Annotated in this window: 100 protein-coding genes and 1 pseudogene (2 of these 101 cut by a window edge); 64 read left to right on the top strand and 37 right to left on the bottom strand. The window is 64.1% G+C overall.

All coding sequences use genetic code 11. The features are described from left to right. Positions 1-1,222, bottom strand: partial view of a bifunctional protein-serine/threonine kinase/phosphatase gene (locus ABIB80_RS14500; RefSeq protein WP_354127755.1) — the 5' portion only. It extends 515 nt beyond the left edge of the window; only the first 1,222 of its 1,737 coding nucleotides appear in the window; its start codon is at positions 1,220-1,222; its stop codon lies off the left edge, out of view. Positions 1,223-1,283: 61 nt separating this feature from the next. Beyond that, positions 1,284-2,123, bottom strand: a complete 840-nt coding sequence (locus tag ABIB80_RS14495; RefSeq protein WP_007593957.1) for a formate/nitrite transporter family protein — start codon at positions 2,121-2,123, stop codon at positions 1,284-1,286. A 668-nt stretch (positions 2,124-2,791) separates the two neighbouring features. Here ABIB80_RS14495 and ABIB80_RS14490 point away from each other — a divergent pair. The 11 genes from ABIB80_RS14490 (at position 2,792) to ABIB80_RS14440 (ending at position 16,389) form a co-directional block, all read left to right on the top strand. Beyond that, positions 2,792-4,111, top strand: coding sequence for a CmpA/NrtA family ABC transporter substrate-binding protein (locus ABIB80_RS14490; RefSeq protein ID WP_354127754.1), 1,320 nt, complete (start codon positions 2,792-2,794; stop codon positions 4,109-4,111). Positions 4,112-4,171: 60 nt separating this feature from the next. Continuing rightward, positions 4,172-5,068 carry a nitrate ABC transporter permease gene (gene ntrB, locus ABIB80_RS14485; RefSeq protein ID WP_007593954.1) on the top strand — a complete coding sequence of 299 codons (897 nt, stop codon included), beginning with the start codon at positions 4,172-4,174 and terminating at the stop codon, positions 5,066-5,068. A gap of 11 nt (positions 5,069-5,079) precedes the next feature. Beyond that, positions 5,080-5,874, top strand: coding sequence for an ABC transporter ATP-binding protein (locus tag ABIB80_RS14480; RefSeq protein ID WP_007593952.1), 795 nt, complete (start codon positions 5,080-5,082; stop codon positions 5,872-5,874). A 338-nt stretch (positions 5,875-6,212) separates the two neighbouring features. Then, a complete protein-coding gene (locus tag ABIB80_RS14475; RefSeq protein WP_354127753.1) occupies positions 6,213-7,604 on the top strand; it encodes an MFS transporter in 1,392 nt (463 codons plus the stop codon). A 119-nt stretch (positions 7,605-7,723) separates the two neighbouring features. Beyond that, positions 7,724-8,152, top strand: coding sequence for a globin family protein (locus ABIB80_RS14470; protein WP_354127752.1), 429 nt, complete (start codon positions 7,724-7,726; stop codon positions 8,150-8,152). A gap of 10 nt (positions 8,153-8,162) precedes the next feature. After that, positions 8,163-9,380 (top strand): NAD(P)/FAD-dependent oxidoreductase, encoded by a 1,218-nt coding sequence (locus ABIB80_RS14465; protein ID WP_007593947.1) that lies wholly within the window; start codon positions 8,163-8,165, stop codon positions 9,378-9,380. Between the two features lie 15 nt (positions 9,381-9,395). After that, positions 9,396-12,101, top strand: coding sequence for a nitrate reductase (locus tag ABIB80_RS14460; protein WP_354127751.1), 2,706 nt, complete (start codon positions 9,396-9,398; stop codon positions 12,099-12,101). Positions 12,102-12,334: 233 nt separating this feature from the next. Further along, complete coding sequence (locus tag ABIB80_RS14455; RefSeq protein ID WP_354127790.1) at positions 12,335-13,237, top strand: SMP-30/gluconolactonase/LRE family protein; 903 nt, start codon at positions 12,335-12,337, stop codon at positions 13,235-13,237. Positions 13,238-13,282: 45 nt separating this feature from the next. Then, positions 13,283-14,122 carry an aldo/keto reductase gene (locus ABIB80_RS14450; RefSeq protein WP_354127750.1) on the top strand — a complete coding sequence of 280 codons (840 nt, stop codon included), beginning with the start codon at positions 13,283-13,285 and terminating at the stop codon, positions 14,120-14,122. Positions 14,123-14,308: 186 nt separating this feature from the next. Then, positions 14,309-15,250 (top strand): DMT family transporter, encoded by a 942-nt coding sequence (locus tag ABIB80_RS14445; RefSeq protein ID WP_354127789.1) that lies wholly within the window; start codon positions 14,309-14,311, stop codon positions 15,248-15,250. Positions 15,251-15,309: 59 nt separating this feature from the next. Beyond that, positions 15,310-16,389, top strand: a complete 1,080-nt coding sequence (locus ABIB80_RS14440) for a zinc-binding dehydrogenase (protein ID WP_007593937.1) — start codon at positions 15,310-15,312, stop codon at positions 16,387-16,389. Positions 16,390-16,393: 4 nt separating this feature from the next. Here ABIB80_RS14440 and ABIB80_RS14435 read toward each other — a convergent pair whose 3' ends face one another. Beyond that, positions 16,394-16,855, bottom strand: a complete 462-nt coding sequence (locus tag ABIB80_RS14435) for an Lrp/AsnC family transcriptional regulator (RefSeq protein ID WP_007593935.1) — start codon at positions 16,853-16,855, stop codon at positions 16,394-16,396. A 132-nt stretch (positions 16,856-16,987) separates the two neighbouring features. Here ABIB80_RS14435 and ABIB80_RS14430 point away from each other — a divergent pair, with 132 nt between their 5' ends. Next, the gene (locus ABIB80_RS14430; protein WP_354127749.1) at positions 16,988-19,351 is read left to right on the top strand and encodes a thiamine pyrophosphate-binding protein; all 2,364 of its coding nucleotides are present in this window, start codon (positions 16,988-16,990) and stop codon (positions 19,349-19,351) included. 301 nt (positions 19,352-19,652) lie between these two features. Beyond that, positions 19,653-21,083 (top strand): aldehyde dehydrogenase family protein, encoded by a 1,431-nt coding sequence (locus ABIB80_RS14425; protein WP_354127748.1) that lies wholly within the window; start codon positions 19,653-19,655, stop codon positions 21,081-21,083. A gap of 154 nt (positions 21,084-21,237) precedes the next feature. Here ABIB80_RS14425 and ABIB80_RS14420 read toward each other — a convergent pair whose 3' ends face one another. Further along, a complete protein-coding gene (locus ABIB80_RS14420; RefSeq protein WP_354127747.1) occupies positions 21,238-22,215 on the bottom strand; it encodes an SMP-30/gluconolactonase/LRE family protein in 978 nt (325 codons plus the stop codon). 89 nt (positions 22,216-22,304) lie between these two features. On the opposite strand from ABIB80_RS14420, the gene ABIB80_RS14415 reads away from it, so the two are divergent. Continuing rightward, the gene (locus ABIB80_RS14415; RefSeq protein WP_354127746.1) at positions 22,305-23,129 is read left to right on the top strand and encodes an NAD-dependent epimerase/dehydratase family protein; all 825 of its coding nucleotides are present in this window, start codon (positions 22,305-22,307) and stop codon (positions 23,127-23,129) included. Positions 23,130-23,167: 38 nt separating this feature from the next. Here ABIB80_RS14415 and ABIB80_RS14410 read toward each other — a convergent pair whose 3' ends face one another. Then, positions 23,168-24,439, bottom strand: coding sequence for an MFS transporter (locus ABIB80_RS14410; protein WP_354127745.1), 1,272 nt, complete (start codon positions 24,437-24,439; stop codon positions 23,168-23,170). A 302-nt stretch (positions 24,440-24,741) separates the two neighbouring features. Here ABIB80_RS14410 and ABIB80_RS14405 point away from each other — a divergent pair, with 302 nt between their 5' ends. Beyond that, positions 24,742-25,155, top strand: a complete 414-nt coding sequence (locus ABIB80_RS14405) for a hypothetical protein (RefSeq protein WP_354127744.1) — start codon at positions 24,742-24,744, stop codon at positions 25,153-25,155. Between the two features lie 40 nt (positions 25,156-25,195). Here the strand turns inward: ABIB80_RS14405 and ABIB80_RS14400 are convergent, their stop codons facing one another. Continuing rightward, complete coding sequence (locus ABIB80_RS14400) at positions 25,196-25,879, bottom strand: GntR family transcriptional regulator (RefSeq protein ID WP_354127743.1); 684 nt, start codon at positions 25,877-25,879, stop codon at positions 25,196-25,198. Between the two features lie 175 nt (positions 25,880-26,054). On the opposite strand from ABIB80_RS14400, the gene ABIB80_RS14395 reads away from it, so the two are divergent. The 4 genes from ABIB80_RS14395 (at position 26,055) to ABIB80_RS14380 (ending at position 30,917) form a co-directional block, all read left to right on the top strand. Next, complete coding sequence (locus ABIB80_RS14395) at positions 26,055-27,773, top strand: IlvD/Edd family dehydratase (RefSeq protein WP_354127742.1); 1,719 nt, start codon at positions 26,055-26,057, stop codon at positions 27,771-27,773. A 61-nt stretch (positions 27,774-27,834) separates the two neighbouring features. After that, complete coding sequence (locus tag ABIB80_RS14390; RefSeq protein WP_354127741.1) at positions 27,835-28,830, top strand: TRAP transporter substrate-binding protein; 996 nt, start codon at positions 27,835-27,837, stop codon at positions 28,828-28,830. A 168-nt stretch (positions 28,831-28,998) separates the two neighbouring features. After that, on the top strand, positions 28,999-29,580 hold the full coding sequence (locus ABIB80_RS14385; RefSeq protein ID WP_007593915.1) for a TRAP transporter small permease: 582 nt from the start codon (positions 28,999-29,001) through the stop codon (positions 29,578-29,580). Beyond that, positions 29,577-30,917: a TRAP transporter large permease gene (locus ABIB80_RS14380; protein ID WP_354127740.1), complete on the top strand. Its 1,341-nt coding sequence runs from the start codon at positions 29,577-29,579 to the stop codon at positions 30,915-30,917. The genes ABIB80_RS14385 and ABIB80_RS14380 overlap by 4 nt, the downstream gene beginning before the upstream one ends. On the opposite strand, the pseudogene ABIB80_RS14375 reads toward ABIB80_RS14380, so the two are convergent. After that, a pseudogene (locus ABIB80_RS14375) lies at positions 30,877-31,481 on the bottom strand (histidine phosphatase family protein). The gene ABIB80_RS14380 and the pseudogene ABIB80_RS14375 sit on opposite strands and share 41 nt — an antisense overlap. Continuing rightward, complete coding sequence (locus ABIB80_RS14370; protein WP_354127739.1) at positions 31,478-32,272, bottom strand: enoyl-CoA hydratase/isomerase family protein; 795 nt, start codon at positions 32,270-32,272, stop codon at positions 31,478-31,480. The pseudogene ABIB80_RS14375 and the gene ABIB80_RS14370 overlap by 4 nt, the downstream one beginning before the upstream one ends. 226 nt (positions 32,273-32,498) lie before the next feature. Between ABIB80_RS14370 and ABIB80_RS14365 the strand changes: the two genes are divergently transcribed. Further along, positions 32,499-33,719, top strand: coding sequence for an NAD(P)/FAD-dependent oxidoreductase (locus ABIB80_RS14365; RefSeq protein WP_354127738.1), 1,221 nt, complete (start codon positions 32,499-32,501; stop codon positions 33,717-33,719). Positions 33,720-33,769: 50 nt separating this feature from the next. On the opposite strand, the gene rbsK is transcribed toward ABIB80_RS14365, so the two are convergent. Then, on the bottom strand, positions 33,770-34,678 hold the full coding sequence (rbsK, locus tag ABIB80_RS14360) for a ribokinase (RefSeq protein ID WP_354127737.1): 909 nt from the start codon (positions 34,676-34,678) through the stop codon (positions 33,770-33,772). Between the two features lie 18 nt (positions 34,679-34,696). After that, positions 34,697-35,590 carry a sugar kinase gene (locus ABIB80_RS14355; protein ID WP_007593904.1) on the bottom strand — a complete coding sequence of 298 codons (894 nt, stop codon included), beginning with the start codon at positions 35,588-35,590 and terminating at the stop codon, positions 34,697-34,699. Between the two features lie 210 nt (positions 35,591-35,800). Between ABIB80_RS14355 and ABIB80_RS14350 the strand changes: the two genes are divergently transcribed. From ABIB80_RS14350 to ABIB80_RS14310, 9 genes are all read left to right on the top strand, one after another. Further along, complete coding sequence (locus ABIB80_RS14350) at positions 35,801-36,649, top strand: VOC family protein (protein ID WP_354127736.1); 849 nt, start codon at positions 35,801-35,803, stop codon at positions 36,647-36,649. A gap of 265 nt (positions 36,650-36,914) precedes the next feature. Further along, positions 36,915-37,574: a TetR/AcrR family transcriptional regulator gene (locus ABIB80_RS14345; RefSeq protein ID WP_007593902.1), complete on the top strand. Its 660-nt coding sequence runs from the start codon at positions 36,915-36,917 to the stop codon at positions 37,572-37,574. Between the two features lie 340 nt (positions 37,575-37,914). Continuing rightward, positions 37,915-38,724 (top strand): ABC transporter permease, encoded by an 810-nt coding sequence (locus tag ABIB80_RS14340; protein WP_007593901.1) that lies wholly within the window; start codon positions 37,915-37,917, stop codon positions 38,722-38,724. A 62-nt stretch (positions 38,725-38,786) separates the two neighbouring features. Beyond that, complete coding sequence (locus ABIB80_RS14335; RefSeq protein ID WP_354127735.1) at positions 38,787-39,779, top strand: ABC transporter substrate-binding protein; 993 nt, start codon at positions 38,787-38,789, stop codon at positions 39,777-39,779. 14 nt (positions 39,780-39,793) lie between these two features. Further along, positions 39,794-40,624: an ABC transporter ATP-binding protein gene (locus ABIB80_RS14330; RefSeq protein WP_246648965.1), complete on the top strand. Its 831-nt coding sequence runs from the start codon at positions 39,794-39,796 to the stop codon at positions 40,622-40,624. 4 nt (positions 40,625-40,628) lie between these two features. Next, complete coding sequence (locus ABIB80_RS14325) at positions 40,629-42,026, top strand: enolase-like domain-containing protein (protein ID WP_354127734.1); 1,398 nt, start codon at positions 40,629-40,631, stop codon at positions 42,024-42,026. Further along, the gene (locus tag ABIB80_RS14320) at positions 42,023-43,174 is read left to right on the top strand and encodes a Gfo/Idh/MocA family protein (RefSeq protein ID WP_354127733.1); all 1,152 of its coding nucleotides are present in this window, start codon (positions 42,023-42,025) and stop codon (positions 43,172-43,174) included. Before ABIB80_RS14325 ends, ABIB80_RS14320 begins: the two co-directional genes overlap by 4 nt. Positions 43,175-43,309: 135 nt before the next feature. Next, entirely contained in the window at positions 43,310-44,500 is a 1,191-nt protein-coding gene (locus ABIB80_RS14315) for a dihydrodipicolinate synthase family protein (RefSeq protein ID WP_354127732.1), read from the top strand. Next, positions 44,500-45,363: a sugar phosphate isomerase/epimerase family protein gene (locus ABIB80_RS14310; RefSeq protein ID WP_354127731.1), complete on the top strand. Its 864-nt coding sequence runs from the start codon at positions 44,500-44,502 to the stop codon at positions 45,361-45,363. Before ABIB80_RS14315 ends, ABIB80_RS14310 begins: the two co-directional genes overlap by 1 nt. Before the next feature lie 1,197 nt (positions 45,364-46,560). Here the strand turns inward: ABIB80_RS14310 and ABIB80_RS14305 are convergent. The 3 genes from ABIB80_RS14305 to ABIB80_RS14295 all read right to left on the bottom strand — a co-directional run bounded on the left by ABIB80_RS14305 (position 46,561) and on the right by ABIB80_RS14295 (position 51,112). Continuing rightward, the gene (locus ABIB80_RS14305; protein WP_354127730.1) at positions 46,561-48,171 is read right to left on the bottom strand and encodes a Spy/CpxP family protein refolding chaperone; all 1,611 of its coding nucleotides are present in this window, start codon (positions 48,169-48,171) and stop codon (positions 46,561-46,563) included. Between the two features lie 342 nt (positions 48,172-48,513). Further along, the gene (rocD, locus tag ABIB80_RS14300) at positions 48,514-49,728 is read right to left on the bottom strand and encodes an ornithine--oxo-acid transaminase (RefSeq protein WP_007593888.1); all 1,215 of its coding nucleotides are present in this window, start codon (positions 49,726-49,728) and stop codon (positions 48,514-48,516) included. 163 nt (positions 49,729-49,891) lie between these two features. Beyond that, positions 49,892-51,112 (bottom strand): cytochrome P450, encoded by a 1,221-nt coding sequence (locus tag ABIB80_RS14295; RefSeq protein WP_007593886.1) that lies wholly within the window; start codon positions 51,110-51,112, stop codon positions 49,892-49,894. A gap of 107 nt (positions 51,113-51,219) precedes the next feature. On the opposite strand from ABIB80_RS14295, the gene ABIB80_RS14290 reads away from it, so the two are divergent. From ABIB80_RS14290 to cnbZ, 9 genes are all read left to right on the top strand, one after another. Next, entirely contained in the window at positions 51,220-51,774 is a 555-nt protein-coding gene (locus tag ABIB80_RS14290) for a phosphonopyruvate decarboxylase (RefSeq protein WP_354127729.1), read from the top strand. Further along, entirely contained in the window at positions 51,771-52,361 is a 591-nt protein-coding gene (locus ABIB80_RS14285; protein ID WP_354127728.1) for a thiamine pyrophosphate-dependent enzyme, read from the top strand. The genes ABIB80_RS14290 and ABIB80_RS14285 overlap by 4 nt, the downstream gene beginning before the upstream one ends. A 122-nt stretch (positions 52,362-52,483) precedes the next feature. After that, complete coding sequence (locus ABIB80_RS14280) at positions 52,484-53,185, top strand: TetR/AcrR family transcriptional regulator (protein ID WP_007593882.1); 702 nt, start codon at positions 52,484-52,486, stop codon at positions 53,183-53,185. Position 53,186: 1 nt separating this feature from the next. After that, positions 53,187-54,380 carry an efflux RND transporter periplasmic adaptor subunit gene (locus tag ABIB80_RS14275; protein WP_007593881.1) on the top strand — a complete coding sequence of 398 codons (1,194 nt, stop codon included), beginning with the start codon at positions 53,187-53,189 and terminating at the stop codon, positions 54,378-54,380. 76 nt (positions 54,381-54,456) lie between these two features. Further along, positions 54,457-57,552 (top strand): MexW/MexI family multidrug efflux RND transporter permease subunit, encoded by a 3,096-nt coding sequence (locus ABIB80_RS14270; RefSeq protein WP_007593878.1) that lies wholly within the window; start codon positions 54,457-54,459, stop codon positions 57,550-57,552. A gap of 134 nt (positions 57,553-57,686) precedes the next feature. Beyond that, positions 57,687-60,284 carry an ATP-binding protein gene (locus ABIB80_RS14265; RefSeq protein ID WP_219682705.1) on the top strand — a complete coding sequence of 866 codons (2,598 nt, stop codon included), beginning with the start codon at positions 57,687-57,689 and terminating at the stop codon, positions 60,282-60,284. Continuing rightward, positions 60,281-60,670: a response regulator gene (locus tag ABIB80_RS14260; protein WP_007593876.1), complete on the top strand. Its 390-nt coding sequence runs from the start codon at positions 60,281-60,283 to the stop codon at positions 60,668-60,670. The genes ABIB80_RS14265 and ABIB80_RS14260 overlap by 4 nt, the downstream gene beginning before the upstream one ends. Further along, positions 60,667-61,917, top strand: a complete 1,251-nt coding sequence (locus ABIB80_RS14255; RefSeq protein WP_007593875.1) for an adenylate/guanylate cyclase domain-containing protein — start codon at positions 60,667-60,669, stop codon at positions 61,915-61,917. The genes ABIB80_RS14260 and ABIB80_RS14255 overlap by 4 nt, the downstream gene beginning before the upstream one ends. Before the next feature lie 9 nt (positions 61,918-61,926). Continuing rightward, complete coding sequence (gene cnbZ / locus ABIB80_RS14250; RefSeq protein WP_219682703.1) at positions 61,927-62,673, top strand: 2-amino-5-chloromuconate deaminase CnbZ; 747 nt, start codon at positions 61,927-61,929, stop codon at positions 62,671-62,673. Positions 62,674-62,891: 218 nt separating this feature from the next. Here cnbZ and ABIB80_RS14245 read toward each other — a convergent pair whose 3' ends face one another. The 12 genes from ABIB80_RS14245 to ABIB80_RS14190 all read right to left on the bottom strand — a co-directional run bounded on the left by ABIB80_RS14245 (position 62,892) and on the right by ABIB80_RS14190 (position 76,638). Next, positions 62,892-63,782 carry an ABC transporter permease gene (locus ABIB80_RS14245; protein WP_354127727.1) on the bottom strand — a complete coding sequence of 297 codons (891 nt, stop codon included), beginning with the start codon at positions 63,780-63,782 and terminating at the stop codon, positions 62,892-62,894. Positions 63,783-63,786: 4 nt separating this feature from the next. Continuing rightward, positions 63,787-64,728, bottom strand: a complete 942-nt coding sequence (locus ABIB80_RS14240) for an ABC transporter permease (RefSeq protein WP_007593862.1) — start codon at positions 64,726-64,728, stop codon at positions 63,787-63,789. A gap of 31 nt (positions 64,729-64,759) precedes the next feature. Beyond that, positions 64,760-66,283 carry an ABC transporter substrate-binding protein gene (locus ABIB80_RS14235; protein ID WP_354127726.1) on the bottom strand — a complete coding sequence of 508 codons (1,524 nt, stop codon included), beginning with the start codon at positions 66,281-66,283 and terminating at the stop codon, positions 64,760-64,762. A gap of 23 nt (positions 66,284-66,306) precedes the next feature. Further along, positions 66,307-67,407: an ABC transporter ATP-binding protein gene (locus tag ABIB80_RS14230; RefSeq protein ID WP_354127725.1), complete on the bottom strand. Its 1,101-nt coding sequence runs from the start codon at positions 67,405-67,407 to the stop codon at positions 66,307-66,309. After that, positions 67,407-68,396, bottom strand: a complete 990-nt coding sequence (locus ABIB80_RS14225; protein ID WP_354127724.1) for an ABC transporter ATP-binding protein — start codon at positions 68,394-68,396, stop codon at positions 67,407-67,409. Before ABIB80_RS14225 ends, ABIB80_RS14230 begins: the two co-directional genes overlap by 1 nt. Further along, positions 68,393-69,103, bottom strand: coding sequence for a DUF1028 domain-containing protein (locus ABIB80_RS14220; RefSeq protein ID WP_354127723.1), 711 nt, complete (start codon positions 69,101-69,103; stop codon positions 68,393-68,395). The genes ABIB80_RS14225 and ABIB80_RS14220 overlap by 4 nt, the downstream gene beginning before the upstream one ends. Before the next feature lie 9 nt (positions 69,104-69,112). Then, the gene (locus ABIB80_RS14215) at positions 69,113-70,918 is read right to left on the bottom strand and encodes a gamma-glutamyltransferase family protein (RefSeq protein WP_354127722.1); all 1,806 of its coding nucleotides are present in this window, start codon (positions 70,916-70,918) and stop codon (positions 69,113-69,115) included. An 81-nt stretch (positions 70,919-70,999) separates the two neighbouring features. Then, a complete protein-coding gene (locus ABIB80_RS14210; protein WP_354127721.1) occupies positions 71,000-71,989 on the bottom strand; it encodes an ABC transporter ATP-binding protein in 990 nt (329 codons plus the stop codon). Continuing rightward, a complete protein-coding gene (locus tag ABIB80_RS14205; RefSeq protein ID WP_219682697.1) occupies positions 71,986-72,972 on the bottom strand; it encodes an ABC transporter ATP-binding protein in 987 nt (328 codons plus the stop codon). Before ABIB80_RS14205 ends, ABIB80_RS14210 begins: the two co-directional genes overlap by 4 nt. Positions 72,973-72,985: 13 nt before the next feature. Further along, entirely contained in the window at positions 72,986-73,954 is a 969-nt protein-coding gene (locus ABIB80_RS14200; RefSeq protein ID WP_354127720.1) for an ABC transporter permease, read from the bottom strand. Further along, a complete protein-coding gene (locus ABIB80_RS14195) occupies positions 73,955-74,935 on the bottom strand; it encodes an ABC transporter permease (RefSeq protein ID WP_007593842.1) in 981 nt (326 codons plus the stop codon). 101 nt (positions 74,936-75,036) lie between these two features. Next, the gene (locus ABIB80_RS14190) at positions 75,037-76,638 is read right to left on the bottom strand and encodes an ABC transporter substrate-binding protein (protein WP_354127719.1); all 1,602 of its coding nucleotides are present in this window, start codon (positions 76,636-76,638) and stop codon (positions 75,037-75,039) included. Positions 76,639-76,942: 304 nt separating this feature from the next. On the opposite strand from ABIB80_RS14190, the gene ABIB80_RS14185 reads away from it, so the two are divergent. From ABIB80_RS14185 to ABIB80_RS14160, 6 genes are all read left to right on the top strand, one after another. Further along, entirely contained in the window at positions 76,943-77,200 is a 258-nt protein-coding gene (locus ABIB80_RS14185) for a DUF6489 family protein (RefSeq protein ID WP_007593837.1), read from the top strand. Beyond that, the gene (locus ABIB80_RS14180; protein ID WP_354127718.1) at positions 77,200-78,000 is read left to right on the top strand and encodes an esterase/lipase family protein; all 801 of its coding nucleotides are present in this window, start codon (positions 77,200-77,202) and stop codon (positions 77,998-78,000) included. Before ABIB80_RS14185 ends, ABIB80_RS14180 begins: the two co-directional genes overlap by 1 nt. 46 nt (positions 78,001-78,046) lie before the next feature. Next, positions 78,047-79,597 carry a WS/DGAT/MGAT family O-acyltransferase gene (locus tag ABIB80_RS14175; protein ID WP_007593834.1) on the top strand — a complete coding sequence of 517 codons (1,551 nt, stop codon included), beginning with the start codon at positions 78,047-78,049 and terminating at the stop codon, positions 79,595-79,597. A gap of 10 nt (positions 79,598-79,607) precedes the next feature. Continuing rightward, positions 79,608-80,603, top strand: a complete 996-nt coding sequence (locus ABIB80_RS14170) for an alpha/beta fold hydrolase (RefSeq protein ID WP_354127717.1) — start codon at positions 79,608-79,610, stop codon at positions 80,601-80,603. A 131-nt stretch (positions 80,604-80,734) separates the two neighbouring features. Then, positions 80,735-83,968, top strand: a complete 3,234-nt coding sequence (locus ABIB80_RS14165) for a bifunctional cytochrome P450/NADPH--P450 reductase (RefSeq protein ID WP_354127716.1) — start codon at positions 80,735-80,737, stop codon at positions 83,966-83,968. A gap of 129 nt (positions 83,969-84,097) precedes the next feature. Beyond that, the gene (locus ABIB80_RS14160) at positions 84,098-84,772 is read left to right on the top strand and encodes a spermidine synthase (protein WP_219682690.1); all 675 of its coding nucleotides are present in this window, start codon (positions 84,098-84,100) and stop codon (positions 84,770-84,772) included. Between the two features lie 100 nt (positions 84,773-84,872). Here the strand turns inward: ABIB80_RS14160 and ABIB80_RS14155 are convergent, their stop codons facing one another. Further along, positions 84,873-85,337 carry a nuclear transport factor 2 family protein gene (locus ABIB80_RS14155; protein WP_354127715.1) on the bottom strand — a complete coding sequence of 155 codons (465 nt, stop codon included), beginning with the start codon at positions 85,335-85,337 and terminating at the stop codon, positions 84,873-84,875. A 149-nt stretch (positions 85,338-85,486) separates the two neighbouring features. Further along, entirely contained in the window at positions 85,487-86,401 is a 915-nt protein-coding gene (locus ABIB80_RS14150; RefSeq protein ID WP_354127714.1) for an alpha/beta fold hydrolase, read from the bottom strand. Between the two features lie 169 nt (positions 86,402-86,570). Between ABIB80_RS14150 and ABIB80_RS14145 the strand changes: the two genes are divergently transcribed. The 16 genes from ABIB80_RS14145 (at position 86,571) to ABIB80_RS14070 (ending at position 100,636) form a co-directional block, all read left to right on the top strand. Next, positions 86,571-86,954, top strand: a complete 384-nt coding sequence (locus ABIB80_RS14145) for a hypothetical protein (RefSeq protein ID WP_354127713.1) — start codon at positions 86,571-86,573, stop codon at positions 86,952-86,954. After that, positions 86,951-88,033, top strand: a complete 1,083-nt coding sequence (locus ABIB80_RS14140) for a PHA/PHB synthase family protein (RefSeq protein WP_354127712.1) — start codon at positions 86,951-86,953, stop codon at positions 88,031-88,033. The genes ABIB80_RS14145 and ABIB80_RS14140 overlap by 4 nt, the downstream gene beginning before the upstream one ends. After that, positions 88,030-88,623: a GNAT family N-acetyltransferase gene (locus ABIB80_RS14135; protein WP_354127711.1), complete on the top strand. Its 594-nt coding sequence runs from the start codon at positions 88,030-88,032 to the stop codon at positions 88,621-88,623. The genes ABIB80_RS14140 and ABIB80_RS14135 overlap by 4 nt, the downstream gene beginning before the upstream one ends. A 203-nt stretch (positions 88,624-88,826) precedes the next feature. Continuing rightward, complete coding sequence (locus ABIB80_RS14130) at positions 88,827-89,282, top strand: phasin (RefSeq protein WP_007593819.1); 456 nt, start codon at positions 88,827-88,829, stop codon at positions 89,280-89,282. Between the two features lie 169 nt (positions 89,283-89,451). Next, entirely contained in the window at positions 89,452-90,738 is a 1,287-nt protein-coding gene (locus ABIB80_RS14125) for a DUF445 domain-containing protein (RefSeq protein WP_354127710.1), read from the top strand. A 200-nt stretch (positions 90,739-90,938) separates the two neighbouring features. Then, positions 90,939-91,709: an esterase/lipase family protein gene (locus ABIB80_RS14120; protein ID WP_007593815.1), complete on the top strand. Its 771-nt coding sequence runs from the start codon at positions 90,939-90,941 to the stop codon at positions 91,707-91,709. 92 nt (positions 91,710-91,801) lie between these two features. Continuing rightward, positions 91,802-92,668, top strand: coding sequence for a phenylacetic acid degradation operon negative regulatory protein PaaX (paaX, locus tag ABIB80_RS14115; protein WP_007593813.1), 867 nt, complete (start codon positions 91,802-91,804; stop codon positions 92,666-92,668). Positions 92,669-92,744: 76 nt separating this feature from the next. Beyond that, positions 92,745-93,737, top strand: coding sequence for a 1,2-phenylacetyl-CoA epoxidase subunit PaaA (paaA, locus tag ABIB80_RS14110; protein ID WP_007593811.1), 993 nt, complete (start codon positions 92,745-92,747; stop codon positions 93,735-93,737). Positions 93,738-93,747: 10 nt separating this feature from the next. Further along, positions 93,748-94,035, top strand: coding sequence for a 1,2-phenylacetyl-CoA epoxidase subunit PaaB (gene paaB / locus ABIB80_RS14105; RefSeq protein ID WP_007593808.1), 288 nt, complete (start codon positions 93,748-93,750; stop codon positions 94,033-94,035). A 130-nt stretch (positions 94,036-94,165) separates the two neighbouring features. Continuing rightward, positions 94,166-94,942, top strand: a complete 777-nt coding sequence (paaC, locus tag ABIB80_RS14100; RefSeq protein ID WP_007593806.1) for a 1,2-phenylacetyl-CoA epoxidase subunit PaaC — start codon at positions 94,166-94,168, stop codon at positions 94,940-94,942. After that, positions 94,936-95,439: a 1,2-phenylacetyl-CoA epoxidase subunit PaaD gene (gene paaD, locus ABIB80_RS14095; protein WP_219682680.1), complete on the top strand. Its 504-nt coding sequence runs from the start codon at positions 94,936-94,938 to the stop codon at positions 95,437-95,439. Before paaC ends, paaD begins: the two co-directional genes overlap by 7 nt. Positions 95,440-95,441: 2 nt before the next feature. Continuing rightward, positions 95,442-96,524, top strand: a complete 1,083-nt coding sequence (gene paaE, locus ABIB80_RS14090; protein WP_354127709.1) for a 1,2-phenylacetyl-CoA epoxidase subunit PaaE — start codon at positions 95,442-95,444, stop codon at positions 96,522-96,524. A gap of 55 nt (positions 96,525-96,579) precedes the next feature. After that, positions 96,580-97,029, top strand: a complete 450-nt coding sequence (gene paaI, locus ABIB80_RS14085) for a hydroxyphenylacetyl-CoA thioesterase PaaI (RefSeq protein ID WP_354127708.1) — start codon at positions 96,580-96,582, stop codon at positions 97,027-97,029. Positions 97,030-97,057: 28 nt separating this feature from the next. Next, on the top strand, positions 97,058-98,389 hold the full coding sequence (gene paaK / locus ABIB80_RS14080) for a phenylacetate--CoA ligase PaaK (RefSeq protein WP_007593800.1): 1,332 nt from the start codon (positions 97,058-97,060) through the stop codon (positions 98,387-98,389). A 181-nt stretch (positions 98,390-98,570) separates the two neighbouring features. Continuing rightward, positions 98,571-99,575, top strand: coding sequence for a quinone oxidoreductase family protein (locus tag ABIB80_RS14075; protein ID WP_007593798.1), 1,005 nt, complete (start codon positions 98,571-98,573; stop codon positions 99,573-99,575). A 2-nt stretch (positions 99,576-99,577) separates the two neighbouring features. Further along, complete coding sequence (locus ABIB80_RS14070; RefSeq protein WP_354127788.1) at positions 99,578-100,636, top strand: YeeE/YedE family protein; 1,059 nt, start codon at positions 99,578-99,580, stop codon at positions 100,634-100,636. Here ABIB80_RS14070 and ABIB80_RS14065 read toward each other — a convergent pair. After that, the gene (locus ABIB80_RS14065; protein ID WP_354127707.1) at positions 100,615-101,529 is read right to left on the bottom strand and encodes a DMT family transporter; all 915 of its coding nucleotides are present in this window, start codon (positions 101,527-101,529) and stop codon (positions 100,615-100,617) included. The two genes, ABIB80_RS14070 and ABIB80_RS14065, sit on opposite strands and share 22 nt — an antisense overlap. Positions 101,530-101,630: 101 nt before the next feature. On the opposite strand from ABIB80_RS14065, the gene pdxR reads away from it, so the two are divergent. Then, entirely contained in the window at positions 101,631-103,061 is a 1,431-nt protein-coding gene (gene pdxR, locus ABIB80_RS14060; RefSeq protein ID WP_354127787.1) for a MocR-like pyridoxine biosynthesis transcription factor PdxR, read from the top strand. A 10-nt stretch (positions 103,062-103,071) separates the two neighbouring features. On the opposite strand, the gene ABIB80_RS14055 is transcribed toward pdxR, so the two are convergent. The 5 genes from ABIB80_RS14055 to ABIB80_RS14035 are packed head-to-tail and all read right to left on the bottom strand — an operon-like array spanning position 103,072 to position 107,834. Further along, positions 103,072-104,295, bottom strand: a complete 1,224-nt coding sequence (locus tag ABIB80_RS14055; protein ID WP_354127706.1) for a bifunctional alpha/beta hydrolase/OsmC family protein — start codon at positions 104,293-104,295, stop codon at positions 103,072-103,074. A gap of 26 nt (positions 104,296-104,321) precedes the next feature. Continuing rightward, positions 104,322-104,984 (bottom strand): sulfite oxidase-like oxidoreductase, encoded by a 663-nt coding sequence (locus ABIB80_RS14050; RefSeq protein ID WP_219682673.1) that lies wholly within the window; start codon positions 104,982-104,984, stop codon positions 104,322-104,324. 3 nt (positions 104,985-104,987) lie between these two features. Then, complete coding sequence (locus ABIB80_RS14045) at positions 104,988-106,310, bottom strand: MFS transporter (RefSeq protein WP_007593785.1); 1,323 nt, start codon at positions 106,308-106,310, stop codon at positions 104,988-104,990. A 33-nt stretch (positions 106,311-106,343) separates the two neighbouring features. Next, complete coding sequence (locus ABIB80_RS14040; protein WP_007593782.1) at positions 106,344-107,567, bottom strand: cytochrome P450; 1,224 nt, start codon at positions 107,565-107,567, stop codon at positions 106,344-106,346. Between the two features lie 57 nt (positions 107,568-107,624). Further along, on the bottom strand, positions 107,625-107,834 hold the full coding sequence (locus ABIB80_RS14035) for a ferredoxin (RefSeq protein WP_354127705.1): 210 nt from the start codon (positions 107,832-107,834) through the stop codon (positions 107,625-107,627). Between the two features lie 135 nt (positions 107,835-107,969). On the opposite strand from ABIB80_RS14035, the gene ABIB80_RS14030 reads away from it, so the two are divergent. Further along, positions 107,970-108,617, top strand: coding sequence for a TetR/AcrR family transcriptional regulator (locus ABIB80_RS14030; protein ID WP_354127704.1), 648 nt, complete (start codon positions 107,970-107,972; stop codon positions 108,615-108,617). Here the strand turns inward: ABIB80_RS14030 and ABIB80_RS14025 are convergent. From ABIB80_RS14025 to ABIB80_RS14010, 4 genes are all read right to left on the bottom strand, one after another. Then, positions 108,614-109,264 (bottom strand): aspartate/glutamate racemase family protein, encoded by a 651-nt coding sequence (locus tag ABIB80_RS14025; protein WP_354127703.1) that lies wholly within the window; start codon positions 109,262-109,264, stop codon positions 108,614-108,616. The two genes, ABIB80_RS14030 and ABIB80_RS14025, sit on opposite strands and share 4 nt — an antisense overlap. A gap of 148 nt (positions 109,265-109,412) precedes the next feature. Next, complete coding sequence (locus tag ABIB80_RS14020) at positions 109,413-110,426, bottom strand: amino acid ABC transporter substrate-binding protein (RefSeq protein ID WP_354127702.1); 1,014 nt, start codon at positions 110,424-110,426, stop codon at positions 109,413-109,415. A 12-nt stretch (positions 110,427-110,438) separates the two neighbouring features. After that, entirely contained in the window at positions 110,439-111,788 is a 1,350-nt protein-coding gene (locus tag ABIB80_RS14015; protein ID WP_354127701.1) for an aspartate aminotransferase family protein, read from the bottom strand. 3 nt (positions 111,789-111,791) lie between these two features. Beyond that, on the bottom strand, positions 111,792-112,664 hold the full coding sequence (locus ABIB80_RS14010; protein ID WP_354127700.1) for a MurR/RpiR family transcriptional regulator: 873 nt from the start codon (positions 112,662-112,664) through the stop codon (positions 111,792-111,794). 86 nt (positions 112,665-112,750) lie between these two features. Between ABIB80_RS14010 and ABIB80_RS14005 the strand changes: the two genes are divergently transcribed. Continuing rightward, positions 112,751-113,938 carry an amino acid ABC transporter permease gene (locus ABIB80_RS14005; RefSeq protein ID WP_219682667.1) on the top strand — a complete coding sequence of 396 codons (1,188 nt, stop codon included), beginning with the start codon at positions 112,751-112,753 and terminating at the stop codon, positions 113,936-113,938. 2 nt (positions 113,939-113,940) lie between these two features. Next, positions 113,941-114,982: the 5' portion of an amino acid ABC transporter permease gene (locus ABIB80_RS14000; protein WP_354127699.1), read on the top strand. The gene runs 65 nt beyond the window's last position; the window shows 1,042 of its 1,107 coding nt (coding positions 1-1,042); the start codon lies at positions 113,941-113,943; the stop codon falls past the right edge of the window.

The following is a 114,982-nucleotide window of genomic DNA, read 5'->3' as shown; positions in this document are numbered from 1 at the left end:
TCTTGTCGATCAGGATGTTGTCGGGCCGGAGGTCCTGATGCAGCATTTCCATGCGGTGGAAGGCGCGCAGGCCCGCGGCGACCTGCTCAACCAGTCCGCGGACGGTTTCGAGATCAGGGCGTGGATTGTCCGTCATCCATTGCCGCAAGGTCTGACCTTCGACGAATTCGGTCGCGACATAGAGATAGCCACGCCGTTTCGACTGCGACAACGGCTTCAGCACATGCGGGCTGTCGATCCGGCGCGCGATCCACTCTTCCATCAGGAAGCGCTTCAGGTAGGCGGCATTGTCGCGCAGATCGATCGACGGAAGCTTCAGCGCGACCGGCTCCTCGGTCGCCGCGTCGACAGCAAGGTAAATATGGCTGCGGCTGCTGGCGTGGATTTCGCGGACGATCCTGTAGCCGTCGAAGATGGCCCGCGGCTCCGGCAGCGGAGGAAGCGGCAGCTGGGAGGTCTGGTTGAAGATGCCGGCCGGCTCGCGCTGCGGGACGGCATCGACGCGGAGGATCTGGACCGTGATGTTGTCGTCGCTGCCGCGCCGATAGGCTTCCTCGACGATCGCCTTCGCCGCTCCGTCGAGCTCGGCTGCATGCTCGCTGAGCGCGTTCGTGATGAAACGCGCGTCGACGAATTCATAGGCGCCGTCGGTCGCCAGCAGGAAGGTGTCGCCAGTCTCGATCTCGAAACTCTGGTAGTCGATTTCGAGTTGCGGATTGATGCCGAGCGCACGGCCGAGATAGGTCTGCTCCGAGGACACAATGATCCGGTGATCGTCGGTCAGCTGCTCGAGCGCCTTGCCCGCCACGCGGTAGACGCGACAGTCGCCGACGTGGAAGATGTGCGCGGTGGTCGCCTTGATGACCATGGCGCTCAGCGTGCAGACATAACCCTTGTCGCGGTCATAGGCATATTGGCTCTTGCGCGTCTGCGCGTGCAGCCAGGAATTGGTCGCATCCAGCACGCGGCGGGCGGAGGTCTTCACCGTCCAGGATTCCGACGTGCAGTAATAGTCCATCAGGAAGCTCTTGACCGCCGACTCGCTGGCGATCTGGCTCACCGTGCTGCTGGAGATGCCGTCGGCGAGGACGGCCGCAATGCCCTTCAGGCTGAGCATCGGCTCGTCCGGGACGAGGACGCCGTGAAAGTCCTGGTTGATGGGCTTGCGACCCTTGTCGGAATGCTGGCCGACCGAGATCTGAAGTCCGCGGGTCATCGTCATCACCGGCAAAGGGGAGCCTCACCCTGATCGGGCGAGGCTCTCCTGTCGAGACGTTGTTTGCTCAGGCCGCGACGCGGGGCGACGAGGCCTTGCCCGCCTGGCGCTTCGGCTGGGTCAAGACGTGCGTGGCGTAGAGGGTCATGCCGGTGAAGGCGAGGCCGCCGACGAGATTGCCGAGCACGGTCGGGATCTCGTTCCAGATCAGATAGTCCATGATCGAGAATTTCGCGTGCAGCATCAGGCCGGAGGGGAACAGGAACATGTTCACGACGGAATGCTCGAACACCATGTAGAAGAACACCAGGATCGGCATCCACATCGCGATGACCTTGCCGGGGACCGAGGTGGAGATCATGGCGCCGACGACGCCGGTCGAGACCATCCAGTTGCAGAGCATTCCGCGGATGAACAGCGTCGCCATGCCGGCCGCGCCGTGCGCGGCGTAGCCGAGCGTGCGGCCTTCGCCGATATTGCCGATCGCCGTGCCGACCTTGTCCGGATCCTGGGTGAAGCCGAAAGTCGTGACGAAGGCCATCATGAAGGCCACCGTCAGGGCGCCGGCGAAATTGCCGACGAAGACCAGGCCCCAGTTGCGCAGCACGCCGCCGAAGGTGACGCCGGGGCGCTTGTCGATCAGGGCGAGCGGGGAGAGCACAAACACACCGGTCAGGAGGTCGAAGCCCAGCAGATAGAGCATGACGAAGCCGACCGGGAACAGCAGCGCGCCGATCAGCGGCTGCCCCGTGTTCACGTTGATCGTGACGGCGAACCATGCCGCGAGCGCCAGGATAGCTCCGGCCATGTAGGCCCGGATGATGGTATCCCGGGTGGACATGAAGACTTTGGACTCGCCCGCATCCACCATCTTGGTGACGAATTCCGAAGGCGCGAGATACGACATCAATGGTTCCTTTGCTTCCTGGTGAGATCGACACACTCTGCGTGAGCGCGACTGAACATCATTGGCCGTGCGGGCTGGTTGCCGCGCGTAAGCCGGAGAGATTTGGAAGCTCTGGGAATCGCGTCACGAGGATGAAGCCGGGAGGGCCGCGAAGCAGGTGAGCTTCCGTGCTGCAGCCGCCTGAGGCTGCAGCATTGCGGTCGAGCCGCAGTCTTCGTTGACGCGAACTCAGATGCAAGTTGCGTGCCGTGCGCCTGGCCTATAAGAACCCAGCGATATCAAGAAGATACGACTTTTCCTGACCGGCTTTTGCGGGCCGAGTGGCCTGTTGCTTAAGCGGCTGCACAAGACTTGTGCGCCGCACAAATGTTGGGCAGGCCGCAAATTTCACGAGCGGGACAGGCCTGCGACAGACTAGCGCGGCCTACATAAGCTATTGATATCGATTTGTTTTCGGCTGCGTCACGCTTGGCATGAAGCTTGAATAGTTCCAAGCCGACGCCATTGAAGCCGTCCCGCGAGACTTCTCATCCGAATTGCCGACGCCACCAGACGGGGGTCTCCCCGTCGCGCGTTCGCATGCGCTGCTTCAGGCGTCGCCGGACGGACGGGCTGCTCGTGTGCACTGACGCCATCATTCTGCAACGACGCAAAGGACGATACCGCCTATGACCAAGCGCACCCGCCGGCCGTCGGACACTGGCCTTAGCCGCCGTCAATTGTTGAAGGCCGCCGGCTCGACCGCCGCACTTCTGGCCGCCGTAAAACTGAATTTCCCCGCCGGCGCCTTCGCGCAGGACGCAGGCCCCGAGGTCAAGGGCGCCAAGCTCGGCTTCATCGCGCTGAGCGATGCCGGCCCGTTGTTCGTCGCCAAGGACAAGGGCCTGTTCGCCAAATACGGCATGCCTGACACCGACGTGCAGAAGCAGGCCTCCTGGGGCACCACGCGCGACAATCTCGTGCTCGGCTCCGAAGGCAACGGCATCGACGGGGCGCATATTCTGACCCCGATGCCGTATCTGATCTCGGCCGGCAAGGTGACGCAGAACAACCAGCCAACGCCGATGTACATCCTGGCGCGGCTCAATCTCGACAGCCAGTGCATCTCCGTCGCCAGCGAATATGCCGACCTCAAGCTCGGTGTCGATGCGTCCACCTTCAAGGCGGCCCTGGAGAAGAAGAAGGCTTCCGGCAAGCCCGTGAAGGCGGCGATGACCTTCCCCGGCGGCACGCACGACCTCTGGCTCCGCTATTGGCTTGCCGCCGGCGGCATCGATCCGGACAAGGACATCGAGACCATCGTGGTGCCGCCTGCGCAGATGGTGGCCAACATGAAGGTCGGCACGATGGACTGCTTCTGCGTCGGCGAGCCCTGGAATCTGCAGCTGATCCACCAGAACATCGGCTATACCGCGATCACGACCGGCGAGCTCTGGAACAAGCACCCGGAAAAATCCTTCGGCATGCGCGCCGCCTTCGTCGATAAATACCCGAAGGCCGCGAAGGCGCTGCTGATGGCGGTGATGGAAGCGCAGCAGTGGTCCGACAAGGCCGAGAACAAGGCCGAGCTTGCTGCCATCATGGGCAAGCGGCAGTGGATGAACTGCCCTGTCGAAGACGTGCTCGACCGCACCGCCGGCAAGTTCGACTACGGCCTTCCGGGAAAGGTGGTCGAGAATTCGCCGCACATCATGAAGTATTGGCGCGACTTCGCCTCTTATCCGTTCCAGAGCCACGATCTCTGGTTCCTCACCGAGGACATTCGCTGGGGCAAATACGAGGCGAATTTCGACACCAAGGCGCTGATTGCCAAGGTCAACCGCGAAGACATGTGGCGCGAGGCGGCCAAGACGCTCGGCATCGCAAGCGCCGAGATCCCGACCTCCACCTCGCGCGGCAAGGAGACCTTCTTCGACGGCAAGGTGTTCGATCCGGAAAATCCGGCTGCCTATCTGAAGTCGCTCGCGATCAAGCGCGTCGAAGTCTGATGGAGCCAGCGGCCGCCTCCGGGCGGCCGCATCGCCTTTTGCAGCCGGAGAAATATTGCGATGAACATGCCCGCCACCAAGATCGAGGTTGAGACCGCGAAGCCCGCGAGCGCTGCCGCGCCGGTCGTCGCGATGACACCGAAGCGGCCGCCGCGTTCGGAGACTTACGCGCGGATGGCGCGGGAGACCGCCGTGCGCGTCATCCCGCCGCTGGTCGTGATCGCGCTCTTGCTTCTGGTGTGGGAGCTGGTCTGCCGCCGCGCCGGCTCGGCACTGCCGCCGCCGTCGAAGGTGTTCAAGGACACGAAGGAGCTGATCCTCGATCCGTTCTTCGATCACGGCGGCATCGATAAGGGGCTGTTCTGGCACCTCTCCGCTAGCCTCCAACGCGTCGCCTTCGGCTATTCGCTCTCGGCGATTGCCGGCATCGCGCTCGGCGTGCTGGTCGGGCAATCGGTCTGGGCGATGCGTGGGCTCGATCCGCTGTTCCAGGTCTTGCGCACGATCCCGCCGCTGGCCTGGCTGCCGCTGTCGCTCGCCGCGTTCCGCGACGGCCAGCCCTCGGCGATCTTCGTCATCTTCATCACCTCGATCTGGCCGATCATCATCAACACCGCGGTCGGCATCCGCAACATCCCGCAGGATTATCGCAACGTCGCCGCGGTGGTGCAGCTTAACCCGCTCGAATTCTTCGCCAAGATCATGATTCCGGCCGCCGCGCCCTACATCTTCACGGGGCTTCGCATCGGCATCGGTTTGTCCTGGCTCGCGATCGTCGCCGCGGAAATGCTGATCGGCGGCGTCGGCATCGGCTTCTTCATCTGGGATGCCTGGAATTCCTCACATATCAGCGAGATCATCCTGGCGCTGTTCTATGTCGGCATCATCGGCTTCGTGCTCGACCGCCTGATCGCGGGCGCCGGCAAGATTGTCACCCGCGGCACCGCGCTGAACTGAAGGGGAAGCACATGACCGCTTATCTGAAGCTCGACCACATCGACAAGATTTTTACCCGCGGCGCGGCCTCCACCGAGGTGCTGAAGGATATCAATCTCACCATCGAGAAGGGCGAATACGTCTCGATCATCGGCCATTCCGGTTGCGGCAAGTCGACCCTGCTCAACATCATCGCAGGCCTGACCAACGCCACCACCGGCGGCGTGCTGCTCGAAAACCGCGAGGTGAACTCGCCGGGGCCGGATCGCGCGGTGGTGTTCCAGAACCACAGCCTGTTGCCGTGGCTGACCGTGTACGAGAACGTCAGGCTCGGCGTCGACAAGGTCTTCGCCAAGACCAAGAAGCGCGCCGAACGCGACGCCTGGGTCATGCACAATCTCAACCTCGTGCAGATGGCCCATGCCAAGGACAAACGGCCCTCGGAAATCTCCGGCGGCATGAAGCAGCGCGTCGGCATTGCCCGCGCGCTGGCCATGGAGCCGAAAGTGTTGCTGCTCGACGAGCCTTTCGGCGCACTCGACGCACTGACCCGCGCGCATTTGCAGGATTCGGTGATGGCGCTGCATCAGAAGCTCGGCAACACAATTTTGATGATCACCCACGACGTCGACGAGGCGGTGCTGCTGTCCGACCGCATCGTCATGATGACGAACGGGCCGAGCGCGCGCATCGGCGAGGTGCTGGAGGTGCCGCTGGCGCGCCCGCGCAAGCGGCTCGAGCTCGCGACCAACACCACTTACTTGAAGTGCCGGCAGCGCGTGCTCGAATTCCTCTATGAGCGTCATCGCTTCGTCGAGGCCGCGTAAACGCGTCACCAACAGGTGCTGACGCAACGCCTAATTTTGAATCATCAAGCTCAATCCTTGTGCGCCGCACAGGGATTGAGCGAATCGCAAAATTTGCGTGCGAAATAGTCCTGCCAAAATTCGGAGCACTCCGAACAAGCTCCTGAATTTCCTGCGTTTCCGGAATGCGCGCAGTTGGCACGGAAATTGAAACACCAACCGCGACGCCAACGACGACGTCCCTCAACATCATCAATCAGCATCGTAACTCGCCACCGGGGTGAAGCCTCGGAGCGCGCCTCCGTGGCCGGAGGCTGAGCCTGCAACGACGCAGCGGTGAGCCTGGAAGGGATTTTGCAATGACGAAGAGTCCGACTGGTAATCAGACTTGGATTTCAGACTGGCGCCCCGAAGATGAGGCGTTCTGGAATGCGGGCGGCAAGACTATCGCGCGACGCAACCTGATCTGGTCGATCGTGGCCGAACATATCGGCTTCTCGGTCTGGCTGATCTGGAGCATCGTCACCACCAAACTGCCGCAGGCGGGCTTCCACTACACCACCGACCAGCTGTTCCAGCTCGTCGCTGTGCCCGGACTGATCGGCGCGTTGATGCGCTTTCCCTACACCTTCGCGGTGACGACCTTCGGCGGCCGCAACTGGACCATCTTCAGTGCGGCGATCCTGTTCATTCCGACGCTCTCGCTGGCCTATTTCGTCGGTCAGCCCGGCACGCCGTTCTGGCTGATGCTGCTGATTGCTTCGACCGCCGGTCTCGGCGGCGGCAATTTTGCCTCCAGCATGACCAACATCTCGTTCTTCTTCCCCGACCGGATGAAGGGCTGGGCGCTGGGACTGAATGCAGCCGGCGGCAATATCGGCGTCTCCAGCGTGCAGCTCCTGACCCCGATCCTGATGACGCTCGCCGTCATCAATCTGTTCCAGGCAACGCCTGTCGATGGTGTCTTTCTTCAGAATGCCGGCCTGATGTGGGTGCTGCCGATCGCGATCGCGGTCTTCGGCGCGGTGTTCTTCATGAACAACCTGACCACGGCCAAGTCGTCGATCAAGAACCAGCTCGCCGTGGTCAAACGCAAGCACACCTGGATCATGGCGTATCTCTATATCGGCACGTTCGGCTCCTTCATCGGCTACTCGGCGGCATTTCCGCTGCTGATCAAGACCCAGTTCCCGCAAGTCACGATTGCGATCGCGTTCCTGGGACCGCTGGTCGGTTCGTTGTCGCGGCCGCTCGGCGGCTGGCTTGCCGACAGGATCGGCGGCTCGGTGATCACGTTCTGGAATTTCATCGTGATGGCAGGCGCCACGATCGGCGTGCTCTATTTCGTCGGGCACAAGGATTTCATCGGCTTCCTGTCGATGTTCCTGGTCCTGTTCGTGACGACGGGAATCGGCAACGGTTCGACCTACCGCATGATCCCCTCGATCTTCCGCGAGCAGAATTTGTTCAGGGTGCGCGGCAAGGGCGATGCGGAGCGCGCGCTCGCCTTGAAGACGGCGAGCATCGAGAGCGGTGCCGCGGTCGGCTTCATCGGCGCGGTCGGCGCAGTCGGCGGCTATCTGATCCCGACCGGATTCGGCAAGTCGATCGCGCTGACCGGCGGCCCGCAGCTCGCGCTCGCGATCTATCTCGGCTTCTACGCCTCCTGTCTCGCGCTGACCTGGTGGTTCTATCTGCGTCGCAGCCCGCAAGGTGAGGGCGCCTCAAGCCTCGCCGGCGCGCGAGTTTAACACTTGGTACGAATCTCGCTTCTCCCCGTACGCGGGGAGAAGCATTGCCCGACAGTTTGACAATGAACCTGGTTCGCAATGGCGCGCACCAAGGCAAACCCAACAGGCAGGAGAACATCATGACGCCAGAACAGATCACCCTCGTCCAACAGAGCTTTGCCAAGGTCGCGCCGATTTCCGCGCAGGCCGCGGTGCTGTTCTACGATCGCCTGTTCGAGGTGGCGCCGTCCGTGCGCGCGATGTTTCCCGAGGACATGACCGAGCAGCGCAAGAAGCTGATGAGCATGCTCGCCGCCGTCGTCGGCGGTCTGTCGAACCTGGACTCGATTCTTCCCGCGGCCTCCGCGCTTGCGAAGCGTCACGTCGCCTACGGCGCCAAGGCCGAGCACTACCCGGTGGTCGGCGCGACCTTGCTGTGGACCCTGGAGAAGGGCCTCGGCGAAGCCTGGACGCCCGAACTGGCTACCGCCTGGACCGACGCCTACGGCGTATTGTCCGGCTACATGATTTCCGAGGCCTACGGCGCACAGCCGCAGGCCGCCGAATAGGAGATGCGTTGTGAGTGAACCGCTGGTCATCGTCGGTAACGGTATGGCGGCCGCGCGTCTGGTCGACGAGCTCGCCAAGACCTCGCTCGGCCGCTACGCGGTCGCCGTGATCGGCGAAGAGCCGCGGCTCGCTTACAACCGCGTTCTGCTCTCCTCCGTGCTGGCCGGCGAGACCGGCTCGCACGAGATCGAGCTCCGGCCCGCCGACTGGTGGCGCCATCGCGGCGTCACGGTGCGCTACGGCTATCGCGTCACCGAGATCGACACCGGCCGACGCGAGCTCAAGATCGAAGGCGAAGAGAGTATGGAATACTCCAAGCTCGTGCTCGCCGTCGGCTCGACGCCGCTGCGGCTCAACGTGCCCGGCGCCGACCTTTCCGGCGTGCACACCTTTCGCGACACCCGCGACGTCGATCTGCTGCTGACGCTCGCTGCCGCCAGGAAGCGCGTCGTCGTGGTCGGCGGCGGTCTGCTCGGACTCGAAGCGGCTTACGGCCTCGCCAAGGCCGGAGCGCCCGTGACGCTGCTGCACCTGATGGACCGGCTGATGGAGCGCCAGCTCGATGCCCCCGCCGCCGACCTGCTCAAGACACTGGTCGAGCGCAAGGGCATTCGCATCCTGCTCAATGCATCCACAGCCCGCATCCATGGCGAGGGTCATGTCGAAGCGGTCGAGCTTGCCGACGGCAGCCGCATCGAGGCCGATGCCGTGATCTTCGCCGCCGGCATCAGGCCCAACATTGCGCTGGCAAAGGACGCCGGCATCGCCGTCAATCGCGGCATCGTCGTCAACGATGAGATGCAGACGGCGTCACCAGATATCTACGCGCTCGGCGAATGCGCCGAGCATCGCGGCATCTGCTACGGCCTGGTCGAACCCGCCTACGAGCAGGCACGCGTGCTGGCGCGACACCTTGCCGGCCGTCCCGCGGCCTATCAGGGCAGCGTGGTCTCGACCAATCTGAAGGTGTCGGGCGTCAGCGTGTTCTCCGCCGGTGACTTCATGGGCGGGGAGGGCAGCGAGAGCCTCGTGCTGTCAGACCGCAGGCGCGGCACTTACAAGAAGCTCGTCATCGCCGCGGGCCGGCTCACCGGCGCTCTGCTGATCGGCGATACCGTCGATGCGCTCTGGTATCTCGAACTGATCCGCAATCGCGAAAAGGTGGCGGCCATCCGCGCCGACATGATATTCGGCCGCGCGCTCGCGCGTCCCTCCAAAGCGGCTTGATAGAGGCGGCTTGATATGACGGCGATCGATCCCACGCTCCGCGCCACCAAGACGACCTGTCCGTATTGCGGCGTCGGCTGCGGCGTGCTGGCGACGCCAGACGGCAAGGGCGGCGCGGCGATCGCGGGCGATCCCGATCATCCTGCCAATTTCGGCCGGCTGTGCTCCAAGGGCTCGGCGCTCGGCGAGACCGTCGGGCTCGAAAGCCGGCTGCTCTATCCGATGATCCGCTGCAAGGGCGTGCTCGAACGCGTCGCCTGGAGCGATGCGCTCGATCACGTCGCCCACCGCATGCAGCACATCGTCGCTCGCGACGGCGCCGACGCGGTCGCATTCTATCTCTCGGGCCAACTGCTGACCGAGGACTATTACGTCGCCAACAAGCTGATGAAGGGCTTTGTCGGCACGGCCAACGTCGACACCAATTCGCGGCTCTGCATGTCGTCCTCGGTCGCCGGTCACCGCCGAGCCTTCGGCGCCGACACCGTACCCGGCTGCTACGAGGATCTCGATCAGGCCGATCTTCTGGTATTCGTCGGCTCGAATGCCGCCTGGTGCCATCCCGTGCTGTTCCAGCGCATGTTGAGGAACCGGCAGGAGCGCGGCGCCCGCATGATCGTGATCGATCCGCGCCGCACCGACACCGCGACCGACGTCGATCTGTTCCTGGGTCTGAAGCCCGGCACCGACACGGCGCTGTTTTCCGGCCTGTTCGTTCACCTCGCCGACAATGGTGCGCTCGATCAGGACTACATCGCGCAAAACACGTCGGGCTTTGACGACGCTCTGGCGCGCGCCCGCAGCATTGCCGGCAGCGTCACCGCGACCGCACTGGCGACCGGCCTTTCCGAGCAGGACGTTGCGACCTTCTTCAAGATGTTCCGTGACACGCCCCGCGTCGTCACGCTGTACTCGCAAGGCGTCAACCAGTCGGCGCAGGGCACCGACAAGGTCAACGCGATCTTGAACTGCCATCTCGCAACGGGGCGCATCGGCAAGCCAGGTGCCTCGCCGTTTTCGCTCACCGGCCAGCCCAACGCGATGGGCGGCCGCGAGGTCGGCGGCCTCGCCAACCAGCTCGCCGCACACATGAACTTCACGCCGCCCGACATCGATCGCGTGCGGCGGTTCTGGAAGGCGCCGCGCATCGCCACCCATGAAGGGTTGAAGGCGGTGCAGCTGTTCGAAGCCATCAACCGCGGCGAGGTCAAGGCCCTGTGGGTGATGGGCACCAACCCCGCGGTCTCGCTGCCCGATGCCGACTTCGTGCGCGAGGCGCTGAAGAAGCTCGAGCTGTTCGTGGTCTCCGAGAACGTGCTCTCCAACGACACCGTCGAGGCCGGACCGCACGTGCTGCTGCCCGCGCTCGCCTGGGGCGAGAAGTCGGGCACCGTGACCAATTCCGAGCGCCGGATCTCGCGCCAGCGCTCGTTCCTGCCGGCGCCCGGCGAGGCGCGGCCGGACTGGTGGATCCTGAGCGAAACCGCAAAGCGCCTCGGCTTCGGCGACAGCTTTAATTACAAATCCGCAGCCGACATCTTTCGCGAGCACGCCGCGCTCTCCGCGTTCGAGAACGATGGCAGCCGCGACTTCGACATCGGCGCGCTGACCTCGCTGTCGGACGAGGCGTTTGACGCCTTGAAGCCCGTGCAGTGGCCCGCGCGCCAGGGCGAGGCGCCCGGCGAGCGCTTCTTCGCGGCGGGCGGGTTCTTCACCAATGACGGCAAGGGCCGCTTCGTCGCGCCGGAGATGCCGGCGCTGCGTGGCGAGACCGGACCGTCGCGGCCGCTGCGGCTCAACACCGGGCGCATCCGCGACCAGTGGCACACCATGACGCGCACGGGCCTCAGCCAGCGGCTCAGCGCGCATCTGCCCGAGCCGTTCGTCGAGATTCATCCCGATGACGCCAACAAATACAACATCGTCCACGACGGCTATGCCCGCATCACCACCGACTATGGCCAGTGCATTCTGAAGGCCGTCGTCAGCGACCGCCAGCAGCGCGGCACGCTGTTCGCGCCGATCCACTGGAGTGCAATGAACGCCTCGCACGGTCGGGTCGGGGCGTTGGTCGCACCGTTCACCGATCCGTTCTCGGGGCAGCCGGAGTCCAAGGCGACACCGGCCGCGATCGTGCCTTATGAATACGTCTTCCGCGGCTTTGCGTTATCGCGCAAGCAGCTGGAGCTGCCGTCGAATCTGATGTGGACCCGCGTCACTGTTGCCGGCGGCTTCGGCTATCTCTTCGCCGACAATGCCGATCTGTCGCGCTGGCCGGCCTGGCTCGAAGGCGTTGCCGGCGAGGACGTCGCCGACTATCGCGACTTCGGCGGCGGCGTTTATCGCGCAGCGTCGTTTGCGGGCGACCGCATCGAAACCTGCCTGTTCGTCGGCCCCGCGCATGACGCCGGCGACTGGGAAGTGGTGAAGAGCCTGTTCGTGGCCGACAATGTCACCGACGAGCAGCGGCGCATGCTGCTGTCTGGCAAGTCGAGCGAGGGCGCGGCTTCGACCGGCCCCGTCGTCTGCGCCTGCTTCGGCGTTGGCCGCGGCACCATCTGCGACACCATCGCCGCAGGCGCGCGCACGGCCGCCGAGATCGGCGCAAAGCTCAAGGCCGGCACCAATTGCGGCTCCTGTATCCCCGAGCTGAAGCGCCTGATCGCGACCACCGAGGTGGCACCGGCGATGCAGGCCAAGCGTGCGGGCGCGGCGGGGTAGGGGCGCTTTCTCGGTCGTCGCCGAATACTCCGCCATCATCGCCCGGCTTGACCGGGCGATCCAGTACGCCGAGACGCCGGTGATCAAGCGGAGAGGCCACGGCGTACTGGATTCCCCGCCTTCGCGGGGAATGACAGCGAGGGCGGGGCGCTATGCCTCGGCCCAATCGACGTCCCCGCGATTGTGCCCTATGGTGCCGCGCTCTCCCATCAACAACGACAAAAACAACAATGATGTACCTGGAAACGCCGCCGCGCCTGATCGAAACCAGGCTCTTTTCCGCCATGCCCGACAAATTCCGCCGCAAAGGCGAGCGGACGGATTGGGCCGATGCCAACCGGCCGGGTGTGCCGACGGACTCCTTCATCGAAGGGCCATCGTTCGACAGGGACGGCAATCTCTATATCGTCGACATTCCTTTCGGGCGGATCTTCCGCATTGCGCCTGACGGCGAGTGGTCGCTGGCGATCGAATATGAGGGCTGGCCGAACGGGCTGAAGATCGCGGCGGACGGCCGCATCCTGGTCGCCGACTACAGGCACGGCATCATGGAGTTCGACGCCAACGCGGGGCGCATGGCGCCGTTGCTGACCTCGCGCAACTCGGAATCCTTCCGCGGCTGCAACGACCTGCACCTCGCGTCCAACGGCGATATCTATTTCACCGACCAGGGTCAGACCGGCCTGCATGACCCGAGCGGCCGCGTCTATCGCCTGACGCCAGGCGGCCGGCTGGATTGCCTGATCGACACTGGAATCAGTCCGAATGGTCTGGTGCTGGATCCAACCGAGACCGTGCTGTTCGTCGCTATGACGCGCGACAACGCAGTGTGGCGGCTGCCGTTCATGAAGGACGGCAGTGTCTCGAAGGTCGGCCGCTTCTGCTCGCTGTTCGGTACCAGCGGCCCCGATGGCATGACCATGGATGCCAAGGGCCGCCTGTTCGTCGGTCACGCCTCGCTCGGCCATGTCTTCGTGTTCGCGCCCAACGGCGAATTGATCGCGCGGGTGAAGTCGTGTGCCGGGCCGAACTGCACCAATGTCGCGATTGGTGGCGCGAACAAAGATCAGCTCTACGTCACGGAGTCCGCAACCGGTAGCGTATTGGTCGCTGACATCGGCGGATTGAACTCTTGAGCTCGATGGCGGTTGCCTGAGCGAACGAGTGGTATCGGAGCAAATATGAACACGAACCCCTTCGGCAAAACCGGCGCCAGCGTCTCTGTCATCGGGCAGGGCACCTGGTATCTCGACCACGGCGATCGCAAGCGCGCGATCGCGGCGCTTCAGCGCGGGCTCGATCTCGGCATGACCCACATCGACACTGCCGAGATGTATGGCGACGCCGAGCTCGTCATTGCCGATGCGATCGCGGGGCGACGCGACGAGGTGTTCCTCGTGTCAAAGGTGCTGCCGAGCAACGCCTCGCGCCGCGGAACCATCACCGCCTGTGAGCGCTCGCTGAAGCGGCTGAAGACGGATCGGCTCGACTGCTATCTGCTGCATTGGCGCGGCTCGTATCCGCTGGAGGACACTGTGGCCGCGTTCGAGGAACTGGTGAAGGCCGGCAAGATCAAATCCTGGGGTGTCTCCAATTTCGATGCCGATGATCTCGACGAGATGCTCGACGCTGCCGGCGAAGGCCGCATCGCCTGCAATCAGGTGCTCTATCATCTGAGGGAACGCGCGATCGAGCACGCGGTGATCCCGTGGTGCGAACAGCATGGTGTCGCCGTGGTCGCCTACTCGCCGTTCGGCCACGACGATTTCCCTGCGAGCAACAGCAAGGGCGGTGTAGTGCTGGCGCGCATCGCGGAGGCGCGTCGCGCAACGCCGCGCCAGGTCGCGCTGAGCTTCCTCACCCGTGCGACTACGGTGTTCGCCATCCCGAAGGCGTCGTCCGCGGAACACGCCGGCGAAAATGCCGCGGCCGGCGATCTCGTGCTGACGAAAGACGAGATCGCGGCGCTCGATGCGGCGTTTCCGCGCGGTCCGAAGCCGCGCGGCCTGCCCATGCTGTAGTGCACAAACGCCTATTATTAATGGAGTCTTGACGCGCGCGGACGTGAGCGCATATCGGCATCCTGTTTTCGGAAGTTGTGAAAGCGGCGCAATTATCGTTTTTTACGATCATTCCCGATTCGCATCTCCTAGGTTCCAGCCGTGACCCCGCCGCCCGCCGCAGCCGCAAGGCTCGACAGTATTCCCATGCCCATGCCGGAAAAGAAGCCGCAGGCGCGCCGCGCGCCGGCGCGCGTCGATCATCCCCTCAAGGGCATCGCGCTGGTGCTGCTGTCGACGATCTTTCTCGGCTGCTCCGATGTCACCGCGAAATATTTGTCGTCGAGCCTGCCGTCGATCGAGATCACCTGGATCCGCTTCGTAACGTTCGCGCTGATGTTCACGCCGGTAATGCTGCCGGGCTCGCCGCTTCATGCCATGCGCACCGAGCGCCTCGGCCTGCAGCTGATGCGCGGCGCGGCATTGCTCGGCTCTTCGCTGTTCTTCATCACCGGCCTGAGCTTCCTGCCGATCGCGGAAGCGTCCGCGACCGGGTTCGTCTCGCCACTGTTCGTCACCGCGCTCTCGATCGTGTTCCTGAGCGAGAAGGTGGGCATGCGCCGCTGGATCGCCACCGCGATCGGCTTGACGGGCGTGATGATCATCCTGCGCCCGGGCTCCAGCGCGTTTCACGCCGCCGCGTTCTTCCCGATCGTCTCGGCGTTCTGCTGGGCTGCGGCGCTGATCCTGACGCGCATGATGAGCGGGCGCGAAGCCGTCCTCACCACCATGGCCTATTCGGCGCTGACGGGCGTTGCGATCCTCTCCCTGATGGTACCATTCGTCTGGGTCACGCCGACCTGGACCGCGATCGGGCTTGGCATCGTGATCGGCGTCGCCTCCACCGTCGGCCAGTGGATCATCGTCCTGGCCTATCGCTACGGCGATGCCTCGGTGCTGGCGCCGTTCTCCTACACTCAGTTGCTCTGGGTCAGCATTCTCGGCTTCTTCCTGTTCGGCGAAGTGCCTGATGTCTGGACCGTCACCGGTGCAGCCTTCATCGTCGCCAGCGGCCTCTACATCGCCCATCGGGAGCGCATCCGTCGCGCCCAGCTCCTGATCATGGAAGAGCGTTCCCCGAACCCCTGACGCAAGTTCACGCGTCCGCTTCGTGCTATCAATGGCTCCAACAAGCCGGGAGGAGCCGAATGCGCGCTGCGATTTTCAGGAACGGTGAGATTGTCGTCGACCGGATGGCGGAGCCAAAGCCCGGCCCCGGCCAGGTGCTGGTCAAGACGCTCGCCTGCGGCATCTGCGGCTCCGACCTGCATGCGCGCCAGCACGCCCATCGCATGGTGGAGATGGCGCGAAAGAGCGGCCGCAAGCCGATGGACCTCGCCCGCGACGTCGTGTTCGGCCATGAGTTCTGCTGCGAGATCGTCGATTTCGGCCCGGGCACTGTGCGCAAGCTCAAGCCGGGCACGCGCGTGTGCTCGCTGCCGGCCCTCGTGACGCCGCAGGGCATCGAGGGCATCGGCTATTCCAACGAAAATATTGGCGGCTATGCCGAGGCGATGCTACTGAGCGAAGCGCTGCTGCTCGAGGTACCCAACGGTCTCGCGCCGGAGCATGCCGCGCTCACCGAACCGCTCGCGGTCGGTGTTCACGCCGTCGCCAAGGCCAATATCCGAGGCGGCGAAGTGCCGCTCGTGATCGGCTGCGGCCCGGTCGGGCTCGCGGTGATTGCGGCGCTGAAGCTCAAGGGCCTGCATCCGATCGTCGCGGCCGACTATTCGCCGGCGCGGCGCGCGCTTGCGGCAAAACTCGGCGCCGATATCGTCGTGGATCCAAGGGTGTCGCAGCCCTATGCGATCTGGGCCGAGCATGCGCAAATGTCGGACGCGGAAAAGGCGGCGCGCCCGCCGTTCCAGGCGATGCTGCCCGCGCTGAAGCCCGCGATCATCTTCGAATGCGTCGGCGTGCCTGGTCTGTTGCAGCAGGTGTTCGAAGGCGCGCCGCGCGATGCCAGGATCGTCGTGGTCGGCGTCTGCATGGAGACCGACAGGAGCGAGCCCATGCTCGGCATCATGAAGGAGCTCAACGTTCAGTACGTGCTCGGCTACACGCCGGACGAATTCGCAGCTTCGCTGCGCCTGATCGCGGAAGGGAAGGTGGATGCGGCTGCGATGGTGACGGCCGAGATCGGCATCGATGGCGTCGCAAAGGCTTTCGCCGATCTCGCCAATCCTGAAGCGCACACCAAGATCATCGTGCAGCCGTGGCGATGATGCCTCACACCGGTAGCGCGATCGAATATTTCACCTGGCTGAGCGCGAAGCTCGACTCGATCGAGGCGATGCCGTCGAGCCGGGTCAGCTTGGTCTTGAGGAAGGTCTCGTAGGAGGCGAGGTCGGCTGCGACGACGCGCAAAAGATAGTCGCGGTTGCCGGTCATCAGGTAGCATTCCAGCACCTCGTCCCATTTCGAGATCGCGCGCGCGAAGCGGTTGAGGTCCTCCTCCTTCTGCCGCGCCAGCTTGATCGAGATGAAGACGCTGACATGCAGCCCCAGCGCCTTCTGGTCGACGGTCGCGATGTAGCGCGAGATGACGCCGCGTTCCTCGAGCAGTTTGACCCGGCGATGGCAGGGCGACACCGACAGCCCGACCTTATCGGCCAGCTCCTGCATGGTCAGCCGGCTGTCGTTCTGGAGGTAGCTGAGGATTTTTCGGTCGATGGCGTCGAGGGCGGGCATTGGGATGAACCTGTCGTTTTTACCGATCGATTGGTAAGATATCCCAATATGGGCTGGTACTGCGCGAAAAATTGAGAAGTTTGGCGCTTCCGGCAGGGGTATCATCGGCACCTGTTTTCCGGGAGCATTGCCATGCCCGTTGATATCGCCCGCCTCGACACATTGACCGCGCTCGCCCGCAAGGCGCTGTGGCTGTCGTCATGGACCATCCATCACGCCAACCACGTCCGCGCGAACGCGGACGGCCTCAAGGTTGGGGGACATCAAGCCTCGTCGGCCTCGCTCGCAACCATCATGTCGGCGCTGTATTTCCACGTGCTGAAGCCCGAAGATCGCGTCGCGGTGAAGCCGCATGCGAGCCCGGTGTTCCACGCCATCCAGTATCTGTTCGGCCGGCAGAGCCGCGAGAAGCTGGAGAATTTTCGTGGCTTCAAGGGCGCGCAGTCCTATCCCTCGCGCACCAAGGACGTCGACGACGTCGATTTCTCCACGGGCTCGGTCGGCCTCGGCGTCGCGCAGACGCTGTTCGCCTCGCTGGTGCAGGACTACGTCAAGGCACATGGCTGGATGAAGGATCGCCGCGAAGGGCGGATGATTGCGCTGGTCGGCGACGCCGAGATGGACGAGGGCAACATCTTCGAGGCGCTGGCGGAAGGCTGGAAGCACGGCCTGCGCAACACCTGGTGGGTGGTCGACTACAACAGGCAGTCGCTGGACGCCGTCGTCCGCGAAGGCCTCTGGGAAAAGTTCGAGACCGTATTCCGCAATTTCGGCTGGGACGTGGTGATCGTGAAATACGGCCGCCTGATGCGCGAGGCCTTTGCCGAAGCTGGCGGCGAGGCGTTGAAGCGCTGGATCGACAATTGCCCGAACGCGCTCTACGCCGCCTTGTGTTTTCAGGGCGGCGCGGCGTTCCGCAAACATCTTCACGATGAGATCGGCGATCAGGGCCCCATCACCAAACTGATCGACAAGCGCAGCGACGACGAATTGCTGGCGCTGATGTCGAACCTCGGCGGCCATGATATGGCGAGCATGCTGGATGCGTTCGAATCCATCGATCACGATCGCCCGGTCTGCTTTATCGCCTACACCATCAAGGGCGTCGGCCTGCCGTTCCAGGGCCACAAGGACAACCACGCCGGCCTGATGACAGTCGCGCAGATGGAGAAATATCGCGACAGCCAGAACATCCGGCCCGGACACGAATGGGACAGATACGAGGGTCTCGCGCAAAGTCCTGCCGAGCTCGACGCCTTCCTCGCGGGCGTGCCGTTCAACCAGGACGGCCGCCGGCTCACCGCGCCTGTGATCGAAGTGCCGTCGCAGCTCGCCTTCAAGCCGGCGCCGCAGATGTCGACCCAGCAGGGTTTTGGGCTGGTGCTGAACGAGATCGCGCGCGGCGACAGCGAGCTTGCCAGGCGCATCGTGACGACGTCGCCTGACGTTACCGTCTCGACCAATCTCGGTCCGTGGGTGAACCGGCGCGGCCTGTTTGCGCGCGGCGAGAAGGCGGACTTATTCCGCAGCGAGAAAATTCCATCCACCTTCAACTGGGACTTCTCGCCCAAGGGCCAGCATCTCGAGCTCGGCATCGCCGAGATGAACCTGTTCATCATGCTCTCGGCGCTCGGCCTCTCGCACCAGATCAACGGCGAGCGGTTGCTGCCGGTCGGCACGCTCTACGATCCCTTCATCGAGCGCGGTCTCGATGCGCTGAACTATGCATGCTACCAGGATGCCCGCTTCATGGTGGCGGCAACGCCGTCGGGCATCACGCTGGCACCCGAAGGCGGCGCGCATCAGTCGATCGCAACGCCTTTGATCGGCATGGCGCAGGACGGCCTCGCCTCGTTCGAGCCTGCCTTCGTCGACGAGCTCGCCGTGATCATGGGGTGGGGTTTCAACCACATGCAGCGCGATCCGGGCGAGGGCGGCTCGGTCTATTTGCGGCTCTCGACGCGCTCGATCGAGCAGGCGCAGCGGATCATGACGCCGGCGCTCGCGCAGGGCATCACCGACGGCGCCTATTGGCTGCGCAAGCCGGGCCCCAATGCCGAAGCCGTCATCGCCTATACCGGCGCAGTTGCGCCGGAAGCGATCGAAGCGACCGGCTTCATCGGCGAGAGCCGGCGCGACATCGGCCTGCTCGCGATCACGTCCGCAGATCGTCTGCATGCGGGGTGGACCGCCGCACGGAAATTGCGCCGGGATCGGCGCGGCGTGCAGCATCTCAGCCACATCGAAAAACTGCTCGCGCCGCTGCCGCGCGACTGCGGCATCGTGACCGTGATCGACGGACATCCGGCGGCGCTCGGCTGGCTCGGCAGCGTCCGCGGCCATCGCGTCGAGGCACTCGGCGTCGAGCAGTTCGGCCAGACCGGCACCATCGCCGACCTCTACCGCCACTACGGCATCGACGCCAACGCCATCATCGATGCGGCCGAAAGCCTCACCACCGGCGCGCCGGTGTTGCATCGGAAGATGGCTGTTTGAGTCTCCGTCGTCCTGGCCTAGTGCGCAATTGCGCACGGGGGGCCAGGACCCATACGCCGCGGCGCCTGTTGCGAGCGACAGGCGGTAGACCCTGGCGCAAACCAACTCAGCTTGGTGGTAATGGGTCTTGGCCTTCGCCAGGACGACGTGACTTGCCACCTTGCCACCCCTCCGCCATCGGCTCATATAACCTCCGTCCGCCGCAATGCTGGCCCCGCACATGGCGGGTTCAATTGCCGGCGCTTTCGTGCAAGGATGCCTGCCGAAACGCCCCCTCCAAGCCCCCAAGAAGAGGTTCACTATGGTCAATCGCATGCAGTTCTACATCGACGGCGCCTGGGTCGATCCCGCCGTCAAGAAGTCCACCGCCGTGGTCAATCCGGCGACGGAAGAGGCGATGTACGAGGTTGCGCTGGGCTCCAAGGCCGACGTTGATAAAGCCGTTGCCGCCGCCAAGCGCGCATTCGTGACGTTCTCCCAGACCAGCCGTGACGAGCGCGTCGCGCTGCTCTCGAAAGTCATCGAGATCTACAAGGGCCGCCTCAAGGAAATCGGCGCCGCCGTCTCCGACGAGATGGGCGCGCCGCTGCCGATGGCGGAGAAGCTGCAGGCCGGCGCTGGTCTCGGCCACCTCATGACCACGCTCGACGTGCTCAAGAACTATCATTTCGAGGAACCGGTCGGCACCGCCATGGTGCTGCGCGAGCCGGTCGGCGTGGTCGGCATGATCACGCCCTGGAACTGGCCGCTCAACCAGATCGCCTGCAAGGTCGCGCCCGCGCTTGCCGCCGGCTGCACCATGATCCTGAAGCCGTCGGAGTTCACCCCGACCTCGGCGCTGATCTTCGCGCAAATCCTGCATGAAGCCGGCGTGCCGAAGGGCGTATTCAATCTCGTCAACGGTCTCGGCCCCGAGGTCGGCGCCGCCATGAGCGAGCATCCCGATATCGACATGATCTCCTTCACCGGCTCGACCCGCGCCGGCATCGACGTGGCCAAGCGCGCCGCACCGACCGTGAAGCGCGTCAGCCAGGAACTCGGCGGCAAGTCGCCGAACGTCATTCTCGAAGGCGCCGACCTCACGAAGGCGGTGACCGGCGGCGTGATGCACATGTTCAACAACTCCGGCCAGTCCTGCAACGCGCCCTCGCGCATGATCGTGCCGGCCTCGAAGATGAAGGAAGTCGCCGCGATCGCGAAGGCGGTCGCCGACAAGACCAAGGCGGGCGATCCGCGCGCCGAAGGCACCACCATTGGTCCGGTGGTCAACCGCGGCCAGTGGGACAAGATCCAGGGCCTGATCAAGAAGGGCATCGATGAGGGCGCAACGCTCGTCGCCGGCGGCCCCGGCCTGCCCGAAGGCGTCAACAAGGGCTTCTATGTCCGTCCCACCATCTTTGCCGACGTCACCCCCGACATGACGATTGCGCGTGAAGAGATCTTCGGACCGGTGCTCACCATCATCGGCGCCAAGGACGAAGCCGAGGCCGTGCACATCGCCAACGACACGCCCTATGGGCTTGCCGGCTACGTCACGGGTGCTTCCGTCGAGGACGCCAAGCGCGTCGGCCGGCAGATCCGCGCCGGCAACGTCAATCTGCAGGGCGTGCCCAACGATCGCAGCGCACCGTTCGGCGGCTACAAGCAGTCCGGCAACGGCCGCGAGTGGGGCAAGTACGGCCTCGAGGACTTCCTAGAAGTGAAGGCAGTTGCGGGCTTCAACGCGGCGTAGGCTTTATCGCCTGAACCAACAAAACGCCGGAGCGGCCACCGCTCCGGCGTTTTTATTTTTTCGTAGCCCGCATGGAGCGAAGCGGAATGCGGGGACTGTCCCGGATTGCGCTTCGCTCCATCCGGGCTACGGACTCGCAACGACGGCGGCGAAACTATCCCCCGACCGCTCCTTGCGTGTTCACATACAACGCGTAGATCGACTGGCTCGCCGCCATGAACAGGCGGTTGCGCCTGACGCCGCCGAAGCAGAGGTTGGCGCAACGTTCGGGCAGTGCGATGCGGCCGATCATGACGCCGTCGGGGGCGAACACCACGACGCCGTCGAGCTCGGGATCGCCCATGCCCCAGCCGCACCAGAGATTGCCGTCGATGTCGCAGCGCATGCCGTCCGGCGTGCCCGGGCCTGCGTCGATGAAGACGCGCTTGTTCGAGATCGTGGTGCCATCCGCCGAGACGTCATAGGCGAGGATCTTGCGGTTCGGCACGCCGCGCGATTCCACCACATAAAGAATTTTCTCGTCCGGCGAGAAGCACAGCCCGTTCGGACCCAGCACGCCTTCGGCGACGATGGTCGCATTACCGGTTGTGGGATCGAGCCGGTAGACATTCGGATCAATGTCCGGCTCGGCCTTGTAGCCCTCGTAATTGCCTAGCAGGCCGAAGGTTGGATCGGTGAACCAGATCGAGCCGTCCGATTTAACAATGACATCGTTCGGTGAGTTTAACCGCTTGCCGTTGAATTGATCCATCAGCACGGTGATCTCGCCGTCATATTCGGTGCGGGTCACGCGGCGCCCACCATGCTCGCAGGTGACGAGCCGACCCTGGCGATCCCTGGTGTTGCCGTTGGCGAAATTGGAGGGCTTGCGGAACACCGAGACCGCGCCGGTCTCCTCCTCCCATTTGACGATGCGCTGGTTCGGAATGTCGCTGCACAGGAGATAGCGACCATCGCCGAACCACACCGGCCCCTCGGCCCAGCGCAAGCCGGTCGTCAGCCGCTCCACCGCCGAGAGTTTTAGCCAGTATTTTTCGAAGCGGGGATCGAGTGCCTTTATCGCCGGATCGGGATAGTAGCTCGCCGGCCGCCAGCCTGGCCGCTCCTGGGGATGGGACGATGCCTCATTCATGTCGGTTCTCTCGTTTCGTTCCCTCTGGACAATCCTGCTATCATTAGAGACATGTGACCGCAAATTGGTTGCCAAAGGCGAGGAAAGACATGCCGCGTATCTTGATGACGGGAGCTTCGGGCGGGATCGGAACGCGCCTGCGGAAACTGCTGCCGCCGATCTATCCGGACCTGCTGCTCTCTGATATCCGCCCGCCGAAGGACCTCGGCGCGAACGAGCAATTCAAGGCGGCGGATCTCTCTGACCTGGCGCAGTGCGAGGCGATCTGCGAGGGCGTCGACGGCATCATCCATTTCGGCGGCTATTCGGTCGAAGGTCCCTGGAACGACATCCTCCAGGCCAACATCATCGGCGGCTACAATCTGTTCGAGGCTGCATATCGCAAGGGCGTCAAGCGCGTGGTGTTTGCCTCCTCGAACCATGCCGTCGGATTCTATCCGCGCCACCACAAGATCGGCACCGACGTGACCCCGCGCCCCGACGGCCGCTATGGCGTCAGCAAGGTGTTCGGCGAAGCGGTCGGGGCGCTCTATGCCGACAAGCACGGCTTGAAGGTGACTTGCCTTCGCATTGGCAATTTCGGCGACGTGCCTCTGGACCTTCGCCGGATCTCGATCTGGCTGAAGCCGGAAGATCTGGTGCAGCTCTGCCAGATCGGGCTCGAGCATCCCGACATTCATTTCGAGATCTTCTACGGCGTGTCCCTGAACGAGCGCGCCTGGTGGGACAACCACCGCGCCTACGAGTTCGGCTACCGTCCGACGGGGCGCTCCGAGGACCACGTGGCACATGCGATGGCCGAGCAGGCCAAGCTGAAGCCAGATCCGGTCGGCGATCACTATCAGGGCGGCGCGTTCTGCAGCAACGAGTTCGACGGCGACACAAGTCGCATCATCGATTGGAATAAGCGGTAGGAGCGCATTCGCAAATCCAGGGCGTCGGAAACGACGCCCTAGACAACGCGTTTGCCGGCCTGGGCCGCGATGGGCCGCTGCACAAAGTACATCAGGATCAGAGAAATCACGGCCGTCGTCACGACGACGTATCCCAGCCGGTCGAAATGCCGGAGCGTACCGTCGGCGTCCTGCGCGATGAGTGCGGCGGCGAGCACGGAGCCGAGCCCGCCGGAGAGCTGCTGCAGCGACGCGCCGACCGCGCTGAAGGAGCCGCGTTGCGCCGGCTCGGGGATTGCGGAAATCAGCGCCTGCGACGGAATCATGCGGGAGAAGATGCCGACGAACATCAGGACGTTGACCAGGATCGCGACCGTCAGGCTCACCTCGCCGAGATGGGTGTAGATCAGCACCATGACGATGGACATCGCGCTGCCGAAGACGAAGGTCGGGTATTTGCCGAAGGCATCGCTCGCGCGTCCCACCAGCGGGCCGATGACAATGCTGAACAGGCCGGAGACGAGATAGATCGTCGGCAGATGCACGATGTCGATGCCGAGATTGTGCACGGTGTAGGCGCTGCCGAACGGCATCAGCATGTAGCCGCCGGTCGCCAGCAGGGTCGTCACCGAGAACGCCATCCAATAACGCGGCTGAGAGACCGTTGCGATCAGATGCCGGAACGGGTTTCGATCCTGCTTCAGCCCGAGATGGCCGTTCACCGGCTTCATCAGGAGCATCACGGCGATCATCCCGATCACCGACAGGCCGACCAGCGCGCCGAACGCGACGTGCCAGTTCCACTGGTTGGCGAGGAAAAGGCCGGCTGGGATGCCCAGCACCTGGCTTGCAGCGAAGGCGGTTTGCACGAAACCCATGACGCGGCCGCGCAATTGCAGCGTGAACAGATCGGTGACGATGGCGAGCACGACCGAGCCGATCACGCCGCCGAACAGGCCGGTCACGATCCGCCCCAGCAGCAACAGATGATAGTTGGGCGCGATCGCGCACAGCGCCGTGCCGAGGGTGAAGCCGGCGTAGAAGAACAACAGCAGCCGTTTGCGGTCGAACCGGTCGGCGAAGCCGGCCGCCAGGATGCCGGAAATTCCCGCGCTGAACGCATAGGCCGAGACCGCCACGCCGAACTGAGCGGCCGAAATATCGAGCGCCGGCATCATGATGGCGCCGAGCGGCGACATGATCATGAAATCGATGATGATCGTGAACTGGACCAGCGCCAGCAGCGCAACGAGGATCGTCTGGTAGCGCGTAAAGCCGCGGGATCGCTCCTGCGGCTCGACGATCGGCTCGGTCAGGGTTTGTTCGGTCATGGCATTTCATTCGGGAGGGAATACGGGGAAGAACGTGCGATTCGCGGCTGGACGCCGGTCCTATCTATTTCCGACGGCGCGCTATTTCGATGGGTTGACAAAAGGTTTTGATGTCCATCACGACGCGGTGGCCCCCGGTTCATTGAGGACGAGCGCATGCGGGGGCCGAGCTTTGGCTTGGCCGCCCTGCCCATTGATCCAGGTCAACCTTGCCTTCGGCATTTGGTTCTCGATCTGCGCGATCGCATTTCGGCAACCGGTGCCGCGATCACGGTTCGATTGCGGCGGCGAGAGTCAGAACAATGAAAATCAAATTGCCAGCCGTCGTACTGCTAGCGCTGATCATGTCGGCCCCGGCGCGAGCCGCGATGCTCAGCGACGCCGAGGCGACGTTTCTCGACCAGCTCGTCACCGCGTCCGCGGTGCTCGAACAACGATGCGTCGGCTACGAGGTCAATGGTGCCGGCAGTGTCCAGCTCGGCGCCCGACTTCTCGGCAGCACGGATGCCGCGATGGCGATGATCGACGCCTATGCGGCAGCCACCAAGGCCCGCGACGGCGAAAACTACGATGCCGGTAAATTCCGCATCGAGGTGTCCGACGCGGCCGCCAAAACGTTCAGGCGCATCCGAGCGCAGTTGATCAACGACCCGAAAGCGGCCTGCGCCGACTATGGTGATACCAGCGTGGAGCGCGGCCTGCTAAGACGGTACTGAACCTGCGACTTGGCTTGCCATGGCCTAACGGGCGCACGCGCTAGCGCTCGGCCTCACCCGCAATCCGCGCCAGATAATCCTTCTTGCTGAACTGCATATGATCGACGCAGAGCTGGGCCAGCGCCCAGCTGTCGCGGCCTTTCAACAGCTCGATCATCAGCTCGTGCTGGCGCCGTGATTGCGCCAGGCCGTCTCGGTCGGCGAGATTCTTGGCGCGCATCGGCAGCGTCAGGTTCATGTAGTCCTGCAGCGAGCGCACCAGATACGGATTTCCGCAGGCCGAGAACAGCGCGAGGTGGAAGGCGTCATTGGCTTCATGGATGCCGCGCAGGTCCTGCAAATCCGCTCGCGCGCAATATTGCCGCTGCAATGCGGAGAGCTCGTCGATCAGGCCTTGCTGTGCGGGCAGGGGGATCATCAGCGCCGCCTGCCGGGTCAGCATCTCCCGGACCTCGTAGATCTGCCGGACCTCTTCGGCCGAATAGAACCGCACGGTGGCGCCGACATTCTTCTCACGGCGGACGATGCCGCGGCGCTCGGCATCCACCAGCGCCTGGCGCACGAAGTGCCGCGAGGTGCCGTAAGCCGACATCAGCGCGTCCTCGGTCAGGCGCGCGCCGGGCGCGAGGCGGCCGAAGATGATGTCCTCCTCGAGCCGCGCGACGATGTCGTCCGGATCGTCGCGCCGGACCATCGTGGCATCTGCGGTGTGAGTGTCGGACATGCCCTCGGCCTCCCGGCGCTCGGCCGGTCCGTCCTGTGGAGCAGGGAAGGCTTGGATTGTCAATAATCTGGTCATCACCGGGGCGTCGACGGCCAAAATAGCAGGTTTGACGTCTGTCTTATTGACAATCAAGGGGCAGGCTGTACGACAATGACCCGGTAATGGGAGCGGTATGATGACGAGTGGGTTGCGCAAAGGGCTGACAAGCTATGGCGATGCCGGCTTCTCGCTGTTCCTGCGCAAGGCGTTCATCAAGGCCATGGGCTATTCCGACGACGCGCTGGAGCGCCCGATCGTCGGCATCACCAACACCTATAGCGACTACAATCCCTGCCACGGCAACGTCCCGCAGATCATCGAGGCCGCCAAGCGCGGCGTGATGCTGTCGGGCGCGATGCCGTTCGTTTTCCCGACCATCTCGATCGCCGAAAGCTTTGCGCATCCGACCTCGATGTATCTGCGTAATCTGATGGCGATGGATACCGAGGAGATGATCCGCGCGCAGCCGATGGATTCGGTGATCGTGATCGGCGGCTGCGACAAGACACTGCCGGCGCAGGTGATGGCCGCAATCAGCGCCGATCTGCCGACGGTGGTCATCCCGGTCGGGCCGATGGTCGTCGGCCACCATAAGGGCGAGGTGCTGGGCGCCTGCACCGATTGCCGCCGTCTCTGGGGCAAGTATCGCGCCGGCGAAATGGACGATGTCGAGATCGAGGCGGTCAACGGCCGCCTCGCACCGTCGGTCGGCACCTGCATGGTGATGGGCACGGCCTCCACCATGGCCTGCATGATCGAGGCCATGGGTCTGTCGCTGCCGATGAGCGCGACGATTCCCGCCCCGCATGCGGAGCGCTTTCGGCTCGCCGAAGCGAGCGGCAGGGTGGCCGCCGAGATGGCCAAGACCAAAGGTCCGAAGCCGAGCGAGGTGCTGAGGCCTGCATCTTTCAAGAACGCGCAGGTCGTGCTCCAGGCGATCGGCGGCTCGACCAACGGCCTGATTCATTTGACCGCGATGGCACATCGCTCGCCGCACCGGCTCGACCTCGGCGTGTTCGACCAGATCGGCCGCGAGGTGCCGGTGCTGATCGATCTCAAGCCGTCCGGCGAGCATTACATGGAGCATTTCCATCACGCCGGCGGCGTGCCGAAACTGCTGGCGCAGCTTGGTGACCTCGTCGATCTCGACGCGAAGACCATCACGGGCGAGAGCCTGCGCGATGTCGCCGCCAACGCGGAACACGTACCCGGCCAGGACGTGATCCGCGCGCGCGACAATCCGATCAAGAAGGAAGGCGGCCTCGCCGTCCTGCACGGTAACCTCGCCCCGCGCGGCGCGGTGATCAAGCAGTCAGCTGCAAGCCCAAAACTGTTGCAGCACACCGGACGTGCCGTGGTGTTCGAATCCGTCGAGGATATGACGCTGCGGGTTGACGATCCCGATCTCGACGTCACCGCCGATGATGTGCTGGTGCTGCGCAATGCCGGGCCCAAGGGCGCGCCCGGCATGCCCGAGGCGGGCTATCTGCCGATCCCGAAGAAGCTCGCGCGTGGCGGCACCAAGGACATGGTGCGCATTTCCGACGCGCGTATGAGCGGCACCGCGTTCGGCACCATCGTGCTGCACATCACGCCGGAATCCGCCGTCGGCGGGCCGCTGGCGCTGGTGAAGAACGGCGACATGATTCGGCTCGACGTCGCCAAGCGCAGCATCGAGCTGCTGGTCGATGCGGCCGAGCTGGAACGGCGCCATGCCTTATTGAAGCCGGCAGCCGCTCCCGACGAGGCGCGGCGCGGCTATGCCTGGCTGTTCAACGAGACCATCATGCAGGCCGACGAGGGCTGCGATTTCGATTTTATGCAGAGAACTGGGAAGAAGACGGATAAGGGGTGACCAACCACCCGAACGAACGCTTAGACCGCTAAAGCGGCGAGCGATAAAACAGGGGGAAACGATGATTGCACGATCCATGCTTGGGCTGGCGGCAACGGCCGCTGTTCTCTTCGTAACGAGCGCGTCGGCACAGGAGGTGAAGCATTATCGCTTCGCCTATGACCAGCCGCGCAACACCGGCTATTCGATCGCGGGCGACCTCTTTGCCGACAAGCTCAAGGAATTGAGCAAAGGCACCATGATCATCGACCAGTATCCGGGCGCGCAGCTCGGGCAGGAGCCGCAGGTGCTCCAGCTCGTGAAAGCGGGCGACGTCGAATTTGCGATCATCTCCTCGGCGAACACCGCGACGATCTCGCCGCAAGCGGGCGTGATGTCGTTGCACTTCCTCTTCCGCGACGAGAACCACGTGGTCAAGGGCCTGGCCGATCCAAAAGTGTTCGCGGCGCTCAAGACCATGATCGACGAGACCACGCAGGGTTTGCATGTGATCGCGACCGGTTCGCAGGGCGTGCGCCACATGTACTCCAAGAAGGAGATCCATAACGTCGGTGACATCAAGGGCCTGAAGATCCGGGTGCAGGCGACCGCGACCGAGGACACCATGTTCCCGGCCTACGGCGCCCAAACCGTGCATATGCCGTTCGGGAGCGTCTACACGAGCTTGCAGACCGGCGTCGTCGACGTCGCCGAGAACAGCATCAACGTCTACCTCGTTAACAAGCACTACGAGGTCGCGCCGGTCCTGAACATCACCGAGCACGAGGCCAACAACGCGCTGGTGTTCATCTCCGACAAGCTCTGGCAGAGCCTGTCGGCGGAGCAGAAGGGCTGGGTGCAGGCGGCGGGGAACGAGGTCAGCTCCAAGGAGCCGCAGAAGGCCTTCGACCTCGAACGCACCGCGGCGGAGAAGCTCAAGAAGATGGGCGTGAAGATCGTCGACAACGTCGACAAGAAGAGCTTCACGGCGGTCGCCGATCCCTATCTCGACAAGCTCGCCAAGGAGCTCGGCCCGCACGCCGAGAAGATCAAGGATTTGATCCGCTCGATCAATTGACGTGATGCCGAAAGACGGTGCGCTCCCTCTCCCGCCTGCGGGAGAGGGTAGGGGAGAGGGTGTCTCCGCGGAGAGACTCCCGATGAGGAGAGAGCCCTCACCCGGCGCTTCGCGCCGACCTCTCCCGCAAGCGGGAGAGGTTCAGAAAACCCGCAGCCGGGAGCAACAATGCCCATCGCCGAAAAACTGCTGGTGCAACGCCAACGCCACCTCAAATGGCGCGGGCTCGACTGGCTCGAACTCGCGCTGATGATCCTCTGCGGCGTGCTCTGCTTCGGCTTCTCGCTGTCGGTGACCGCCGACATCGTCACCCGCACCATCGGCCATCCCTGGCTCTGGCTCCAGGAAGTGACCTCGACATTGTTCATCTACGCCATCTTCGTCGGCACAGCGGCTGCGACGCGGCGCAACGACCACCTCTATCTCACCGCGATCTCCGAGGCGATGCACGGCACGCCGCGTCTGATCGTCGAGATCATCATCCGGATCGTGGTGCTTGGCGTCGCCTTCTGCCTGATCGTGTACGGCTATCAGAACTATCTTCGCGGCTTCGGCAGTTTTCGCCTGCCGTCGGGCACGCCGATCGCCTCGCTCTACGCGATCATTCCGCTGTCGGGCGTGCTGATCGGCCTGTTCACCATCGAGCAGCTCGTCAACGGCGTGCGCAACGGCTTTGACCACCCCGAGCCGCCCGAAGAGGATGACGGGGCGCCTGTCATCACCGACGCGCAGATGAGGGCGCAGCCGTGAGCGCACCCATCGTTCTGGCGTTGATGACGGTCTGCTTCCTGTCCTTCGGCTATCTCGGCGTGCCCGTGCCGTTCTCGCTGATGGCCGGCGTCTTCATCGGCGCGCTGCTGTCGGACGTCTCGCTCGCCGCGATCATCCAGAAGATCTTCGACGGCGTCGATTCCGAGGCGCTGCTGGCGATCCCCTTCTTCCTGCTGGTCGGCGAGCTCATGAGCTCGGCCAATGTGGTGGTCCGGATAGCCAACCTCTCGGTGTCCCTGGTGGGGCATATCAGAGGCGGCCTCTCGCAGGTCGTGGTCGTCTTCAGCATGTTCTTCTCGGAAATGTCGGGCTCGACCACCGCTGACGTCGCCGTGATGAGCCGCGCGCTGGGGGGCCCGATGAAACGCGAGGGCTATGAGCCCGCCTTCATCGCCGCGATCATCGCGTCGGCCTCGACCATCGCCGCGCTGGTGCCGCCGAGCATCACGGCCGTGGTCTATGGCGCCGTCGGCAACGTCTCGATCGCCGGCCTGTTCATGGCAGGCGTCGTGCCGGGCCTGATGATCGGCTTCGGGTTGATGATCTATTGCTATTTCTTCGGCCCGTCCGGCCTGCGCAAGCCGCGCGCGCCGCTGCGGCAGGTGGTGTTCGCGGCCGGCGATGCGGCGCTACCGCTGATGATCCCAGTGATCCTGTTAGGAGGCATTCTGACCGGCTGGTTCACGCCGACGGAAGCCGGCGTCGTTGCGGTGGTCTGGATTGTCGCGGTCGTGATCCCCGCGCTCAACCGCGGCCATATCAGGAAGATTCCGTACGATTTCTGCCTTGCGGGCCTGATCTTCTCGCTGCCGCTGATCACGATCGGCGCCGCCAATGCGTTCGGCTGGATGCTCGCCTATTTGCGCGGTGCAAGCTACATCGCCGAAGTCATCACCTCGATCGCCGGCAACGATCCGCATCTGATCATGCTGCTGATGGTGCTGCTGTTCACGATCGTGGGCGATTTCATCGAGCCGGTGCCGACCATCATCATCTTCATGCCGCTGGTCAACACGCTGACGGAAGCCGGCGACATCAACGCCGTGCATATGGGCGTGGTGCTGATCGCCACGCTCGCCTTCGGCCTGATCACGCCGCCTTATGGCCTGGTGCTGCTGATGGCCTCGAAATTCGTCGGCGTCAGTTTCGCAAAGGCGCTACGCGCCGCGTTGCCGATCTATCTGGTGTTCCTCGGGACGATCGCGTTTGCGATTTATTTCCCGAGCGTGGTGCTGTGGCTGCCGCGGCAAGTGCTGCCGGAATCGGTCGGCTGCTTCAAGTCGCCGGCGGGGACGGGTTATATCTGTCCGCAGTAGCGAATTGCTCGACGCGCCATTGTCCGCCTTCCTGCAGATAGCGGAACGGCGTGCCGTGGCTGTTCTTGAAATAATTGCCGCAAAGCGCGTTCGCCATGCCCTGCATCACCGCGTCATGACAGACGAACAGCAGATCGTCGCCGGGATGACAGTCGAGCCATGCCGAGACGCAAGCCAGCGACCGCTCGGCCATGGCCTCCCACCTCTCGCCATCGGCGGGCAGGATCGAGACAAGGCCGGTCGCTGATGTGACGCCGTGCTTGATCATGAGGTCGCCGACGGGGAGGCCTTCGAAGCTGCCGAAATCGAGCTCGATGATGCCGGCGTCGATCGTGAGCGGCACCGAGATCGCGTCGCGATGATCTCGGCCGTTCGCGCCGCGCGCAGCAGCGGGCTTGCGACGATGCGGCTGATGCCGGCGCCGCGCAAGATGCTCGCTGCCTCGTGCGCCTGCCGCAGACCGTCCTCGTTCAGCGGGTTGTCGGTCCGGCCCTGGAACAGCCCTTTGCGATTCCAATCGGTCGCGCCATGACGCAGGCCGTAGAAACTGCGGGCGGGTGTCACTTCGACTTGCTCGTGAATTTCTTGACGGCGGCCCGAAACTCCTCCGTGTTCATCGCCATGATGATCTTGTGCTCCTCGGCGTCGAGCTGCTGCTTCACCGGCGTCGTGGCGGCCTGGTAGACCAGTGATTTGGTGCCGGCAATCGCCGCCGCCGGGTTCTGGGCGAGACGTTCGGCGAGCGTTCGCGTTGCGGCCTTCAGCTCGGCGGCGGGAACGACCTTCGCAACCAGGCCCCATGCATTGGCCTGCTGCGCGGTAAAGTTGTCCTCGGCTAGGAAAATCTGGAGCGCGCGACGCGGGCCGACGGTGTTGACGATGCCGACCGTGGAGCCGCCATCCGGCGACACGCCGATTTTGGCGTAGGCCGGCGTGAATTTGGCATCTTCCGCGGCGATGCAGAGATCGGTGACGAAGGCGAGGCCCATGCCGGCGCCGGCGGCCGAGCCGTGCACGCTCGACAGCGAGATCTTTGGCATGCGCCGGACGATCTCGATGAAGGCGTGATAATGCTTCAGGAGCTCGCCGACGACCGGCGTCACCGTGCCCGCTTCGGCGGCTGCTCCGATCGTCTGCAAATCGCCGCCGGCCGAGAAGGCGCGGCCTTCGCCCTCAATCACCAAAACCCTGATGCCATCGTCGCCCTCGAGATAGGCCGCGAGCTGTTCGAGCTTTTGCGCAATCGCCAGATTGATCGAGTTGAACGCGGCGGGGCGGTTCAGCGTGATGGTCGCGATCGGGCCGTCGATCCGCAGCAAGGCGGGATCATCGGGCTGGGAGACGGGAGCAGGCATCTGAGTAATCCCCGGCATGAGGTCGTTCGTGCGACTAAATCGCAGAAGGCGAGGGGTGACAATCCCTGCCAGCCGCCCTTGCGCAAGCCGGAACGATAGGTTCAAATGGGCCTGCCTTCGTCAGGGACGGACACGAGCGCCGGCTCCTCCTGGGCAAGCAAGCCAAAATCAGCGAGAGAGGAGACGACATGGGTGACGCTCGTGTCTTGCGGAAATGGGCTGTCCAATGACCGATGGCCCGGTGATCATTGTCGGTGCCGGCCATGGTGGCTACCAGGTCGCGGCATCCCTGCGCCAGGCGGGCTTTTCCGCTGCTATCTGCCTGATCAACGACGAGGCGCATCTGCCCTATCAGCGGCCGCCGCTGTCCAAGGCCTACATCAAGGGCGCGGCCGGGCCGGAGAGCCTGATGTTCCGGCCGGAGAAATTCTACCAGGACCAGACCATCGAGCTGGTGGCGGACCGCGCCGTGTCGATCGACCGCGCGCGGCGCAAGGTGCTGCTCGCCTCGGGCAGGACGCTGCCCTATGGCCACCTCGTGCTGGCGACCGGCGCGCGCAACCGGCTGCTCGATCTGCCCAATGCCAACCTTCCCGACGTGAAATATTTGCGCATCCTCGACGACAGCGAGGCGCTGCGGAAGATCATGCCCTCGAAGACGCGGGTGGTCGTGATCGGCGCGGGATTCATCGGCCTCGAATTCGCGTCCACCGCGCGCATCAAGGGCCTCGAGGTCGACGTGCTCGAACTCGCCCCGCGCGTGATGGCGCGCGCGGTGACGGCGGAGGTCTCGGAGTATTTTCAGGCGCGGCATCGCGAGGCCGGCATCCGCATTCACCTCGGCGTGCAGGCAACATCCATCGAAGCTGAGGGCGGCAAGGTCACCGGCGTCTCCTTGAGCGACGGAAGGCACCTGCCGGCCGACCTCGTCGTGGTCGGCGTCGGCGTGCTGCCGAATATCGAGCTCGCGGCGGAGGCGGGGCTGCCGGTCGCGGCCGGTATCATCGTCGACGAATATCTCGCGACGGCTGATCCCGATATCTCGGCGATCGGCGATTGCGCGCTGTTCAACAGCCCGCGCTTCGGCGGATCGCAGCGGCTGGAATCGGTGCAGAATGCCACCGATCACGCGCGCTGCCTCGCGGCGCGGCTGACCGGCGACCGCAAGGCCTATGACAGCCATCCCTGGTTCTGGAGCGACCAGGGCGAGGACAAGCTCCAGATCGCGGGCCTCACCACCGGCTACGACCGCGTCGTGCTGCGCGGCGATCCCGCCAGGAAGGCGTTCTCGGCGTTCTGCTACAAGGGGGACAGTCTGCTCGGCATCGAATCGATCAACCGTGCCGGCGACCACATGTTCGGCCGCCGCCTGTTCGGCCTGGATCGCTCGATCACGCCGGAGCAGGCCGCCGACGAAAGTTTTGACCTGAAGGGCGCGCTGGCGTGAGCTCTTCTCCCTCGCCCCGCTTGCGGGGCGAGGTGAAGGAAGCGCGCGGTCTACATCACCGCGCCGACTTCCGCGGCTGTCGGCATCGACGGCCCCGCGCCCATGCGCTGCACGGAGATCGAGGCGGCGGCATTGGCGAAGGCGAGTGCCGCGCGCAAGTCGACGCCGTCGGCAAGTTGCGCCGCGAGTGCTCCCACAAAACAATCGCCTGCGCCTGTGGTGTCGATCGCCTTCACCACGCGGCCGGACACCGAAATCTCCTCGCGTCCGGCGAGCGCGAGCACGCCACGCTTGCCGAGCGTGACGCAGATGGTCTGGTCCTCGCGCGCCTGAAGTTTTCGCGCGACGTCGAGGATCCGCGCGGCCTCGTCACTGTCGGACAACTCCACGCCGGCGAGGAGGCCGAGCTCGGTCTCGTTCAGCACGAGGATGTCGACCAGCGCGAGCAATTCGCTCGACATGGTTTGTGCCGGGGCCGGATTGAGCAGCGTCGTGGCGCCGGTGTCGCGAGCCCGTTGAAAGAACGCGGCAATCGTCGGCAGCGGGATCTCGAATTGACTGACCGCGACATCGCCCTTTGCCAGCGGGACGGCCGCGACGTCATCGACGCTGACCAGCGCATTGCTGCCGGGAATGACGACGATGGTGTTGTCGGCCTCCGCCACCGTGATGATGGCGGTGCCGGTGTGCGCTTCGGCCGTCTCGCGGATCGCGCCGAGATCGATGCCTTGCGCGCCGAGGAACGTCCTCAGCTCACCGCCGAACGAATCCTTGCCGAGCCGGCCGATCAGCGTGGTCCGCGCGCCAAGCCGCGTCGCCGCCACCGCCTGGTTGGCGCCCTTGCCACCCGGAAAATACAACACCTGCTTGCCGGCGACGGTCTCGCCGACCCGGGGATGGCGATCGGCCGTCGCCACCACATCCATGTTGATGCTGCCGGCGACGAAGACCCGCCCCATGAGAGACCTCTGCGAACGCTAGACCCTGACCTCGAACTCGTGCCTGACCTTGGCGATGTCGACAAGGGTCGGCAGGCCGGCTTCGTTGCCGAGACGCTGGATCTTGAAGGTCGAGGCTGCCCGGGCAAAATCGAAATGCTCGCGCCAGCTTTTGCCGGGATGGGCGAGATAAGAATAGACATAGGCGCCGTGAAAGACGTCGCCGGCGCCGTTGGTGTCGATCACGCGCTCGCGCGGAATCGGCATCGCCGGCATCACCTGCACCGTTCCGGTCTCGTCGTACCAGAGCAGGCCCTTCTCGCCCATGGTGATGCCGCCAATCTTGCAGCCGCGGCTCTTGAGGTAATCCAGCATCTTCTCCGGCGTCAGATCCATCTGCTCGCACAGGCGCTCGGCAACGATGGCGACGTCGATGAATTCCAATAGCTCATGCGTGTTGGTGCGAAGGCCGCCACCGTCGAGCGAGGTCAGAATGCCGGCCTCGCGGCAGACTTTTGCGTAGTGGATCGCGGCATCGGGCTGATGGCCGTCGACATGCAGCGCGCGGCAGCCGCCGAGATTGAGCATCGGGAACGGATGGATGTGGTCGTCGTCGCGGCAGCGGACGATGGCGCGCTTGCCGTCCTTTGGCATGATGAAGGACAGCGAGGACTGGTTGACCTTCCGCCCATGCAGCGAGATCGCGTATTTCGCGCACATGTCCATGAACATGCGGCCGAGCCAGTCATTGGCCGCGGTCGCGATCAGATCGGGCACGATGCCGAGCTTGGCGCAGCAGAACGCCGCGGTCACCGCATTGCCGCCGAAGGAAACCGCGTAGTCGGAGGCCACGTGCTTCTCGTCGCCGGTCGGCATGTGGTCGGTGATGAAGACGACGTCGATATAGGTCTGTCCGATGAAGAGAGCCTGCATTGCTTGTCCGTGATGCGCTTTGTGGTCCCGGCCGGCGCGCTTACTGTAACACCGGTTCCGCCGCGGGACCGCTGAAATTATTCGCAAAACCGCCGCCCGGAGTGCTTGAGGTCGGCATGCGGCCGGAATACGACCATCACCGGACAATGCCAAGCCCGGACAAACGCCGTCTCTCGGTCCACGGTTCCGGGCCGTTCAACAGGGGGTAGCATGATCACCGGCCTCGATCACGTCGTCGCACTGGTCAGGGATATCGGTGCGGCCAGGGCGGCCTATCAGACGCTGCTCGGGCGCGCGCCGGCCTGGCAGAATTCGGGCGAGGGCGCAGATCGGGTGCTGTTCACTCTCGCCAACATGACGATCGAATTGATGGCGCCGAACGGCTTCAGCGTGACCGCCGACCGCATGCGCGCGTTGCTCGGCGACCAGGAAGGCGTGCTCGCCAGCCTGTGCTTTCGTGTCGCGGACATGAGCAAAATGCACCGGCGGCTGGAGCGGGTGGCGCTCAAGCCGGATCCGGTTGCCGAGGTCGAAAGCAGCGACGCGGAGAGCGGCGCGGCCCTGCACTGGAAGCGGACGCGCGCCGCCACGGAGCTCACGCGCGGCGTGCGCATGTTCTTCCTCGAACTGGCTGATGAGCGTCCGCTTTCGCCGGCGACCGATATCGGGCCGATCGATGCGCTCGACCACGTCGTGATCACCACGGAGGACTCCGATCGTGCCGCCGCGCTGTATGGCGCGCGGCTCGGGCTCGATCTGGCGCTCGACCGCTCCCACCAGGATTGGGGCCAGCTGATGTTCTTCCGCTGCGGCGATCTCGTCGTCGAGCTGGTGCGCCGCCCTGTTGCGGGCGGCGATCCCCTGCATGACCGCCTCTGGGGCCTGAGCTGGCGGGTGACCGACATCGACGCCACGCGCGCCCGCCTGATCGCCGCCGGCCTCGACGTCAGCGAAGTGCGCAACGGCCGCAAGCCGGGCACGCGGGTGATGACGGTCAGGACCGGCACCTGCGGCATCCAGACGGTCCTGCTGGAGCGCTCGCCGAAGCCGGTGGATTGATCTCCGCTCTCTTCGTGTCCCGGACGCGCTGCAGCGCGCAGCGCTGCTGCGCAGAGCCGGGACCCAGAAGGCGGCGACCTCTCATTGATATGGGCCCCGGCTCTGCAGCGCACCGCTGAAGAAGCGCTGCGCTGCGTCCGGGGCACGAGATCGTTCTCAAACCGCCGCGCGCGTGTTACATGCGTCTTGAAGCATCCAGCGAGCACCCGGTTTGGCGAAAGCAGCGGCAAAGCGAACTCTGAAATGGCAGCGCGATCCCGAGGGGATGCGGCTGCGCATTCTCGAAGCCGCCAAGCAGGAATTCTCGGCGCACGGGCTCGCCGGTGCGCGCGTCGACCGCATCGCGGCCAACGCCGGCGCCAACAAGCGGATGCTGTATTATCACGTCGGCAACAAGGACGAGCTCTATCTCGCGGTGCTCGAAGGCGCCTACGACAAGATCCGCAGCGAGGAGCGCGGGCTCGATCTCGAGCATCTCGATCCGCCCGAGGCGATCCGCCGCCTGATCGAGTTCACCTGGAATTATTTCCTGCGCAATCCTGAATTCCTGTCGCTGCTCCAGACCGAAAATCTCGCCCGTGCAAAGCACCTGAAGCGCTCGACCAAGGTCAAGTCGATGCACTCGCCCTTCGTCGAAATGATCGGCACCGTGGTGCGGCGCGGTGTGTCCGGCGGCGACTTCAAGGTCGCGGTCGATCCTGTCCAGCTCTACATCTCGATCGCGGGGCTGTGCTTCTTCTATCTCTCGAACTCGGCGACGCTCAGCGTGATCTTCGGTCGCGATCTGCTGGCCAAGGACGCCAAGGACGAGCGGCTAGACCACATGGTCGGCCTCGTGCTGGCAGCGCTGACCGGACAGTCGGCCGCACTGTTAGCTATGACCAAGACGCCGAAATCGCGCGCCGCGGTGGTGCAGACGGTTTAGCGCGACTTCGTCGTATCGCTGCTTGCGATAATGGAAATTGTGGAGTCGGACTGCACCCCCAACGTCGTCCTGGCGAAGGCCAGGACCCATACCGCGTGATCCATCGATCGCGCGTGGTGCCAATCCCGAACGACCAGCCTCGCCAAACTTCACCTGTGGTTATGGGTCCTGGCCTTCGCCAGGACGACACCGAATGTTTGGAGGGACGGCACGTTCCGCCGCGATCCCCCGCCCAAACCTTGCGGAACCCCCGCCCAAAACGTCGCAGGAAAACCGCTGGACAGTATTTACCCAACGGGTTAATTTCTCGCCCAACGAACAAGACGACCGGGAGTGAGACGTGGCTGAGCTGAAGCCGCAGAGTGCGGTGTCCAAGATGCTGAATGCGGCCTGGATCCGGCCGTTTTTGTTCCTGGTGTTCATCGTCGTGGCCTGGGATCTCGCGATCCGGCTGTTCAAGATTCCCGCCTATCAGATCCCGTCGCCGGGCGATGTCATTGCGGTGCTGCGCACCGATTGGCCGGAACTGCTGCGCCAGTCCTGGCCGACGACTTATGCGACCGTCTGCGGCTTCGCGCTCTCGGCGCTGTTCGGTATCCCCATCGCGATGCTGATCGCGGGATCCAAGACCGTGGAGAGCTACGTCTATCCCCTGCTGGTGTTTTCTCAGTCCGTGCCGAAGATCGCGATCGCGCCGCTGTTCGTGGTCTGGTTCGGCTTCGGCATCATTCCGAAAGTGATCTCGGCGTTCCTGCTCGGCTTCTTTCCGGTGGTGGTCTCCGCCGTGCAGGGCTTCAAATCGGTCGATCCAGATATGGTCGATCTCGCCCGCGCCATGCAGGGCAGCCGCTTCCAGGTGTTTTGCGCGGTGAACCTGCCGCATGCGCTACCGGCGATCTTCTCCGGCCTCAAAGTGTCGGTGACGCTGGCCGTGGTCGGCGCCGTCGTCGGCGAGTTCGTCGGCTCCAATTCCGGCATCGGCTATGTGATGCAGCGCTCGATCGGAACCTTCGACCTGCCGACGATGTTCGCGGCGCTCGTGATCTTGGCGCTGCTCGGCGTCATCCTGTTCTGGATTGTGGACCGGATCGAGAAGCTGGTCATTCCCTGGCATGTCAGCCAGCGCGAGGACGTGATTTTCGCCTCTTAACAACAACCATAGCAACGAACGGCCGCCAACGGCCGACGCAACAACGACAAGGGAGAGTGACGATGAAGCGGTGGATAGGAGCTGTCTCGGCGGCGCTGATGGTGTTCGCGGCCATGCCGGCGCAAGCAGCCGACAAGGTCGTGTTGATGCTCAACTGGTACGTCTATGGCGAGCACGCGCCGTTCTATTACGGCAAGGCCAAGGGCATTTACGCAGCCGAAGGCATCGACCTCGAGATCCAGGAAGGCCGCGGCTCGGCCGCGACCACGCAGGCGGTGGCCGCCAAGACCGCCGATTTCGGCTATGTCGACGTGCCCACCATGATGCGCGCCGCGATCAAGGGTGCGCCAGTGGTTGCGACCGGCGTGCTGCTCCAGACCAGCCCGATGTCCGCGATGGGCTTCGTCGACAAGAACATCAGGAAGCCCGAGGATATCAAGGGTAAGACGGTTGCGATCACACCGGCCGATTCCATGACCCAGATCTGGCCGCTGTTCCTGAAGAAGACCGGCCTCAAGGAAAGCGACTTCCAGACGGTGGCGGGCGATGGCCAGACCAAGCTCAACGCCGTCATCAACGGCCAGGCCGATCTCTTGCTCGGCTACGTCATGGACCAGTCGATGAAGATCAAGGACGCCACCGGCAAGGACGTCTATCCGATCAAGTTCGCCGACTACGGCATCAACATGGTCTCGTCGGGCATCATCGCCAACACTGATTATGTGAAGGCCAATGCCGACCTCGTCCGCCGCTTCATGTCGGCGACGACCAACGCGGTCGAAGCCGCCGAGAAGGAGCCGAAGGCCGCGGCGCAATCGATCCTCGATGCCAACCCCAAGGGCGGCAAGATCGACACGCTGACGCAGGGCTTTGAGCTGACCATTCCGCTGTACCGGACGCCTGAGACCAAGGGCAAGCGCCCGTTCCAGGTCACCGACCAGAACATGACGGACTCGGTCAATCTGATGGTCGAATATGGCGGGCTCGATGCTAAGGCCAAGGAGAACCCGAAGGCGTTCTACACCAACGACTATCTGCCGAAGAGCGGTTCGTGAAACCTGCGACGAACATGAGTGAAACCCTGCAACCGGCCGCGCATCTGAGACTGGTGAGCGACCGGGCTGCCGGCGATGCGTCGGGCATCAAACTGTCCGGCGTGTCGAAGACCTATCGGACGCGCGACGGCGATGTGCCATCGTTGCGGCCGCTCGACTTCCATATCAACGACGGAGAGTTCTTCGTCGTCGTCGGCCCATCCGGCTGCGGAAAGTCCACGCTGCTCAAGCTGATCTCGGGGCTGCTGCCGCCGACGACGGGCGAGATCCTGGTCGAGGGCGAGAAGGTGACGGCGCCGCACGGCAATGTCGGCATCGTGTTCCAGAACGCGCTGCTGCTGCCGTGGCGCAACATCCTGTCCAACGTCATGCTGCCGATCGACATGAAGCGGCTGCCGCGCCAGACATATCTCGACCGCGCCAAGGCGCTGTTGAAGCTGGTTGGGCTCGAAGGCTTCGAGAAGAAGCTGCCCTGGCAGCTCTCCGGCGGCATGCAGCAGCGCGCCTCGATCTGCCGCGCCCTGGTGCATGATCCCAGGATCATGCTGATGGACGAGCCGTTCGGCGCGCTCGATGCGCTGACGCGCGAGCGCATGAATGTCGAGCTGATGCGGATCCAGCGCGAGACCAGGAAGACGGTGCTGTTGATCACGCACTCGATCCCCGAGGCCGTGTTCCTCGCCGATCGCGTGCTGGTGATGACCGAGCGGCCCGGCGCGATCGCCGCGATCTACGACGTGCCGCTGCCGCGCCCGCGCTCGCTCGACGTGATGGCCGACCCTGTGTTCACCGAACTCGTACAGCGCATCCGCAAGCATTTCTTCTCGCAAGGGGCGTTGGACTGAAGCCATGTCACCGCGCCTGAAGCTGCGAGACATCGCCTTCTTCGAACGTCCCGTGCAGTTCGCGCGGCCGTTCCGCTTTGGCGCGATCACGATCAACGCGACTCCGCAGCTGTTCGTGCGGGTCGGGATCGCGGTCGAGGGCAGGGGAAGTGCTGTCGGTGCGAGTGCCGAGCTGCTGGTGCCAAAATGGTTCGACAAGCGGTCGGAGCTTTCGCCGGCCCAGACCGTCGATGACTTGCGCCGCTCGCTGGAGATCGCGCGGGGGCTTTATCTCGCGCGAACCGGATTTTTGACGGCATTCGATCTGCATGCATCGTGCATCGGTGCCCAGGTCGCGACCTGTGCGAAAAAGAACATTCCGGCGCTTGCCGCGGCTTGCGGACCCGCCGAAATCGACAAAGCGATCCTCGATGCGCTGCTCCGCGCTGCCGAGACCAATTTCTTCGACGGCATGGCCGGCAATGTCGCCGGCATCGACGCGCGGCTTTCGCCCGACCTGAAGGAAACGGATATCACGGCCTTTCTATCGGGCCGGAAGCCGCTGGCGCGCGTTGCCATCAGGCATACCGTCGGTCTCGACGACACCGTTGAAGGCGAGGGCGGAGTTGCAGATCCCCACGAGAACTCCGGTGCAAGATACTTCAAGCTGAAGCTGTCGGGGGACCCCGTCGGCGATGCAGCGCGGCTGGCGCGCATTGGCAAGGAGCTCGATGCGCTGGACCGGGACTACAAAGTGACGCTCGATGCCAACGAGCAATATGCCGATCTCGCAGCCTTGCATGAACTCATCGGCCGGCTCGACCATGACACTGCGCTGCGATCGATTTCATCCAGGCTGCTCTATGTCGAGCAGCCGATGCCGCGCGATGTCACGAGGCAGTCGCCGCTCGGCTCGCTCGCGGCGCGCGGCTTCATCATCGACGAAGCCGACGATTCCTACGACGCGTTTCCCGCGGCACGGGCGCTCGGCTATCACGGCATCTCCTCGAAGTCCTGCAAAGGGCTTTACAAGTCCATCGTCAACGCGACACGCGCGGCGAAATGGAGCTTGGCCGGCGAAAGATTCTTCGTGACCGGCGAGGACCTCACCTGCCAGGCGGGCCTCGCCGTGCAGCAGGACCTTGCGCTCGCGGCCTTCATCGGCATCACCCATGCCGAACGTAACGGCCACCATTACGTCGATGGCTTCGGTGATACGCCCGCCGCGGAGGCCCAGGCCTTCGCCGTCGCGCATCCCGATCTCTACGCGGATGCCGGGCAGGGCATCCGCCTCTCCATTCACAACGGCGATCTCCTCACGGGATCGCTCAATGCAACGGGCTTTGCGACGTCGGTTCATCCGGACTGGTCGGCGCTACGCCCGCTCGAACAGCCAAAATCTCTGCAGGAGCAATCGGCATGACCACCCAACGCCTCGGCCTCATCATGAACGGCGTCACCGGCCGCATGGGACTCAACCAGCATCTGATCCGCTCGATCGTCGCGATCCGCGAGCAGGGCGGCGTCCGCTTGAAGAACGGCGACCGCGTGATGCCCGACCCGATCCTGGTCGGCCGCAGCGCCGAGAAGGTCGAGGGGCTCGCCAAGCGCTACAACATCGCGCGCTGGACCACCGATCTCGACGCCGCCCTCGCCGACAAGAATGACACCATGTTCTTCGATGCCGCGACCACACAGGCGCGGCCGGGGCTTCTGACCCAGGCCATCAATGCCGGCAAGCACGTCTATTGCGAGAAGCCGATCGCGACCAATTTCGAGGAGGCGCTCGAGGTCGTCAAGCTCGCCAATTCCAAGGGCGTCAAGCACGGTACGGTGCAGGACAAGCTGTTCCTGCCCGGCCTGAAGAAGATCGCCTTCCTGCGCGACTCCGGCTTCTTCGGCCGCATCCTCTCGGTGCGCGGCGAGTTCGGCTATTGGGTGTTCGAAGGCGGCTGGCAGGAGGCGCAGCGGCCGTCATGGAATTACCGCGACGAGGACGGCGGCGGTATCATCCTCGACATGGTTTGCCACTGGCGCTACGTGCTCGACAATCTTTTCGGCGAGGTCGAGAGCGTGAGCTGCATCGGCAACACCGACATTCCCGAGCGTTTCGACGAGCAGGGCAAGAAGTACAAGGCGACCGCCGACGACTCCGCTTATGCCACGTTCCAGCTCAAGGGCGGCGCCATCGCCCACATCAACATGTCCTGGGTGACGCGCGTCTATCGCGATGATCTCGTCACCTTCCAGGTCGACGGCACGCTCGGCTCGGCCGTCGCCGGCCTTTCCGACTGCATGATCCAGGCGCGGCAGGCGACGCCCCGACCGGTGTGGAATCCCGACGAGAAGCGGCTGCACGATTTCTACAGCGACTGGCAGAAGCTGCCTGACAACGTCACCTACGACAACGGCTTCAAAGAGCAGTGGGAGATGTTCATCCGCCATGTCTACGAGGATGCGCCCTACAAGTTCACGCTGCTCGAAGGCGTCAAGGGCGTGCAGCTCGCCGAATGCGCGCTGAAGAGCTGGAAGGAGCGGCGATGGATCGACGTCGCCCCGATCAAGGTCTGAGGTCTATCGGATAATCATCGATGTTGTTGAGCCGTCATTGCGAGCGAAGCGAAGCAATCCAGAAACCCTCCGCGGACACAGTCTGGATTGCTTCGTCGCTTCGCTCCTCGCAATGACGGGGAGAGGTCTGAAATCATGAACAAGCCCGTCCAGCCGATGTTGTCGTTGTCGCTCAAACTGCCGAAGGCCGATCGCTCGATCGAGACCTACCGGCTCGCGGCCTCGCGAACGTTTCCCGCAAAGCTCGAGGGTCCGCTGAACCGCATTGCGTTCTCCGCCGTCCATACCGTGATCGATCCCTTCGCCGACAACGACCCGTGGCTCTCCGCTGCCGTCGACTGGGACAAGACCATCGCCTTTCGCGAGCACGTCTGGGATCTCGGTCTCGGCGTGGCGGAAGCCATGGATACCGCGCAGCGCGGCATGGGGCTGGACTGGCCGACCTCGCTGGAGCTGATCACGCGCTCGGTGTCCGCCGCCAAGCGCCGCAACGCGCTGGTGTTTTCCGGAGCGGGCACGGACCATCTTGCGGTCGAGGACGCCAAGAATCTCGACGACGTGATCCGCGCCTATGAGGAGCAGATATCGGCAGTCGAGAAGGTCGGCGGCCGCATCATATTGATGGCGTCGCGCGCGCTGGCGAAGCTGGGCCGCAACGCCGACGATTATGCCAAGGTCTATGACCGTGTGCTGTCGCAGGTTCGCGAGCCCGTGATCATCCACTGGCTCGGCGACATGTTCGATCCGGCGCTGACGGGATATTGGGGCACCAACGATCTCGACAAGGCAATGGATATTGCGGTCGCCATCATCAACGGCAACGCCGCCAAGGTGGACGGTGTCAAGGTTTCGCTGCTCGACAAGCAGCGCGAGATCGACATGCGCCGTCGTCTCGACAAGCGCATCAAGATGTACACCGGCGACGATTTTAATTATGCGGAGCTGATTGCCGGCGACGAACAGGGCTTTTCGCACGCGCTGCTCGGGATCTTCGATGCGATCGCGCCGGCGGCGTCCTACGCCTTGTCGCGGCTGGCTGCTGGTGATGAGGCGGGCTTCCACGACGTGCTGGGGCCGACGGTGCCGCTGTCGCGCCACATCTTCAAGGCGCCGACGCGGTTCTACAAGACAGGCGTGGTGTTCATGGCATACCTCAATGGTCACCAGGACCACTTCACCATGGTCGGCGGGCAGGAGAGCACGCGCTCGACGCTGCATCTGGCCGAGTTGTTCCGGCTGGCCGACAAGGCCGGGCTGCTCGCCGATCCGGAGTTGGCGACGCGGCGGATGAAGGCGGTGCTCTCAACGCGCGGAATCGAATCCTGATGCGTGATTTTTCGTCCGACCATCGCTGGCTGTCGCTCAACACGGCGACAATCCGCAAGCAGGCTGATCTCGTCGAGATCATCGACGCCTGTGCCAGGCACGGCATCCGCGCCATCGATCCCTGGCGTGACCAGGTCGCAGCCGTCGGCCTCGAGCGTGCCGCGCGTGCGGTGCGCGATGCCGGTCTCGACCTGTCGGGCTATTGCCGTGGCGGCATGTTCACCTCCGACGCATCGCGCCGGAGCGAGGTGCGCGACGACAACCGGCGCTGCGTCGACGAAGCCAAGGCGCTGGGAGCCCCCTGCATCGTTCTCGTCGTCGGCGGCCTGCCGCAATATTCGCGGCCGGGCAGCGAGGCGTCGAAGGACATCGCCGGCGCGCGGACGCAGGTCGAGGAAGCGCTCGCCGAAATGCTCGATTACGCCAAACAGGCCAAGCTGCCGCTGGCGATCGAGCCGCTGCATCCGGCCTATGCGGCGGACCGCGCCTGCGTCAACACCACGAAGCAGGCGCTCGACATCTGCGACCGGCTCGACCCTGATCGCAGCGGCATGCTCGGCGTCGCACTCGACGTCTATCACATCTGGTGGGATCCGGAGCTGATGGGCCAGATCGCGCGCGCGGGCCGGGATCGCCTGCTCGCGTTTCATGTCTGCGACTGGCTGGTGCCGACCAGGGACATTCTCAACGACCGCGGCATGATGGGCGACGGCGTGATCGACATCAAATCGGTGCGCGAAGCGGTCGAAGCACAGGGCTTTGCCAGCTATTCGGAGATCGAAATCTTCTCCAACGACTGGTGGAGCAGACCGATGGATGAGGTGCTGCAAACCTGTATCGCGCGGCACAAGACGGTGGTGTAGCTTTAACGAACGCTGGTCTCACGGGCTTGCTACCTGCTGCAGCCTGTTGAAGCGCGCCTTCTGCTCGGTGCTCCGCACAAACTCCTGCAGAGCAGCGAACTAGTTGGGAGTAGTACCAACGAGAGGTGGACAGCCTTCACCTTTCAGGCAGAATATCACCACCCCGATGCCGCAGCCGCGCCACAGTCTGCGCCAGATCGGATGAGGTAATTGGTGGCATCAACGATCGGCAGGCACGGCGGATGTACCCTGCCTGACGATCTTGAATGGCCCCGACGTGCAATCGTCGGGGCCATTGTGCGTGGCAAGGCTGGCCACTTTTGGCAAAGGCCTCGGCGTGGTCGGACGCGGCTGATTTTATTGCGGTTGTAAGGAAAGACCGCACGAACGCGGTCTTGCAGTCCAATGGGCCGGGACCAAATAGTTTTGGGATCAAATTTTTTGTCCGGTCCGGTCTGGTCACGAGCTAACCACATCCAGGAAGGGCCGCTCACTATTAAAATTTCAGTCCTAAATAATTTCAGTCCTAAATGGAACGCGCCGGCGACCTATCGTCCGATGCGCGCTTTGCTGACGTGTGCCTAGAGCGCAGGCCGAAGGGCTGTCATTCTGCGCAGCCCTTGTTGCTGCCCCGCATCGTTCGCCTTGCTATTCGGTGAAAAGTCAAACGATTGCGCTATCATCGATGACCGTCAAACACCGGGCTGTCACTCGTCAATTCAATCTGCGAAGCTGTGACACCCCAAATGCGCTTGTAAGCAAACAAGCGTGAAGGAAGGGTTCGCAATGGAGAAGGTGCGACGCTTGCGTGCGATAAGTTCGCTGTGCCGGCAACAGGCCGCGTACAACAGCATAAATGGAAGCTGCTCGCATAAGCAGAATACTGGGATCACCTGGCCCATCTTGAGCTGTCTTCCTACTTCCAACAATGCAACGCCATTAGCTCGAATGAGATAGAGCGGCCTCGATCAATCACAAACACGAATGACGCTGGACCGAAGGCGATTTCGGCCACGTGAGGACGGAGCAAGGCTGTCGTTTGCATTCCGCCACCGCACGTCTCACAGAGAGAAGTGGCCTGGACACGCATGCTCTCGTCGAGCTGTGAAGCAGGGCAGGGCGATTGCGGTCACACCACGTCGTTCGGCTGCTGCGCAAATGGCCACGAGAGAATGCCGAGAGAACGCGACCTCGTCCTCACGGGCTTGCGACCTGTTCCAGCGCGTTGAAGCGTGCCTTCTGCTCGCTGCTCAGCGTGGCATAGAACTCGTCAAGAGTCGGTTCGACCAGCTTGGCGGCCGTCAGCATGGCTTCGAGCCGGTGCTGCATCGCTTCCAGCCGTCCGACCGGCGTCAGCGGTACATCGTTCGGGCAGGCCGCCTGCAGGTGATCGACGCCCTTGGCCGTCGCTTCGCTGAGGCGGTCGAGCGCTTCCTTCTGCTTGCCTGCGGGGTGCAGCACTGCCTCGATCCTTTGGATCGGTAACTGGGTCAAGCCGGACTTCGGATCGCCGCAGCCGTCGGCAGTGGTTTGGGCACTGGCTTGCTGCGGCAGGGAGCGCTCGCCGACATTGGGGCCGAGCGCGTTGAAGCGCGCCTGCTGCTCGTCACTGAGTGAGTTGTAAAAATTCTCCAGTGCCGGCCGCACGATCTTGACGGCTTCCAGCGTCGCGCTGATGCGGTTCATCATTGCGCGCAGGCGGCCGGGTGGAGTCAGTGCATACGTCTCTGCGCAGGAATCCTTGAACACACCGGCAGCGTTGGCCGCCGCGGTCTTCAGCTCGTCGAGCAGCGTGCGTTGCTCCGGTGTCGGCCGTACCGCCCGCGCGATATCGGCAAGCGGCCAGGCGGTGACGCCCTTGTCCGGTGTGCCGCACAATTGCCGCAGCGTCTGGGGGCTCACGCTGGCGCCTCGAGGAGCGCGGGAGCCTCCGCCGGCTTGCGGATAGTCATACGGGTTGGTGCTGGCATAGGCGGAATAGGGGCTGTCACCACCCCAGAACACGGTGTCGACGAAGTCGTCATACGCGTACGCCCAATAGCCGGGCTCGTAGGCATAGGACCAGAAGGTGTAGTCAAAAATGTCGGAATAGGCGTAGGGCCAGAACACCGGCCCAAGCCATGCCACGAAGGCCGCGGGATGGCGGTGGCGCCAGGCCTGCCGGGGCGCCCAGCCGCTCTGGCGGGTGATGAGAGCCGCCTGGGTTTGCGAAGTGGCCTGCTCGCGGAAACGCTCGGCAAATCGCCCGCGCCCGGCGGCTCGCCCTGCGGCAGCCGCTGCAGCAGTTGCCGCGGGAGCCTGTCCCAGCCGCTGCTGGCGCGCCAGATCGGTTTGCTGCACACGCTGCTCACGCTGGAGCAAGCGGTTTTGCGTCTGGAGCATTCGTTGTTGCTGGCGTTGCGCCCGCGCACCTTCAGGCTTTTGCGACTGCAATTGCTGCACGCGCTGCTGCAGCCGATCGATGCGGGTCTGGCGCTCCGCGGTCTGGCGCGACAGCACCTCGCGCTGCCGCTGCTGCACCACCTGCTGGCGCTGCTGGATCTGCAGGTGATGCTGTTGCGCGCGTTGATCGATCTGCTCCCGTCGCGACAGCCGCTCGCGCGCGGCTGGCGGTCCGCTGGGGCGCAAGGGGGCGGCGATGTGCGGCGTCGGCCGCGGCCCCATGGCCGGACGTTGCGGTGCAGGCGGCGCCCGATGGAATTCAGGTCGCGGCGCCGCCACGTGCTGGGCAGCCCGCGGCGGTGCAGCGAAGTGGGGGGCCGGACGCTGGGGCGGTGAGGCGAGGTGCGGCGCCGGATGCGGCGCCATGGCCGGTCGCTGCGGCATGGAAGGTGGATGGAATGCGGGGGCGGCGGGTCGCACCATGGCCGGCGGCGCCGGCGGACGGGCCATGGCAGGTGGTGCGGCTGGCCGAACTGCCGGCGCTGCGGCCGGCCCGGGTGGTCCACCCCTTCCGTGTCCCTGAGCGGACGCGCTGACGCTCGCCGCCAGCATCGAGGCACCAACCAAAAAGGCCGTCAGGCAAACGCCATGCGGAAGCATGCTCGTCGCTCCCAGCTCGATATCGCCCACAATTCTCAACGCACAGGTGGCGGAATCGTTCGTCGTTGGTCGCAGCAGGCAATTGCGATCTTCCGACGCAGGCAGGCTCTAGGAGAAATCCTGCGTCAGGATCGTCGCGAACTGCTCCAGTGCCCCGTCGACCTGAGCGCTGGTGATCACCAGCGGCGGGGCGATGCGGATGGTGTGCTCATGGGTGTCCTTGGCGAGGATGCCCTTGCCCTGGAGCGCCTCGCAGTAGCGGCGCGCGCGGCCGGCTTCGGGATGCAGCTCGACCGCCAGCATCAGGCCGCGGCCGCGCACGTCGCGGATCGTGTTGGCGCGGATGGCTTTCAAGCCTTCGAGAAAGCGCGCGCCTTGCGTGGCTGCGTTCTCGATCATGCCTTCTTCCACCAGCACGCGCAGTGCCGCGCGCGCGACCGCGCAGGCGAGCGGGTTGCCGCCGAAGGTTGAGCCGTGTTGCCCGGGTCGCAAAGTCCCGAGCACGTCGTTGTTCGAGAGCACAGCCGACACCGGATAGAAGCCGCCGGACAAGGCCTTGCCGAGCAGCGTCACGTCAGCCTCGACGCCTTCGTGCTGTTCGGCAAGCAGCTTGCCAGTGCGGCCGAGCCCGGTCTGGATCTCGTCGAGCACCAGCATGACGTTGTTGGCCGTGCAGAGCTTGCGCACCCCCGTGAAATAGCCGGGTGGAGGAATGATGACACCGGCTTCGCCCTGGATCGGCTCGACCAGAAAGGCGACGGTGTTTTGCGTGATCGCTTCTTCCAGCGCCGCGGCGTCGCCGAACGGGATAATCTTGAAGCCCGGCGCGAACGGCCCAAAATGGGCGCGGGTCTCGGGCTCGGTTGAAAAACCGACGATGCCCAGCGTGCGCCCGTGGAAATTGTTGGTGCAGACGATGATCTCGGCCTGGCCGTCCGGCACGCCTTTCACCTCGTAGCCCCATTTCCGCACCGACTTGATCGCGCTTTCGACCGCCTCGGCGCCGCTGTTCATCGGCAGCACCTTGTGCGAGCCGGTCAACGCCGCGATCTCTTCGTAGAACGGGGCGAGCTGGTCGTTGTGAAAGGCGCGCGAGGTCAATGTAAGCCGGCTCGCCTGTTCGACCATCGCGGCCAGGATTTTCGGGTGGCAGTGGCCCTGGTTGAGAGCCGAATAAGCCGAGAGGCAATCGAGATAACGGTTGCCCTCGGTATCCCACACCCAGACACCTTCGCCGCGCGACAGGACGACCCCGATCGGCTCGTAGTTGCGAGCGCCAAAGCGTGCTTCGGTTGCGAGGAAATCGATGACCGAGGAGCTCATCTTCGTCACTCCATTGCTGCTTCGGCATTGGCCGTTGGCGAGGCGCGCGCTCCCGTCGATTTGCCTCCCCTTGTCAAATGGTTATGCGGATCCATAAGGCAATCTTCCGCCGACGGCCCTCTACTGTGCATGGGGTTGTTTTCGACATCTTTTGTTTCCGGCCTCAGCCGATTGCGCACGGCACGCTCAAGAACCCGCGGAACCGCACCCGTCCACCCCTAACCGGCTGTCCGCTCACGGCATAGTTCGGGAAGCGCGCCAAGAAGCGTGAGACCGCGATGGCGCCTTCCAGCCGCGCCAGCGCCATGCCGGCGCATTGATGCGCACCGGTGGCGAAGGCGAGATGCCGGTTCGGCGTGCGCGCGATGTCGAATCTCTCGGGGTCGGGAAACTGCGCCGGATCGCGGTTGGCAGCTCCGATGCACAGCGTGATCGACGTGCCGGCATCGAGCATGACGCCGCCGAGCTCGACCCGCTCCGTGGTCATGCGGTTGCCGAGCTGGTTCGAGCTCTCGTAGCGCAGCGTCTCTTCGACCGCAGTTTTGATGAGGTCGGGGTGGTCGATCAGCCGCCGCTTCTGATCCGGATTGCGGTCGAGCGCCACGAGGCCGTTGCCGATCAAATTGGTGGTGGTCTCGTGGCCGGCATTGAGCAGGAAGATGCAGTTGTGCAGCAGCTCCTTCTCGGTCAGCCGCTCGCCGTTCTCCTCGCCCTGTATCAGGCGCGTCAGCACGTCGCGTTCGGGGTTGCCAGGCTTCGCTCGTCGGCGTGCGACCAGCGTTCGGAGGTAGCCGAGGAAATCCGTCACCGCCTTGTTGCCGCGGGCAGCGACTTCAGGTGACACCACTGGTTCGAGGGCACCGAGGATTGCCAGCGACCAGTCGCGCAGCGGCGCGCGCTCGTCATGGGGCACGTCGAGCAGATTGCCGATCACCTCGATGGGGATCGAGGCGGCGAAGTCCTCGATCAGCTCGCAGCTGCCCTTGGTGGCGATGGCATCGAGCAGACCGTCGACCAGCTTGATGATATCAGGCTCCATCCCGGCGATTGCGCGCGGCGACAGCGCGCCCATGATCAGGCGCCGCACGCGGGTATGCGCCGGCGGATCGTTGAAGACGAGGCTCGTGGTGTGGTGCTCGTAGAGCGGGGTGTCGCCGTATTTCGGCGCGAACTCGCGCTTCTTGTCCGAGCTGAACGATTTTGTGTTCTTGTAGGTCGTGACGAGATCGTCATAGCGGGTCAGGAACACGGTGCCGTTGCGCAGGCGCTTGACCGGCTCGTTCTCCCGCAGTGCACGATAGGTCGGGTAGGGATTGTCGTAGAATTCCGCCGTCAGCTTCTCCAGATCGAAACTGGCCGCCAGTTCGTTCGCACTTGCGTTCATGCCGCCATACTCGCCGGTTGAGTCCGATATGCTGTATTCGCTCTTTTGAGAGGCTCGGTTCACCGTCTACAGTCGAACCGCGATTTGCAAGCCGACCAGACAGGAAAATGCACGCCCGTGCTGACGCTGCCGACACCGCCGCCGAGTCCGGCACTCAGTGGACCGACGATATCTTCACGACCTTGCAACGCTTCGACGTCCGGCAGGTGCCCTACGTGCCCGACGCCGGCCATTCAAAGCTGATCCAGCGCGTGCTGGCCTCGTCGACGATGCGCGGCATTCCGCTGACGACGGAGGAGGAGGGCGTGGCGCTTCTCGCCGGCGCCTGGACCGGCGGACAGCGCGGCGTGCTGCTGATGCAGTCGAGCGGGGTCGGCAATTGCATCAACATGCTGTCGCTAATCCCGATCCTGCGCTTTCCCTTCCTCACGCTGGTGACCATGCGAGGCGAGTGGGGCGAGTTCAATCCGTGGCAGGTGCCGATGGGATCGACCACGCAGGGCGTGTTCGAGCTCTCGGGTGTCAAGGTGCTGCGGGCTTCGACCGCAGCCGAGGTGCCGGCCGTGCTCGAGGCGGCGGCCGCGCAGGCCTATAACGCCCTCACGCCCACCGCCGTCCTGCTGTCGCAGCGCCTGATCGGCGCCAAGGTTTTCACCAAATGAGCAAGGCCAATCTCCTCGACCGCCGTCAGGTGGTGTCCACGCTTCTCGCGGACCGCAAGGATGTGGTTGCGATCGGCGGTCTCGGCGCCTCCACCAACGACATGTTCGCGGCCGGCGACCATGCCCGGAATTTCTACCTCTGGGGCGGCATGGGCGGGGCGGCGATGATCGGGTTGGGCCTCGCTCTGGCGCAGCCAAAGTTGCCGGTGCTGGTCATCACGGGCGACGGCGAGATGCTGATGGGCATGGGCAGCCTTGCCACCATCGGCCTCCAGAAGCCGTCCAACCTCTCGATCGCGGTGCTCGACAATGAAGCCTATGGCGAGACCGGCGGTCAGACCAGCCACACCGCCGCGGCCGCCGACCTCGTCGGCGTCGCCAAGGCCTGCGGCATCGGGGATAGCCGGTCCGTGACGACCATGGTCGGGGTCGAGGCTTTCGCGAAAGCCGTCCACGACGTCACCGCCGGGCCGCGCTTTGCCAACGTGAAGATCGACAGCGCCAATCTGGAGCGGATTTTGCCGAGCCGGGATGGGACTTACATTCTCAACCGGATTCGCGGCGACCTCGGTTTCCGGCCAATCTAGGCGCTCCCGTCCTGCACGGGGACCGTGTGGGCGAGGTCAATTTCCACTGGAATTACAACGCACTCAGGTTGCGATGCAGCATAGTGCTTGACTTTTGCGTGGGTGAGTGCTTACTCACTAGCATGAGCTCATTGCGTATGACGAGCGACCTGAGGCGTCAATTGATCCTCGGCGCCGCAAAGCGTTGCTTTGCCCGACACGGCTATACCGGCACCACGACCAAGAGCGTGGCGGCCGCCGCTGCCATTTCCGAGGCGCTGCTGTTCAAGCATTTCCCGTCCAAGGCCGCGCTTTACGCCGAAATCCTCAGCGACGAATGCGAGGCGGACCCGGCGCTCATGGAGCTGCTCGAACGTGAGCCGTCGACGGCCACGTTGGTCGAAGTGATCCGCGGCATGGTCGGGCATTTCATGCACATCGCCGATGGGCCCGACCAGGAAGAGGCCCAGCGCCTGCGATTGATGGCCACGAGTCATTTGGATGATGGCGAATTCGCTCGTTTGCTATATGCCAAGATCGAGACGCTGATCGGGGCGGCCTTCGTCGCCTCGCTCAAGCGTGCGGTTGCCGCGAGGGACGCGCGGCCATACAACGGCGAACCGCTCAACCTGTTCTGGTTTGCGCATCACACCGTGATGACGGCTGCGCTGACCAGGCTGCCGGCCACGCCGTGTCTCGCTTACGGCAAGGCGAACGACCTCGAGCGGCAGCTGTGTGAGTTTCTCCTGAGGGGTATCGGACTTAACGACGCCGCAATTGTTTCGCATTTGGGCCGCGATCAGGCCGGTTGTGTGGGCAAGACGGCGATTGCAGAGAGTGCATGACATGAACATCGTCACCGAACACAAGATTTCGGGCGAACCGATCGACAACAAGGCTCCCAAGCGTCCGGTCCGGCCGGTGCTCTGGTTCATCATCGTCGGCGCGCTTCTGGCGGTGCTCGTCGGTGGCCTCGTCTGGTTCAATTATTTCCGCGGCCAGATGATCAAGCAGTTCTTCGCCAACAACAAGCCGCCGCCGGTCGCGGTCAGCGCCGCCGAGGCGAAGTCCGAGGTGGTGCCGAACCTGCTGACCGCGGTCGGTGGGTTGTCCGCCGTGCACCAGGTCGACGTCAGCGCCGACGTCAACGGCCGCGTCACCGAGATCAAGTTCGAGCCAGGCACGCATGTCGAGGCCGGCACGCCGCTGGTGCAGATGTTCGACGCGCCGGAGCAGGGCGACCTCGCCAACTACAAGGCGCAGTCCACCGTCGCGCAGCTGTCGCTCGACCGCGCCAAGCAACTGGCGTCGCGCCAGTTCGGCCCGCAGGCAACCGTCGACACCGCGCAGGCCGCGTACGATCAGGCGCTGGCGGGTATTGCCAAGACCGAAGCGTTGATCTCGCAGAAGCTGGTCCGCGCGCCGTTCGCCGGCGATCTCGGCGTTCGCAAGGTCGAGGTCGGCCAGTATCTGACCGCCGGCACGGCCATCGTTTCGCTGACGGATCTGTCGGAGCTGTGGGCCAACTTCACGGTGACGGAAAAGGACTCGGGCAATCTCAAGGTCGGTCAGCCGGTTCGGCTGAAGGTCGACGCCTATCCGGGCCGCACCTTCGACGCCAAGATCACGACGATCGAACCGCAGATATCGAGTGACACCCGCAACATCCGCGTGCAGGCGACCATCTCCAATCCGGAGAAGATCCTGAAGCCCGGCATGTTCGTGACCACCACCGTGGTGCTGCCGGACAAGCCGGCCGTGGTCACCGTGCCGGAGACGGCGGTCGACTACACGCTGTACGGCGACTCGGTGTTCGTGATCACCGAGAAGAAGGAAGCCGACGGCAAGACCAGCCTGAGCGCGGTGCGCACTTTCGTGCAGACCGGCAGCCGGGTCGAAGGCCGCGTCGAAATCGTCAAGGGCGTGAAGCCGGGCGACAAGGTCGTCGCCGTCGGCCAACTCAAGCTGCAATCGGGCGCGGCGGTGTCGATTTCGACCGACCCGGCTCCGCAGATCCCGGCGCAGCCACCGCGCTACTGACATCGTACACGTTGCAGCATGATCCGGCACGGCCGGGTCATGCGTTTTGCAAGTCAAAGAAATCGAGATCGCCGCGATGCGCTTTACTGATATTTTCATCAAACGCCCGGTCCTGTCGGTCGTCGTCAGCCTGCTGATCCTGCTGATCGGTTTGCGCGCGGCGACGACGCTGCCGATCCGGCAATATCCGAAGCTGTCGAACACGGTCATCAACATCACGACCGTCTATCCGGGCGCGTCCGCGGACCTGATCCAGGGCTTCATCACCACGCCGATCGAGCAGGCGGTCGCTTCCGCCGAAGGTGTCGACTACATCACCTCGTCCTCGGTGCTCGGCACCTCGACGATCCAAGTCTACATCAAGCTGAACTTCGATCCGAACCAGGCGCTGACCGAGGTTCTGGCCAAGACGAACTCGGTCAAATATTTGATCCCGAAGGAATCCAACGACCCGATCGTCACCAAGACCACGGGCCAGACCACGGCCGTGATGTATCTCGGGTTCTCCTCCGAAGAGCTGTCGGGCTCGGCGATCTCGGACTATCTGACGCGCGTTGTGCAACCGGTGCTGTCGACCGTCGATGGCGTGGCCTCCGCCGACATTCTCGGCGGCCAGACCTTTGCGATGCGGCTGTGGCTTGATCCCCTGAAGATGGCGGGCCGCAACGTGTCGCCCGCAGATGTCGCGACCGCGATCACCGCCAACAACTTCCAGTCAGCGGCGGGGCAAACCAAGGGCTATCTCATCGTCTCGAACGTATCGACGAATACGGGCCTGACCGACGTCAACCAGTTCAAGAAGATGATCGTCAAGGCCAAGGACGGCGGCTTCGTGCGGATGGAGGACATCGCCACCGTCGAACTTGCGGCCCAGAGCACGGACGCGAGCGTCGCCTTCAACGGCGAGCACGCCATCTTCATCGGTGTGCAGGCAACGCCGCAGGGCAACCCGTTGACGCTGGTCAAAGGCGTGCGGGCGCTGTTCCCCGAGCTGGAGCGCAATCTGCCGCCCTCGATGAAGATGAAGGTCGCCTACGATTCGACCAAGTTCATCCAATCCTCGATTGACGAGGTCGAGAAGACGCTGGGTGAAGCCGTGATCATCGTGATCGTGGTGATCTTCCTGTTCCTGGCGTCGTTCCGTTCGGTGATCATTCCAGTCGTCACCATCCCGCTGTCGATGATCGGCGTCTGCACGCTGATGCTGGCGCTGGGCTTCAGCTTCAACCTGTTGACCCTGCTTGCGATGGTGCTCGCGATCGGACTCGTGGTCGACGACGCCATCGTCGTGGTCGAAAACATCCATCGCCATCTGGAGGAAGGGAAAACGCCAGTCCAGGCATCGCTGGAAGGCGCGCGCGAAATCGTGGGTCCCGTCGTCTCGATGACCATCACGCTCGCCGCCGTGTACGCGCCGATCGGTTTCCTCGGCGGCCTGACCGGCTCGCTATTCCGCGAATTCGCCTTCACGCTTGCGGGCTCGGTGATCGTATCCGGCGTGATCGCGCTGACGCTGTCGCCGATGATGTGCTCGGTGCTGCTGAAGAACACCGAAGAGGGTCGCTTCGCCAAGGCGGTCAACAAGGTGTTTGGCGCGCTGACGCGGTGGTATGGGCGCAGGCTCGACCGCTCGCTCGACTACAAGGCCATCACCGGCCTGTTTGCGGTGACCATCCTCGGGCTCGTCGGCTTCCTCTACATGCACACGTCGAAGGAGCTGGCGCCCGAAGAAGACCAGGGCATCGTGTTCGCGGTGACCAAGGCGCCGAAATACGCCAACATCGACTACGTCGACTTTTACGGCGAGAAGCTCGACAAGGAATTCCAGAAATTCCCCGAGACCGATCTGCGCTTCGTGCTGAACGGCATCAACGGCCCGCAGGGCGGTATCGCCGGCATGCTGCTGAAGCCGTGGGAGGACCGCAAGCGTTCGTCGATCCAGCTGAAGTCGCTGGTGCAGGCCGAGCTTTCCAAGATTGAGGGCGTGCAGGCGTTCGCGTTCAACCTGCCGCCGCTGCCGGGCGGCCCCGGCGGCCTGCCGGTGCAGATGGTGATCAACTCCACCGCCAGCTTCCAGACTGTCTACGAACAGATGGAGAAGCTGAAGGCTGCCGCCCGCAAGAGCGGAATGTTCATCGTTTCCGACAGCGATCTTGCCTACAACCAGCCGAACGTGAAGGTGACGATCAACCGCACCAAGGCGCAGGATCTCGGCGTCAACATGCAGAACCTCGGCAGCACGCTCGCCGTGCTGCTCGGCGGCAACTACATCAATCGCTTCAACCTCGAGGGCCGTTCCTATCAAGTCATCCCGCAGGTGCCGCGCGGTCAGCGGCTCTCGCCGGAATCGCTCGCCGGCTACTACGTGACGACCAACACCGGCCAGCAGCTTCCGCTGTCGACGGTGGTGTCGATCGAGACCAAGACCGAGCCGAATTCGCTGACACATTACAATCAGCTCAATTCGGCGACCTTCTCAGCGGTACCGATGCCCGGCGTGACCGTCGGTGCGGCGGTGGACTTCCTCGAGAGCGAGGCCAAAAACCTGCCGCAAGGTTTCAGCCATGATTATCTCGCGGACAGCAGGCAATATGTGCAGGAAGGCAACCAGCTCGCGATCACCTTCGGCTTCGCGCTGATCATCATCTTCCTGGTGCTGGCGGCGCAGTTCGAGAGCTTGCGCGATCCGCTGGTCATCATGATTTCGGTGCCAATGGCGATCGTTGGCGCGCTGATCCCGCTGTTCTTCGGCGTGGCGACCATGAACATCTACACCCAAGTCGGCCTTCTGACCTTGGTGGGCCTGATCACCAAGCACGGCATCCTGATGGTGGAGTTCGCCAACGAGCTCCAGATCAACGAACGGCTCGATCGCCGCTCCGCCATCGAAATGTCGGCCCGCATTCGTCTGAGGCCGATCCTGATGACCACGGCCGCGATGGTGACGGGCCTTATCCCGCTCCTGACCGCGACCGGCGCAGGCGCGGCGAGCCGCTTCTCGATCGGTCTGGTGGTCGTCGCCGGAATGTCGATCGGCACGCTGTTCACGCTGTTCGTGCTGCCGGCGGTCTACGTGGTGCTGGCGACCGACCATCGCGCGGCGGCCGATTCCGAGCGGAACAAACAGGTCAACGATCTCGACCTTGGCTCCAAGGCGCTACGGCCGACCTGAGGCCGCAGGTAAGCCAACCCGAGGGCGGCAGCGGCTAATCCGTTGCCGCCCTTTTTCTATTGCCCCGGTTGCTTCGGCTAGCTTTTCCCCGCTCGCGAGAGACAAGGTCCCGTCTTCTTGCTAGGTTCGGCGGGATGAGCCTTTCCCTCCACCCTGACACCCCGCAAGCCAGGACGCTGCCAAGCGCGGCGCCGGTTGCCGTCGCGTCGGGCACGACGCCAGGGCAGGGGATCAGGAGCCGGCTCTTCACGAAATATGTGGCGCTGTTCGTGGCTGTCGTCGCGATCGCGCTGCTGGCCAACGGGCTGTTCGAGGTCCTCTTCTATTATCGCGAGCACAAGGCCGCGCTGATCCGGGTCCAGCATGAACAGGCCGAGGCAGCCGCGGCCAAGATTGGTCAGTTCGTCAAGGAGATCGAGAGCCAGCTCGGCTGGACCACGCAGCTGCCCTGGTCGGCGGGTTCGATCGAGCAGCGCCGCTTCGATGCGCTGCGGCTGCTGCGCCAGGTCCCCGCGGTTACCGAGCTCGCCCAGGTCGATGCGACCGGCAGGGAGCGGCTGCGGGTCTCGCGGCTCGCCATGGACGCGATCGACAGCGGCATCGACCTGTCGGACGATCCGAAGTTCACCGAGGCGGTCGCGCACAAGGTTTTTTACGGTCCGGTCTATTTCCGCAGGGAATCCGAGCCGTACATGACCCTGGCGCAGGCCGGGTCGCGCAAGGATGCCGGCGTCAGTATCGCGGAGGTCAATCTCAAGCTGATCTGGGACGTGGTATCCCAGATCAAGGTCGGCGAGCACGGACACGCCTACGTGGTCGGTCCGGAGGGACGCCTGATCGCGCACCCCGATATCAGCCTGGTCCTGCGCAACACCGACATGTCAGGTCTCACCCAGGTGCGTGCCGCGCTTCTCGGAGGCAGCGCCGCATTCGACGCGCTTTCCGAAGCGCGCAATCTCCAAGGACAGAAGGTGCTGACCGCGTCGGCGCCGATTGCGCCGCTGCACTGGACCATGTTCGTCGAGCTCCCGGTCGAGGAAGCCTATGCGGCGCTCTATGCCGCGTTGGAACGGCTTGCATTCGTGCTGCTCGCGGCGTCGATCTTCGCGGTGCTTGCCGGGATATTCCTGGCGCGCCGCATGGTCGGGCCGATCCAGGCGCTGCGGCGCGGCGCCGAGCGCATCGGCAGCGGCGATTTCTCCCAGCGCATCTCGATCCGAACCGGAGACGAGCTGGAGGGGCTCGCGGACCAGTTCAACGACATGGGCGAGCGTCTGCAGGAATCCTATGCGGACCTGGAGAAGAAGGTCGAGGTGAGAACGGCCGAGTTGACCGAGTCGCTCGAGCAACAAACGGCTACGTCGGAAGTGTTGCAGGTCATCAGCTCGTCTCCGGGCGAACTCGCGCCGGTGTTCCACAAGATGCTCGAGAATGCCACACGCGTCTGTGGCGCGAGTTTCGGCGTGATGAATTTGTGGGACGGCGAGAGTTTCACGATTGCTGCGGATTACAATGTGCCGCCCGCGTTCGCGGCTTCGCGGAAAGATATGGCAATCCGTCCGCATCCGGAGAGCGCGCTTGCTGAGGTCGTCAGGACACGTCAGGTTGTTCACGTGCACGATGTGCAACAAACTCCGGCGTATCTTGCCGGGGGGCCGACCATTCGTGGAATCTCCGACGTCGCCGGCGCCCGCACGATCGTCATCGTGCCCATGATGAGGGACAGCGAGCTGATCGGAACCGTCGCGGTCTATCGCAAAGAGGTCCGGCCGTTCACCGACAAGCAAATCGCGTTGGTTGAGAACTTCACGAAGCAAGCCGTCATCGCAATCGAGAATACGCGGCTTCTGAACGAGTTGCGCAAGCGTACGACGGAGCTGTCGCAATCCCTCGACGATCTTCGTACCGCGCAGGACCGCCTGATCCAGACCGAGAAGCTCGCGTCCCTCGGCCAGCTCACGGCGGGGATCGCGCACGAGATCAAGAACCCGCTCAATTTCGTCAACAATTTCTCGGCGGTGTCGACCGAGCTGATCGACGAGCTCAACGAGGCCTTGCAAGCGGCCTCGCTCGACGGCAAGACGAAGGAGGAGGTCGAGGAGCTGACCGGCATGCTCAAGAGCAACCTCGAAAAAGTGGTGCAGCATGGCAAGCGCGCCGATTCCATCGTCAGGAACATGCTGCTGCATTCGCGCGAGGGCTCCGGCGAGCATCGCCCCAGCGATATCAATGCGATCCTGGAGGAGAGCCTTAATCTCGCCTATCACGGCGCACGTGCCGAACGGCCCGGCTTCAATGTCACGATCGAGCGCGGCTTCGACCCCGCCGCAGGCATGGTCGATATCTATCCGCAGGAAATCACGCGCGTCTTCCTCAATCTGATCTCGAACGGCTTCTACGCCACCGCCAAGCGCAAGGAGAGCGACGCAGGCGCCTTCGAGCCCACGCTACGCGCGGCTACCAAAACTCTCGGCGAGAGGGTCGAGATCCGCATTCGCGACAACGGCACCGGGATCCCTTCCGATGTGAAGGAGAAGATGTTCAATCCCTTCTTCACCACCAAGCCGGCCGGCGAGGGCACCGGCCTTGGCCTTTCCATGAGCCATGACATCGTCGTGAATCAGCACGGCGGCACGATCGACGTGAACACCGAGCCCGGCGTATTCACCGAGTTCATCATCACCCTGCCGCGCATGATGGCGGCGGGCGACACTTCCGGAGGCAAGACTTGAACGTTTACATCCTGGTCGTCGATGACGAGCCCGACGTCGAGGCGCTGTTCCGGCAGCAGTTCCGGCGCGATTTGCGCGCCGGCCGCTTCCAGATGGAATTCGCGCCGTCCGCGCCCGATGCGCTGAAGCTCGCTGCCGAGGTTCGCGATCCGTCGTTGATCCTGATCCTGTCCGACATCAACATGCCCGGCATGAGCGGACTCGACATGCTGCCGAAGGTGCGTCTTGCGCATCCGGACGTTCCCGTCATCATGATCACCGCCTATGGCGACGCCGAGACGCGCCGGAAGGCTATCGAGCGCGGCGCAGTCGGACTTCTCACCAAGCCGATCGATTTCGCGCTGCTGCGGCAGGAAATCGACACGAGGCTCGGGCAAGCCGCATGACCGCGACCATCCTCTTCGTCGACGACGAGCCGGATCTCGAGGCGTTGGTCCTGCAAAAATTCCGCAGGCAGATTCGCGATGGGTCGGTGACCATCATGTTCGCGCGCGACGGCCTCGAAGCGCTGCAGTCGCTCGAGCAGAACCCCCATGTCGACATGGTGGTCTCCGACATCAACATGCCCAGGATGGACGGGCTGTCGCTGCTGGCGAAACTCCAGGAAGCCGAAGACAAGAAGTCCACCATCATCGTGTCGGCCTATGGCGACATGAGCAATATCCGCACTGCGATGAACCGCGGTGCGTTCGACTTCCTGACCAAACCGATTGACTTCGCCGACCTCGAGATGACGATCCAGAAGACCATCCGCCACATCGAAATGCTGCGTGAGGTGCGAGGCCGCCAGGCGGAGGCGGAGCGCGCCCATGCCGCGCTCTCGCGTCATTTCTCGCCCGAGCTCGCCAAGCGTCTGGCGGCCAGCGGTGAGAGCGAGGGAATCGAAGTGCAGTGGCGCGATGTCGCGACCATCTTCACGGACATTACCGGCTTCACCTCGCTGGTCGAGAGTGCGCCTCCGGAGACGCTGGGCGCGCTTCTCAACGAGTATGTCGGCGGCATGACCGAGGTCGTCTTCGCGCACGAGGGGACTGTCGCCAAGATCATCGGCGATGCGATCCAGGTGCTCTTCAACGCACCCGGCGATCAGCCCGATTATGCGACCCGCGCGGTCGCCTGCGCACATGATCTCGACGCCTGGGCCGAGGATTTTTCCGCGCGCTGGAAGGTGAGAGGCGTGAATTTCGGCACCACCCGTATCGGCATCCACGCCGGGCCGGCACTGGTCGGAAATTTTGGCGGCAACCGGTTTTTCGACTACACCGCGTATGGAGATTCCATCAACATCGCGGCACGGCTGGAAGCCGCGAACAAGCATCTGGGCACGCGGATTTGCGTCAGTGACGGCATCGCCGAGACGGCTGAGAATTTTCGAGGTCGTCCCGTCGGCGAGCTGATGCTGCGTGGACGCAGCGAACCGTTGCGCGCGTTCGAGCCGCTGGCTCCGGCCCAATTCGCTGCGCCGGAAACGGCGCTGTATTCCAAGGCTTTTGCCAAGATGGAGGCCGGTGATGCCGCCGCCATGCCGGCCTTCGCCGCACTCGTCGGCATGCATGCCGACGATTCCCTGGCCGGCTTTCACCTGAAGCGCCTGCTTAACGGCGACAAGGGCATTCGCATGCAACTGGAATAGGAGTCCGACATGGTTGGTGAATTTAGCGCCGGAAACTACCGTTTCATTCCGTCCGTATTCCAGTACTCGGCCGGTGCGGCCGCTGACGATGGCTATGAGATCGAGCGCGTCCGCTTCGACCGGCTGGTGCCGCTCGCGGAAGGGTTTGCGCTTGCCGCGAAGTATATTCAGGCGGCGGGGCGGCCGCTGACGGCGTTCTGCGCCTGCGAACTGCGCTCGCCCGCGGCCTTCAGCGAGGAAGGCTTTCGCGCGTTCAACCTGCACTATGTGAAGACGCTGTCCGAATGGGGCATCTTCGACGGCACCACCAATCCGGTCGCGCGCAGCAATGTCTGTCCCGAGATCGATCCACCGGCCAAGCCGTCGTTCTATGCGTTCTCCTTCACGCGGCCGACAGGCTCGAAGACGCCGAGCTTCGTGATTTCCGGCGGCGCCGAGGCGCGCGAGGGCAGTGGGACCTATGTCGAGCGCACCGTGCGCTACCGCGACCTCAGCTTGGAAGGCCTTCGCGAGAAGGTGCGCTTCACGACGACGTCCCAGATGGAGAACAGGATGACGGCCTTCGGCTTCGGTTGGAAGGACACGACCGGCGTGCAGGCCTATTCCGTGCACGACTTCCACCACACGCTGGTCGACGAGCTCGTCCGCCGCGGGGCGTTGCGGTCCGGCCTGACCTGGCACTATGCCCGGCCGCCGGTGGTCGATCTCGAATACGAGATGGATTGCCGCCGTGTGATGCGCGAGGTCGTGATCTAGCTAGACTAAGGACCGGTGAGATCAGGCTCGTTTGCTGCAACGGGGGAGGTGTGCTCCCTCCCCCGCTTGCGGGGGAGGGTTGGGGAGAGGGTATTTCCGCAATCGAGAACCCCCAAGAGGAGAGAGCCCTCACCCGGCGCATTGCGCCGGCCTCTCCCGCAAGCGGGAGAGGTGCACCAAGCCCGGGGCCGCTTAATTCAACCTATTCTCATTCCGCTCTAACGCTGCCTTGGATCGAGCGCGTCACGTAGGCCGTCGCCGAGCAGGTTCAGCGACAGCACCACGAGGAAGATCGCAAGCCCCGGCCAGATCGCCATCCAGGGCGCCTGGGTCAGGAAACGCTGCGCTGCGTTGAGCATGCTGCCCCAGGACGGCGCCGGCGGCTGCTGGCCGAGGCCAAGGAAGGACAGCGCGGCTTCGGCGATGATGGCGGCGGCAATCGATAGCGTCGCCTGCACCAGCAGCGCCGGCAGGATGTTCGGCAGGATGTGCGAAAACGCGATCCGCCACGGCGGGTTGCCGAGCGCGCGCGCCGCCTCGACATAGTCCTCGGCCTTGACGTTCAACACCTGGCCGCGGGTCAGGCGGATGAAGATCGGGGTTGCCGAGATGCCGATCGCGATCATGGCATTGCCGAGGCTCGGACCGAGGAATGCGGCGAGCGCGATCGCCAGGATCAGGAATGGGCAGGCCAGCATCGCGTCGGTCATCCGGCTGATCAGCGCATCGAGGAAGCCGCCGCGATAGCCGGCGAGCAGGCCGAGCGGAACGCCGACGCCCAGCGCGATCGCGACCGAGATGAGGCCCGCGAGCAGGGACGCGCGCGCGCCGTAGACGACGCGGCTCAGGATGTCGCGACCGAGCTCGTCGGTGCCGAACCAGTGTGCCGCGGTGGGCGGCTTGCGGACGAGGCCCCAGCTCGTCGCGATCGGATCGTAAGGCACGACGAACGGCGCGAGCAGCGCGAAGCCGACGAACAAGGTGATCATGACAAGTCCGAATACTGCGGCCTTGCGTTTGAACAAGCGCCGCCGGGCGCGACGCGCCGGGCTGTCCAGCTCGTCAGCTTGCGCGATAGGAGCGGCGGCGGGCAGGGCGGCATCGGTCATGAGTCTAGCCCCGCAGCCGCGGATTGACGAGGATGTAGGCGACATCGGCAACGAGATTGAGGGTAATGTAGACCGTCGCCGTCACCAGCACGACGCCCTGTACGACCGCGTAGTCGCGGTTGAATACGGCGTCCACGATCAGTTTGCCGAAGCCGGGAATGGAGAAGATCTGCTCGGTCAGAACCGCCCCCGACAACAGCGTGCCGAGCTCGAGCGCGCCGAGTGTGATGATCGGCGTGAGTGCGTTGCGCATGGCGTGCTTGAGGATGACCGAGCGTTCGGACAATCCCTTGGCGCGCGCGGTGCGGACATAGTCGCTTTCCAGCACCTGCAGCATGGCGCTCCGGGTGTGCCGCATCAGGACCGCGGAAATCGCGTTGCCGAGCACGAAGGCCGGCATGATGGTGGCGGCGAGGCTCGCGCGCCAGTTCTCGGTCAGCGGCACGTAGCCGGACGCCGGCAGCCAGCCGAGCTCGATCGAGAACAGGAAGATCAGCATGATGCCGAGCCAGAAATTCGGCGTCGAGATGCCCCACAGCGCGAACAAATTGGCGCCATAGTCCCAGACGGTGCCCCTTTTCACGGCGGAGACGATGCCGGCGGGAATGCCGATCAGGAGCGCGATCAACATTGCCATCGAGCCGAGCTGGAGCGTCACCGGCAGCTTCTGCGCGATCAGCTCGCGTACCGGCATCTTGTTGCGCAGCGATTCACCGAAATTGCCTGATAGAACGCCCTTAAGCCAATAGACGTACTGTACGGGGATCGGCTGATCGAGCCGGTATTGATGGCGGATCTGTTCGATTGCCGCGGGATCGCGCTCCTCGCCGGCCATCACCAGCGCGGGATCCCCCGGCAGCAATTGCTGGAGCGAGAAGATCAGCAGCGACACGAAGAACAGTGTCGGCACGATCTGCACAATGCGGCGGGCGAGGAAGTTCAGCATGGCGCCGGCCGGTTGTCGGGCGATGCCACGCTCACTTGAACTTCAGCCCGACCACGCGCACCAGCCCGTCGGGCATCTGCCTGTATCCCTGGAGCTTGGTCGTGTGCGCAATCAGAAGCGTGCGGTGGTAGATGTAGATGATCGGCAAATCGTCGAGCAGGATCTTGGTCATCTTCTCGTAGATCGCTTTGCGCTCCGCGACATTGGCGGTCAGCCTTCCTTCTTCCATCAGCTTGTCGGCCTCCGGATTCGAATAGACGCCATCGTTCTGCGGTGCCTTGCTGCGCATGAAGATATAGCAGTTGCCGTCGGGATCGATGCGACCGCTCCAGTTGATCTGGAAGATCTGGAACTCGCCGGCCTGGGCCTGCTTGAAGGTGGTCGCGAATTCGACGACGCGGACCTTGATGTCGAAACCTGCTTCGGCCGCCATGGACTGCACGACCTGAGCGACGGCCTCGTACTCGGTCCCCTTCGGCACCATGTAGTCGACCGTGACGGGCAGGCTGACGCCAGCCTCCTTCAACAGCGCCTTCGCTTTAGCGATGTCGCGACCATGAAGGGGGAATGCCTTCTGGTAATAGGGATGCGTCGGGCTGACCCATTGATTGCCGGGGGTGAACTCGCCGTTGAACACGACCTGGTTGATCGCCTCGCGATCGATCGACAGATCGAGCGCCTGACGGACTTTCGCCGATTGGCTCAGCGGCCCCTTGGCCTTGTCATTGCCAATATTGATGGTCAGGCCGAGATAGCCCAGCTCAGGCGCCGTTGACAGCACGAGCTTGGGGTCGGCGCGGACGTCCTTGATGTCGGTGGCGAGCACGCGCTCGATCAGATCGAGCCCGCCGGACTTCAGGTTGGCAAGGCGCACCGTGGCATCCACGATCGGCAGGAACACCACGCGGTCGATATGGATGTTGTCCTTGTTCCAGTAATCGGCGAATCTCTCGAACACCATGCGGTCCTGCTGCACGCGCTCGACGAATTTGTAGGGACCGGCGCAGACCGGATGCAGGCCGAACTTGTCGCCGGCCTCCTTGGCGGCCTTCGGCGACACCATCATGCCGGAGCGGTCGGTCAGCTGGGCGATCAACGGGGAGTAAGGCGTCTTGAGCACCAGCTTGATGGTCAGGGGATCGACCACCTCGACATGGTCGACGCTGGCGAGCTCGGACTTGCGGAACGAACCCGGCAGCGTCATGTGACGCTCGATCGAGAATTTTGCCGCTTCCGCGTCGAGCGGTTCGCCGTCGTGGAATTTCACGTTCGGCCGGAGCTTGATGGTCATCTCCTTGCCGTCGGCCGAGGTCTCATGGGACAACGCGAGCTGCGGCACGATGTTGAGCTTCTCGTCGATGTCGAACAGCTTGTCGCAGAAGGCGGAGAATACGATGCGCCCGACATAGGTACGGCCGATGCTGGGGTCGAGGATATCAGGGTCTTCGCCGATGCCGATGCGAAGCGTGGTCTGGGCCTGGGCCTGGAGTTGGGCCGCGCCTACGAGCGACGTCAGCAATGCCGACGCCAGGAGTGCCAAACGCATAGGACTCATCGCTCTCAACCTCTGTTTCACGGCTATGCCGGGTTCGTCCCCAATGAACTAACCCCGCTGCCGCGGACTGCTTCCGGGCCGCCGCTGAAAGCGGCGACCAATTTTTCGAGAACCGGGGAGAAGCCGCCGTCCGTTGGGACGATTGCCTCGGACGACGGCAGTTCCGACGTTCGGTGGCATGCCGTTGCATGTCCGATGCCATCCGGCATGAGCTGAGGCATTTCGCTGCGGCAACGGTCGACCACGTAGGGGCAGCGGGTGTGGAAGCGGCATCCCGGCGGCGGATTGAGCGCGCTGGGGATCTCTCCCTGCAGCACAATCCGGCTGCGCTTTGCCCGCGGTTTAGGCACGGGAATCGCGGACATTAGGGCCCGGCTATAGGGATGACGCGGTGCGGCGAACAGCGCGTCCGCCGCCGCCGTCTCGACGATCTGGCCGAGATTCATCACCGCCACGTGGTCGGCGATGTGCTTGACCACGGCGAGGTCGTGCGAGACGAAAATGTAGGCCAGCCCAAGCCGATCCTGGAGTTCGCGCAGCAGATTGAGGATCAGCGAGCGGATCGAGACGTCGAGCGCCGAAACCGGCTCATCGCAGATGATCAGTTTCGGCTCGACCGCGAGCGCGCGGGCGATGGCGATGCGCTGGCGCTGGCCGCCGGAGAATTCGTGCGGGTAACGCCGCGCCAGCCGCGGCTCCAGCCCGACCAGCCGCAGGATCTCCTCGACGCGTTCGCGGCGCCGGGCGGGCGGCACCAGGTTGTGCAGCGCCAGCGGCTCGGTCAGGATCTGGCCGACGGTCATGCGCGGATTGAGCGAGGCGTAGGGATCCTGGAAGATGATCTGCGCCTCGCGGCGAAAGGCGCGCAGCGCGCCGGCGTCGAGCGAGAGCAGATCGCGGCCTTCGAAATGGATCGTGCCTGCATCCGGCTCGATCAGCCGCAGCACCAGGCGGCTGACGGTGGATTTGCCGCAGCCGGACTCACCCACCAGCGCCAGCGTCTTGCCGGCATCGAGCGAGAAGGAAACGCCATCAACGGCTTTGACATGCGCCAGCGCCCTTCCAAACAGCGAACGCTCGGCGACGAAATGCTTGACCAGGCCATCGACCTTGAGCAGCGCCATCACGACACCAGACGTTCGAGCGGCGCGCGGATGCAGCGCGAGAGGTGGCCGGGACTGATTTCGACCAGCCGCGGCGGCGCCTTGGTGCAGGCGTCCAGCACGAAGGGGCAGCGTGCGGCGAAGCGGCATCCCGCAGGCGGCTGCATCATGTTCGGAACCATGCCCTCGATCGTGGCGAGCTGTTCGGCGCGATGGTCGAGCCGCGGGATCGAGCCGAGCAGGCCGACGGTGTAGGGATGCTGCGGCGCTGAGAACAGCTCGTCCACCGGCGCGCGCTCGACGATCTCGCCGGCATACATCACCGCGACCTCGTCGCAGACTTCGGCGACGACGCCCAGATCGTGGGTGATCAGGATGATGGCCGCGCCGCTCGCCGCCTTCAACTCGCGCATCAGCTCCAGGATCTGCGCCTGCAGCGTGACATCGAGCGCGGTGGTTGGCTCGTCCGCGATCAGCAGCCGCGGGTCGCAGGCGAGTGCCATCGCGATCATGACGCGCTGACGCATGCCGCCGGAGAGCTTGTGCGGATATTCGTCGATCCGCCGCTCGGGCGAGGGGATGTGGACGCGACGCAGCAGATCGATCGCCCGCTCGCGCGCACTCCTGCGCGAACCGCCGCGGTGGCGCAGAATCGTCTCGACGATCTGGTCGCCGATGGTGAAGCTCGGATTGAGCGAAGTCATCGGCTCCTGAAAGATCATCGCGAGCCGGTTGCCGCGGAGGTCGCGCAGCGTCTGGTCCGATGTCTTAAGCAGGTCGAAGCCGTCGAAGCGGATCGCGCCGGAGATATCCGCGCTCTGCTTTGGCAGCAGGCCCATGATCGCCAGCGACGTCACGCTCTTGCCGCAGCCGGATTCGCCGACGAGGCCGAGCGTCGCGCCGTGGGCGACGCTGAGATCGACGCCGTCGACCGCGTAGGTGAGGCGGCCGTCGTCGCCGTGAAAACGAATGCGCAGATCGCTGATCTCGATGAGCGGGCTCGGGTTCATGATCGTTTTGCGCGCGCTGCGGCGATGCTCGCGTCGATGACACTGCGATCGGTGTTGCCGGCTGGGTTCTGCCGCGTCGGCATGGAGGCGCGGAAGTGTACCCAGAGCTCGTGGCTGACCCGTTCGAGCCGCTCGAGCTCACCGAGCGGATCGGGATGATCGTCGGCGCGCAGGTCCAATGCCGGCCATTCCTCCTTGCCGTGGATCAGGAGCGCAGCGGATTGCTTGCCGCGCTTGTCGCCGCCGGCGGCCTCGCCCGCGCGCATCGCGGCGAGCAGGCGGCGCGGGAAGGGCAGGCTGTCATTGGCGATATAGGTTTTTGCGGTCTCGTCGAGCACGTCGGCGCCGGCAAGCATGTTGCCGGCGATGGAGAAGCCGCTGCCGGCTATGTGGCCGCACCAGTCGACGCAATCGCGCCCGGTATGCGCGGCGATCGCGCCGCTGGCGTCCATGATGTGGATCTGGCGGCTCTCGCGGCCGTCATCGGTTGCGAGCAGGCTGGCGAGAACATCATGTGCGTTGAGGCCTTCGCGCAAAAGCTTGACGCCGTCGATGCCGTAATAGGGATTGACGAAGGCCTGCGTCGCGATGGCGCCGAGGCCGGCGGCGATATAAGGCACGCGCGCGCCGACGGCGAAGAAGCGCGTGGCAACGGCGATGCCGAACTGGCCGGTAGCAGAATCGCGCGCGATGATCGACCAGGTCATGTGCTGCCTCTAGCGCCCTGCGGCGTAGCCCTGCATGCCGCGCGGATTGGCGGCAGCCCGGCGGCGCGGACCGACGCGCGAAGCCGCGGTGAGGCGGCCTTCCGACCAGTCGGGACCGACCTCGACGATATGTCCGCGTTCGCGAAGATTCTCGATCGTCGCCTTCGGCACGCGGTTCTCGACCACGAGCACGCCGGGGCGCGCGGTGCGGGGCCAGAACGAGATCGGGAAATGTTCGGAATGCCAGGCCGGGGCGTCGATCGCTTCCTGGAGATTGAGGTTGCAATGGACGTGCCGCAGGAAAAACTGCGTGATCCACTGATCCTGCTGGTCGCCGCCCGGCGAGCCCCAGGCGAGATATGGCTCGCCGTCCCGCAACGCCATGCTCGGCGACAGCGTCGTGCGCGGCCGCTTGCCCGGCGCGAGCGAGCTCGGTTGATTCTCTTCCAAATCAAACATTTGTGCGCGGCTGCCGAGGCAGAAACCCAGCTCGGGAATGACAGGTGAGGATTGCAGCCAGCCTCCCGACGGAGTCGACGACACCATGTTGCCGGCCTTGTCGATAATGTCGAAATGCACGGTGTCGCCGCGCACCTCGCCGAAGCGGCCCACCGTCGGTTCACCGGCGCCGAGCGCGCCGACAGCCTCGCGCTGGCCCTCGGCGCGGCGCAGCTTGACCACGCCGCCAAAGCCCTCGATCGCACCGGGCCGGAGATCGAGCGAGGCCTCGTCGGTGACGAGCTTGCGGCGCTCGTTGTTGTAGGCATCCGACAGCAGCGTTCCGATCGGGATCTCGCTGAACTTGGGATCGCCGTAGAATTTTTCGCGGTCGGCGAAGGCGAGCTTGGCGCATTCGATCTGGAGATGGATGAATTCCGGCCCTGTCGGGTCCAACCCATCGAGCGCAAAGCCCTTCAGCAGCGCGAGCTGTTGCAGCGTCACCGGGCCCTGGCTCCAAACGCCGGCCTTGCAGACGGTGTAGCGGCCATAATCGTAGGTGAGCGGGGCCTCGACCGTCGGCTGCCACCGCGCCATGTCATCGGCCGACAGCACACCGCGATGCGGCGAGCCGCTAACGTCCATCACCTCCTGCGTCCGGCAGAATTTGTCGATGGCTTCCGCGACAAAGCCTTGCGACCAGGCCTTGCGTGCACGCTCGATCTCGGCGTCCCGACCGCCGCCGCCGCTTTCGGCTTCGCTCAGGATCCGTGCGTAGGTCGCCGCAAGTGTCTTGTTGGTGAAGAGCGTTCCCGGTGTTGGCACTTCGCCGTTTGGGAGATAGACGGCGGCTGATGTCGGCCAGTGCGTGCGCAATAATTGCTCGACGGTCTGGATCGTGGCGCAGGCGCGCTCAACCAGCGGATAGCCGTCGCGCGCATAGGAGATCGCGGGCTCCAGCACGTCGCGCACGCGCATCGTGCCGTAGTCACGCAGCAGCATCATCCAGGATTCGAAGGTGCCGGGGACGCAGGCCGCGAGCAGGCCGGTGCCGGGCACCATGTCGAGGCCTTCGCTCTTGTAATGCGCGATGGTGGCGCGGGCCGGTGCCGGACCTTGGCCGCAGATCACCTCGGTGCGGCCGCGTTTCACGTCGTGCACGATGATCGGAACGTCGCCGCCGGGGCCGTTCAGATGCGGCTCGACCACCTGGAGCGTGAAAGCGGTGGCGACGCCGGCGTCAAAGGCATTGCCGCCCTTTTCCAGGATGGCCATGCCGATAGCGGTCGCGATCCAGTGCGTGGTCGCGACGACCCCGAAGGTGCCTTCGATCTCGGGGCGTGTCGTGAACGGATCGGGATTGACGATGCTGGCCATGGACTACCTCATTTGCGGCGCGCGCAATTGATCACAGGGCCAGGCCGCCGCCAAATGCGCAGGCTGCATGGCTAGCGCGCGTCACGCCGGTACCGGCGCGGTGTTGACCGCGTGGCAGGCGACGCCGTCGATCAGGCTCGGCGTCTCCTTGCGGCAGAGGTCGAACGCCAGCGGGCAGCGCGGATTGAAAGCGCACCCGGACGGCGGATTGATCGGGTTCGGGATCTCGCCCTTCACGGGAATGCGCTGGCGGCCGCTCATGGCAAGATCGGGCACGGCGCCGAGCAGCATCTTGGTGTAGGGCATGCGCGGACGGGCAAACAGCTCGCGCCCTTCCGCGATCTCGACGATGCGGCCGAGATACATCACGCCGACGCGGCTCGCCATGTGGCGGACCACGGCGAGGTTGTGGCTGATGAACATGTAGGTCAGGCCGAACTTGTCCTGGAGGTCGCGCATCAGGTTCAGGATCTGCGCCTGCACGGAGACATCAAGCGCGGAGGTTGGCTCGTCGCAGACAATGAACTCGGCGTCGGAGGCGAGCGCGCGAGCGATCGCGATGCGCTGACGCTGGCCGCCTGAGAATTCGTGCGGAAACTTCAACCTGTCGTCGGGATGCAGGCCGACGAGGGTGAGAAGCTCTCCGACGCGCGCCTGGATGTCGCGCTCGCCCTCGATCAGGTCGAAAGCGCGGATCGGCTCGGAGATGATGGCGTCGACCCGGAAGCGCGGGTTCAGGCTCGCATAAGGATCCTGGAAGATCATTTGGATGCGGCGGCGCAGTTTCCGCCGCGCCTGGGCCTGCCGCGGATCGGTCATCGAGATGCCGTCGATCAAGACGTTGCCGGAGCTTGGCGGCAGCAAGCCGACGACCATCCGCGCTACCGTAGTCTTGCCCGAGCCGGATTCGCCGACCAGTGCAAAGGTCTCGCCCTTCCTGATGTCGAAGGTGACGCCGTCGACGGCCTTGAGATATTCCAGCTGCCCGCCTTCGAGCATGCGGTTGAGCCAGGGCTTCGAGACGTCGAAGACGCGGCGCAGATTCGTGGCCTGGACGAAGGGAGTGCTCATGCCGCGCTCTCCGCCGGCACGCTGTCATAGAGGTGGCAGGCGACCGATTGCGCACCGCGCGGCAGCGGCTCCGGCCTCTCCACGCGACATCGGTCGAATGCGAATGCGCAGCGCGGATTGAACGAACAGCCGCGCGGGATCGCCGACAGGCGCGGCATGGAGCCGGGGATCTGCACCAGACGCTTGTCGTCGCCGGCAAGGGTCGGGATCGCGCCCATCAGGCCCTTGGCGTAGGGGTGCAGCGGGTTCCTGACCACGTCCTGCACCGGACCGATCTCGGCGACTCGGCCGGCATACATCACCGCGACCCGGTCGGAGGTCTCGGCGATCACGCCCATGTCGTGGGTCACCAGCATCACCGCGGTGCCGTGGTCGCGGCCGAGACGCTTGATCAGCGAGATGATCTGCGCCTGTACGGAGACGTCGAGCGCGGTGGTCGGCTCGTCGGCGATGATCAGCTCCGGTTCGGCGCAGATCGCGAGCGCAATCACAACGCGCTGGCGCATGCCGCCGGAGAATTCGTGCGGATAGCCGTCGATGCGCTTTTCCGGAGCCGGAATGCCGACTTCGGCGAGCAGGTCGATGGCTCGCCGGCGGGCGGCGGTCTCGGACAGGTTCAGATGGGTTCTGATCGTCTCGATGAGCTGGTCGCCGATCTTGTACAGCGGATTGAGCGAGGTGAGGGGGTCCTGGAAGATCATGCCGATACGTTTTCCGCGCACGCGGCGCATCTCTTCCGGCGGCAGATTGTCGATGCGCAGGCCGGAGAGGCGGATCTCGCCGCCCGAGATGCGGCCCGGGGAATCGATCAGGCCAATGACCGCGAGTCCGGTGACCGATTTGCCGGCGCCGGACTCGCCGACAACACCGAGCACCTCGCCTTTGGCGATATCGAAGGAGACACTGTCGATCGCGCGCAGCGTGCCCCGGCGGGAGGCGAACTCGACCTGAAGATTACGAACGGAGAGAACGGGCTCGGTCATGAACGCTGCATACTCATCGGAGTTTCGGGTTAAGCGCGTCACGCAGCCAGTCGCCGAGCAGGTTGATCGACAGGATCAGCGCCGCGAGTGCGATTCCAGGGAAGGCGACGATCCACCATTCGCCCGCGAACAAATAGTTGTTGCCGATGCGGATCAGCGTGCCCAGCGATGGCATGGTCTCGGGCATCCCCGAGCCGAGGAACGACAGCGTCGCCTCGGTAATGATAGCGAGCGCGAGATTGATGGTGGCGATGACGAGAATCGGCCCCATCGTGTTCGGCAGCACGTGGCGCAACATGATCACCGGGGCGGGCAGGCCAATGAGCTGGGCGGCGGCGACATAGTCCTTGTTCTTCTCGACCATGACGGAGCCGCGCACGGTGCGGGCATATTGCACCCAAAAGCTCAACCCGATCGCGAAGACCAGGACAGCCAGCATGCTCATCTCGTCGAGCTTGTTGCCGAAGACCGATTTGGCGATGCCGTTGATCAGCAGCGCGATCAGGATCGCCGGGAATGAAAGCTGCACGTCGGCGATGCGCATGATCAGCCCGTCGACGGCACCGCCGAAATAGCCGGCCGTCAGCCCGAGCAGGATGCCGATCGCGCCGGAGAAGACGACGCCGAGCACGCCGACGAGAAGCGAGATGCGCATGCCGTAAAGGATTGCAGACAATACGTCCCGGCCTTGTTCGTCGGTGCCGAGCAGGAACGGGCTCTGGCCGTCGGAGGTCCATAATGGCGAAATGCGCGAGTTCATCAGCTGGAGCTGCGCCGGGTCGAAGGGATTCTGGACCGACAGCACCGAGGCGAGGATCGCGACCAGGAAGAACAGCAGCGTCACCGCCGCTGCGACCATGGTGATCTTGGAGCGGCGAAATGAATAGAACAGGTCGCTGTCGAGCGCGCGTTTGAACCAACCCGGCGCGTCGGCGCGCGCGCCGCGTTCTTCGACCTTGTGCGGGACGACGGCTTCGCTCATTCAATGTGCCCGGCTGATCGTCGAGCGCAGCCGCGGATCGACGATGGTGTAGAGGATATCAACCACGAGATTGATGGTGACGAAGATCAGGGACACCATCATCAGATAGGCGGCCATGATCGGGATATCGACATTCTGCACGGCCTGCACGAACAGCAACCCCATGCCGGGCCACTGGAACACGGTCTCGGTGATGATCGCAAATGCAATTACCGAGCCAAATTGCAGGCCGGCCACCGTGATGACCGGGATCAGCGTGTTGCGCAGCGCATGACCGTAATGGATGGCGCGGGTGGTGAGGCCGCGGGCACGGGCGAAGCGGATGTAGTCGGTGCGCATGACTTCGAGCATCTCGGTGCGGACCAGGCGCATGATCAGCGTCATCTGGAACAAGCCCAGCGTGATCGAGGGCATGATCAGCGCCTTCAGTCCGGACAGCGTCAGCAGACCCGTCGTCCACCAGCCGATATGCACGACGTCGCCGCGCCCGAACGAGGGCAGCCAGCCGAGCGTCACCGAGAACAGGTAGATCATGAGAATGCCGATCAGGAAGGTCGGCAGCGAGATGCCGATCAGCGAGATCGCCTGGAACGCGTGTGTGAGCCAGCTGTCGCGGCGAAGCGCCGAATAGACGCCCATCAGGATGCCACAGAGCATCGCGAAGATGGTGGCGCAGATCGCGAGCTCCAGGGTCGCGGGCATCCGCTCCATCAGAAGATTGCTGACAGGCAGGCGGAATTGGTAGGAGACGCCGAACTTGAACTGCGCAGCGTTGCCGATATAGCGGCCGAACTGCACGATCACGGGATCGTCGAGGCCGAGCGATTTGCGGATCGCGGCACGTTCGGCGCCCGACGTGTCCATCCCGACCATCTGGTTCACGGGATCGCCGGCGAAACGAAACATCGAGAAGGAGATGATCCCGACGGCGATCATGACACCAATGGCCTGAATGGCCCGGCGCAGTGTGAAAGCGAGCATCTGTTCCTTTCACATTTCTTCAGTGGCACGCATCATTGCGTTAGCCCGAAATAGCAAGTCCCGGAAGCCAGGGCTTCCGGGACTTCACAACTTGTCGACACCTACTCGTCCTGCTTGGTCGCCCAGTAGAGCATGACCATGTTGTCCGCACGCTGGGTCAACTTCACCTTCTTCGAGACGCCCCAGGCGAGCGCCTGCTGGTGCAGCGGGACGTAGGCCCAGTCCTTCATCGAGACCTCGAAGGCCTGCTTGATCAGGAGATCGCGCTTGCCCGTATCGGGTTCCACGAGAACCTTGTCGGCGAGCTCGTCGAACTGCTTGTTGCAATAGCCGGCGAGATTGGCTTCGCCGCGGTTCGGATCCTTGGGATCGTCCCGGCAGCCCATGATGTCGTGCAGTACGTTATGGGAGTCGAGCGTATCCGGGGTCCAGCCCAGCATGAACAGCGAAGTCTTGTAGCCGCCGGGCTTCAGCACCTTGGCGAAATACTGGGCCTTCGGCTGCGCCAGCAGGTCTACCTTGATGTTGATGCGGGCGAGCATGCCGACGACCGCCTGACATATCGCGGCGTCATTGACGTAGCGATCGTTCGGGCAGTCCATCGTCACCTCGAAACCATCAGGATAGCCGGCATCCGCCAGGAGCCTCTTGGCGGCGTCAGGATCGAGCTTCGGCCGGGTGAAGTCCTTCGACAGCGAAAAGATCTCCGGCGCAACCATCAGCGCGGACGGTGTGGAGAGCCCGCGCATGACGCGATTCTTGATCAAATCGATATCGATTGCCCGGTAGACAGCTTCGCGGACGCGAACGTCCTTGAACGGGTTCTTGCCCTTGACGTTGGAGTACAACAGCTCGTCGCGCGCCTGATCCATGCCAACGAAGATGGTGCGGAGCTCGGGCCCCGTCAGCACGGTGGCGTTCGGACTCGCTTTCACGCGCTCGATATCCTGGACCGGAACCGGCTCGATCACGTCGACCTCGCCGGACAACAGCGCTGCGACACGCGTGGCCGGGTTGGCGATCGGCGTGAAGACGATCTCCTTCAGATTATGTTCCGGCTTGCGCCACCAGTTCGGATTGGCCTTGAAGACGGTCTTCACGCCCGGCTGATGGCTTTCGATCGTGAAGGCGCCGGTGCCGTTCTCATGGAGCGAGGCGTAGCTCGGGGTCGTCGCGGCGGCAGGCGTCGGTGCCGTCGCATCGTTCGCCTCTGCCCATTTCTTGTCCATGATGTACCAGGTCGCCCACAGCGCCGTCAGGATGGGATTGGGCGAGGTCAGGACGAAATCGACGGTGTAATCGTCGATCTTGACCACCTTGGCATCGGCGGGAACGCGGCTCTGGAAATTCGAACCTTTCGCCCGCACGCGCTCGGCCGAGAACACCACGTCGTCCGCGGTGAACGGGTCGCCGTTGTGGAATTTGACGTCCTTGCGGAGGTGAAAGCGCCAGCGTGTCGGCTCCGGCGTCTCCCAGCTTTCGGCGAGTGCCGGGACGATCTTCAGGTCCTTGCCGCGGGCAACCAGGCCCTCATAGACATGACCGAGATGCGCACTGGTGGTCGACTCGTTCAGCGTGTACGGGTCGAGCGACTTGAGCTCACCCTGGTTGGCGTAGCGCAGCGTCTGGCTCGACGCCGGCGAGACCGCCCACGCAAGCATACTGGCGAGCGTCGCCGCAAACAGACTTCGTCCGACTGACATTCTTGACCTCTCCACTCGCCCGCACCGTCATTTTTGATTGTTCGGCGGGGCTGATCGAACCATGTTGCCCAGAGTTCTCGACCCGTGCAAGCGCCATTCCAGCAAGGAACGCGCCAAGTTGCACCGCTGTGCAGCAATGCTGACCGGCATTGACGGGTGGATGGGCGCGGACGCGGCTGATTTTGATTGACCATATCCGCCGATCGGGGAAGCCGGTGGCTGCCACCGCCCTCAGGTCGCTTGCGTTGCACACCTTCTCGCGGCGATACTGCGGACGGCCGCTCGAATCTCATCTGGAGGGGACATGAAAGTTAACATCGAAATCGATTGCACCCCCCTCGAGGCCCGCCAGTTCATCGGATTGCCGGATCTGGCACCGATGCAGACGGCGGTGATGGACAAGCTGCAGCAGCAGGTTCTGAGCAACATCGACAAGGTCTCGCCGGAGTCGCTGATCCAGAGCTGGTTCACCTTCGATCCAAAGCTCGCCGAGCGGTTTCAGGACATGTTCGTCACCATGGCCGGCCTCGGCGGCACCCGCAGCGGCGACAAGAAGAAATAATGCCGCCCGGTCCGGACGGGCCGCAGACCCCGGGCCGGCTTCGTCCGCCCGGCCTTGCTTTGCTGCTCGCCGAAGCCCGTGGGTTGCTCGAACTCAACGCCAGCCTGCTGCTGTCGCCGGTCCTGATGCGGGCGCCCAAAGGCGATGGCCATCCGGTGCTGGCGCTGCCGGGCTTCCTCGCCAGCGACCTCTCGATGGCGCCGATGCGGCGCTATCTCAGCGAGCTCGGCTATGAGGCACGTGCCTGGCAGATGGGCCGTAATTTCGGCGGGTTCGGACGGATGCGGGATTCGTTGCGCGCCCGTCTCGCCGAAATCCATGCTGCGAGCGGACGCAAGGTCAGCCTGGTCGGATGGAGTCTGGGCGGCGTCCATGCGCGCGATCTCGCGCTGCAGGCGCCCGACATGGTCCGCAATGTCATCACGCTCGGCAGCCCTTTTGCCAATGACATACGAGCGACCAATGCGACGCGGCTCTACGAGATGATGTCCGGCGAGCGTGTCGAGGATTTCGCCGAGCTGCGGGAGGCGATCGCGGGCGATCTTCCGGTGCCGGCGACGTCGATCTATTCGCGCGCCGACGGCATCGTGAACTGGCGGACCTGCCTGCTGCGTCCCTCCGACCGCGCCGAGAACATCGAGGTGCATCTGGCGAGCCATATCGGGCTTGGGGTGAACCCCGCGGCGCTGTGGGCAGTGGCAGACCGCCTTGCGCAACCGGAGGGAGAGTTCTGGCCATTTGACAGGGCAGGGCCGTTTGCCATTGCATATGCCCCGCCGGAACAGGCAGTATCGGCCTGACGAGAAGCGCCGCCTAAGGCGCCCGTCAAATACTCGGGAGGGAACCATGGCTGACGGTAAGAAACTGTCGTCGCTGGACGCGTCGTTTCTCTATCTGGAAACGCCGGAAATGCCGATGCATGTCGGGAGCATGGCGATCTTTCGCCTGCCGGACGACTACAAGGGCGACTTCTTCGAAGATTTCAAGGCGATGATCGTCTCGCGCCTGCACGTCGCGCCGATCCTCAAGGCGCGCCTGGAGAAGGCGCCGCTCGACATCGATCATCCCTCCTGGGTCGAGGACGAACAGTTCGACATCGATCGTCACATCTTTCGCGCCAGCCTGCCGCAGCCGCGCGACCGCGCCACGCTTGAGCGCATCGTGGGCTGGATGCACGCCAAGCTCTTGAACCGCGCCCGCCCGCTCTGGGAGTTCTACGTGTTCGAGGGCATGAAGGACAACGAGGTCGGACTTTATTCGAAGATGCATCATGCTGCCATCGACGGCGGCGCCGGTGCGGCGCTGACCAACATGATCTACGATATCTCGCCGATCCCGCGGAAGGTCGATCCGCCGACCGCGGGAGCGAAGCCCGGGCAAGAGCCGCGCGACATCGCGGCGAACCTGGTCGATTCCTACCAGCAGCTCTTCACCCAGCCGCTCGATGCATCTGCGGCCGCGAAGAACCTGCAACTGCCGCGCACCGGCAAGAGTGACATCGGTTCGATCCTGTTCGACAATGCGATGTACCAGATCGAGAGTGCGGTACGCTTCGCCGGCAACATCCCGACCATGGTCAAGAGCGTCTCGGACGTGCTCGGCAAGATATCCGATCCAAAATCGCGCGAGAGCCTCGCCAGCATGGTGTCGCCACCGACCATGCTCAACAAATCGATCTCGTCCGAGCGCAGCTTCGCCGGCGTCTCGATCTCGCTGTCGCGATCCAAGGCGCTGGCCAAGCAGGCCGGCGGCAAGCTCAACGATGTCGTGCTGGCCCTCGCCTCCGGCGTGGTCCGGCGCTACCTGCAGCAACACGGAACGCTGCCGGCGAAGTCCTTGACCGCTGCCGTGCCGATCTCGCTGCGCGAGGAGGGCAACACCGAGGCCAACAACCAGGTGTTCGGCATGATCTGCTCGATCGCGACCAACATCGACGATCCCAAGGCACGCCTGGAAGCTATCATCGCGCAATCGACCAAGTCCAAGGAGATGTCGCATCCGCTGCGGGCACTGATGCCGCAGGTCTCCAACATCTCGATGCTGGGTGCGCCGATCATCGTTCAGATCATGGCGCTGCTCTACAGCCGCTCCGATTTGTCGAATGTGCTGCCGCCGGCTGCGAACATCACGGTGTCCAACGTGCCGGGGCCGCGGCAGACGCTCTACGCCGCGGGCGCGGAGCTGTTGCACATCTTTCCGGTGTCGATCTCGACGCACGGGCAGGCGCTCAACATCACCGTGCAGAGCTATCGCGACCAGCTCGATTTCGGCTTCATCGTCGGCGCCAACATCATTCCGCACGTGCAGGTGATGTGCGACATGCTGCCGGAGGAGTTTGCCGCGCTGGAGGCTGCCTATGCCTTGCCCGCGGCGGACATCAAGGGCGCCGCCGAGTAGGAATGTTCCGATGATTGAAATGCCACCGCTCAAGTTCGTGCAGACGAACGGAATCCGCATGGGCTACTACGAGGCGGGCCCGGTCACAGACAAACCGCCGATGGTGCTGTGCCATGGCTGGCCCGAACTCGCATTTTCCTGGCGCCACCAGATCAAGGCGCTGAGCGAGGCCGGTATCCGCGTGATCGCGCCGGACCAGCGCGGCTACGGCGCGACCGACCGCCCAGAGCCGGTGGAGGACTACGACATCGAGCATCTGACCGGCGATCTGGTCGGACTGCTCGATCATCTGGAGATCGACAAGGCGATCTTCGTCGGCCATGACTGGGGCGGCTTCATCGTCTGGCAGATGCCGCTCCGGCACATTGACCGGGTCGCCGGCGTGGTCGGAATCAATACGCCTCATACCAACCGCGCCTGGGCTGATCCGATCGAGCTCCTGCGCGCGCGCTTCGGCGAAAAGATGTATATCGTGCAGTTCCAGGACCCGGCGCGTGAGCCTGACAGGATCTTTGGCAGCCGCGTCGAGCAGACCTTCGATGCCTTCATGCGCAAGCCCGTACCGCGCCCGGCAGATGCTCCGGCGGAGGAAGTCGTCGCGGGTGTCGGTGCTTCGCCGCGACTGAACCTTGCATTCCCGCAGATGATCGCAGGCTACGATGCGAAGCACGATCCGCGCACGCCGATCCTGTCGCCGGAAGAGAAAAAGGTGTTCGTCGACAATTTCACCAGGACAGGCTTCACCGGCGGCATCAACTGGTACCGCAATATGTCCCGCAACTGGACGCGCGCCGAAGGGCTCGATCATACGGTGCGCGTGCCGTCGCTGATGATCATGGCCGAGAACGACGCGGTGTTGCCACCGTCTTCTGCCGATGGCATGGACAAGCTGATCCCCGATCTGGAAAAATATCTGGTCCGCGACAGCGGCCATTGGACGCAGCAGGAGAAGCCGGAAGAGGTCAGTGCGAAGCTGATCGAATGGCGTAGAAGGCGGTTTGGCTAGCTGATCATTGCGAACTCGTCATTGCGAGGAGCGAAGCGACGAAGCCAATTCAGTCTGCCTCCGCGGACATATTTCTGGATTGCTTCGCTTCGCTCGCAATGACGACATTGAAGCAGGGGGACTACATTTCGATGTCATCCAAGAACCGTCTGGACCCGATCCCGCAGCCGCCGACCAAACCGGTGGTCGGCAACATGCTGTCACTGGATTCGGCCGCGCCGGTGCAGCATCTGACCCGGCTTGCCAAGGAGCTGGGGCCGATCTTCTGGCTCGACATGATGGGCTCGCCGATCGTGGTCGTCTCCGGCCACGATCTCGTCGACGAGCTCTCCGACGAGAAGCGTTTCGACAAGACGGTGCGCGGTGCGCTGCGTCGCGTGCGCGCGGTCGGCGGCGACGGCCTGTTCACGGCTGACACCCGGGAGCCGAACTGGAGCAAGGCGCACAACATCCTGCTCCAGCCCTTCGGCAACCGCGCCATGCAATCCTATCACCCCAGCATGGTCGACATTGCCGAGCAGCTCGTCGGCAAATGGGAACGGCTCAATGCCGACGACGAGATCGACGTCGTCCATGACATGACGGCGCTGACGCTGGATACGATCGGCCTGTGCGGCTTCGACTACCGCTTCAATTCGTTCTACCGGCGCGACTACCATCCCTTCGTCGAGTCGCTGGTGCGCTCGCTCGAAACCATCATGATGACGCGCGGCCTGCCGTTCGAGCAGCTCTGGATGCAGAAGCGGCGCAAGACCATGGCCGAAGACGTCGACTTCATGAACAAGATGGTCGACGAGATCATTGCGGAGCGCCGCAGGGGAGGCGAGGCGACCGACGATAAGAAGGATATGCTTGCGGCGATGATGACCGGGGTCGATCGCTCGACCGGCGAGCAGCTCGACGACGTCAACATCCGCTATCAGATCAACACGTTCCTGATCGCGGGCCACGAGACCACCAGCGGCCTGTTGTCCTGCACGCTGTATGCGCTGCTCAAGCACCCCGACATTCTCAAGAAGGCCTATGACGAGGTCGATCGCGTCTTCGGTCCCGACGCCAACGCGAAGCCGACTTATCAGCAGGTGACGCAGCTGACCTACATCACCCAGATATTGAAGGAGGCGCTGCGGCTGTGGCCGCCGGCGCCGGCCTATGGCATCTCGCCGCTGAACGACGAGACCATCGGCGGCGGGAAGTACAAGCTCCGGAAAGGCACGTTCACCACCATCCTGGTGACCGCTCTGCATCGCGATCCCTCGGTCTGGGGTCCGAACCCCGACGCGTTCGATCCGGAGAATTTCAGCCGGGAGGCGGAAGCCAAGCGGCCGATCAATGCCTGGAAGCCGTTCGGCAATGGCCAGCGCGCCTGCATCGGCCGCGGCTTCGCCATGCACGAGGCCGCGCTCGCGCTCGGCATGATCCTCCAGCGTTTCAAGCTGATCGACCACCAGCGCTACCAGATGCATCTGAAGGAAACGCTGACGATGAAGCCGGAAGGCTTCAAGATCAAGGTCCGTCCGCGCGCCGATCGCGAGCGCGGTGCCTATGGCGGACCTGTGGCGGTGTCGTCGGCACCGAAGGCACCGCGCCAGCCCACCGCGCGGCCCGGCCACAACACGCCGATGCTGGTACTCTACGGCTCCAATCTTGGGACCGCCGAGGAGCTGGCGACGCGGATGGCCGACCTGGCCGAGATCAACGGCTTTGCCGTGCATCTGGGGCCGCTCGACGATTACGTGGGCAAGCTGCCGCGGGAAGGTGGCGTGCTGATCATCTGCGCCTCCTATAACGGCACGCCGCCAGACAATGCGACGCAATTCGTCAAATGGCTCGGCGACGAGCTGCCGAAGGATGCGTTTGCCAATGTGCGATACGCCGTGTTCGGCTGCGGCAACAGCGACTGGGCCGCGACCTATCAGTCGGTGCCGCGCTTCATCGACGAGCAATTGTCGGCGCATGGTGCGCGCGCGGTCTATCCGCGCGGCGAGGGCGATGCGCGCAGCGATCTGGACAGCCAGTTCCAGAAATGGTTCCCGGCGGCCGCCCAGGTCGCGACCAAGGAATTCGGCATCGACTGGAATTTCACCCGTACCGCGGAGGACGATCCGCTCTACGCGATCGAGCCGGTCGCGGTGACCGCCGTCAACACCATCGTCGCCCAGGGCGGGGCGGTGGCCATGAAGGTGCTGGTCAATGACGAGCTTCAGAACAAGGCCGGTTCTAATCCGTCGGAGCGTTCGACGCGTCACATCGAGGTGCAGCTGCCTTCCAACATCAATTACCGCGTCGGTGATCATCTGAGTGTGGTTCCGCGCAACGATCCGACGCTGGTGGATTCGGTTGCCCGTCGCTTCGGCTTCCTGCCGGCCGACCAGATCAGGCTTCAGGTCGCCGAAGGCCGCCGCGCGCAATTGCCGGTCGGCGATGCCGTGTCGGTCGGCCGTCTGCTCAGCGAGTTCGTCGAGCTCCAGCAGGTGGCGACACGGAAGCAGATCCAGATCATGGCCGAGCACACACGTTGTCCGGTCACGAAACCAAAACTGCTGGCCTTCGTTGGCGAGGAGCCCGAGCCGCTCGAGCGCTATCGCAGCGAGATCCTGGCCCGGCGGAAATCGGTGTTCGATTTGCTGCTCGAATATCCGGCTTGCGAATTGCCGTTCCACGTCTATCTGGAAATGCTCTCGCTGCTGGCGCCGCGTTATTATTCGATCTCGTCTTCGCCGTCGGTCGATCCGGTTCGTTGCAGCGTCACGGTCGGCGTGGTCGAAGGGCAGGCCGCCTCCGGCCGCGGCACCTACAAGGGCATCTGCTCGAACTATCTCGCCAATCGACGTGCGGGCGACGTGATCCATGCAACCGTGCGTGAGACCAAGGCCGGCTTCCGGCTCCCGGACGATCCGTCCGTGCCGATTGTCATGATCGGCCCGGGCACGGGATTGGCGCCGTTCCGCGGCTTCCTCCAGGAGCGCGCCGCGCGCAGGGCCAAGGGCGCCGCGCTCGGTCCGGCCATGCTGTTTTTCGGCTGCCGTCATCCCGAGCAGGATTTTCTCTACGCGGACGAGCTTAAGGCGCTGGCGGCAAGCGGCATCACCGAGCTGTTCACCGCGTTCTCGCGTGCGGAAGGACCGAAGACCTATGTGCAGCACGTCCTCGCCGCGCAGAAAGACAAGGTCTGGCCGCTAATCGAGCAGGGCGCGATGGTCTATGTCTGTGGCGACGGCAGCAAGATGGAGCGCGACGTGAAGGCGGCGCTGGTCGCGATCCATCGCGAGAAGAGCGGCAGCGATGCCGCCACGGCCGCGCGCTGGATCGAGGAGATGGGCGCGAAGAACCGGTATGTGCTGGACGTGTGGGCGGGAGGGTAGGCCGGTTCGTAGCCCGGATGGAGCGCAGCGAAATCCGGGGCGATTTTTCCTCACGCGCGCGCTTCCCGGATTGCGCTTCGCTCCATCCGGGCTACGAAGCTACGAAGGAAATCGTGCTAAAGCTTCCGCATGATTCCCTGGGAAAAGATCGACACCGCCAAGATCCCCGGCTCCGATGAAGAGCTTCGCCTGATGCGGCGAGGCAAGGAGTTTTCCATCAAGCTCGGCACCAACGAACTGATGAACAACCGCCTGTCAGGCTCGGAGGCCGCGCTCGCCACACTCGCGGCGAAGCAGATCGAGACGGTCGCAAAACCCGTCGTCCTCATCGGCGGCCTGGGCATGGGCTTTACGTTGCGTGCGGCCCTGACCGTGCTCGGAAGCAAGGCGAAGATTGTGGTCTCCGAGCTCGTGCCGGCGGTGGTCGCCTGGGCGCGGGGCCCGATGGCGGCGGTGTTTGGTGACAGTCTCGATGATGCCAGGGTGAGCATACGGGAAACCGACGTTGGCGAAATCATCCGGGCGCAGCGGTCGGCATTCGATGCCATCCTCCTCGACGTCGACAACGGGCCGGAAGGGCTGACCCGGAAGGGCAACGATGCGCTCTACAATGCGAGCGGATTGAAGGCGGCGAAGACGGCGCTGCGGCCGGGAGGCGTGCTCGCGGTCTGGTCCTCGGGACCCAACCCGGCCTTCACCAAGCGGCTCGGGAGCGCCGGCTTCGACGTCAACGAAGTCAATATCCGCGCCACCGGAAGAGGCGGTGGCGCTCGTCACGTGATCTGGATGGCGAAGAAGAGCTAGGCGGCTATTTGTAGCCCGGATGAGCGCAGCGAAATCCGGGACGGTCGATCCGCGCAAGAACCCGGATTGCGCAGCGCTCCATCCGGGCTACGGCTCCGAGCTAAAACATCGTGTTGTTGTTCGCCGGATTTTCCGGGATCGGTTGCACGACGTCCCAGTGTTCGACGACCTTGCCGTTCTCCAGCTTGAAGATGTCGACGATCGCGTTGCCCCTGTTGCCGGGCTCGCGAACCGCGTGAACGTGCAGGATGACGTAGTCGCCATCCACGAAGCTGCGCTTGATCTCGCTATGCGAGTTCGGGAATTTGTCCCGGAGGAAGCCGATGAACTTTCGGAAGCCGTCCGGACCATCGGCCGCGTTTGGATTGTGCTGGACGTAGCGGTCGCCGACATAGGCGAGGGCTGCATCGGCATCCTTTTGGTTGAGCCCCTTCTCGTAGAACGCAAGGACAGTTTTGCGATTGGCTTCTTCTTGCGCGCTACCCGCCATCGCGACGCCACCGGCGAGGGACAGCGTGAGGACTGAAGCGGCGACGATTGCGGCTGACCGGACGACGAGATGCATGTAAACTCCGAGAGGCCGCAGCCTCTTTGTTGGCGAGTGAGGTTCTCGGCGATTGAAGGAGGCCTGTATAGCTTTCGTGCCGGCTCGCGTTAAGAGAGTAACCGGCAGCTCACATGGTCACCGTGAGGAGACCCGCTGCGCCGGTCAATCTACGCCGCACGCGCCGCTGCGCCATGTGCGTGCTTGGCGATGGCGCCGATGATCTCCGGCCAGAACCGCATCGGCAGCGCGTGGCCCATGCCGTCGATCATCAGCAGCTTGGCCCCGGGAATTGACTCTGCCGTGTCCCTGCCGCCCTCGGGGCGGACCAGCGGATCGACGGTGCCGTGGATCACGAGCGTCGGCGTCTTGACGCCGTGCAGCCGCTCCTTGCGGCTGCCGGAGGCGAGCACCGCGCGGAGCTGCCGGCCGACGCCGGCCGGATTGAGCCCGCGCGCGAACACGCGTTCGGCACGACCGGGATCAAGCGCCTCTTCTTCCGGAAAGGACCCGGCGCGCAACACGTTCCAGGTCTGGCCGTAGCGGACGATGAACTCCTCCTTGCTGCGCGGCGGCGGCGCCATCAGCATCGCGGCGGCCTCACGTGTCGGCGGCGGCACGCGCGGATTGCCGGTCGTCGACATGATCGAGGTCAGCGAGCGCGCGCGCTCGGGAAACGACAACGTCACTTCCTGCGCAATCATGCCGCCCATGGACGCCCCGACCAGATGCGCCGACTTGATGCCGAGTGCGTCCATCAGCCCGACCGTGTCTTTCGCCATGTCGATCAGCTTGTAGATTGCGGCCACGGGAATCTTGAGGAACCGCAGCTTCAACAGCTCGAGCGGTGTCAGACGCTTGCCGCCTGTGAGATGGCTCGACTTGCCGATGTCGCGATTGTCGAACCGGATGACGCGAAAGCCCTGCGCGGCGAGCTGCTCGCAGAACGCATCGTCCCAGTGGATCATCTGGGCGCCCAACCCCATGATCAGCAGCAGCGGCTCGGCACTGTCGTTGCCGAAAGTCTCGTAACAAATGTCGATGCCGTTGGCGTGGACGGTTTGCGGTGGCTGATAGGCGTTCACGGCTGCGTTCCCTCGGCTTTGATCAATACTGTATCGCACGGTTTCCCCTCGCAATGAAGTCGCGTCCGCGACACCGGACGCGCTGCTTGCCGGTTGACCGGCACCGCGCAACGGTGTGGTATGGCGAAAAAGGAAGGGCATCGAAGCTCTCGATTTCAGGAGGACGCCGATGACCGACAAGAGCAATGACCCCATTGCCATGTGGCAGAAGATGGTTGGCGAGATGGAGAAGGGGTTCAACTCCTTCGCCAATCAGGCCATGTCATCGCCCGAGTTTTCGCAAGCCGTGAACCGAGCCGGCGGCGTTGCTGCAGGTGCTCAGAAGCAGCTCGGCGACCTCATGGAGAAATATCTGGTCTCCATGAATCTGCCGAGCCGGGAGCAGGTCACCAGCCTTGCGGAACGGCTGCAGTCCATCGAAGGACAGATCGGTGAGATCAAGTCGATGCTGAGCCAGATGGCGGCAAGTTCCGGCATTTCTCAGGGCTCCGATACTGCATTGCGCCCGCCGCGCACCAAGCGGCCGCCATCAGAAGGCGGAGAGCAGACATGAATGCACCCGCCGGATTAGACTTCGCAGGGATCCCGGAGCGCATCCAGTCCGAGGTGCAACGCGCCATCCAGCGCAGCATCAAGGGCGTCGAATATTTCTCGACGTCCGGTCCCACGCTCGGCTCGACGCCGAAGGACGTGCTGCATTCGCGCGGCACGATGAGCCTCTACCATTATCGGCCGATGTCCGACGAGATCTATCGAACTCCGATCTTGATCGTGATGGCGACCACCAATCGCGGTTACATTCTCGACCTCGTGCCCGGCCAGAGTTTCATCGAGTTCCTGTTGAAGCGCGGCTACGACGTTTACATGCTCGACTGGAGCGCGCCACGGCCGGAGGAGAAGAGCCTCCGCATGGAGGACTATGTCCTCGACTTCATCCCGGACTGCATCCGCCGCGTGCAACAGGATTCCGGCGAACAGGACGTCTCCGTCATCGGCTATTGCTTCGGCGGCGTGCTGTCGCTGCTCTACGGCTCGATCCACAGAGACGGGCCGATGAAGAATTTGATCTGCTTCACCACGCCGATCGACTTTCGCGAGATGAAGCTGTTCTCGAACTTCTCCGACCGTCGCTATTTCGATGTCGATCGCCTCGTCGACAGCGTCGGCAACGTGCCGCCCGAGATGATCCTGTCGTCGTTCGAGATGCTGCGCCCAGCCTCGCGTACCGTCAGCCAGATCCAGCTCTGGGAAAACATCTGGAACGACGAGTTCGTCAAATCCTACCGGATGTTCGACCGCTGGGCGACCGACACGCTGCCGCTGGCCGGCGAATATTTCCGCACCATCACCAAGGACCTGATGTGGGACAACAAGCTGTTCAACGACACCATGTCGGTCGGCGGCCGTGCGGCGAAGCTCGAGGACATCAAGGTGCCGTTCCTGCATGCGGTCGCCGAGCATGACCACATCGTGCCGTATGAGGCAGCAAAGCACCTGATCGCCAAGATCGGGTCCGAGGACAAGGAGGAGGTGATGCTGAAGGGCGGTCACGTCTCGCTCGTCGCCGGCGCCAATGCGGTGAAGCGGCTATGGCCGAAACTGGATTCCTGGCTGGGGAAGAGATCGACATGAGTGAGCAGCGTTCCTATCCGCGTCACGTGAAGACCGACGCCGGCGATATCGAGATCCGCCTGATGTCGCCGGCGGACGAAGCCGCGGTGCTCGTCTTCGGCAAGGGCCTGCCGACCCACGACCTGCTGTTCCTGCCGCGTAACATCAGTGAGCCGAAGGTGCTCTCCGCATGGGCGAAGGAGATCGAGCGCGGCGCGATCACGAGCCTGCTTGCGGTCAGGGGCGGCACGGTCGTCGGCTGCGGCACGCTGGTGCGCGATCCGCACTCCTGGTCGCCCCATGTCGGCGAGATCCGGATGGTGGTTTCGCTCGACGTGCGTGGGAAGGGGGTGGGACGGACGCTGTCGCAGGAGACCTTCGCACTCGCGCTCGGCGCCGGCCTCGAAAAGCTCTCGGTCCAGATGACGGTCGATCAGCAGGCGGCGATCACGCTGTTTGAGAGCCTCGGCTTCAAGGCCGAGGCACTGTTGCGCGATCATGTCCGCGACGTCGACGGCAAGACCCACGATATCGTCGTGCTCGGGCACAACATCGCGCAGGTCCAGGCCCAGATGGAGGCCTATGGGCTGCCTGGCGCCGTCCAGCACTGAGAACCTCTGAGCGGGTCCCCGGGAACCCGGATGGTCAGGGAGGCGCCAGATTGCCTCTCATTAAGGCCGTTCACAGTTTCGTGATATCGCAGTGCAATATGGATATTGCATCGCACAATTAACTATGCCATATAAGCCGTGCCCCGGGCCACAACCGGACGGGGTGAGCCCATAGCTCAACCAATGAGGATGGAGAGACCCCAATGACCACCGAAACCAACACCGCTTTCGAAGGCTTCAAGGACGCGTTCAAGAACATCCAGAACCTGGAAGTTCCCGAGGCCGCCCGCGAGTTCGTCAAGAAGTCCGCCAATACCGCCAAGGACCGTGCTGCCGAGGTGTTCGCGGGCTCCGAGCGCGTGACTGCCGCCGTCGAAAACGCGGTGACCGAGTCCGTCACCGAAGCCGGCAAGATCAGCCGCAACATCCAGCAGGCGATCTACGAGGACGCCGACGCGTTCTTCGCGGGCATCGACAAGCTCGCGTCCGCCAAGTCGTTCAGCGAAGCTATCGAGATCCAGTCCGGCCTGCTCCGCGCCCGCGGCGAAGCGTTCGTCTCGCGCGCCAAGGCGACCACCGACTATTTCGGCAAGCTCGCCGCCAACGGTGCGAAGTCCGCCCAGGACAATTTCGCCAAGGTCTACAACAAGACCGCCTGATCTGCCTGAGACGAAAAACTGAATTTGAGGCCCGCTTCGGCGGGCCTTGTTTTTTGCGCCGCGTCATCATCGGTCGTCATTCCGGGGCGCCCAAAGGGCGAACCCGGAATCTCGAGATTCCGGGTCCGGTCCTGCGGACCGTCCCGGAATGACGTAACCTTGGTGAATCATGACTCCACCCGCCACCTTCTCCTTCGATTCCCCCGGCGACGCAGAACGCGCGGCCGAATTGCGCCGCGTGAAAGCGCTGGCGACGCTGGTGCTGGGCTCGACGCTTGTCCTGTTCGTCATCGCGAAATGGCTGCTGCCCGTGCATCCCGTGTTCGGATTCATCGCAGCCTTCGCCGAAGCCGCCACCATCGGCGGGCTCGCCGATTGGTATGCCGTCGTCGCGCTGTTCAAGCGGCCGCTGGGCCTGCCGATCCCGCACACCGCGATCATCCAGAGCAATCAGGCCCGCATCGCCGACAAGCTCGGCGAATTCATCCAGGTGCATTTCCTCGAGGCTGCTCCCGTTGAGGCCAAGCTGAACGAGATCGATTTCGGCTCCTTCGTCGCCGACTGGCTGCGCGATCGCAAGCGTAGCGATGACCTCGCGCGCTTTGCGCTGCGCCTGCTGCCGGAGGCGGTTTCTGCGACGGAAAGCTCGGGCCTGATGACCTTCATCCTTCGCCGCATGTCATCGCAGCTCCAGGCGATCGACCTCGCGCCGCTCGCGGCCGGCACGTTGCGCGGCTTCGTTGCCGAGGGACGCCACCAAATCCTGTTCGACGATCTCCTGCGCGTGATGCACGAGACGCTGAACCAGACCGAGACGATGGCGATGATCCGCGAGAAGGTGCGCGCGGAATTGCCGACCCTGCTCAGGCTCTACCGGGCCGACAAATTTCTGGTGAACAAGATCGTGGCCTCCGCCACCGCGTTCTTCAATGAAGTGCGCAGCGATCCCAAACATCCGTTCCGCGGCGAGTTCGACCGCATGGTGCTGAGCTTCGTCGATCGGCTTGGCACCGACCAGGCCTATATCGACCGCATCGACGGTTTGAAGCGCGATCTGCTCGCGCGTCCCGAGCTCGCCGATCTCGCCCGCACCGTCTGGGCCAACACGCGGTCCTTCATCGAGCGTAGTGCAAGCGGCGAGACGCAGGTGCTGCAGCATCATCTCGCCGGCATGTGTGTCGCGGCGGGCGAAGCGCTCGCCGGCGATGCCGAGCTTCGCGGCGAGATCAACAAGGGTCTGGTCGCGGTGCTGCGCAGTTTCGTCGCGGACCAGAAGAGCGGCGTTTCGACCTTCATCTCCGACCAGGTGAAATCGTGGGACATGGCGCAGCTGATTTCGCTGATCGAAATCAACATTGGCCGCGACCTGCAATACATCCGCTTCAACGGCTCGCTGATCGGCGGGCTCGCGGGCCTTGGGCTTTACTCCGTAGAATTCCTGCTTCGATTGTTGTGACTTTTGCGTCACGGACGCCAGCATTAACGCGCAGGCCTATTGTGGCCCCGGGTTTCACCCGCTTGAATGTCGGGAACCCGCTGCCTAGCTGATTCATGGTGCGCTGCGGAACGTTCGAAAAGCTGGCGTGTTGGAATTCATACCCATTTGCCGGCCTCGCAGCCGGTGATCTTTTCAGCATTTCTTCCGAGGGACCATTGATGACCGCTACCGCCCAGACGCTGAGCCCGCCGTCTCGTACCCTGATGTTCCTGGAAGGGCGAGCGATCCACGAGTTCGGCGCATTCCTCGGCGCGCTGCCGCTGCTGAGCCTTGCGCCGCGCGGCGATGGCCATCCGGTGCTGGTGCTACCGGGCCTCGTGGCCTCCGACGGGTCCACGCGCGCGTTGCGCACGTTTCTGTCGGGCAAGGGCTATGCGGTGAGCGGCTGGCGCCAGGGCCGCAATTACGGCCTGCGCGAGGGCGTGCAGCACGCGATGGTGGATCTGGTTCAGGAGCTGAGCGACAGGCATGGCCGCAAGATCAGCCTGGTCGGCTGGAGCCTCGGCGGTCTCTATGCGCGCCAGCTCGCCAAGATGATGCCCGACCGCGTACGCCAGGTGATCACGCTCGGCAGCCCCTTTGCCGGCGATCCGCATTCGACCAATGCCTGGCGCGTCTATGAATGGGCGAGCGGACGGAAGTCCGACGAGGTCGATCCGCAGTTCGGCGGCGATCTCGCCGTTCCGCCGCCGGTGCCGACCACGGCGATCTTCAGCCGCACCGACGGCGTCTGCGCCTGGCAGGGCTGCATGGAGAAGACGGGCGCGCAGACCGAGAGCATCGAGATCGAGAGCAGCCATTGCGGCATGGGCCATCATCCCGCCGCTGTCTTCGCGGTGGCTGATCGCCTTGCGCAGAGGGAGGGCAGCTGGCGTCCCTTCGACCGCAGCGGCTGGCGCAGCGTGGTCTATCCCGATCCGCATCGGTAGTTCTTTGCCTCTCCCCGTAAGAACGGGGCGAGGGAGAAGGCCGTCGCACCGGTCCATTGTCGCGCCCGCACCAAACGCGCTATGCCTCGCGCATGGCGCATCCGTTGTCCCGCATCATCGAGCAGCTCAAGCGCGAGCCGTCGCGCACCGGCTCTATCGTCATCACCGTGTTCGGCGATGCCATCGTGCCGCGTGGCGGCTCGGTATGGCTCGGCACGCTGCTGGAATTCTTCGAGAGCCTGGACATCGACAGCGGCGTGGTGCGTACCGCGATGTCGCGGCTTGCCGCCGATGGCTGGCTGACGCGCGAAAAGGTCGGCCGCAATAGCTTCTACCGCTTGGCTGACAAGGGCCGCCAGATCTTCGGGGCTGCGACACGCCATATCTACGATCCGCCGCCATCCGACTGGACCGGGCGCTTCGAGCTGCTTCTGATCGGGAATGGCGAGGATCGCGACGCCTCGCGCGAGGCGCTCCGCAATGCCGGCTTCGGCAGTCCGCTGCCGGGCGTGTGGGTCGCCCCGTCAGGTGTGGCAGTGCCGGATGAGGCCGCGGGCGCCATCCGTCTGGAAGTCTCGGCGGAGGATGACAGTGGTCGCCGGCTACTCAGTGCGAGCTGGCCGCTGGATCGCACCGCGGACGCCTATCTCAAGTTCATGAAGACGTTCGAGCCGCTGCGCGCCGCGATCGCGCGCGGCACGGGCTTGTCCGAGACCGACGCCTTCACGGCGCGCATCCTCCTGATCCACCATTACCGCCGGGTCGTGCTGCGCGATCCGCTGCTGCCCGAAAGCCTGCTTCCGGCGGACTGGCCGGGCAGGGCTGCCCGCGCGCTGTGCGGCGACATCTATCGCGCGCTGCTTGCCCCATCGGAACAATGGCTTGATGGTCATGGAACCAATGAAAAGGGGCCATTGCCGCCGGCGCGAAAACTGCTGGAACGAAGATTTGAGGCTTGATCGTTATGTTACAGAAATATCTTGCATGAGATAATTCTTGTTATATATTGCCTCTCAATAAAACGGGAGGATGCGCATGTATACCCAGGCGCTGAACACGGCCGAGACCGATGATCGCGGCCTCGAGGATGCGGCCAAGGCTGCGCAGTTCCAGACGCGCATCGATGCCGAGGAGCGCATCGAGCCGAACGACTGGATGCCGGCGGCCTATCGCAAGACGCTGACGCGCCAGATCTCCCAGCACGCTCATTCCGAAATCGTCGGCATGCTGCCCGAAGGCAACTGGATCACGCGCGCGCCGTCCTTGCGTCGCAAGGCCGCGCTGCTCGCCAAGGTGCAGGACGAGTGCGGCCACGGGCTTTATCTCTATGCTGCGGCCGAGACGCTCGGCACGTCGCGCGAAGAGCTGGTAGACGCCATGCTCGCGGGCAAGGCAAAATATTCCTCGATCTTCAACTATCCGACGCTGACCTGGGCCGACATCGGCACCATCGGCTGGCTGGTCGACGGCGCCGCGATCATGAACCAGATCCCGCTGTGTCGCTGCTCTTACGGTCCCTATGCGCGCGCGATGATCCGCGTCTGCAAGGAGGAGTCGTTCCATCAGCGCCAGGGCTACGAGATCATGCTGACGCTGTGCCGCGGCTCGGACGAGCAGAAGGCGATGGCGCAGGATGCCTTGAACAGGTGGTGGTGGCCGGTGCTGATGATGTTCGGCCCGCCCGATGCCACCAGCCAGCACAGCGACACCTCGACGAAATGGAAGATCAAGCGCTTCTCCAATGACGAGCTGCGCCAGAAATTCGTCGATGCCACCGTGCCGCAGGCGCAATATCTCGGCCTCGCCATTCCCGATCCCGGCATGATTCAGGATGCCGACGGGCGCTGGCGCTACAGCGAGATCGACTGGACCGAATTCAAGCAGGTGCTCGCCGGCAACGGCCCCTGCAACCGTGACCGGATGGCTGCGCGCCGTAAGGCGCACGACGAGGGCGCCTGGGTCCGCGAGGCGGCAGCTAGCTACGCCGCAAAGCGCGCGCAGCGTCGAACTGCACAAGCGGCAGAGTAGGGAGATCACGATGGCCACGCCGAACACGCCGCTGTGGGAAGTCTTCATTCGCAGCCGCAACGGGCTCGCGCACAAGCATGTCGGATCGCTGCATGCGAGCGACGCCACCATGGCCCTGCAGGCCGCCCGCGACATCTACACCCGCCGCGGCGAGGGCCTGTCGATATGGGTCGTGCCATCCACCGAGATCACTGCGAGCGATCCCGCCGAGAAGGGCATGATGTTCGAGCCGGCGGAATCGAAGATCTACCGTCATCCGACGTTCTATGAAGTGCCTGAGGAAGTAGGACACATGTAGCTCTTTCTCCTCATGGTGAGGAGCCGCGAAGCGGCGTCTCGAACCATGAAGGCCCGTGACCCGCGGCCCATCCTTCGAGACGGCGCTTCGCGCCTCCTCAGGATGAGGTTGGAACAAGTGGATAGGACAGATGCCCGTCGCCAACATCCAGGTCTCCGAAACACCGCTGGTGCTCTACGCGCTGCGCCGCGCCGACGATGCGCTGATCCTCGGCCACCGGCTGTCGGAATGGTGCGGGCACGCGCCGATGCTGGAAGAGGACATGGCGCTCTCCAACATCGCGCTCGACCTGATCGGCCAGGCCCGCGAGCTCTACACCTACGCAGCCAAAGCCGAAGGCAAGGACAACGACGAAGACAAGTTCGCCTACCTTCGCGATGTCAGGCAGTATCGCAATCTGCTGCTCCTCGAGCAGCCGAACGGCGACTTTGCCCAGACGCTGGTGCGGCAGTTCTTCTATTCCGCCTTCGCCGATCTCTACTGGCGCGCCATGATGACCTCGCGCGATACGACACTCGCGGCCATTGCCGCCAAGTCGGAGAAGGAGAGCGCCTATCATTTGCGGCATTCCTCGGAGTGGATCATCCGGCTCGGCGACGGCACCGACGAGAGCCATGCCCGCGCGCAGGCTGCGATCGATCATCTCTGGGCGTTCACCGGCGAGATGTTTGCCGTCGACGACGGCGAGCGCGCCTTGATCCATGCCGGTATCGCCGTAGACCCAGGGACCTTGCGGGGTCGCTGGCTGACGACACTCTCGGATGTGATCGGCGAAGCAATGCTCAAGCTGCCGCAGAACGACTGGATGCAGCAGGGCGGCCGCGTGGGCCGGCACAGCGAGCATCTCGGCCATCTTCTCTCCGAGCTGCAATCGATACAGCGCACTTTCCCGGGGCAGACATGGTGACGGTGCTGGAGCCCCATAACGAACTGCGCCAACGGGCCTGGGACGCCGCGGCGAGCGTGGTCGATCCCGAAATTCCTGTTTTGACCATCGCCGATCTCGGCGTGCTCCGCGATGTGGTTGTCGACGGCGATCACGTCGAGATCGCGATCACCCCGACCTATTCGGGCTGCCCGGCCATGAATATGATTGCACTCGAAATCGAGGTCGCGCTGGAGCGCGCCGGTTTCCATCGTCCAAAGGTCCGCACCGTGCTGTCCCCGGCCTGGACCACGGACTGGATGAGCGCAGAAGGCCGCCGCAAGCTTCACGCCTACGGCATCGCGCCGCCGCAGGCCTCGAATTCACGCCGCGCGCTGTTCGGCGAGCAAGCCGTTGTGTGCCCGCAATGCAGCTCGGCGGATACCGAGCTGCTGTCCGAATTCGGCTCCACCTCCTGCAAGGCGCTCTGGCGCTGCAGAGCCTGCCGCGAACCCTTCGATTATTTCAAGTGTCATTGATCATGTCAGCAGCCGCACCACGCTTCCATCGCCTGGCCGTCAACGACCTCCGCCGCGAGGCGTCGGACGCCATATCGCTGACATTCGCCATCCCGGCGGAGCTTGCGACCGACTACGCCTTCACACCCGGCCAATACCTCACACTCCGCACCATGCTGGATGGCGAGGAAGTGCGCCGCTCCTATTCGATCTGCTCCGGGCCCGACGACGGCGAGATACGCATCGCGGTCAAGAAGGTTGATGGTGGCGCGTTTTCGAGCTGGGCAGCGGACGATTTGAAGTGCGGCGACGCGCTGGACGTGATGACGCCCACGGGACGTTTCGGCGTGATCCCGCCGACGGGCGCTAGCCGCATCCATGTCGGCTTTGCCGCAGGCTCCGGCATCACGCCGATCCTTTCGATCGTCAAGGGCACGCTTGCGCGCGAGCCGGGCAGCCAATTCTTCCTGTTCTACGGCAATCGCACGACGGACAACATCATGTTCCTCGAGGCGCTCGAAGAGCTCAAGGATCGCTTCATCGACCGGCTCTCGATCTTCCACGTCATCTCCGGCGAGGAACAGGACATTCCGATCCTGCACGGCCGGCTCGACGGCGACAAGGTGAGGGTGCTGCTGCGCTCGCTGGTACCGGCGGAAACCGTCGATCACGTCTTCATCTGCGGTCCGTCCGGCATGAGCGAGGACATCGAGGCGACCTGCCGAGGGCTCGGCATCGCGGACGAGCGTATCCACGTCGAGCGCTTCGTATCGGAGTTCGGCGGCAAGCCGCGGCCGAAGAAGATCGTTGCGCCGGACGCGCCGCCGAAAGCGATCGCGTCGCTGATCATCGACGGCAAGCGCCGCGACGTGCCGGTTGCCGAGGACGAGGCGATCCTCGATGCCGCGCTACGCGCCGGCATCGATCTGCCCTTCGCCTGCAAGGGCGGCATGTGCTCGACCTGCCGTGCAAAACTGGTGGAGGGCGAGGCGCCGATGGACATCAACTACTCGCTGGAACCCTGGGAGCTGAAGGCCGGCTTTGTCCTGACCTGTCAGGCCAAGCCATCGTCGGAGCGGGTCGTGGTCGATTACGACCACGTTTGACAGTTTTAACCAGGCAGCAGAACATCGTGTCCAAACAATCGGACGGGAGAAGCGCGTGAACGTCAAAGCCGCCTTGTCGCCCGAGGATGTTGCCCGCGCCTGCGCCAATGCGATGTGGGCGGAGGACGATGCCTCCAAAGGACTCGGCATGGAGATCGTCGAGATCGGACCAGGTTATGCGACGCTCGCCATGACTGTACGGCCGGACATGGTCAACGGCCAGCGCATCGCCCACGGTGGCTTCATCTTCACGCTGGCCGATTCCTCCTTCGCTTTCGCGTGCAACTCGCACAACGACCGCGTCGTGGCGGCGCAGGGCCAGATCACCTTCATCAAGCCGGGCAAGCTCGGCGATCGCCTCATCGCAAAGGCCCGCGAGGTTACGCGCGGCGGCCGCTCCGGCATCTATGACGTGCGCGTCACCGCCGGCGATACAGTCATCGCCGAATTTCGCGGGCATTCGCGGGTCATTCCCGGCAATTGGCTGCCGGCGCAGGATCAATAAAGAAAAGCAATGATACGGGGAAACGAGGATGGCTCTGACGAGGCTCAAGGAAGGTGGCAACACCTATAAGGCCGAGCTGGATGCGCAAGAGCGCGCATCGCGCGACGAGATCATGGCGCTGCAGACGGAGCGGCTGGCCTGGTCGCTGAAGCACGCCTACGACAACGTCGCGCATTATCGCAAGGCCTTCGACGCGGCCGGCGTGCATCCGTCGGACTTTCGAGAGCTCTCGGACCTTGCGAAATTTCCGTTCACGGTGAAGACGGATCTGCGCGACAATTATCCCTTCAACATGTTTGCCGTGCCCCGTGAGAAGCTGGTGCGCGTGCATGCGTCCTCCGGCACGACGGGCAAACCGATCGTGGTGGGTTACACGCAACGCGATATCGACACATGGTCGGACGTGATGGCGCGCTCGATCCGCGCCGCCGGTGGCCGCACCGGCATGATCATCCACAATGCCTATGGCTACGGCCTCTTCACCGGCGGGTTAGGGGTGCACTATGGCGCCGAAAAGCTCGGCTGCACCGTGGTGCCGATCTCCGGCGGGATGACAGAACGACAGGTGCAGCTCATCAACGACTTCCGGCCCGACATCATCACGGTTACGCCGAGCTACATGCTTGCGATCCTCGACGAGTTCAAGCGCCAAAAGCTCGATCCGCGCCAGTGCTCGCTCAAGGTCGGCATCTTCGGCGCGGAGCCCTGGACCAATGCCATGCGCGGCGAGATCGAAGACGCCTTCGACATGGATGCGACCGACATCTACGGTCTTTCCGAGGTGATCGGGCCCGGCGTTGCGCAGGAATGTATCGAGACCAAGGACGGACTGCACATCTGGGAGGATCATTTCTATCCCGAAGTGATCGACCCCGACACCGGTGCGGTGCTGCCCGACGGGGAGAAGGGCGAACTGGTCTTTACTTCGCTCACCAAGGAAGCTTTTCCAGTGATCCGCTATCGCACCCGCGACCTGACGCGGCTGTTGCCGGGCACGGCGCGACCGGGCATGCGGCGGATGGAGAAGGTCACGGGACGTTCCGACGACATGATCATCCTGCGCGGGGTCAATCTGTTCCCGACCCAGATCGAGGAGGTTCTCCTCGCCACCGACTGGTGCGGCGGACATTTCATTCTGGAGCTGACCCGGGAAGGCCGCATGGACGAGCTGACCATCATTGCCGAGGCGCGGCCGGAGAGTTGGGACGGCCGGGGTCTCCTCGACCATGCGAGTCGGATCTCGACGCACATCAAGAACACCATCGGCATCAGCTCCAGGGTGAGCGTGGTTGCGCCGGCCACGCTGGAGCGCTCGCTCGGCAAGGCCAAGCGCCTCTACGACAAGCGGCCGAAGGATTAGGTCTTACCCCTCATGGTGAGGAGGCGCGTAGCGCCGTCTCGAACCATGCAGGCCAGGATGCTGCAATGCGGGCCTTCATCCTTCGAGACGCCGCTGGCGCGGCTCCTCAGGATGAGGGGAGGCAGGTTGACTTGGGTCTCTTCAAGGGCGACAAGGCCCGCGAGAAATCGCGGGTCTTTCCATGTCAACAGCCGTTCCCAAAGCCGTCGACGCGCGCTGCGTGCGCCTCAATGCCAAGGCCGAAAGCGCGGCTATGATCGCGCCGGCGGTCGAGCGTGAGACGCTTGCTCGCGGTCCGAATGATCTGCTGATCGAGATCAAGGCCGCTGCCGTCAATCCCTCCGACGTCAAGGCCGCGACCGGGCTGATGCCCTATGCCGTATTTCCGCGCACGCCCGGCCGCGATTACGCCGGGGTAGTGATGGACGGGCCGGCCGGTACGATCGGCCGCGAGGTGTTCGGCTCCTCCGGTGATCTCGGCATTCGTCGCGACGGCACTCACGCCAGCCATCTCGTCGTTGAATCCGACGCGGTGGTGGAGAAGCCGAAGACCGTGTCCTGGGAGGAGGCCGCCGGCATCGGCGTGCCCTTTGTCACCGCGATGGAGGGTTTTCGCCGCGTCGGCATTCCAAAGCCCGGCGAAACGGTGCTGGTGTTCGGCGTCAACGGCAAGGTCGGGCAAGCTGCGGTGCAGATCGCGACCTGGCAGGGCGCGCGTGTCATCGGCGTGGTGCGCAAGGCGGAACCTTATGAGGGCCACACCAACGCATCCGTCGAGGTGATCGACGCTTCCGCGACCGACGTCGCGCCACGCGTGCGCGAGTTGACCGACGGTAGAGGCGCCGACATCGTCTTCAACACGGTCGGCGATCCCTATTTCCAGGCGGCGCACAAATCGCTCGCGCTTCGCGGCCGCCAGATCCTGATCGCCGCGATCGACCGCATCGTGCAGTTCAACATCCTCGAATTCTACCGCGGGCAACACACCTATGTCGGCATCGACACGCTCGGCCTGTCGTCGATCGCGACGGGCGCTGTGCTGCGTGACCTCGGCCAGGGCTTCGCGAGCGGGCACCTGAAACCGTTCCCCATCAAGGCGAACGCCGTCTATCCGCTCGAACGCGCGAAGGAGGCCTATGTCGCCGTTGCCGGCTCGTCGCGGGATCGCGTGATCCTGAAGCCTTGATGATGGAATCGTCCACCCAGCTCGTCATCCTCGCCGGCCTCGTCATTGGCCTGGTTTACGGCGCCGTCGGCCTGCTCAGCGGCTTCTGCCTGATGAGCAGCATGCGCGGCTGGCTATCGGACGGGGATGGGCGGTTGGTACGAACCTATGCGCTGGCGATCGCGGTCGCGACCGCAGCGAGCCAATTCCTCGCCGGCAACGGCATGGTAGATCTCGGCAAATCGATCTACCTGCAACAGTCCTTTTCGGTGCCGGTGCTGTTTCTCGGCGGACTTCTGTTTGGCTACGGCATGGTGCTGTCGAACGGCTGCGGTTCGCGCGCGCTGGTGCTGCTCGGTCGCGGCAATCTCCGCTCCTTCGTCGTGGTGGTCGTGCTCGCCATGGCCGCGCAGATGACGCTCAAGGGCCTGATCGCGCCGGCGCGCATCGCGCTGGTCCAGGCCTCGCAAACCACGGTCAACGTGAATTCGCTGCCGTCACTGTTGGCCGTGTTCGGTCCGGCTGAAGCGGTTTCGCGCGCGATGGCTGCTGCTGTCGTCGTCGTTGTGCTGATCCTGTTTGCTTTCGCGCACCCAGCGTTCCGGCGTTCGCCCGGCCAGATTGCGGCCGGCGTCATCGTCGGTCTCCTCGTCGCCGGAGGCTGGTTCGTCACCGGCTATCTCGGCGCGGATGATTTCAACCCCGTGCCGGTGACATCGCTCACCTTCGTCGCGCCGATCGCGGACAGCCTGCAATATGCCATGCTCTCGACCGGCCTGACGCTGAACTTCGGCATCGCGACAGTTGCCGGCGTCTTCGCCGGCAGTCTGGTCACCGCGCTTGCGACGGGCCGTTTCCATCTCGAAGGCTATTCCTCGCCACGCCACATGCTGCGATCGGCGGGTGGCGCCGCGCTGATGGGCATCGGCGGCGTGATGGCGTTCGGTTGTTCGATCGGACAAGGGCTCACCGGCGTGTCGACGCTCGCGCTGGGGTCGTTCGTCGCCGTCGCCGGCATCCTGTTCGGCACGACGGCTGGCCTGCGCGGGATGCTGCGCGTTCAGCCTCTCGCGGTGGCCTGACCGCGCAGCAGACGATCGCCGAGCGTTGCGAGACCGATGCCGGTAACGATCAGCGCGGCCGCAATCACAAGACTCATGTCGATCGGCTCACCCAGCAGGATTGCAGCGCTGGCGATGCCGACGAGTGGCGTCCCGGTGGTGCCGAGTGACGTCGTCAGCGCCGAGATGCTCTTGTTGACCATCGACATCGCCCAATAGGCCAGCGCCGTCCCGATCAAGCCGGAATACAGGAACAGCAGCACGAGCCTCCACGACCATTCCGCGTGCGGCAGGCCGTCCGTGACGGCCGCCGATCCCGTCAGCACGATCGTCGCCACGAGCACCTGCCAGATCAAAAGCTGGAGCGGGGACGCGATCCAGCGATGCGCGCGGATGTAGATGATGTTCGCGGCCCATGAAATCGCGGCCAGGATGATCATGCCGGCGCCGAGTACGACGTTGGTGTTGGTCCAGTCGATCGATGCCGGATTCAGGATCACGGCAAGGCCGATCAGCCCGAGCAAGGCGCCGGCCAGCTTTGGCGCGGTCAGCGTGTCCTTCCCGAGCAGCGGCGCGGCGATCGCGACCCAGAGCGGCGTGGTGTAGCCCAGCACGATGGCCTTGCTCGCCGGCAGGAAGCGCACACCAGTCGCAACCAGCACCGAGAACACCGTCATGTGCAGCAGTGCGACGCTGAGGATTACCGGAATGTCGCGCCGCTCCGGGATCACCAGATTGTTGCTCAATCCGAGGATCGCGAACAATCCGGCCAGCGCGATCCAGCTCCGGATTGCCGACGTCCACAGGGGCGGGAGGAACTGGACGAGCTGCTTCGTCACCGACCAGTTCACGCCCCAGGCCAGCACGACGATGAGGAACAGGCCGACGGCCGCGCGAGGGGAAAGGGAGTTCATCTCGGAGGTCCTTGAAGCAGTCCAGTCCAGCGAATAGCATCCCACTTGGCACCTGAAAAAGTGCCAGATCGGAAAGGATTAAGGTGCCAGTTCCGGAAAGCATGATCTCCGCTCTGATCGACCTGAACCGGTCCGACGACGAGGGGCTGGTGGCTCAACTGACGAGCCAGCTCCGAAGCTTGATCGCGACGGGCCGTCTCGGCAAAGGCCGCACGCTGCCGTCGAGCCGCCGGCTTGCGAGCGATCTCGGCGTCTCGCGCAACACCGTCAGCTATGCGTTCGAGCAGCTCGCCGCCGAGGGATATCTCGAAGCCTCGCGCGGCCGCCGTCCGATGGTCACGGTCGACGGGGGCGAGCGCGTCGCAGAGGCGGGCGCCGTCGCATCTCGCATGCGCCCTGGCAAGCCGCGGCTTTCGCCCTGGGCGTCGAGCCTCACGCAGACCGACTGGCCGATGTCTTATCAGGCGCGACTAAGACCCTTGCGTCCCGGGCACGGCGATTTCAGGGAGTTTCCAAACGAGGTCTGGGCGCGTTGCCTGCGCCGCAGCGCCGTGCGCGCGGCGAAGCGCGAGCTCGGACCGGTCAACCGGACGCGCCTGCGCGAGGCGCTGGCGCATTATCTCGCGACCAGCAGGGGCGTGCGCGCGACGGCGGATCAGATCCTGATTCTGCCGAGCGCACAGGCTGCGCTGACCTTGATTGCGGCTGCCCTCATCACGCCCGGTGACGAGGTCTGGGTCGAGGATCCCGGCTATCCCGGCGCCGCCGCCGCCTTCCGCGCGTCCGGTGCGCGCGTGACCGGGATAGGATTGGACGAGCAGGGCATGCAGCGGATTCCGGGGATGGCGACCCCGACATTGATCTTCATGACGCCGTCGCACCAGCACCCGACCGGTCGCCTGATGTCGCTCTCGCGCCGCACGGAATTTCTTGGCCTGAGCAGGCCCGGCAAGACCTGGATCGTGGAGGACGATTACGACGGCGAATTCCACTACGACAGCCGGCCGGTGCCGGCCTTGCAGGGACTCGATGCCCATGGCCGCGTGTTCTATGTCGGCACGTTCTCCAAAGTCATGACCGCGGACATCCGGCTCGGCTATCTTGTCGTACCGCGGGCCCTGGTCGGTACTCTCGAGATCGTACAGCGGCACATCGGACTGATCGCCGCGAGCCACATCCAGGAGGCGCTGGCCGAGTTCATTGCCGACGGGCATTTCCTGGCGCATCTGCGCCGGATGCGCCGGCTCTATCACGCCCGCCGCGATCACCTCGTGGAGGGACTAGACGGCCATTTGGGCGACGTGCTCTCTGCCGAAGTGCCCCCGGGCGGCATTCAGCTCGTTGCGCGCCTCAAGCGCGGTCGCGCCGATCACGCGGCGGTCAGGCGGTTGGTCGAAGCAGGCGTTGAAACGCGTGCCCTGTCTGGCTTGGCGCTGGGCAGGCCGCTCGACCACGGTCTGTTGCTCGGCTTCGCGGCCTGGCGCGAGAGCGAGATCACCGCGGCGCTGCGGACGATGGCGTCGTGCTTCTAGCGCACTCGCGCTAGTCCACAGCCTTGGTCACGATGCGGATTTCCGAGGTCAGCGTCCGGTGCACCGGGCACTTGTCGGCGATCTCCATCAATTTCTTGCGCTGCTCGGGATCGAGCGCGCCGTCCATCGCGATGTCGCGCTCGATCTGGTCGAGCATGCCATCGCGCGTCTCGCACTCCGCGCAATCTTTTGCATAGATCTTGGAATGCTTCAGCGAGACGGTAACACGATCGAGCGGCAGCGACTTGCGGTCGGCATAGAGGCGCATGGTCATCGAGGTACAGGCCCCGAGGCCAGCGAGCAGAAGATCATAAGGACCAGGGCCGGCATCCTCGCCGCCGGCGGCGACCGGCTCGTCCGCGACCAGACGGTGCGGTCCAACGGTGACGACCTGGTTGAATTTGCTCTTGCGGGTCTCCTGCACCACGACCCGGCGCGGTGCCTCGGGGAGATCCATCGCCTTCGCAGGTTTCGCCGTGTCGATGTACCGGCTCGCCCAGGCCGCGATCACGTCGGCTGCGTAGAGCGCGTCGGCCGGCTTGGTCAGGAGATGATCGGCATGATCGAGCGAGACGAAGCTCTTGGGATGCCGGGCGGAGACGAAGAGCTTCGTCGCATTATCGATGCCGACGGTATCGTCGAGCGGAGAATGCATGACCAACAGCGCCTTGTGCAGGCCGGTGACGTCCTTCATCAGCTCGTGCTCGGCGATATCGTCGAGGAATTCGCGTTTGATCCGGAACGGGCGTCCCGCAAGCGAGACTTCGACCTCACCTTGCATGCGAATGTCGTCGAGATGCTCTTTGAACAGGCCGGTGACGTGGGCGGGATCGGATGGTGCCGCAATGGTCACAACCGCCTTGGCTTCCGGGATTTGTCCTGCTGCCGCAAGGATCGCGGCGCCGCCGAGGCTGTGACCGATCAGGATTGACGGCGCCTTGCGGACGCTACGCAGATGATCGGCCGCGCGCACGAGATCGGCCACGTTGGAGGAAAACGTCGAATTGGCGAAATCCCCTTCACTGGAGCCGAGCCCGGTGAAGTCGAAGCGCAGCACCGCGATACCCTTGGCTGCGAGTGCGACCGAGATGCGTTTGGCGGCCAGCGTGTCCTTGCCGCAGGTGAAGCAATGCGCGAACAGCGCGAAGGCCCCGGGCTCGCCGTCCGGCAATTCGAGCGTGGCCGAAAGCTGATGGCCGCCTTCGCCCGTGAACTGAAAGCGTTCCGTCGACATGGGCTTTCCCCCGTCCTTGCTTGAACCTAATCGTCCGAATAGCGCTGCTCTGCCCAGGGATCGCCGCGATTATGATAGCCGCGGACCTCCCAGAAGCCCGGAGCGTCCTCGGTCAGGAATTCAATCGACTGAACCCATTTGGCGCTTTTCCAGAAATACAGATGCGGCACGACCAGCCGCACCGGGCCGCCATGTTCGTCCGACAATGGCTCACCGGACCAGCTATGGGCGAGCAATGCATCCTCGGCGGCAAAGTCGTCCAGCGCGAGGTTGGTGGTGTAGCCGTCGTGAGAATGCAACACGACGAAGCGCGCGTCCTCGCGCGGCCGGCAGGCCGCGAGCAGCTCGCGCGTGGCGAGCCCCTCCCACTCATTGTCGTAGCGCGACCAGGTGGTGACGCAGTGGATGTCGGAGGTGAACTGCGCCTGGTTCTGGGCGACGAACTCGGCAAAGGTCCAGAACACGGGGTTCTCGACCGCGCCAAAGACATCGAGCCGCCAGCGCTCGCGCGAAACCGGCGGCACGACGCCGAGATCGAGCACCGGCCAGTCTTTTGTCAGATGCTGGCCGGGCGGCAGGCGCTGATCTTCCGGTCGCGCGATCTTGCCGGTCAAAAAACGGCCTTCGCGCGCCCATTTCTCCTTGGTGCGCGTCAGCTTGCTGTCGGGCGGCTCGTTGTCTTCGGCCATCGGCTACTCGTGGCGATGCATCGCGGAGGCGTGCTTGGTGTCGCGCATGGTGGAATAGATGATCAGTGACAGGCAGATGACGCCGGCGAGATAGTAGTAGAACCACTCCTCATGCCCTATGCTCTTGAAATAGAGCGCGATCGCGGGCGCCGTGCCGCCGAACATCGAGACGGTGATCGCATAGGGCAGGCCGACGCCGAGGGCGCGGACATTGGTCGGGAACAGCTCGGCCTTCACTACGGCGTTGATCGAGGTGTATCCGGCGACGAACAGCCAGGCCCCGCAGATCAGGATGAACGCGATGAAGGGCGACTTGGTCTCCTTCAGCGTCATCAGCAGCGGCACGGTTGCGAGCGTGCCGGCGACGCCGAAGAAGATCAGCAGCGGTTTGCGGCCGATCTTGTCGGAGATGGCGCCATAGATCGGCTGTAGGATGGTTGCGAAGATCAGCGTGCCGAAGATCACGAAAGTGGTCTGGTCCTCGGTCAGCCCCACCGAAAGCTTGACGAAGGTCTGCATGTAAGTGGTGAAGGTGTAGAACGCGGCGGTGCCGCCGGCGGTCAGGCCGACCACGAGCAAAAGCTCGCGCGGATACTTCAGCAGGTTCGTGATCGAGCCGGTCGGCTTCACCACCTTCTTGGCCTCTTCAAACGCTTCAGTCTCGTGCAGATTGCGCCGCATCACTGCAGCAAAGATCGCGAGCGCAGCACCGATCGCGAACGGGATGCGCCAGCCCCAGGCTCTCAGTTCCTCCGGCGTGAGGAAGATTTTTTGCAGAAGCAGCAGCACGATGATCGCGGTGAGCTGGCCGCCGATCAGGGTGACGTATTGAAAGCTCGAATAGAAGCCGCGGTGCTTGGGGTCGGCGACCTCGCTGAGATAGGTGGCGCTGGCGCCGTATTCGCCGCCGAGACTCAAGCCTTCGATGACGCGGGCGAGCGCCAGGATCACCGGCGCGGCGAAGCCGATCGTGGCGTAGGTCGGCGTCAACGCGATGATCAGGGAGCCGAAGCACATGAAGACGACCGACAGCGTCAGCGAGATGCGCCGCCCGTAATGATCGGCGATATAGCCGAACAGCCAGCCGCCCAACGGCCGCATCAGGAATGTCGCCGCGAATACGACGGCGACATTCAATTGTTGGACGACAGGATCGTTGCCGGGAAAGAAGGCGGGAGCGAAATAGAGCGCGAACGCGGTATAGGCGTAGAAGTCGTACCACTCGACGAGATTGCCGATCGAGCCGATGAAGATCGCCTTGATCCGGCGCTTGGCGTCGGCGACGTCAATATGGTCGGAAGCCGGTCGGGTTATTTGCTCAGTCACGTCCGGCCTCTCGGTATTGCTCTTTGGAGAGGTCTACATCGCCTTTCCAAGCAAAAATGGCAACTGGCGGGGGCCTCTGACGGTTCCCTGTGACCAGGTCACCGTGCCTGCCGGATCGAGGGCGAAGTCCGGAATTCGCTTCAGCCATTCCTCCAGCGCAACCTGCATCTCCATGCGCGCAAGGTTCGAGCCGACGCAGCGGTGGATGCCGAGGCCGAACGCGGCGTGGCGGTTCTCGCGGCGATCAATCACGACCTTGTCAGCATCCGGAAACATTTTCGGGTCACGGTTTGCGGCCGGGAAGGACAGCAGCACCATGTTGCCCGGCTTGACCGGGCAGCCTGAGACCGTTGTCTCCTTGACCACTTCGCGCGCCATCGTCACCGGCGAATAGGCCCGCAGCAGCTCTTCCACCGCGGTCGGGACCAGCCCGGGCTCGGCGACCAGGCGCTCGCGGTCGGCGGGCGTCCGGGCGAGGTGCCAGAGCGAGGAGCCGATCGCGCTCCAGGTGGTGTCGATGCCGGCAATCAGGAGCAGGCGCAACGAGCCCAGCACATGCGAATCCTCGAGCGGATTGCCGTCCTTGTCCCTGGCATTCATCAGGTAGGAAATAAGATCGTCGGTCGGCTTGGTCTTGCGCGCCTCGATGTGGGCGCTGAAATAGACGGTCATCTCCTGCACGGCCTGGAGCAGCGTGTTTTCATCCTTGATGCCAAGTTCCAGGATCATGTGGATCCAGCGGATGAAGAGATCGCTGTCTGTCTCGGGGATGCCGAGCATGTGTGCGATCGCGCGAACCGGAATGTGCTTGGTGTAGCGCTCTGCCGCGTCCAGTCGGTCTTCCGTGATGAAACCGTCGATCAACTCGTTGCAGATCGCGCGCACCCGCGGCTCCAGCTTCTTCATCGCGTCCGGCGTGAACGGCGGCAGCAGCAATTGCTTGGCTGGCTTGTGCACCGGCGGATCGGACGTGATCGGCGGGGCGGAGTTTCTGCTGGTGATCTCCGGTCGAACGTCACGGACGATGATGCGGCGTGAGGAGAAATGCTCACTGTCATTGGCGATCTCGCGCACCGCTTCATAGGTCGTCGGCAGGTAGCAGCCGAGGAAGCGCTCGGTATGCACGACCGGGCTTGCGGCGCGCAGCTCGTCCCAGATCGGGAAGGGATCTTCCGTCCATTGCGGATCGGTGTGGTCGAAATCATGGACCCAGTCGGTCACGGGCGGATGGGCGGCGGGCTGGCTGATGTCGGACATCTCGAAATCCCTTGGGGCTCGTGGTCGCGGAAGGCACGCGGGCAGAGGCGGGACGCGCTACTCCTCGATCACGCCGATCGCGATTTCCGGACAATTGGATTTGGCAAGCCAGGCCTTGTCTTCGAGGCCGGGTGGGACCGTGCCGTCGCCGGCCTCGTGGGCGTTGCCGTATTCGTCGAGCTCGAACAGCTCCGGCGCCAGCGCCTTGCAGCGCGCGTGCCCCTGGCATCTGTCGGGATCGACGTGAACCCTCAGTCGCTCTGTCATGGCGGCTTCCTCGGTCGTGTGCGCTCCAGCCCGAAGGCGGCGCGCGCTCCCATTTGCGTTTTTGCTCAAGTTATAGGCTATTACATTCGCGGCAGGCTTCCCCTGTCAAGCGCAAACTTATAGGCTCTGCGCAACATGCGTTCACAACTTGCCCGCAAGCCCGAGAATACCTACCACCACGGCGATCTCCGCGACGCCTTGATCAAGGCCGCGCTGCGCGAAGCCGAGCAGGGCGGGACGGAGGCGATCAGCATCAAGGCGCTGGCAAAGCAGCTGGGTGTCTCGCAGCCGGCGCCCTACCGGCATTTCGCCGATCGCGAGGCGCTGCTTGCGGCGGTGACGGCGGAGGCGTTCCGGCAGCTCAGCGCGCTTCTGCGTGCGGCGATGGCAAAGCCGTCGAAGCGATCGAAGCTGTCGCTGCTGGCGCAGGCGACGCTGGATTTCGGCTTACGCCGCAATGGCATCTACCGCTTGATGTTCGCTTCGCGCACGGTGTCGTGTGCGGCGAAAGGCAGCGAGCTGCACGAAGCGACACGCGAAACGTTTGCGCTCGTGATCGAGGCACTGGAAGCTCCGGCAGTCGATTACCTGCGCGAGCGGCAGGCGCTCAAGATCTGGGCGGCGCTGCATGGCGTGGTGATGCTGGCCGAGCAGGGGCTGTTCACCGGCGAGGCGGCCCATGCCACGCGCGAGGACCTTGTCGAGGATTTTGTCAGCGAAACGAAGGCCGCGCTTGCGGCGGCGATCAAGGGCGCACGGCGCCGGAAAAAGGCCGGCACTTAAGCCTTCGCCGCCAACAGCTTCATCAGCTTCTCGACGGCGCTGTCAGGCGTGGTCACGACAGGCCGACCGGTAGCTTCTGCCACGAGAGACGCCGTTCGCGCGATGCTGAACTGCGCGAGCGCGATGACGTCGCAATCGCGCAGATCATGTGAGGCTTCCACGATCAGCCGGTCATGCGTAACGCGGTCGCCACGGTCGAGCGCGGCCAGCGCGCCTTCGGCAAGCTTCGGCACGATCTGGACGGAGGTAGGAAATTCCGGCGGCATCGAGGCCAGCGTCGGCGCGAAGGTCGAGAGCAGGCCGATACGCCGGCCCATCGTCACTGCCCGCTCGATCATGGCTTCGTTCGGCTTGAGCACCGGCATCGGCGCATGCGCGCGCGCAACCGCCTCGATGCAGGGACCGAAGGCCGAGCAGGTGAACAGGATCGCATCCGCGCCTGTCGCCGCGGCGTAGCGACCGAGCACAAGAAAGCGTTCGGTCATGGCATCATTGAGCTTGCCCTCACGCGCGAGATCCGCCGACAGGCTGTCGTCGAGCAGGTTCATCAGCCGCGCTTCCGGCCACGCCTTCGCGAACGCAGCTTCGATCGGGGCGATGGAATGCTTGAGGGCGTGGATCAGGGCGATGCGAGGGGACGTCGGCATTGAACGTTACTACCTGGTAGATCTCGTGCCCCGGACGCGGCGCAATGCGGAGTATTGCGCCGCAGAGCCGGGGCCCATTGTGGCCGCTGGGTCCCGGCTCTGCGCAGCAGCGTTGCACGCTGCAGCGCGTCCGGGACACGAGAGGCGTTTACTTGAACGGCACCGCGTACATCAAGCCGCCCTTGCTCCAGAGGCCGTTGAGGCCGCGCTCGAGCTTGAGCGGGCTCGCCTTGCCGACATTGCGCTCGTAGATCTCGCCGTAATTGCCGGTGGCCTTGATGGCCGTGACCAGCCATTTGTTGTCGAGCCCGAGCCGGGAGCCGAGATCGCCGGGGGCACCGAGCAGGCGTTGGATCGCGGGCGTCTGCGACTTCGCCATCTCGTCGACATTGCCTTGTGTGACGCCAAGCTCTTCGGCCTCGATCAAGCCGTAATGCAGCCAGGTGATGATGTCGCTCCAGACTTCATCGCCATTGCGGGTGAAGGGGCCGAGCGGCTCCTTGCTGATGGTCTGCGGCAGCACGACGTAGTCGGCCGGGTTCGGCGCCGCGGTCGTCACGGCGCCTGCGAGCGCGGAAGCGTCTTGGGTCATGGCATCGCAACGGCCGCCGAAGAAGGTCTGGTACATGGTGTCGACGCGGTCGAACACCAGCGGCTTCCAGTCGATGCCGTTGGCGCGGCCGTAATCGCCGAGCGTGACCTCATGCGTGGTGCCCTGCGCGACGCAGACGGTGGCGCCCTTGAGGTCCTTGATCTCCTTCACGCCGAGGTCTTTCTTCACCACAAAGCCCTGACCGTCGTAGAAGTTGATTGGGCCTTGCCGCAGGCCCAGCGTGACGCCGCGCAGATAGGTCTGCGTCGAGTTGCGGTAGAGCACGTCGATCTCGCCGGACTGGAGCGCGGTGAAGCGGTTCTGCGCGGTCAGCGAGACGTAACGCACCTTGCTGGCATCGCCGAGCACGCCGGCGGCGAGCGCGCGGCAATAATCGACATCGAGACCCTTGTAATTGCCTTGCGAGTCCGGCGCGGAGAAGCCGGCAAAACCGGCGCTGACGCCGCATATCAGCGTGCCGCGGCCCTTCACAGTGTCGAGCGTCGCCGCCGATGCGACCACCGTCGATGCCGCGAGCACGCCGGCTATGATAACCACTTTCCTCATCATGTTATTCTCCCCTCAGTGATTGACACGACGCAATACGTTGTCGACAGCCGTGCCGAGCTTGTCGACGATCAGATCGATCTCGTCAGCCGAAACGATATAGGGTGGCGCCAACAGCACGTGGTCGCCACGGACGCCGTCCACGGTGCCGCCGCCGGGATAGCAGCCGAGGCCGTCGGCGAGGGCCTCCGCCTTGATCTTCTGGTTCAGCTTCAGCGCGGGATCGAACGAGGTCCGGCTGCCGCGATCGGCGACAAGCTCGATCGCCCAGAACAGGCCGCGGCCCCTGATGTCGCCGATATGGCGGTGGTTACCGAAACGCTCGGTGAGCCGCTGCTCGAGCTGCTTGCCGCGCTCCTTGACCCGGTCGAGCAAGCCGTCCTCGCGGATCACGTCCTGCACCGCGAGCGCGGCAGCGCAGGCGAGGGGATGCGCCAGATAGGTGTGGCCGTGCAGGAAGGCGCCCGAGCCGGCGCGAATGGCGTCGATGATCTTGCCACTGGTGAGCATTGCACCGATCGGCTGGTAGCCGCCGCCGAGGCCCTTGGCGATCGCCTGGATGTCGGGTGCCACGCCTTCCTGCTCCCATGCATGCGTGGTGCCGGTGCGGCCCATGCCGCACATGACCTCGTCGAGGATGAGCAGGGCACCGTGTCGGTCGCAGATCTCGCGGACCGCCCTGAAATAACCGTCCGGCGCGGTCACGGCACCTGCGGTGGCGCCGACGACGGGCTCTGCGAGGAACGCGGCGACCGTATTGGGACCGAGGCGCTGAAACTCGGCTTCGAGTTCGGCCGCAAGCCGGGCGACGAATTGCGCATCGGATTCGCCATCGTGCTTCTCGTGATAGGCGAAGGCCGGGGTCACGTGGCTGAAGGCGTCGGAGAGCAGCGGCGCATAAGGCGCACGCCGCCAGGCATTGCCGCCGGCAGCCAGCGCGCCGAGCGTATTGCCGTGATAGCTCTGGCGCCGGGCGATGAAATGCTGCCGCTGCGGCTCGCCGCGCTCGATGAAATATTGCCGGGCGATCTTGATGCTGGCTTCGACCGCTTCCGACCCGCCGCTGACGAAATAGGCGTAGGCGAGGCCGCCGGGCTCATGGCCGACCAGCCTCTCGGCCAGCGCCTCGGCCGGCTCGGACGAGAAGAACGCCGTGTGGGCGTACGCCAGTGTCGAGGCCTGCTTCGTCAGCGCCGCGATGACGCGTGGATGCTGGTGGCCAAGGCAAGAGACCGCCGCGCCGCCGGAGGCATCGATCACGCGGCGTCCGTCCTCGGCAAAGAGATAGACGCCTTCGCCGCCGATTGCCTTGGGCGGCGTTTCGCGCAGCGAGCGATGCAGCACGCGGCTGGTGCGAGCGGCCATGGGTCAACCTTTCTCTGATACGTAAGTTGAAGACGCGGCCAGCCGCGCCTCGGTATTCTCCAGGCGCTTCTTCGCGGCCGTGCCGCCGAGCGAAAACGTCACGGCCGCGAGCGATTGGGCGATCGCAATGGCGCCGGTCAGGCTCGGGAAAAAGCCGGGAGAGGAAGCCGCTTCGAACAGCAGCACGTGGTCGGCGCCTTCAGCCATCGGCGCCGAAGAGCTATCGGCGATCGCGATCAGGGCCGCGCCGGCACGATAGGCGGCTTGCGCGACCCGGACACTGGCATGTGTGTAGGGCATGAAGCCGATGACGATGACAGCTTCGCCGGGCCGGAATGCGCCGAGGTCGAGATCGTCGGGGCCGGACGCGCCGACGAGTTGCACCTGTTCGGGACGAAACAGCCGGAGCTCGTAATTCAGCAGTTCCGCGACGCTGCGGCAGCTTCGGTAGCCAGTGATCCAGATCCGCTTGGCGTCGTGGAGCGCGCGCGCCGCCTCGGCAATCGGCTGGGCCGGGATGCGCGGAAGGCCGGCGGCCTCGGCCTCGAGCTTGTCGGTGACGAGCGCGACATCGGCGTTCGGGCCGTGGCGGCGGCTCCTGGCGCGGCCGGAGAAGGGCGCGATCTGCGAGGGGCGCCGCGCCTCCGTCAACGCCGCGCGCAATTCATCCCAGCCCGAATAACCGATCGCTTTGGCAAGCCGCGTGAACGCGGCGGGATCGGCGCCGGCAACCGCCGCGAGATCGCGCATCGAACGCGTGGTGGCGTCGTAATCGTTGGCCGCGACGAAACGCCCGACCTCCTGCAACCGCATCGGAAGCGATGGCAATGCAATGCGCAGTTCGCTCAGCGGCGAGGATTTCGCGGGCTCGGCCATGAAACATTTGTTGCACAAAGTGGAGTTTGGTGCAACACTTGACGTACGCCGCCGGAAATCGTCGTCTTGAGAAGGATTTTTGTGCTGTGACGTCAGACGCTCCGAGACCGCCGCCGCGCCGCCGCTTCTTCGGCGCTTTCGGACGACGCGAGCTGAAAGGCCTGTTCTGGCAGGCCCTGGTGGTCGGGATCGCAGTCGCGGTCATCGCCTTTCTCTGGTCCAACACGGTCACCAATCTCTCCGCGCGCCGCATTACGACCGGTTTTGCCTTCCTCGGCCGTGAGGCCGGCATGCCCATCTCCGACAGCCTGCTCGCCTACAATCCGAGAGACTCATATCTCTGGGCCTTCGTCGTCGGCATCGCCAACACCCTGCGCGTTGCCGTGATCGGAATCGTGCTTGCAACCATCCTGGGCACGGTGATCGGCATCTCGCGGCTGTCGGCCAATTGGCTGCTGTCGCGGCTCGCCGCAGTGTATGTCGAAACGCTCCGCGACATCCCGCTGCTGCTCCAGCTCCTGTTCTGGTACGTGCTGATGCAGGCGCTGCCGGCAGCGCGCGCGGCATGGCGGCCGATCGAGGGCGTGTTCCTGTCCAATCGCGGGTTGATCCTGCCGGCGATTCCGATCGGGACGCCGCAGCTTTGCGTGCTCGGCGCGGCAGTGTTCGGGCTTGTCGTGTTCTACGTCATCCGGCGGCGGCTCATCGCGCAGCAAATGCGCGACGGCAAGCCGCGGCCGTCCTGGCCTTTTGGACTCGGCTTGCTTGTTGTGCTGCCTGCGGCGGTGTCCGTGCTTCTCGGCGTGTCCTGGACGATCGAATGGCCGGAGCTGCGCGGCTTCAACTTCGTCGGCGGGCTGACGCTCGCGCCGGAATATTTCGCGTTGCTGATCGCGCTCGTCACCTACACCTCGGCCTTCATCGCCGAGATCGTGCGCAGCGGCATCCAGTCGGTGCCGCGCGGCCAGTGGGATGCCGCCAATGCGCTGGGACTGCGCCGGAGCTTCATGCTGCGGCAGATCATCCTGCCACAGGCGCTACGCGTCATCGTGCCCCCAATGACGAGCCAGTACCTCAACCTGACCAAGAACTCCTCGCTCGCGGTGGCGATCGGCTATCAGGACGTGGTCTCGATCGCCAACACGACGTTGAACCAGACCGGGCAGGCGATCGAGGCCATTGCTTTGATCATGGCGGTGTTTCTCACCATCAGCCTCGGCATCAGCTTCTTCATGAACTGGTACAATTCGCGCATCGCGCTGGTGGAGCGCTGACCATGACGGCGATCGCCGACATTCCGGAAGTACCGCGCGCCGCCCGCCGCCCGCAGATCGGCAATCCGGTGCTGCGCTGGCTGCGCACCAATTTGTTCTCGTCTATCCCGAACGGCATTCTCTCGGTCGTGTTGCTGGCAGTGCTCGCAAAGGGCCTCTTTAGCTTCGCGCAGTGGGGCATCGCCAATGCGGTCTGGCTCACCCCAGCGAACGATTCCAGCGCCTGCCGCGCGGTACGCGGCGTCGGTGCATGCTGGGCGATCATCCCCGAGAAATACCGCTTCATCCTGTTTGGCACCTATCCGTTCGACGAGCAGTGGCGGCCGGCGCTGGCGGTGCTGCTGTTCATCGCCCTGTTCTATCTCTCCACCCGCCGCGCCTTATGGCGGCGCGAGCTGGCCTATCTCTGGATCGCCGCTCTCGCGCTGATCAGCATGCTGATGTGGGGCGGCATACTCGGCCTGTCGTTCGTCTCGCAGGACCGTTGGGGCGGCCTCCCGGTGACGCTGATCCTGGCGACCTTTGGTCTGGCTTTCGGCTTCCCGCTCGGCATCCTGGTCGCACTCGGCCGGCGCTCAAAACTGCCGGCGATCCGCTCGCTCAGCGTGCTCTATGTCGAGCTGATCCGCGGCGTGCCTCTGGTCAGTCTGCTGTTCATGGCGAGCGTGATGTTTCCGCTGTTCATGCCGAACGGATTCAACATCGACAAGCTCCTGCGCGCGCAGGTCGCGATCATCCTGTTCGCGGGTGCCTATCTTGCCGAAGTCATTCGCGGCGGCCTCCAGGCCGTGCCCCGCGGGCAATACGAGGCCGCCGATGCGCTCGGGTTGTCATACTGGCGCAAGAACCGGCTGATCGTCCTGCCGCAGGCGATCCGTCACGTCATCCCGCCGCTGGTCAACACCTTCATCGCGTTCTTCAAGGACACCAGCCTGGTCCTGATCATCGGTATCTTCGACCTGCTGACGACGGCCAAGACCGCGATCATCGATCCGGCGTGGCAGCAATTCTCCGTCGAAGTCTACATCTTCGTCGCCGCCATCT

Source organism: Bradyrhizobium sp. i1.15.2 (assembly GCF_040548425.1).
In the GTDB taxonomy this organism is placed as follows: Bacteria; Pseudomonadota; Alphaproteobacteria; order Rhizobiales; family Xanthobacteraceae; genus Bradyrhizobium; species Bradyrhizobium canariense.
Note: the sequence above shows the minus strand (reverse complement) of the source record. Positions and strands in the feature narration are given on the sequence as shown.

Excerpts from the sequence above, each read along its gene's own strand:
- ABIB80_RS14120 (WP_007593815.1), top strand. The coding sequence starts at position 90,939 with ATGACCGCTACCGCCCAGACGCTGAGCCCGCCGTCTCGTACCCTGATG.
- ABIB80_RS14075 (WP_007593798.1), top strand. The coding sequence starts at position 98,571 with ATGTCAACAGCCGTTCCCAAAGCCGTCGACGCGCGCTGCGTGCGCCTC.
- paaC (WP_007593806.1), top strand. The coding sequence starts at position 94,166 with ATGCCCGTCGCCAACATCCAGGTCTCCGAAACACCGCTGGTGCTCTAC.
- ABIB80_RS14385 (WP_007593915.1), top strand. The coding sequence starts at position 28,999 with ATGCCCATCGCCGAAAAACTGCTGGTGCAACGCCAACGCCACCTCAAA.
- ABIB80_RS14210 (WP_354127721.1), bottom strand. The coding sequence starts at position 71,989 with ATGAGCACTCCCTTCGTCCAGGCCACGAATCTGCGCCGCGTCTTCGAC.
- ABIB80_RS14240 (WP_007593862.1), bottom strand. The coding sequence starts at position 64,728 with ATGCTGAACTTCCTCGCCCGCCGCATTGTGCAGATCGTGCCGACACTG.
- ABIB80_RS14315 (WP_354127732.1), top strand. The coding sequence starts at position 43,310 with ATGAACAAGCCCGTCCAGCCGATGTTGTCGTTGTCGCTCAAACTGCCG.
- ABIB80_RS14185 (WP_007593837.1), top strand. The coding sequence starts at position 76,943 with ATGAAAGTTAACATCGAAATCGATTGCACCCCCCTCGAGGCCCGCCAG.
- ABIB80_RS14245 (WP_354127727.1), bottom strand. The coding sequence starts at position 63,782 with ATGACCGATGCCGCCCTGCCCGCCGCCGCTCCTATCGCGCAAGCTGAC.
- ABIB80_RS14490 (WP_354127754.1), top strand. The coding sequence starts at position 2,792 with ATGACCAAGCGCACCCGCCGGCCGTCGGACACTGGCCTTAGCCGCCGT.
- ABIB80_RS14350 (WP_354127736.1), top strand. The coding sequence starts at position 35,801 with ATGATCACCGGCCTCGATCACGTCGTCGCACTGGTCAGGGATATCGGT.
- ABIB80_RS14010 (WP_354127700.1), bottom strand. The coding sequence starts at position 112,664 with ATGGCCGAGCCCGCGAAATCCTCGCCGCTGAGCGAACTGCGCATTGCA.
- ABIB80_RS14330 (WP_246648965.1), top strand. The coding sequence starts at position 39,794 with ATGAGTGAAACCCTGCAACCGGCCGCGCATCTGAGACTGGTGAGCGAC.
- ntrB (WP_007593954.1), top strand. The coding sequence starts at position 4,172 with ATGAACATGCCCGCCACCAAGATCGAGGTTGAGACCGCGAAGCCCGCG.
- ABIB80_RS14275 (WP_007593881.1), top strand. The coding sequence starts at position 53,187 with ATGAACATCGTCACCGAACACAAGATTTCGGGCGAACCGATCGACAAC.
- ABIB80_RS14450 (WP_354127750.1), top strand. The coding sequence starts at position 13,283 with ATGAACACGAACCCCTTCGGCAAAACCGGCGCCAGCGTCTCTGTCATC.
- ABIB80_RS14435 (WP_007593935.1), bottom strand. The coding sequence starts at position 16,855 with ATGCCCGCCCTCGACGCCATCGACCGAAAAATCCTCAGCTACCTCCAG.
- ABIB80_RS14280 (WP_007593882.1), top strand. The coding sequence starts at position 52,484 with ATGAGCTCATTGCGTATGACGAGCGACCTGAGGCGTCAATTGATCCTC.
- ABIB80_RS14130 (WP_007593819.1), top strand. The coding sequence starts at position 88,827 with ATGACCACCGAAACCAACACCGCTTTCGAAGGCTTCAAGGACGCGTTC.
- paaA (WP_007593811.1), top strand. The coding sequence starts at position 92,745 with ATGTATACCCAGGCGCTGAACACGGCCGAGACCGATGATCGCGGCCTC.
- ABIB80_RS14065 (WP_354127707.1), bottom strand. The coding sequence starts at position 101,529 with ATGAACTCCCTTTCCCCTCGCGCGGCCGTCGGCCTGTTCCTCATCGTC.
- ABIB80_RS14455 (WP_354127790.1), top strand. The coding sequence starts at position 12,335 with ATGTACCTGGAAACGCCGCCGCGCCTGATCGAAACCAGGCTCTTTTCC.
- ABIB80_RS14290 (WP_354127729.1), top strand. The coding sequence starts at position 51,220 with ATGCACGCCCGTGCTGACGCTGCCGACACCGCCGCCGAGTCCGGCACT.
- ABIB80_RS14135 (WP_354127711.1), top strand. The coding sequence starts at position 88,030 with ATGAGTGAGCAGCGTTCCTATCCGCGTCACGTGAAGACCGACGCCGGC.
- ABIB80_RS14170 (WP_354127717.1), top strand. The coding sequence starts at position 79,608 with ATGATTGAAATGCCACCGCTCAAGTTCGTGCAGACGAACGGAATCCGC.
- ABIB80_RS14425 (WP_354127748.1), top strand. The coding sequence starts at position 19,653 with ATGGTCAATCGCATGCAGTTCTACATCGACGGCGCCTGGGTCGATCCC.
- ABIB80_RS14205 (WP_219682697.1), bottom strand. The coding sequence starts at position 72,972 with ATGACCGAGCCCGTTCTCTCCGTTCGTAATCTTCAGGTCGAGTTCGCC.
- paaK (WP_007593800.1), top strand. The coding sequence starts at position 97,058 with ATGGCTCTGACGAGGCTCAAGGAAGGTGGCAACACCTATAAGGCCGAG.
- ABIB80_RS14405 (WP_354127744.1), top strand. The coding sequence starts at position 24,742 with ATGAAAATCAAATTGCCAGCCGTCGTACTGCTAGCGCTGATCATGTCG.
- ABIB80_RS14225 (WP_354127724.1), bottom strand. The coding sequence starts at position 68,396 with ATGAACCCGAGCCCGCTCATCGAGATCAGCGATCTGCGCATTCGTTTT.
- ABIB80_RS14125 (WP_354127710.1), top strand. The coding sequence starts at position 89,452 with ATGACTCCACCCGCCACCTTCTCCTTCGATTCCCCCGGCGACGCAGAA.
- ABIB80_RS14025 (WP_354127703.1), bottom strand. The coding sequence starts at position 109,264 with ATGCCGACGTCCCCTCGCATCGCCCTGATCCACGCCCTCAAGCATTCC.
- ABIB80_RS14050 (WP_219682673.1), bottom strand. The coding sequence starts at position 104,984 with ATGGCCGAAGACAACGAGCCGCCCGACAGCAAGCTGACGCGCACCAAG.
- ABIB80_RS14295 (WP_007593886.1), bottom strand. The coding sequence starts at position 51,112 with ATGAACGCAAGTGCGAACGAACTGGCGGCCAGTTTCGATCTGGAGAAG.
- ABIB80_RS14180 (WP_354127718.1), top strand. The coding sequence starts at position 77,200 with ATGCCGCCCGGTCCGGACGGGCCGCAGACCCCGGGCCGGCTTCGTCCG.
- ABIB80_RS14400 (WP_354127743.1), bottom strand. The coding sequence starts at position 25,879 with ATGTCCGACACTCACACCGCAGATGCCACGATGGTCCGGCGCGACGAT.
- ABIB80_RS14015 (WP_354127701.1), bottom strand. The coding sequence starts at position 111,788 with ATGGCCGCTCGCACCAGCCGCGTGCTGCATCGCTCGCTGCGCGAAACG.
- ABIB80_RS14420 (WP_354127747.1), bottom strand. The coding sequence starts at position 22,215 with ATGAATGAGGCATCGTCCCATCCCCAGGAGCGGCCAGGCTGGCGGCCG.
- rbsK (WP_354127737.1), bottom strand. The coding sequence starts at position 34,678 with ATGGGGCGGGTCTTCGTCGCCGGCAGCATCAACATGGATGTGGTGGCG.
- ABIB80_RS14215 (WP_354127722.1), bottom strand. The coding sequence starts at position 70,918 with ATGGCCAGCATCGTCAATCCCGATCCGTTCACGACACGCCCCGAGATC.
- ABIB80_RS14285 (WP_354127728.1), top strand. The coding sequence starts at position 51,771 with ATGAGCAAGGCCAATCTCCTCGACCGCCGTCAGGTGGTGTCCACGCTT.
- ABIB80_RS14235 (WP_354127726.1), bottom strand. The coding sequence starts at position 66,283 with ATGAGTCCTATGCGTTTGGCACTCCTGGCGTCGGCATTGCTGACGTCG.
- ABIB80_RS14390 (WP_354127741.1), top strand. The coding sequence starts at position 27,835 with ATGATTGCACGATCCATGCTTGGGCTGGCGGCAACGGCCGCTGTTCTC.
- ABIB80_RS14355 (WP_007593904.1), bottom strand. The coding sequence starts at position 35,590 with ATGCAGGCTCTCTTCATCGGACAGACCTATATCGACGTCGTCTTCATC.
- ABIB80_RS14160 (WP_219682690.1), top strand. The coding sequence starts at position 84,098 with ATGATTCCCTGGGAAAAGATCGACACCGCCAAGATCCCCGGCTCCGAT.
- ABIB80_RS14070 (WP_354127788.1), top strand. The coding sequence starts at position 99,578 with ATGGAATCGTCCACCCAGCTCGTCATCCTCGCCGGCCTCGTCATTGGC.
- ABIB80_RS14470 (WP_354127752.1), top strand. The coding sequence starts at position 7,724 with ATGACGCCAGAACAGATCACCCTCGTCCAACAGAGCTTTGCCAAGGTC.
- paaX (WP_007593813.1), top strand. The coding sequence starts at position 91,802 with ATGGCGCATCCGTTGTCCCGCATCATCGAGCAGCTCAAGCGCGAGCCG.
- ABIB80_RS14310 (WP_354127731.1), top strand. The coding sequence starts at position 44,500 with ATGCGTGATTTTTCGTCCGACCATCGCTGGCTGTCGCTCAACACGGCG.
- ABIB80_RS14430 (WP_354127749.1), top strand. The coding sequence starts at position 16,988 with ATGCCCGTTGATATCGCCCGCCTCGACACATTGACCGCGCTCGCCCGC.
- ABIB80_RS14480 (WP_007593952.1), top strand. The coding sequence starts at position 5,080 with ATGACCGCTTATCTGAAGCTCGACCACATCGACAAGATTTTTACCCGC.
- ABIB80_RS14190 (WP_354127719.1), bottom strand. The coding sequence starts at position 76,638 with ATGTCAGTCGGACGAAGTCTGTTTGCGGCGACGCTCGCCAGTATGCTT.
- ABIB80_RS14410 (WP_354127745.1), bottom strand. The coding sequence starts at position 24,439 with ATGACCGAACAAACCCTGACCGAGCCGATCGTCGAGCCGCAGGAGCGA.
- paaE (WP_354127709.1), top strand. The coding sequence starts at position 95,442 with ATGTCAGCAGCCGCACCACGCTTCCATCGCCTGGCCGTCAACGACCTC.
- ABIB80_RS14030 (WP_354127704.1), top strand. The coding sequence starts at position 107,970 with ATGCGTTCACAACTTGCCCGCAAGCCCGAGAATACCTACCACCACGGC.
- cnbZ (WP_219682703.1), top strand. The coding sequence starts at position 61,927 with ATGGTTGGTGAATTTAGCGCCGGAAACTACCGTTTCATTCCGTCCGTA.
- ABIB80_RS14440 (WP_007593937.1), top strand. The coding sequence starts at position 15,310 with ATGCGCGCTGCGATTTTCAGGAACGGTGAGATTGTCGTCGACCGGATG.
- ABIB80_RS14335 (WP_354127735.1), top strand. The coding sequence starts at position 38,787 with ATGAAGCGGTGGATAGGAGCTGTCTCGGCGGCGCTGATGGTGTTCGCG.
- ABIB80_RS14345 (WP_007593902.1), top strand. The coding sequence starts at position 36,915 with ATGCGGCTGCGCATTCTCGAAGCCGCCAAGCAGGAATTCTCGGCGCAC.
- ABIB80_RS14020 (WP_354127702.1), bottom strand. The coding sequence starts at position 110,426 with ATGATGAGGAAAGTGGTTATCATAGCCGGCGTGCTCGCGGCATCGACG.
- ABIB80_RS14495 (WP_007593957.1), bottom strand. The coding sequence starts at position 2,123 with ATGTCGTATCTCGCGCCTTCGGAATTCGTCACCAAGATGGTGGATGCG.
- ABIB80_RS14145 (WP_354127713.1), top strand. The coding sequence starts at position 86,571 with ATGACCGACAAGAGCAATGACCCCATTGCCATGTGGCAGAAGATGGTT.
- ABIB80_RS14265 (WP_219682705.1), top strand. The coding sequence starts at position 57,687 with ATGAGCCTTTCCCTCCACCCTGACACCCCGCAAGCCAGGACGCTGCCA.
- ABIB80_RS14460 (WP_354127751.1), top strand. The coding sequence starts at position 9,396 with ATGACGGCGATCGATCCCACGCTCCGCGCCACCAAGACGACCTGTCCG.
- ABIB80_RS14365 (WP_354127738.1), top strand. The coding sequence starts at position 32,499 with ATGACCGATGGCCCGGTGATCATTGTCGGTGCCGGCCATGGTGGCTAC.
- ABIB80_RS14305 (WP_354127730.1), bottom strand. The coding sequence starts at position 48,171 with ATGGCGCCGCATCCGGCGCCGCACCTCGCCTCACCGCCCCAGCGTCCG.
- ABIB80_RS14155 (WP_354127715.1), bottom strand. The coding sequence starts at position 85,337 with ATGCATCTCGTCGTCCGGTCAGCCGCAATCGTCGCCGCTTCAGTCCTC.
- ABIB80_RS14200 (WP_354127720.1), bottom strand. The coding sequence starts at position 73,954 with ATGAGCGAAGCCGTCGTCCCGCACAAGGTCGAAGAACGCGGCGCGCGC.
- ABIB80_RS14370 (WP_354127739.1), bottom strand. The coding sequence starts at position 32,272 with ATGCCTGCTCCCGTCTCCCAGCCCGATGATCCCGCCTTGCTGCGGATC.
- ABIB80_RS14325 (WP_354127734.1), top strand. The coding sequence starts at position 40,629 with ATGTCACCGCGCCTGAAGCTGCGAGACATCGCCTTCTTCGAACGTCCC.
- paaD (WP_219682680.1), top strand. The coding sequence starts at position 94,936 with ATGGTGACGGTGCTGGAGCCCCATAACGAACTGCGCCAACGGGCCTGG.
- rocD (WP_007593888.1), bottom strand. The coding sequence starts at position 49,728 with ATGAGCTCCTCGGTCATCGATTTCCTCGCAACCGAAGCACGCTTTGGC.
- ABIB80_RS14165 (WP_354127716.1), top strand. The coding sequence starts at position 80,735 with ATGTCATCCAAGAACCGTCTGGACCCGATCCCGCAGCCGCCGACCAAA.
- ABIB80_RS14475 (WP_354127753.1), top strand. The coding sequence starts at position 6,213 with ATGACGAAGAGTCCGACTGGTAATCAGACTTGGATTTCAGACTGGCGC.
- ABIB80_RS14055 (WP_354127706.1), bottom strand. The coding sequence starts at position 104,295 with ATGTCGACGGAACGCTTTCAGTTCACGGGCGAAGGCGGCCATCAGCTT.
- ABIB80_RS14270 (WP_007593878.1), top strand. The coding sequence starts at position 54,457 with ATGCGCTTTACTGATATTTTCATCAAACGCCCGGTCCTGTCGGTCGTC.
- paaB (WP_007593808.1), top strand. The coding sequence starts at position 93,748 with ATGGCCACGCCGAACACGCCGCTGTGGGAAGTCTTCATTCGCAGCCGC.
- ABIB80_RS14220 (WP_354127723.1), bottom strand. The coding sequence starts at position 69,103 with ATGACCTGGTCGATCATCGCGCGCGATTCTGCTACCGGCCAGTTCGGC.
- ABIB80_RS14255 (WP_007593875.1), top strand. The coding sequence starts at position 60,667 with ATGACCGCGACCATCCTCTTCGTCGACGACGAGCCGGATCTCGAGGCG.
- ABIB80_RS14140 (WP_354127712.1), top strand. The coding sequence starts at position 86,951 with ATGAATGCACCCGCCGGATTAGACTTCGCAGGGATCCCGGAGCGCATC.
- ABIB80_RS14395 (WP_354127742.1), top strand. The coding sequence starts at position 26,055 with ATGACGAGTGGGTTGCGCAAAGGGCTGACAAGCTATGGCGATGCCGGC.
- ABIB80_RS14035 (WP_354127705.1), bottom strand. The coding sequence starts at position 107,834 with ATGACAGAGCGACTGAGGGTTCACGTCGATCCCGACAGATGCCAGGGG.
- ABIB80_RS14230 (WP_354127725.1), bottom strand. The coding sequence starts at position 67,407 with ATGGCGCTGCTCAAGGTCGATGGCCTGGTCAAGCATTTCGTCGCCGAG.
- ABIB80_RS14415 (WP_354127746.1), top strand. The coding sequence starts at position 22,305 with ATGCCGCGTATCTTGATGACGGGAGCTTCGGGCGGGATCGGAACGCGC.
- ABIB80_RS14445 (WP_354127789.1), top strand. The coding sequence starts at position 14,309 with ATGCCCATGCCGGAAAAGAAGCCGCAGGCGCGCCGCGCGCCGGCGCGC.
- ABIB80_RS14320 (WP_354127733.1), top strand. The coding sequence starts at position 42,023 with ATGACCACCCAACGCCTCGGCCTCATCATGAACGGCGTCACCGGCCGC.
- ABIB80_RS14040 (WP_007593782.1), bottom strand. The coding sequence starts at position 107,567 with ATGTCCGACATCAGCCAGCCCGCCGCCCATCCGCCCGTGACCGACTGG.
- ABIB80_RS14175 (WP_007593834.1), top strand. The coding sequence starts at position 78,047 with ATGGCTGACGGTAAGAAACTGTCGTCGCTGGACGCGTCGTTTCTCTAT.
- pdxR (WP_354127787.1), top strand. The coding sequence starts at position 101,631 with ATGATCTCCGCTCTGATCGACCTGAACCGGTCCGACGACGAGGGGCTG.
- ABIB80_RS14195 (WP_007593842.1), bottom strand. The coding sequence starts at position 74,935 with ATGCTCGCTTTCACACTGCGCCGGGCCATTCAGGCCATTGGTGTCATG.